A 104,724-nucleotide genomic window follows, 5' to 3' on the forward strand; every position below is an offset into this window, starting at 1 on the left:
TAATTTGCTAAAGAAACTGCTACATTAAATTCTCCACCTCCGTACGTAGCACCAAATGCTGTAGATTGCGAAAAACGTAAATGTCTTTCTGTCGATAGACGCAACATAATTTCTCCAAATGAAACTACTCTACTCATTATTTTTATTTTTTTTGCCACAGATTTCAAAGATTATAAGGATTAAACTTTTGCTCCCAATAGCTATCGGGATTGCGTAAATCTTTGCGAACCTTGCGGTTAGACTTTATTTAAAATTTAAAATATTCTTTAGCATTGTTATATGAAATATCAGAAACTAATTTTCCAATCCATTCCATATCATTTGGAAGTTCACCACGTTTGATTTCATCTCCAAGAAGATTACATAAAATACGTCTGAAATATTCGTGTCTTGGGAATGACAAGAAACTTCTTGAATCCGTCAACATCCCAACAAAACAACTGATTAATCCCATGTTTGAAAGCGCGTTCAACTGTTTAGTCATTCCGTCTTTCTGATCTAAAAACCACCATCCTGAACCAAATTGTACTTTCCCGCGAACACTTCCGTCATTGAAATTTCCAATCATAGTTGCCATTACTTCATTATCAGCCGGATTTAGATTGTAGATTATCGTTTTTGACAATTTATCTTTACTATCTAAAGCATTTAAAAAGCTTGATAATTTTTGCGCCTGCGGATAATCTCCAATAGAATCCCAACCCGTATCAGGCCCTAAAATTCTATGCATACGCGCATTGTTGTTTCTTAAAGCACCTAAGTGAAATTGCTGTACCCATCCAAATTCATGATAGGTTTCAGATAAGAATAACAAGATAGCACTTTGAAATTTCAATGCTTCTTCTGGAGACAATACTCCGTTTTCTCTTTTCTTTTTGAAAATGGCACTTACTTCATTTTCAGTGAAATTTTCAAAATAAATTTGATCCAAACCGTGGTCACTTAATTTACATCCGTTTGCATTAAAGAATTCGATTCTTTTTCTCAATGCCGATTGCAAATCTGCATACGTATTGATTGCTACACCTGCTACATCACCCAAAGTATCTAAATAAGCATTATAACCATCATTTGAAATCAAAATCGCTTTATCAGGTCTGAAAGCTGTACTCATTTTAGTTCCAATTGGATTTTGAGTCAATTTTTTATGAAATTCTAAACTGTCAATTGGATCTTCAGTTGTACAAACCAATTCAGCATTTACTTTTTTAAGAAGATTTTGCGTGCTGTATGCTTGCGAATTTATTTTTTCAGAAGTTTCGATATAAATTTTCTCAGCCGATTTTTCATTCAAAAGGTCATAAATATCAAAATAACGAGCCAATTCTAAATGCGTCCAGTGATACAAAGGATTACGCATTGTGTACGGAACCGTTTTTCCCCAATTTAAGAACTTGTCTTTATCAGATCCATTTCCGGTTACAAACTGCTCATTTATTCCTAATGTACGCATTGCGCGCCATTTGTAGTGATCGCCGTTAATCCAAACTTGAGTAATGTTGTCAAAGATTTTGTCTTCGGCAATAAACTGCGGGTTTAAGTGATTATGGTAATCAATAATTGGCTGGTTTTTAGAATAATTATGATATAATTCTTCAGCAAATTTATTTTCTAATAAAAAATTATCGTTTATGAATGTATTCGCGCTCATGTCTTCTTTTAATAAAAATTGAGAATTATTCTTCGTTTGACGGTTTTCCAATTGTTGCCAAAATACCACCATCAACGTATAAAATGTGACCGTTTACAAAATCACTGGCTTTTGAAGACAAAAATATCGCTGCTCCAGCCAAATCACTTGGATCGCCCCATTTTGCTGCCGGAGTTCTGCTAATGATAAAATCATTAAACGGATGTCCGTCAACTCTAATCGGTTTTGTTTGTTCTGTAGCAAAATATCCAGGGCCAATTCCATTGATTTGAACATTGTATTTTGCCCATTCTGTTGCCATATTTTTAGTCAACATTTTCAAACCACCTTTTGCGGCAGCGTAAGCAGAAACTGTATTTCTTCCCAATTCACTCATCATTGAGCAAATGTTGATAATTTTGCCTTGTCTTCTTTCAATCATGCCTTTTGCGACATGTTTCGAAACGATAAACGGACTTACTAAATCAATATCGATTACTTCTCTAAAATCAGCAACTTCCATTTCTAGAAGCGGAATTCTTTTAATGATTCCAGCATTATTGATTAAGATAGCGATTGGTCCAACTTCATTTTCAATTTTTTGAACTGCTTCTGCAACTTCTTTTTCTTCGGTTACATTGAATTTATATCCTACAGCATTTATTCCTTCACTTTTTAATTCATTGACAGCAGTGTCAATTTTTTCTTGAGAAGAATTTCCATTCACAACAATTGTCGCACCCGCTTGTCCTAATCCTTTTGCCATTGCCATTCCCAGTCCGTGCGTACTTCCAGTGATTAAAGCAACTTTTCCATTTATATCAAATAAATTTGTCATAATTCTTATCTTAAATCTGTGATTTTACAAACATCCATATCTCCGTAATCTAAATTCTCACCTGCCATTCCCCAGATAAAAGTATAATTACTAGTTCCTGAACCAGAGTGAATTGACCAAGGCGGAGAAATAACTGCCTGATGATTGTTCATCCAAATATGTCTTGTTTCTTGCGGCTGTCCCATAAAGTGACAAACTGCTTGACCTTCTGGAATGTCCAAATAGAAATAAACTTCCATTCTACGATCGTGTACGTGAGCCGGCATTGTATTCCAAACACTTCCTGTATTTAATTCTGTCATTCCCATCTGCAATTGGCAAGTTGTAACCACGCTTCCAATAATCATTTGGTTTACTGTACGGTGATTTGCCGTTTCTACTGCGCCTAAGTTTAATTTATTCGCTTCAGCCAAACTTACTTTTACCGTTGGATAAGTTTTATGAGCTGGCGCCGAATTAAGATAAAACTTAGCTGGATTTTTAGCATCAGCACTTTTGAAAATTACTTCTTTATTCCCACTTCCAATATATAAAGCATCTTTAAAACCTAATTCGTAAGTAGTTCCCTCAACAACAACAGAACCGCTTCCACCAACATTGATTATACCTAATTCTCTTCTTTCTAAAAAATAAAGCGCTTTCAATGGATCAATTGTTTCCAAAGCCAAATCTCCTTTTACAGGAACTGCCGATCCAGCAATATATCTATCGTAATGAGAATAAACCAACACTACTTCATCTTCCTGCATTAAGTCGTCAATCAAGAATTCTTCTCTCAATTGTTGTGTATCATATTTTTTTACTGCTTCGGGGCTTGATGCGTATCTTGAACTATATTTTGTCATAATTTCTAAATTAATGTAATCGATTGCACAAATTTAATTTTTTATATTGAAATACCATAATTGAAACCTAAAAAATATTTCACTTAGAGTTGTTTTTTCCTTATAATTCTACTTTTTTCATTTTCGGAACTAATATATGCATGATGAGCCACGCTAATAAATAAGAGAATCCGCAAATGCAGAACATAATGAAATATCCCGTTTCAATTTTACCAATTTTAGTATAATAAACGAACATGTTTTTTTGCACTAATAAAGTCAGTAATATACCGCCAAGCGCACCGAACATCCCCCCCATTCCTGTAACAGATGCTGTGGCTTTTTTTGGAAACATATCCGAAACTGTAGTAAAAATATTGGCACTCCATGCCTGGTGTGCAGAAACTGCCAAACCAATATCTAAAATTGCCCACCACATATTTATCGTTCCGAGATATTGTGAAAACAAAACCGGCAAAACCGCAAACGCATAGAGCAACATACTTGTTTTACGAGCTTTGTATGCCGGCCAATTATTATTTATTAATTTCAATGGAAGCCAGCCACCGCCAATACTTCCAACGCTTCCAATCATATATACAAGCGCACAAGGCCAAATGATTTCAGTAGCGGTAAGTTTATATTGTTTCATTAAGAAATCTGGGAGCCAGAATAAATAAAACCACCAAACAGGATCTGTCAGCAGTTTTCCAATTGCAAAAGCCCATGTCTGACGAAATGATAAGAGTTTTATCCATGAAACTTTTTCCGTCGAATCTTCTTCAACAATTTCAACTTGATCTGATGTAATATATTCTAATTCAGCTTGTGATAAACGTTTCTGTTTTTGAGGCACTTCATACAATAAAAACCATAATAAAAGCCAAATAAAACCAACAATCCCAGTTAAAATAAATGCCCATTGCCAACCGTATTTTTCAGCTATATACGGAACAGTCAACGGAACAATTATAGCTCCAATATTACTTCCTGAATTAAAAATCCCTGTCGCTAGAGCCCTTTCTTTCTGCGGAAACCATTCGGCTGTTGCTTTGATTGCCGCCGGAAAATTTCCTGCTTCAGTAACTCCTAAAAATACACGAGCAATTAAAAAACCTCCTGTCCCAGTTGCTAATGCATGACCAATTGCAGCTAAACTCCACAAACCGGTCGCAATTGCATATCCTAATTTAGTACCCAATTTATCAATGATCCCTCCAGCAACCAGCATTCCCAGAGCATATGCAATTTTAAATGCTAATTCAATATTTGAGTAATCAATAACTTCTTGTTCTGGTGTCCAATGAAAAGCTGCTGCTAAAAAAGGCCTAAGGTAACTTATTACATTTCTATCTAAATAATTGACAGTAGTTGCAAAAAAAACTAAACTACAAATAGTCCAGCGGTATTTTCCTATTGCTGCATTAGCTCGATTCATGGTTGGTTTGGTTTGAGTTGGTTAGGTCAGTATAAATCTTTTTAAAGATCTTTAATTGGGCTATATTTTGGAACCAATGATTTCATTACTAACCAGCCTGTCAAATAACAAACAGCACAGATAGAAAAAATAATCATATATCCAGTATTTATTCCATTTACAACATTTTGCCCTTCCGTTGTAAGTAACTTTAAGAACTCTTCTAAATTTCCCGCTCCTTTTTCAGCCAGAAAAGCCTTTTCTGTTACTGCATTTTGAAATTGCGGATATTTTTCCAATAATGGCTGACCATTTATAGTACTCCAATTTCTTTGTGTAAAATCAAATAATACGCCGGAGCCTTTGTTTATAATTGTCGAACCAATTCCTCCTGCTAATCCTCCGATACCGGTAATCGTTGCGATTGCTTTCTTTGGAAACATATCACCAACTGTAGTAAAAATATTTGCTGACCAAGACTGATGAGCTGCACCTGCGATTCCGATAATGATAACCGGCACCCAATAACTAATATAACCTAAAGGCTGAGCGGCTAGAGCTAATAAAGGAAAAAATGCAAAAATAAGCATCGCTCTCATCCTTCCTTCATACGGATTCATACCTTTCTTTTCCACAAAATAAGTCGGCAACCACCCTCCAATAATTGACAACAACGTAATAGCATAAAGAACAAACAGTGGCCAAGCTGCTTGAGCAGAATCCATTCCATAAACTGAACTCAAATAAGCCGGAGTCCAGAACAAAAAGAACCACCAAACACCATCGGTCATGAATTTACCAAATGCAAAAGCCCATGTTTGTTTGTATTTAAAACATTCTTTAAAAGACACTTTTGAGGAAGTTTCCGGAACAAAACCTTCCAATTTACTTTCAGCGATATCATCTTGCTGAATATAAGCCAATTCCTCAGCAGATACATTTTTATGCTTTTCTGGTTTATCATACATAAATATCCAGAATCCCATCCAAATAAATCCTAAAGCTCCAATAATAATAAAAGCCATTTCCCAGCCAAAAGCTTTAGCTATAAAAGGAATCGTAACTGGCGCCGCCAAAGCCCCAACAGTGGCACCAGCATTAAAAATACTAGTTGCAAAAGCTCTGTCCTTTTTTGGAAAATATTCTGCAGTAGTTTTAATAGCAGCTGGGAAGTTTCCTGCTTCTCCGACAGCCAGAACAAAACGCGCAAAAATAAATAAAGCAACACTTACATTGATTACCAAGGCAGTATCCTGAACGGTGCTTATTATTTCTTTTGATCCATGAAAGCCCACAAACCAATCTCCCGTAATTATTCCAGAAGTTGCAATACCACAAAAAGCATGAAGACAAGCTCCTACTGACCAAACTCCAATTGCCCACAAAAACCCTTTCTTTGTATCTAACCAATCTACAAATCGACCAGCAAACAACAATGAAACAGCGTAGAATATCGAAAACAAAGCAGTTATATCCCCGTAATCACTATTTGTCCAGTGAAATTCTGGAGCAATAGAGTCTTTCCAAGTTAAAGACAAAACCTGACGATCTAAATAATTGATTGTAGTTGCAAAAAAAAGCAACCCACAAATGCTCCATCGATATTTTCCTATTGATTTACTGCTTTGGCTGGTAGTAACTGAATCTTTTTGGGTCATGGTTAGTGTATAAATTTAGGTTTTTTAGTTAGTTAGTTTTATCTCTCAATTCGAATTTAAAAGCACTAAAAAACAAGGATTTAATACAAATAAAACAAATTAATGTAATCGATTGCACAAATATAGTTTTTAATCTTTATAATCCAAATAAATTATATAAAAAATTATTTTATTCGAATAAATAAACATATCGAATAAAAAAAATACCACAATATTACATATTAAACAATATATTTGTTAAATATCAAAGTGCTAAATTCATCCGTTTAAAGTACAAAAATTGTCCTGAAACAAAAATGAATATTTACCAGTATACTTGCCTTGTTTTTCCTTACCGTAAACTATATCAAACTATTACATTCTAAATCAAAAAAATGAAAGCCATTTTTTACCCAAAATCCTTCATCCTGCTCACTTTGTTTACATTAACTATTTGTAAGCTGCAGGCTCAAAATCAAATAATTCCTTTATGGAGTAAAATCCCAGATGAAATTATTTCTGTAGATTACCAAGAAAAACAAACTATAAAAGATGGAATCTTACAGAGCACAAGTTTTGTTACAATACCAACTCTAAGTATCTTCATTCCGAAAGATGTCAAACCAAATCAGACCGCTATAATTATTTTTCCTGGCGGAGGATATTCGCACCTTTCAATGGATAAGGAAGGAACAAAAGTCGCAAACTGGCTGAATAGTCTAGGAATTACTGCCTTTGTTTTAAAGTATCGTTTGCCAAGTGATTTAATTATGAAAAACAAAAATATTGGTCCGTTGCAAGATGCTCAGGAAGCTATTCGTTATGTACGTGAAAATGCAGCAAAATGGAATATAGACAGTAATAAAATTGGCACAATTGGGTTTTCGGCTGGCGGACATTTAGCCTCAACTTTGGCAACACATTATAATGACAAAACATATGAATCTGATTCAAAAATAAGTGCACGCCCAGATTTTTCTCTTTTAATTTATCCTGTTATTTCGATGGAAAATGGCATCACCCACAAAGGTTCGCAAACTAATTTATTAGGAAATCATCCATCGCAGGAAATAATTGATTCTTTTTCCAATGACAAAAAAGTGACACAACAAACGCCTCCGACTTTTTTAGTGCATGCTACCGATGATACAGCCGTTTTACCCGAAAACAGTATTAATTATTATCTCGCACTCAAAAAAAATAATGTTACATCAGAATTACATTTGTATGAAAATGGCGGGCACGGATTTGGTTTAGGCGTTAAAGACACGAGTAAAAACTGGACAAAAGACTGTGAAGAATGGCTTAAAAGTCATGGATATTATTAAATAAAAAAAGGGTTTTTAAATTCAGCTAACGTGTAACCAAATCTAAAAACCCGATAAAAATTTTGACTTCTTGTATTTATCTTGCAAATTTATACAAGTACCCACGATCAAATGAATGTGTCAAATTTCAAATTACTGTGTTTCTCCAAAAACTAGTAACAATCAATAGAAATCTTTAAATGGTGATTAAAAAAGGCAAAAACACCATAAATCTCTATTTCTATGCGACAAATTTACTTTCATGATTTGCTAAAACATTACGGTTTTCCTCATTCTAAAAAAATATTTTTATTTTTAACATTTGCATTTTATTTAAAACACTGAAAATAAACAACTAACGTTTTAAATTTTAACACATAAAAATTAAAAAAAAGCAAAACTTAACTTTTTCTTTACATTATTTCTTATTCTAGATTAAGTTGAAATCACGATTTAACCAATAAATTTGCTTTGAAAACTGAAATACTATGAAAACGCTTGAATTCTTATTGCTCGGAAAAAATGAAGCCATTTTAGCTATTTTGCTTCGATTAGTAAATGCAGATGAAAATTGGAATGCTGTTGCTTTTAATAATGAAAAAGAAGCGCAGGAATATTTTCAAAATCATAAAATTGATATTGTTCTTTTAAGTTCCGGAATCGAAGATCATGTCGAAAAAGAATTTACTTCATTTTGTCTGAAACAACAGCCAAATGTTGAAGTAATTGAGCATTTTGGCGGAGGAAGCGGTTTATTGAAATCTGAAATCCTACATAGATTGCATTTAAAGGGAAAACTTTAAATTTGTGCAAACCAAAGCCATTAAAAATGGAGAAAACATACTCGGTTGTATTTCATCCTTCGTCAGAAGTCGTTGATGCTATCAAGACAATGAAGGATTTTTTAAGAAGTAAAATCAATTGGTACAACAGTTGCAATTCTGTGGCACATATTACAATTTGCGAATTTACGATTGACGAATCCCAACTTGAAAACTTCAGGCAAAAACTTGCTAAAATCTGCGATACTTTTTCTTCAAGTACAGTTTACCTAAACGATTTTGGATCTTATGAAAACAGCGGTGCATTTTTTATAAATCCAAATGAAGATTCCAAAAATAATTTAAAGCCTATCATGAAAAAAATTCATGAAACATTAAAACCTTTAAAACTCAAAAAAAGCGACGATCCGCATATGTCTATTGGACGAAGATTAACTCCAGAAAATCTAAAAATCGCATCACAACTTTTTACTACTATTAATATGGATTTTTTGTGCGAAAATATTGTCTTGCGAGAATTTGATCCTGTTATAAAACAGTTTTTTGTAATTGATACAATTCCCTTTGGCAATAATCCAGAACCAGAGTTTGTTCAAGGAAGTCTTTTTTAGCCACAAAACAAGGAAACTTGAAACCTGAAACTTAAAACTAAAAAACAAACTTATAATTTTCGTATATTTGAATTTTACAATTCACAAAATATGAAATCCTTAGATTCATTTTATAAAGACATTACTGAAGGCTCATCCGTTGAACCAAACTCTTTATTACCAAATGACATTCAAAAAGAAATTGGCCATTTTAATGTTTTTGACATTAAAGAGCTTCTGGAACGTATGAAAGGAAAACCTGGAATGCCTTATGACAGAAGAGCTTATTACAAAATAAGTCTTATTAGAGGTCACAACAAAGCTGAATATGCGGATAAAGTAATCGAAATAGAAAAACAAGGATTGTTATTTGCCACTCCTAAAATTCCTTACAACTATTTACCGCAAGACACCAATCAAGGTGGGCAATTTTGTGTTTTTACCAGTGAATTTTTATCCAAAAACAAAAGCGGTATTGACTTAGATGAGCTTCCAATTTTTGCTTCTGACGGTTATCCAATTTTTCAGCTTTCGGATGAAGAAGTTTCAGAAGTGGAGTTGATTTTCAATAAAATACAAAAAGAAATCAATTCTGATTACATCTACAAATACGATTTAATCCGAAATTATGTTGCGGAGTTAATTCATTTTGGACAAAAATTACAACCTATTACAGCATTATATTCCAAACATAATTCTGCAGCACGAGTTTCCTCTTTGTTTGCTGAATTATTAGAGAGACAATTCCCAATTGAATCTCCACATCAGAAATTAGAATTACGGACTGCGAAAGATTTTGCAGCCCGATTATCCGTTCATGTTAATCATTTAAATAAGGTTTTAAAAGAAAACACAGGAAAAACCACAACCGAATTAATTAGTTCAAGATTAACCAACGAAGCCAAAATCCTTTTAAAACAAACGGATTGGAACATTTCTGAAATCGCTTATTCTCTTGGTTTTGAAGAATTGGCGCATTTTTCTAACTTTTTTAAAAAACAAACTTCTTTGACGCCTTTGGCTTTTAGGTCTTAATTGGTTTGTTTCAGGTTTCAGGTTTCAGATTTCAGGTTTGAAATCTATAAATTAAAAAATCAGTATCTGATTTGAATTTTGCAAACATCGGTTTGATATTTACAATTCCCTACATCTACTTCACCCCTACCTTTGTCTTATCAATTTAAAAGATCGAAAAGATGAATTTATCAAACAACAAAATTTTAATAACAGGCGGTGCAAGTGGTATCGGGCTTGGGCTTGCCGAACGATTTATTCAGGAAAACAATACTGTTATAATTTGCGGAAGAAGAGAATCGGCTTTAAATGAAGTGAAAGCAAAATTTCCTTCGGTTATTACAAAAGTTTGTGACTTATCTGTAGAAAAAGAACGTATTGCACTTTATGAATGGATTTCTGAAAATCATCCAGATTTAAACGTTTTAATCAATAATGCAGGAATTCAGAAATGGGTTTCAGTTACGGATGCTGAGTTCTACGAAAGTATGAAATCAGAACTTACCACTAATATTGAAGCTCCATTACATTTAACATCTTTATTTATTCAGTTAAAATCATTGACAACTGTAATGAATGTAACTTCTGGATTGGCATTTTCTCCCTTTGCGAAAGTTCCGGTTTATTCGGCTACAAAAGCTTTTTTCCGCTCGTTTACACTTTCACTTCGTCATTTGCTAAAAGCGAAAAATATCGAAGTAATTGAAATTATTCCACCAGCATTAAACACAGATTTAGGCGGAATTGGCCTGCACGACGCACACCCAAGTGTAAGCAGTTTTATTGAATCAATCTTTGAGCAGCTAAAAGGAGGAAGATCAGAACTTACTTTTGGAACCAGCGAAACAAGATTAAACGCTAGCGCAGAAGATTTGAGAAATTATTTTAATGCAATGCATAATTAATGGTAAATGATAAATGGTGAATTGTTAATTAACAAGACAAAGCATTTGACATTTCACCATTCACCATTCACCATTCACCATTCACAATTCACAATTCATAATTAACAATTAAACAACATGGCAGTAAATTCAAAAATAGCTCTGGTTACAGGAGGAAGCAGAGGTTTAGGGAAAAATATGGCAATTGCAATTGCAAAAAAAGGAATCGACGTAATCATAACTTATAACAGCAAAAAAGAAGAAGCTGATTCAGTAGTAAAAGAAATTGAAAGCTTAGGGCTAAAAGCCGCTTCGCTTCAATTGAATGTTGCTGATTCTGGGACTTTTGATTCATTTTTTGAAGAAGTAAAAACAGTCTTGAAAAATACTTTCAAAACAGACAAATTTGACTTTTTGGTTAACAATGCCGGAATCGGGATTCACAATTCATTCATTGGAACAACTGAAGCTGAGTTTGATCAGTTAACAAATATTCAATTTAAAGGTCCGTTTTTCTTAACTCAAAAAGCATTAAATGTAATGAATGACGGTGGCGGAATTGTGAACATTTCAACTGGTTTAGCACGATTCTCTTTCCCAGGTTACGCTGCTTATGCTTCTATGAAAGGCGCGATTGAAACTTTAACCAAATATCAGGCAAAAGAATTGGGAGCAAGAAAAATTAGAGCAAATGTTGTGGCTCCAGGTGCCATCGAAACTGACTTTGGTGGAGGCGTTGTGCGCGATAATGAACAGATGAATCAGCAAATCGCTTCTGTGACTGCTTTGGGAAGAGTTGGTCTTCCGGATGATATTGGCGGCGTCGTTGCATTTTTATGTACCGAAGATGCACGTTGGGTAAATGCACAGCGTATTGAAGCTTCAGGCGGAATGATGCTTTAATTAATGGTTAATGATTGATGGTTACTTATCTAACTCATAACTTTTGACACATTATAAAAAAAAAAACAAAACCCGATAATCCTAAAATTATCGGGTTTGCCTTTTTAAATATATTGAATTAGTAAGCAAGTATATTTCAATTTTTCTCGATAGAGACATTAAAGTCACCATCTTTATCAAAAACAACATCGTAAAATTTTGAGTCTTTAGTAACTCCAACTTCATACGTTGTTTCATTTTTATCGTCAACAACAACCGCAATTTCTTTAATGGCTTTTGGCGAATAATTCTTCTTTAAATAAGTCTGTGCATTAATTGGCAGTTTGCTCAAAGGAATTTGAAGTTCGAACGCTTTCAAAACTCCGGAATTATCGTAAATCGCCACTGCTTTTGTGTTTTTATCTTTGTTGAATTTCGCTTCATAACGAACTTCGTCATCATCATCGCCAACATATTCTTCAGACCAAACTACCGTCTTTCCAGGATATTCTTTCTCAAAAGCAAATCGCACCTTTTCCGGAGGCGTTATTACTTTCTTCATATTTATGCCCTCTTGCGCAAAAAGAAAACCATTGGATAAAAAAAGAACAATCAGCAAAAGATTTCTCATAATTCCTCATTTACAAATTAATAGCTTTGAAATATCGTATTAAAATTACTACTTTTAAATGAAGATTAAATGAAGACCTTTCAAAAAATTATCAACAATTTCTTATCTTTTTAACCGGTCTGATAATTCTCTTTTATATGTAATTCCAATTGGTAATTTTTCGTGTTTAATGACCACAAAATCTTTTTCCGTTTCTTCAATTTTATCAAGCGCAACGATATACGATTTATGAATTCGAATAAAGCTTTTATCTGGCAAACATTTCTCTAATTCAGTCGTAGTTATTGAAGCCAGATAGGTTCGCTTAATGGTGTGAAGTTTAACGTAATTTCCAAAACTCTGCGCATATAAAAGCTGATCTAATTCTATATCAATAAAATAGCCATCAACTTTAACGCTTATTGAATTTACGATAGTTTCTTCTTCTTTCACTTTTAAAGTTTCTGTAGAAAAAAAACGATCAACTGCTTTTAAAAATCTTGGAAAATAAATCGGTTTCAGCAAATAATCAATTACGCCGTAATCGTAACTTTCTAAAGCAAATTCAGAATAAGCTGTCGTTAAAATTGTCTTGGGATGATTCGGAATAATCTTTAATAATTCCATTCCTGAAATCTCTGGCATATTGATATCCAAAAACATTAAATCAACATGATTTTCACGCAGATAATCCATTGCTTCAATTCCGTTATATCCTTGAAAAACCAATTCTAATTGCGGATTTTGTTTGATATAATTCGCCAAAACATAATGCGCCGCCGGCTCATCATCAACAATGATACATTTTTTTGGCTCTTTCATTATAAAAACTTTTTCAACTGCAATTTCAAATCAATTATATAGGTATTTTTTTCATCCTGAATATCTAATTTATAGTCTTTTCCATAAATTAAATTCAGACGCTCAATTGTATTTTTCAAACCAATTTTAGTCGAAACTACATCTGTTTTTTTTGTCGGAATTGAATTAACAACATGCAAATGCAGATATCCGTTTTCAGCCGTAATAAAAATTCGGACAAAACATTTTTCAATCGCGCAAGTTCCGTGTTTAAACGCATTTTCAATAAAAGCAATCAACAGCATCGGCGAAATTTTATAGGCATTTTCATTATCCACTTTACTGTCAAAAGTAATATCACAACGATATCCTACACGTTCTTTTTCGAGCTGTACATAACTGTTTATAAATTCTAATTCATCTTCTAAAGATACACATTGTTTATTATTGCTTTCGAGTTGATAACGCATTAATTGCGATACTTTCATAATCAAATCTGGAGTTCGGTCGGGAAATTCCAAGCTGATTCCGTAAAGCGTATTAAAGGTATTAAATAAAAAATGCGGATTTAATTGTCCTTTTAAGGAATTCAATTGCATCTGATTGAACAGCAAAGTTTCGTCAGTTCTTCTTTTATGAATTCTGTAGAATTTAAAAACAATAATTGGGCTTAAAATACAAACCAAAGTTCCTAAAACACTCGCCAATTGGTACACATAACTTCTTTGATGCGAATTCTGGTACAAACGGCAATTACTGAACATATCCAGCATTGTGATTTCATACAAAATAACAGAGAACACAAAAACCCCGAAAAGAGTCAGGAAAATATAAGTCAACGGACGCTGAGTTTTGAATAATATAGGAAGAAGAAAAAACCGATTGAACTGCGCATGCATGTACAAAATAAAATAGAAAAAAATCCCCATTAAAATGGAAGTGACGGAGCTGAAAAGCATCCAGTCATTTTTTAATGTATAAATTGTAAATGAAAAAAGGACAACAGCAATTTCCTGCCACCACTTGTTATCCAAAATATTATCAATCTTTTTATTCATTTTTAAAACTTAAATAGTGTACAAAGTACGGACAAATATTTAATTATTTTTTCCAAAAAATGACAAATTCAATTGGTCATTTATCAGTGCAGTACATCACTTAACCTGAGCTTTATCAGCATAAGAGAAATAAATTTGCGCTTTAATTTCACACTTTGAGTTTTATGTATTTCAAAAAAATTACTTTATTATTTTTCTTGATTTTAGCCTCAAATGGTTATTCACAAACCTTGTCTTTAAAAGAAGCAATAAAAACAGGTCTCGAAAACTATGGTTCGATCAAAGCAAAAAACAATTACGCCAGTGCCTCAAAAGAGACATTAAAACAATCTCGACGTGATTATCTTCCTAATCTTAATTTATCCGCACAACAAGATTATGGAACTATTAATGGCCAAAATGGTGCGCTTTACGGATTTAATGGTTTAGGAACGGCTTCTTCCGGACCAGTCTTGCCAGAACAAAACTGGAACTCTGCTTTTGGTGCGTTATATTTAGTGAACATGAACTGGGACTTTTTCACTTTCGGAAAAACTCAGGAAAAAATCAATTTAGCAAAAGTTGATGTTCAGGCAAAAGAAAAAGATTTAGAGCAGGAGATGTTTCAGCAGAAAATTAAAATTTCGGCTGCTTATTTGAATTTATTGGCGAGCCAAAGGTTACTGATTTCGCAGCAAAAGAATTTAAGCCGTGCAGAAGTTTTCAAAAAGACAGCTGTTGCCCGAGTTAAAAACGGATTATTGGCTGGAGTTGATTCAACCTTGGCAACAGCCGAAGTTTCAAAAGCAAAAATTGCATTGAATCTTGCACGAAATTTTGTAAAAGAACAAAACAATAAATTAGTTGATTTAATGGGCGTTGCGCCTCAGGATTTTATCGCCGATACTTTATTCGTAAATCAGATTCCGAAAGAGGTTTTAAGATCAACGGCTTCAACTGACAGTTTGCATCCTTTATTGCAATTTTATAAAACAAAAATTGATTACAGCAATCAGCAAGTTAAGTTATACAAACGATTTTATTATCCAACGATGAGCGCTTTTGGAGTTTTGCAAACCAGAGCTTCGGGTTTTGAAACGGGTTATGCAGTAGATCAGTCAAATTTTAGCAGAAATTATTGGGATGGTGTAAATCCGGATCGCTCTAATTATTTGGTTGGAGTTGGAATTACCTGGAATTTGACAACGCCTTTTAGAGCAAACAAACAAGTAACGTCTCAAAAATTTGTTTCTCAGGCTTTGCATGAAGAATACAATCAGGCGAGCAGAGAATTGCAATCGCAGTTGACTTTTGCTGAAGATAAAATAAAAATCACTTTGGAAAATTATGCCGAAGCACCAATTCAGGTCAATGCTGCACAACGCGCTTATATTCAAAAATCAACTTTATACAAAAACGGCCTAACCGATTTGACCGATTTGACTCAAACCATGTTTACGTTGAACCGCGCCGAAATCGACCGTGATATTGTCAACAATAATGTATGGCAGTCGTTTTTGCTGAAAGTCGCTGCAACGGGCAATTTTGACTTATTTATAAATGAATTTTAATTAAAAGCCAAATGAATTTAATACGTTTTGCACTCCGCAAGCCCATCTCCATCTTAGTATTGGTTGCGGGTTTATTTTTCTTCGGAATTGGTGCCATCAAGGACATTAAGGTAGATATTTTGCCAAAAATGAACTTGCCGGTAATTTATATTGCGCATCCGTTTGGAGGTTATACACCTGATCAAATGGAGGCTTATTTTGCCAAAAACTACGTGAATGTTTTGCCTTTCTCGAATGGTATAAAATCGGTAGAAACCAAAAATATTCAGGGGTTAATGATTATGAAATTAACCTATTACGAAGGTACAAATATGGCTCAGGCTGCTGCCGAGTTGAGTGCGCTTTCAAACAGAATTCAGGCGGTTTTCCCTCCGGGAACACAACCTCCGTTTATCATTCGTTTTGATGCTTCTTCATTACCAATCGGACAATTGGTTTTGAGCAGTAAAATCAGATCAAATAATGAATTGCAGGATTTGGCCAACGTTTATGTTCGTGCTTCATTTACTTCAATTCCTGGTTTATTATCGCCAGCTCCGTTTGGAGGAAGTCCAAGAACTATTGAGATTAACGTAGATCCCGATTTATTGCGTTCTCACAATATGACGCCAGATCAAATCGTAGAGGCGATTCGTTTAAACAACCAGACGGCGCCATCAGGAAACGTTCGTATGGGCGACAAAAACTATATTACGCCAACAAACAATACGATTAAAGAAATTAAAGATTTTGAAAATATTCCACTATTTAAAGGAAGTGTTCAAAACCTAAAATTAGGTGATGTAGCAGTTGTAAAAGACGGTGCCGATATTACTGCGGGTTATGCTTTGGTAAACGGAAAACGTTCAGTTTACATCAGTATTGCAAAAGCCGGAGATGCTTCAACTTGGGATGTAGTTCAGAAATTAAAAGCTGAATTGCCAAAAATACAGAGCACACTTCCTGAAGACGTAAAATTATCATACGAATTTGACCAATCCGTTTATGTAATCAACTCGGTAAAAAGTTTGATTACTGAAGGAATTATTGGAGCAGTTTTAACCGGATTAATGGTTTTATTATTCCTTGGCGACCGTCGTGCGGCTTTGATTGTAATCTTGACAATTCCGATTTCGATTATTTCTGGAGTTTTATTCCTAAAATTATTCGGTCAAACGATCAACTTGATGTCATTATCAGGATTGGCTTTGGCAATTGGTATTTTGGTGGATGAAAGTACCGTAACAATTGAAAATATTCACCAGCATCTCGATATGGGAAAACCAAAAGCACTTGCCATTTGGGACGCCTGTCAGGAAATTGCGTTGCCTAAATTATTGATTTTGCTTTGTATTTTGGCCGTATTTGCTCCGGCATTTACAATGGTTGGTATTCCAGGAGCGTTGTTCTTGCCTTTGGCTTTAGCAATTGGTTTTTCAATGGTAATTTCCTTTTTACTCTCTCAGACATTTGTTCCTGTAATGGCAAACTGGTTGATGAAAGGACATGAAAAACACGAACATACGCCTGAAATCACAGATGATGAAGCAGAATTTAACGCTTGCGGACTGACGCCAGAATCTGAACAAGATTTGATTACGCAGAAAAAAGTAATGGTTGAAAGATTGGATACTGATCAAAACGGAAAAATAAGTCCGTTTGAGCGATTCAAAGTCCGTTTTATGAAATTGCTGGATCGTTTATTCATTCATAAAAAAATAACAAGTATTACGTATTTAATTTCTGCTACGGCATTAGCTATTCTATTAATTACTTTTATTGGAAAAGATGTTTTCCCAAGAACCAATTCAAGTCAGTTTCAGTTGAGAATACGCGCTGTTGACGGAACGCGTTTAGAAAGAACAGAAGAACAAGCGAGAATTGTTTTGAAAGAACTGGAAAAAATGGTTGGAAAAGAACATATCGGAATTTCCTCTGTTTATGTCGGCCAGCACCCTTCTCTATTTTCAATCAACCCAATTTATTTATTCATGGCAGGTTCTCACGAAGCGGTTTTCCAAGTGAGTTTGAAAGAATATCACGCAGACATGGATGACTTTAAAGATGAATTTAGAGCAAGACTTAAAAAAGTATTGCCTGATACTAAACTTTCTTTCGAACCAATTGAATTGACTGATAAAGTTTTAAGCCAAGGTTCTCCTACTCCAATCGAAGTTCGAATTGCTGGAAAAGACAAAAAAAGAAATGAATTATACGCCAATCAAATTGTTGAAAAACTAAAGGCAATTTCCTATTTTAGAGACGTTCAAATTGGACAACCAATTCATTATCCAGCAATGAATATCGATATTGACAGAACGCGTGCCGCCGAATTAGGCGTTGATATGAACGATATTTCGCGTTCACTTGTAGCTTCAACCTCATCATCAAGATATACCGAAAAAAATACCTGGGTCGATGAAAGAGCCGGATTATCATACAACGTTCAGGTACAAGTGCCATTGAACAAAATGAAAAGCAAAACCGATATTGGAGAAATTCCAGTATTGAAAAACTCTCTTCGTCCAGTTTTAAGTGACGTTGCTAAAATTACACCAAGCTTTGTCAGCGGTGAAAATGACAATTTAGGGGCAATGCCGTACATTACCGTTACAGCAAACATCAACCAGACCGATTTGGGGACCGCGTCAAAAGATGTTGCTGCAACTATAAATTCATTGGGAGAATTACCTAGGGGGTTATTCATTACGCCAATTGGTTTGAGTAAAGTATTGGAGGAAACATTAAGCAGTTTACAAGTAGGATTATTGGTTGCCATTTTTGTAATCTTCTTAATGTTGGCCGCTAATTTCCAGTCATTCAAAGTTTCGTTGGTTATTTTAACAACCGTTCCGGCGGTAGTTTTGGGAGCCTTAATAATGCTGACATTAACTGGTTCAACATTGAATTTACAATCGTACATGGGAATCATCATGTCGGTTGGGGTTTCGATTGCAAATGCCGTTTTATTGGTTACCAATGCCGAACAATTGCGAAAACGAAATGGAAATGCATTAGAATCGGCGCGTGAAGCAGCTGCATTGCGTCTTCGTCCGATTATCATGACATCAGTTGCGATGATTATGGGAATGTTACCAATGGCGATTGGACACGGCGAAGGAGGTGATCAGGTTTCTCCGTTAGGAAGAGCGGTTATCGGTGGATTATTATTCTCTACTTTTGCCGTACTGTTAATCCTTCCGCAGATATTTGCGTGGGCACAAGAAAAAACAACAACACAATCTGTTTCTTTAGATCCTGAAGACGAAGAAAGCATCCATTATATCTCATCTTTAAAACCAAAAAATGAACACTAAAATTATAAAATATAGCGCGCTGTTTTTTTCAGCATTATTTTTCCTGAACAGCTGTAATTCTAAAAAAGAAGAAGTTGTTACGGCAGAAATCGAACCTAAAACAGAAACTTTTCTTTTAGAAAAAGAAAAACTGACTACCGAATTGCGTTTACCAGCAGAATTGACTGGTTTTCAACAAGTAGATTTATATGCAAAAGTGAGCAGTTTCGTAAAAGATTTAAAAGTTGATATTGGTTCCAAAGTAAAAAAAGGACAACTTTTGATTGTTTTGGAAGCACCTGAAATCAGTTCGCAATTGGCTGCAGCCGAATCGAGATTAAAATCGATGGAAGCGATTTATGCAACAAGCAAAAGCACATACAACCGTTTGTATGAAACGAGCAAAGTGGAAGGAACTATTTCCAAAAATGATTTAGAAATGGCAAACGGAAAGAAAAACTCAGATTACGCACAATATCAAGCCGCAATTGCAGCGCACAAAGAAATTTCGATTATAAGAGGTTATTTAGAAATTCGTGCGCCGTTTGACGGTGTTGTAGCGGCTAGAAATGTGAATTTAGGAACATTTGTTGGTCCGTCAGGAAAAGGTTCTGATTTGCCTTTATTAACGATTCAGGAACAAAGCAAATTGCGTTTAGCGGTTTCGGTTCCGGAATTGTACACGGGATACTTGCACCAAGGCGACGAAATGAGTTTCAACGTAAAATCATTGCCAGAGACTTTTAAAGCAACAATTACCAGAATGTCTGGCGCTCTAGATTTAAAATTACGCTCAGAAAGAGTCGAAATGGACGTTCACAATACAAAAGGCGATTTGTTGCCAGGAATGGTTGCCGAAGTTTTATTACCGCTTAACGCGAAAGACAGCACATTTGTAGTGCCAAAATCAGCGGTAGTAAGTTCTGCAGAAGGAATATATGTGGTAAAAGTGGTAAACCACAAAGCCACAAGAGTTGACATTAAAAAAGGAAGAGAAATCGACGATAAAATTGAAATTTTCGGTGATTTGACTCTAAAAGATAAACTGGTAAAAATTGCCAGCGAAGAAACTAAGGAAGGCGATACAATAAACGAATAACCTGCGTTTAGTCTTCTTTTTAGTAGATTACCCAAAATTACTGTACGCATTTATTAATGCGGCATTTTAAAATTTGATTTGGTTTTAAAATGCAAAATTAAATTTATTTTGAAAAGGGAGCGGTGCTATTTTTTAGTGCCGCTCTTTTTTTTGTTTTGGTGAAGAAATAATCTCGCAAAGTCGCAGAATCGCAAAGTTTTTAGTCTCATTTTAGAGCATAAAAATTGGATTTTCATTCAATAAACAGGTAAAAACACGTACTTATTTATATGTTTAAATTGATATTTTTGAATCAATAACCTAAAAATTATTTAGTTGCCCTCCTTAGTAAACAACAAATACTGATTATGACTATTCAAGAGATAAATAAATTTTTAAAATCTGATGCTGCAATTGAAATTAAAGATTCTCAATTTACTTTAAGGTTTCCAATTTCAAATTTTGAAAACACTTACAATATATCAACATTGTATAGATATGTAAAAGATCAAATTAAAAAATGGGATCAGCATGAAGCACTACCGTCAGATTTATTAAAAAGTAAAAATTATTTTGGTACGATTCTAACAAGGATTGAACAATTAATTGAAATGATGCAAAATGGTAATCCTTCACATCAATACATTACAGAATTACAATCCTCAATTAGCACATATGATTATGAAAAAATGATGCCCGCTGACTCAAGTGAAGCTTCTTTTTTAATTTCAGCCTTTAAAGAATCCGCAAAACTTTTTGATGCTGCCTATTCTTATTTTGTTGGAAGAATTAACCATACCTCATTATCAAATAAGGAATATTTTAAAGGTATTATAATGGGGATATTATTTGAGCTTAGAGAAAGTCCATCAATTAACAGCTCATCCCATGACAGAAGTTCTTTTAATTCTTTAAAAACCAGAGTTGAAAAATATGTCTCAGATTCTGATAAAGAACTAAAAGAATTATTGGAAGATGGAGAAAGTAAAATAGATTTCTTTGTTAAAACATCTGATAAAATAAAAAAAGATGATCAAGAAAAACTAAACAAATGGTTTAGTTTAAATCAGATAACTGCCAAAGCTTTTTCTGAAGAAGTAAATGAAGAAAGAAAAAATATCGAACAAACATATAAAGAACTTTTACAACTACAAGCGCCTGCTCAACACTGGAAAGAAACTTCACAAAATTTATTGGCTGAAGGACACATGTTTATGAGAGGATTATTTGCATTAATACTATTAGGTGGCTTTTCACTATATATACTTTTATGGAAAACACCGGAGAGTATGTTAGCAAGTTTTTTTAGTGACGATAAAGCTGCAGCTATTAGGTGGTCTATCGTTTTTATTACATTTATTTCAATAATCTTTTTTGGTATTCAATCTTTACGTAAAGCAATGTTTTCAAGTTTTCACTTAGCTAGAGATGCTCAAGAAAGAGAAAAATTAACAATGTATTATTTATCTTTAATAAAAGAAGGTGCAGTTGGAGATGATGATAAAAAGCTAATTTTACAATCTCTTTTTAGTAGAGCCGATTCAGGTTTATTAAAAGAAGATAGTAGTCCAACTATGCCAGGAATAATTGAGAAATTGCGAAGCTAAAATTTGTTAAAACCTTATATTCATATCAAAATAATGGAAATATATTTAATTGGAGTTATAATTGCTATTTCAGCTTTATATATCAAAACTTATATTCAAGAGAAAGCAAAAATAGACGCTTTAAAATCAGAAAATAAAAAGTTAATTGAGCAAGCTGAAAAAATAAAATCAAAATATAGTAAAGAATTAGAAGAACTCAAAAAAGAACATCAACTGGAAATCTCTAAAAGAAGATATAAATATGAAAGCAAAAGAGATCAATACGTTTCTTTTTTCCAGTTTTTAGATCAATTCACAAAAGATAATACCACTAAATCTCAAAATAAAATGACATTAATCATAAATGATTTTATGACTGATTTTTTAAATGCTCAAGATCATGAACATCAAATGAAGGCGATAACGACTATGAGTAATGAGATGCAAAAGTTAACATTTGAAGCCAGTAAAGATTTGGTCAGGATTAAACAGGAAACTAATACTATTAGATTAATTGCTAGTGAAAAAGTAATTCAAAAACTTGATATGCTGAATTTAGCTTTTGACAAAACACTAGCAGATAGCAATAAAACTTTAAATGATTTGCCTTCACTAATAATGAATGATGATAAACACAGTATAAATGAGAATCAAAGGCAATTAGAAGAATCAGGGAAGATCGTTAAAAAATATAATGATGAATTAATTGCTTTGATGAGAGAGGAATTAGATGAAATATAAACCTTTTCTAATTTTATATAATTATTATCCTCAGCTCCGCAAAGTCTCCCGACTTTGTGTTTTTTTTATCAGTTCTTAAAAATTCAAAAACGAATTAAAAGTCCCCCTGCTGGCGCGAGCGTCTCGCTCGTGAACGCAAAGAGTGGCTACAGTCCGATAGCGCGGATTTGCAATCCGTGCCCACAAAGATTGGTTTGCTTTTTTGTATTAATGAACTATATTGTGTAAAACTGTTACGGAGACGGATAAATTATTACTAATACTTAAATCATAAATACAGCAATCGACAAAAAATATGAAAACATATATCTATTTAGCCATTTTAATCACGTTATTCTCTTGTAAAGAAAATAAAATTGAAGTTCAGGAAAGACAAAATGTAAAAAAAATAGGTCCTCCAAAAATTGATTATGAAATCCGAGAGATCGGTCAATTATATCGGCCTGAAATGATGCAACAAGAAGAAATTAAAAATAAAAATGGAAAAAACAATTATAGATATACGTTAACCAATAGTGATTTATTGGATCAAGATTTGCAAAATATTCAAATTCATTCTGGAAAAATAGCACTCAATTATTATAATTTCCTTATCAAAATAAATTCTCCTTTCAATTATGAAAAGATTATTGTGAAAATTGTTCATCGAAATGGAAAAATTGACAGTTTTGAATATTCAGAAAAGGAAATTAAAGAAATTATGCCATAAAACCCCCGCTCGTGAACGCAATGAGTCATTACGTTTAGTTTGTCATTTCGACCGAAGGGAGAAATCACACTAGAAACTCCGCAAAGTATGTCGCCAATCTTTGTCGATCAACATGTGTGATTTCTCCCTTCGGTCGAAATGACAAACTGTATGCATTAATCTATTGTGTAAAATGACAAAATCGAATACAAAAATACGTATATTCGTACAAAAATATATGTTTAATCCTCAAATTGGCATTCATAGCTATTATGTCTACATTATAACAAACGAACATCGAACATCTTTTTACATTGGTGTTACAAATAATTTAAAACAAAGACTTGCAAAGCATAAAGAAAATATAGATTTGAACTTTAATAGTTTTGCTGCAAAATATAATATTCAGTTTTTAGTTTATTACGAAAAATTCACTTGGATACAAGAAGCAATCGCAAGAGAAAAGGAATTGAAAAAATGGCGAAGAGATAAAAAAATTCAATTGATAAGGAGCTTCAATGAAACTTTTGAATTTCTTAATTTTCAGTTTCAATAAGAAATTAAATATACCTTACAATCTTTGTCGATCAACGAGTGTGATTTCTCCCTTCGGTCGAAATGACAAACTGAACTCAAAAATCTGAAAACCAAAATCTCAACAAAAATATTCCTATTTTTGAGTATAAAATTCCCAATAAATGATTGATATAAAAACATTTGATCAAGCAGAAGATTTACAAAACCCGCTACGCAAAGTCTCCCGACTTTGCGTTTTTTTTATCCGTTCTTAGAAATTCTAAACAAACTCAAAGTCTCCTGACTTCTATCTAAATCCTCTAAAGCTTTTAATTTTTCGCTGGAGTTATAATAATATTGCGATACTCCACAGGACCGTGATCTCCCTGAAGGAATATTGGTCCGGGCTCGGCCTCGTTGCTATCTATAGCGCCGCCAGTAATTCCGGGAATATTCTGATTGCTGATTACTGTTTTACCATTGGCAACAACCGTTACCATTCTACCAATCAGGGTAATATCGTACGAGTTCCATTCACCAGCTTCTTTGGCAACCATTTCATTCGGAATCAGCAGTCCATAAACCGCTCCCATTTGATCTAAAGCAGGTTCCATTCCTTTGCCATCTGTCACCTGTACTTCATAACGACCGCGAAGATACACGCCGCTATTACTGTGTTTTGGAATACGAAACTCTATATGAAGTTTAAAATCATTAAATTTTTCGTTGGTCACTAAATTAACACCCGATTTTGCACTTCGCAAAATACCATTTTCGATAGTCCATTGATTCGTTCCTTCTGTATGCCAATCCTTAATTGAATTACCATTTAGAAGATGAATCGGCTTACCCCAAACAGGTGCAGCAGTGCGACGAAGTGCAGGCGAACGAACACCAGTCCAAGTTTGGGTTTTTCCATCAACAGTTTGTAAGGTTCCGGATATTTTTTCACCTTCAATTTCGCCTTCTACACGAAGATCGTTGCTTCCTTTCTCCCATTGCGGTGGTATAGAAAAGCTAAATTTTCGATCCTGGACATGAATTTCAGATATTGGCCTGGCGCTGCCTACTACGCACATAAATTGTCCTACGAGTGTTTTTGGTCCCGATCGTCTGATTTCGAGCCAGGCCGGCGCAGGTTTTCCATCGACATCAATTGTTATGTCCCAATAGCCTTTTAAAGTATCTTTTTCAACTGCATAAAGATTGTTGCTCACTTGGCTAGCAAAAAGAGTCAATAACAAGCTAACTATCAAAATCTGGTTACGGAAATTTGGAAATGCTGTGGTTTTGGTTTTCTGGTTCATAAAGTTTTTTTGATATTAAAGATAATTAATTTTCAAAAGAAATCAATTTTGGAGTCAAATCTTTAAGACTGAAAAAAGAGCCAAAGGCTCGACCAATATTATAGAGATGGACTTTAGTCCAGCTTAAAACAAATGTATTAACGTGGAAATTTGCTTCGTAAAAATCATTATCTAAACTGGACTAAAGTCCAGCTCTACAATATGAATCATTCCTTCGGAATTTTTTTTTTATTTTATGAAAAAATGAAATTTACTTTTTTAAGCTTTTATTATATCTGCAATATATTTACTTCAAATCCTTCTTAATAACCAAGTATTTCAGATCTGTTTTTCCAACATTGCTAATTCCATGTTCTGCATTTGGCGGACAATAAAAACTAGTGTTAGGTCCAGCTGTAACGGTTTTTCCATCCAGGAAAAATTCTGCTGTTCCTTCTAAGATGTAGAAAAATTCTTCTTCGGGATGGTGATGCGGCGCGTGTGTCGATTTTCCTGGTTCTACTATACTCATTTTGAGTGTGTTTTCCTGAGTAAAGTTTTTGTTGGCAAACCAATATTGATAGCCAACTTTTGTTTTTGTGGCTTTGTTTAAATCAAAGTGATTGACACAATTTTCGATTGTGTATTTTGGTTCTGTCGAAGTTGTTTCTTTTTTTACTTCTTGAGAAAAGGCTGTTTGCTGGAAGAATAAAACAGCTAGTGTGGTTTTTATGATAGTTGTTGGTTTCATTTTTTTTTTGCTGTAATGTTACGAAAAATTTTGGGACGCAAATTTGGACCTTCGTTTTTTTACTTCTTTTCATCCTCAAACTGGACTAAAGTCCAGCTCTACGATATGGGTCATTCCTTCGGAATTTTATTTCGTCCAAAAAAAGAGCCAGTGGCTCGAACTATTTTGTAGAGCTGGACTTCAGTACAGTTTAATAATGGGATTCATTCCACCATAATTCCCTCTAAGAAGAGCTAACGTCCAGTCTTATAACAACAATAATTAATTTTTATGTCTTTAAAGCTTCTGATACAAATTCATATTGGCTCTTAAAAATCCTTCAGTAAAGGATATACTTTTTTAAACTTGTTGAACACAACTTCATATACATTTTTATTTTCAGTATTAGGGAAATAGATTTGTCCGGTTTTGTTATCATTTGTGATCTCCTCGCCGATTGATTTTAAACCTATAAGAACAGCGCCCCAAGAAGATCCTTCAATAGTTTGCGAAGTTTCAACCTGCATCTGAAAAATATCAGCAACCATTTGGAGCCAAAGTTCGCTTTTACCAAATCCGCCGCTAGCCATAACTTTTGTTTTTTTTCTATGTTCGGGATCCGGAATTAAAATTTCTGTGATTTGGAACAATCCAAATAAAATTCCTTCTAAAGTGGCTCGTACCAAGTGCGCTTGCGTGTGTGTAATCTGCATTCCTAAAAGAGTTCCTTTAGCCGAAGCATCCCAGATTGGCGCTCGTTCTCCCAATAAATAAGGTACAAAAAGCAGTCCATCAGAACCCGCCGGAATTTTTGCGGCTTCTTCAATAAGAACTTCTAAAGATTGTGCTGTTTTTAGCAAAGTTTCTTTCAGCCATTGTAAAACTATCGCACCATTATTGACAGCGCCTAAAGTAAGATATTGATTGTCCATCAAATGATAACACTGCGTACGCATTTGGTCGTCAAAATACGGTTTGTCAATGGGCAATCGAACTGCTCCGCTCGTACCAATAGTTAAAGCAATACAATTTTTGTTCATGGCGCCTGTTCCTAGATTGGCCAATGCACCGTCGCCACCGCCAATTATATAAAGAAAATCATCTGAAATTCCTTTGCATTGGTGTGTAACTTCGCAAACTTTAGATAGTTGATTTGGCTTTATGTTTAAGAAATCCAAAACTTCCTCATCCCAATCTAATGTATGAATATTTAACAATCCGGTTCCGGACGCCATTGAGGTGTCTGTATAATATTCATTGGTCAAATGATGCCAGACATATTCTTTTATACTGATGAATTTATAGGTTTTAGAAAATAGTTCAGCGTCAAATTCTTTGAACCAGGCAATTTTTGTAAGGGGAGAAAAAGTATGAATTGGTATTCCGGTTTTTTGATAAAAGTGTTTTCCCAGATCTGAATTTTTAAGTTTTCCGGCAATTCCCGCAGCTCTGTTATCTGCCCATAAAATAGCATCTGTCAGTGGTTTCCCATTTTCATCAATTGCAATGACACTTTGCATCGCCGAGCTAAAACTGATAAACTGAGGCTGAATTCCGTTTGTAATCTCGTTAATACATTTCTTTACGGTTTGCAAAATTTCGTGCGGTTTTTGAACACTCCATTCCGGCTTGGGATGATACATTTCGTAAAACTTAGCAATTTGTCGAAGCACATTTCCCTGTTTATCAAAACAAACGGCTTTTGTGGCTGTTGTTCCTATGTCAATACCAATATAAAATGCTTCCATATTATTTATTTGATCCATAAATTTAAAGTATAACAGAACCGCTTCGCTGTATAGCGCCACATACTTAAATTATTGATTAATTGTTTTTGAATTTGTCTCGTAAAATTATCACTTTCTACACGTTAAAAGTCCTCATTTCAGATTTAATATGTTAAATAAATCCGTTTAAAGTTGCTTAGGAAAATTATGAAAAAGAGATCTTCTCGCCTAGCCCTGATCGAAACGGCATCTCCCGATTTAGAAAAACAAGGCTTTTTAGCCGTAGTTTTTGTTTATCGGGAATATAGTGGAGAGCAGGACAAAACATTCTTTTGAAAACGGAATTTCTGCTCCTGAAAAGAATCTTAACCCAACTTTGCAGAATATCAGAAATAAAAACTACTTTTAAAAACGCTTCAAAAGCAATTTTTAAACCTTTTTATAATGCTCCAACTTAAAATAAAATCATACCTTATATTTGTTATTACTTTAACTTTTACAAATTTTATATACGCTCAAAAAAACCATAATTTAATTGCAAAAGGCGCAGTTCTCACAAAACTATCCGATCAATTCAGTTTTACGGAAGGCCCTGCAGCGGATAAGAAAGGAAATATTTATTTTACGGATCAGCCTAATAATAGAATCATGAAATGGTCGGTAAATGGCGAACTTTCTGTTTTTATGGAAAATGCAGGAAGGGCAAACGGTTTGTATTTTGATCATGCAGGCAACCTTTTGGCTTGCGCCGATGAAAAAAATGAACTTTGGAAAATAGACCAAAACAAAAATTATACTGTAATACTAAAAAACTTCGAAGGAAAAAGGCTGAATGGTCCCAATGATCTTTGGGTTGATCCAAAAGGTGGTATTTATTTTACAGATCCTTTTTACCAAAGAGATTATTGGAAGCACACCTCCAAAGAAATAGAGAAAGAAAGTGTTTACTATTTAGCTCCGGATAAATCCAAAATTATCAAAGTTGCCGATGATCTTGTAAAACCGAATGGTATTATTGGAACTTCAGATGGTAAAACCTTATACGTAGCAGATATAGGAGCAAATAAAACCTATTCTTATACCATCGAAAGTAATGGTTCTTTAGGCAAAAAAACGCTGTTTATCGAATCAGGTTCAGATGGAATAACAATAGACGCTTCCGGAAATATTTACTTATGCGGAAACGGAGTTACCGTATTCAATTCAAAGGGAGAAAAAATAGCCCATATTGATGTTCCTGAACCTTGGACAGCTAATGTTTGTTTTGGAGGAAAAAAATTTAAAACATTATTTATTACCGCTGGTAAAAGTGTTTATACAATAGAAATGAACATTCGGGGCATGGAATAATCGTTCCTATTTCTCTTGTTTATTTTTAGCAATAATCAGAATTTTGATTGAAATTTTATTCGTCAAAGAGAAAATCAGACTTTTTTCAGAATCAAAAAACTTCAAAATCATCTTAAATTGATTCGAATCTAGTTTGAATTTTGCTAAAAATGAAATTTTACAAAAACATAAAACCTTTCGTAATGCCTTATTTTTCTAGTATTTTAATACTCTCTATGATTCAATAAGAAAATATTATGATAAAAATATTTCATTATCAGAAAAACTGCCCTACATTTGTCTAACAGTGTTAAACAATTTAATACTAAATCAAAATGGCTAGTAAAGATCGAATTTTAAGACAAAAAGAAGAGACAAGAAGTAACATTCTTGGGGCTGCTTATGACATCGTAAAAGAAGACGGCTGGAATGGTTTGAGTATGCGCAAAATTGCTGACAGAATTGAATATACTGCCCCTATTATTTATGAATACTTTTCTAATAAAGATGCTATCTTGACTGAATTGACTGGTCAAGGGTTTATTAAACTGGCAAAAGAATTAGAAAAAGCGAAAGCAAAATTTGAAAAACCAGAAGAACAATTAGAAGCCATGTGGATGGCCTATTGGGATTTTGCCTTTACGGATACCGAAATGTACCAAGTAATGTTTGGCGTTCAGATGAATTGCTGCTCGCAAAAATGTTCGCTTTCGGATTCGCCTTATATGATGTTCACAGCAGTTATTGCTGAAGTCATGAAAAGCAGCAATCCGGATCCGGAAATTATTAAACAAAAGTATTTTACTTTCTTTTCTATTATTCATGGTTTGATTGCGATCAACATCATCAACAGAAATGGAGCTTTGGAAAGTATCAACAATCAAATTTTGAAAGACGCTATTGGCGGTATTATCAAATCAATACAATAAAAAAATTTTCAATTTCACTTAACAGTGTAAAATAATTTAAGGAAAATTTAAAATCCTTTTTTTTAGAAGTTTTACTTAACACTGTTAGAAAATTTAATTAACGTAATTAGAGCTTTTTTTTACTCTTTTACTTAACAGTGATAAATGATTTAATACCGATTCAAAACAGAATCAAAAACAGCTTAAAAAAGCAAATTTGCGCACTTAAACTTAACAACGTTAGATAATTTAATTAAATTAATTATGAATCCTGAGAATGTCAGAATGCAAAAGATTTTAAAACAAATGAATGTCCAACAAATTAAAACCAATATGAAAATGAAAAATGTAATTATAACCAGCTTTATTCTGGCTTTAGTACTAAGCAGCTGTGCTGATAAAAATCAGACGCCTGCTGCTCCACCTCCACCGGTTTTACCTGTGGCAGCAATTACAAGCGCTAACACAACTACGGATGCTGAATATCCTGCTTCTATACAAGGTACTGTTGACGTTGAAATTCGTCCGCAAGTAAGTGGAAACCTTGAAAGAGTTTATGTTGACGAAGGTGCTTATGTAACAAAAGGGCAAACTTTATTCAAAATAAACGAACGTCCTTTCCGTGAGCAATTGAACAATGCTTTAGCAAATCTTCACGCAGCCGAAGCGGCTTTAATCAACGCTAACTTAGAAGTTGATAAATTGACTCCATTAGTTCAAAATAAAGTAGTTTCAGATTATCAATTGAAAACGGCTAAAGCTTCTCAAAAAATTGCTGCTGCAAATATCGAACAAGCAAAAGCAATGGTGGGATCGGCTAGAATCAATTTAGGATATACTACAGTAACTGCTCCAGTAAGCGGCTACATTGGAAGATTACCTAAAAAACAAGGAAGTTTAGTTTCGGCTACAGATGTTGAACCTTTAACAAACCTTTCAGATGTTCATGAAGTTTTCGCTTACTTCTCTCTTGGAGAAACAGATTTTATCAACTTCAAAGCACAATATGCTGGGAATACTATTGGTGATAAAATCAGAAAATTGCCTCCTGTAACTTTAGTTTTAGCAGATAACAATGCATATCCGCAAACCGGAAAAATTGATATGGTTGACGGTCAGTTTGATAAAACTACCGGTGCTATTACTGTACGAGCAACTTTCCCAAATGCAAACGGAATTTTACGTTCTGGAAATACAGGAAGAATCCGTTTAGGCGTTCAGCACGACGATGCAATTTTAGTTCCACAATCAGCTACAATTGAAATGCAGGATAAAATATTTGTATTCACTGTAAGCAAAGACAATAAAGTAAGCAAAATGCCTATCACGATTGCTGGTAAAAGTGGTGTTAACTATCTAATCAAAGATGGTGTAAAATCGGGTGACCAAATCGTTTTGAGCGGTATTGACAAACTTCAGGAAGGACAGGTTATTCAACCTGAAAAATCAACTAAAGTTGCCCAAGTAATTAATCAAAAATAATAAAAACGACAATGTTCAAAATATTTATACAAAGGCCTGTACTAGCAACCGTTATTTCCATTTTATTGGTAATTCTGGGAGTACTTGGCTTGACTAAATTGCCTTTACAGCAATTTCCTGATATTGCGCCTCCATCGGTTTTGGTAACGGCGGTATATCCGGGAGCAAACGCAGAAACGGTTTTGCGTTCTGTTGCACCTTCTTTGGAAGAATCTATAAATGGTGTAGAAAACATGACTTACATGAGTTCTACTGCGAGTAATGACGGTAGTTTGGCTATCACTGTTTTCTTCAAATTAGGAACAGATGCCGACCAGGCTGCAGTTAACGTTCAAAACAGAGTTGCTCAAGCAACCAGCCAACTTCCTGCAGAGGTTGTACAGCAAGGTGTTATTACAGCTAAGCAACAAAACAGTTTCATCATGGCGATTGGTATGTATACCGAAGATGAATCAAAATACGATCAAACTTTTGTTGCCAATTATGCACAGATTAATATTATTCCGGAATTAAAACGTATTCCGGGTGTTGGTTCTGCCAGTATTTTCGGTGGTGTAAAAGATTATTCTATGCGTGTTTGGTTGAATCCAACGCAAATGTCAACTTACAAAGTCACGCCAAACGAAATCATGAGCGCCATTCAGGATAAAAGTTTGGAAGCTGCTCCGGGAAAATTTGGTGAACGAAGCAAAGAAGTTTTTGAATATGTAATCAAATACAAAGGAAAACTAACTAAACCAGAGGATTATGAAAATATCGCAATTCGCTCTAATCCTGACGGTTCTGTTCTTCACTTAAAAGATGTTGCAAGAGTTGAATTAGGTGCATATTCTTATAACAGTTTAACACGTTTAAATGGTAAAAAAGGAGTTGTAATTGGAGTTATTCAGTTAGCGGGTTCCAACTCAAATGACATTCAGATTGCCATCAATAAAATGATGGAAAAAGCCTCTAAAGATTTCCCAAAAGGAATAAAACATAATATTTTCTATAGTACAAAAGTATCTCTGGATCAATCAATTGAACAGGTTGAACACACTTTATTAGAAGCTTTTATACTAGTATTTATTGTGGTATTTATTTTCCTTCAGGATTTTAGATCAACATTAATCCCGGCTATTGCTGTACCTGTAGCAATTTTAGGAACGTTCTTCTTCATGCAGTTATTCGGATTCTCAATCAACCTTCTAACGCTCTTCGCATTAATTCTGGCGATTGGTATTGTGGTGGATGACGCGATTGTAGTCGTAGAAGCCGTGCATGCGAAAATGGAGCATAAGCATTTATCTCCAAAAGTAGCCACACATGAAGCAATGCACGAAATAACGGGTGCTATTATCTCGATTACGCTGGTAATGGCTGCTGTATTCCTGCCGGTTGGTTTTATGGAAGGCTCAACAGGAGTTTTCTATCGTCAGTTTGCCTTTACTATGGCGATTGCAATTGTAATTTCAGCTGTTAATGCCTTGACATTGTCTCCTGCACTTGCTGCATTATTTTTGAAAGATAATCATAGTGCTCACGACACAAATGCGCCTTACGAGAAAAAAGGATTTAAAGAAAAATTCTTTACCGCTTTCAACAGCAGTTTTGAATCGCTTACGAATCGTTATGTGGGCGGAATTAAATTCTTAATCAGAAAAAAATGGTTGAGTTTAGGCGGATTAGCTGCAATTACAATAGCAACTGTTATATTGGTAAAAACAACTCCAGCAGGATTTATTCCAACTGAAGATCAAGGATTTATTGCGATTGCAGTAAATACACCATCTGGAACATCTCTTGACGGAACTCAAAAAGTAATGACGGAAGCAGAAAATACTTTAAGAGGTTTAGATGCATCACGATTTGTAACCGCAATTTCAGGTTTCAACTTATTGACAAATTCTACAAGCCCTTCTTCAGCAGTAGTTTTCGTATTGCTTAAACCAAATGAAGACCGAGGCGAAGTGAAAAACATCGACGAAATCATGAATCAGGTTCGTGGTAAATTGGGTAGTATTTCAGGCGGAAGTTTCTTCGTTTTCAGTTTCCCGACTGTTCCCGGATTTAGTAATGTTGAAGCTTTAGATTTAGTGCTTCAGGATAAAACCGGAGGAAAACTGGATAAATTCAGCGGAATTTCTCAGAATTTCATTGGAGAATTAATGAAACGCCCAGAAATTGCTGTAGCCTTTACTAGTTTCAAAGCCGATTATCCGCAATTGCAATTGGATATCAATGATGAAAAAGCAAATCAGTTAGGTGTAAATGTAAAAGACATTTTACAAACGATGCAGACTTATTTTGGTAGTGCTCAGGCTTCCGATTTTAATAGATTCGGAAAATATTATCGAGTTGTAGTTCAGGCTGATATTGCCGACAGAGCTGATCCATCATCAATTGACCGAGTTTTTGTAAAAAACAAAACAGGCGAAATGGTTCCGATAAACACTTTAGTAAAACTGACTCGTGTTTATGGATCTGAAACCGCTTCACGTTACAACTTGTTCAACTCAATTTCGATTAATGCGATTCCGAAACCTGGATTTAGTTCTGGAGACGCCATTAAAGCGATTGAAGAAGTTGCAGCACAACAGCTTCCTGCAGGTTATGGTTATGAATTTTCAGGACAAACTCGCGAAGAGATTTCTTCTGGAGGACAGTCGGCAACAATTTTCTTACTGTGTTTGATATTCGTCTATTTCTTACTTGCCGCACAGTATGAAAGTTATATTCTGCCATTGGCTGTAATCTTATCAATCCCTGCAGGTATTTTTGGAGTATTTGTAGCTATCGGCTTGACCGGAATTGAAAACAACATTTACGTTCAGGTTGCACTTGTAATGCTTATCGGACTTCTCGCCAAAAATGCCATTTTGATTGTGGAATTTGCGGTACAGAAACGAAAATCAGGACAAGCTTTAGTACGAGCTTCAATCGACGCAGCAAAATTACGTTTGCGACCAATTATCATGACTTCCCTAGCCTTTGTGGTTGGTTTAGTGCCAATGATGAGTGCCAAAGGACCATCGGCTCAAGGAAATCATTCGATCAGTATTGGAGCAGCGGGCGGAATGCTTTCTGGAGTAATTCTCGGATTATTTATTATTCCGGTTTTATTCATCGTATTCCAACATTTACAAGAAAAAGTTACTGGAAAACCAGTAGCAGTAATTCATAACGAAGAAAAATAAATGGAAAACTATATAACGACAATCTTGGTGACCATAATAGTTGGCATCGCATATATATCGTACAGAATCTCAAAAGATCTTGAAACTAGAAAAGATACTTGTACAGAAATTTAACCTCCTTTGCGTGAAATTTAAAAATAAAATTTAACACATAGAAACATAGATTTTTGTCTATGTCCAACAAAAGAAAATAAAAGAAACAAGTTTCCACACATAGCTAAACTATGTGAATTGAAATTAGTAAAACGCCTTTTTTAAAACTTTTAATGAACTATGTTTCTATGTGTTAAAGAATTTACGCGTAACGGATAAAGAAATCTAATAAAAAGACAATGAAAAATCATATAACCAAAATCGTGGTCTTCGCCATTCTGATCACGACCTTAATATCCTGTAAGGTATCAAAGGATATTGAAACACCAAAAGATGCATTTCCTGAGAATTTCAGGAATGCAGCTGTTTCAAAAGATACAACCAGTATTGGCGATTTGGAGTGGAAAAATTTCTATACCGAAAAAGATATTGTTCAATTGATTGACAGCGCCATCGCAAGAAATAACGATTTGCAGATTGCTACTAAAAACATTGAAATTGCACAATACCGATTCACGCAGTCAAAATGGGGAAATATTCCTCAGATTAACTTAGCTGTAAATGCAAGTTCAAGCAATCCGTCAGACAATAGTTTTACAGGAATGAACTTGAATCAGGCTTTAGGTGCTAAACATATCGATGATTATTCAGCTGGAGCGACACTTTCCTGGGAAGCTGATATTTGGGGAAAAATCAAAAATCAGAAAAAAGGTGCTTTTGCAGGATATCTTCAGTCTGAAGAAGTGAAAAAAGCTTTGCAGACTAATATAGTTGCCAATGTTTCAAGAGGATATTATAATCTTTTGATGCTGGATGCACAATTGGATATTGCGAGACAAAACCTGAAATTAAATGACAGTACAACCAATATCATCAAGTTAAAATATGATGCGGGACAAATAACGTCATTAGCCATTCAGCAATCTGAAGCACAGAAATTAAACTCGGCACAATTAATTCCGTTATTGGAACAAAACATTGCGATTCAGGAAAATGCTTTGAGTGTTTTGACCGGTTCGTTTCCAACATCAAAACAAAGAACAGTTCTTTTAAGTTCAGTTCCGGTTAAAAATAACAATTCAGTGGGAATTCCATCTTCATTAGTAAGCAGAAGACCAGATGTTAAAAGTGCCGAATTGGCTTTGAAAATTGCAAATGCAAATGTTGGAATCACAAAAGCAGATTTATATCCGACGTTGAGAATTACAGCTCAAGGCGGAGTAAATTCTTTTGAAACCAGCACTTGGTTTACTATTCCAGCTTCTTTGTTTGGAACAGTTGCCGGAGGTTTGACTCAACCTTTATTAAATAATAAAAGATTAAAAACGCAATATAATATCGCTGTTGCCGAAAGAGAAAAAGCAGTTTTAAATTTCAGACAATCGGTTTTGATTGCTGTAAGCGAAGTTGCTGATGCTTTGGTGGTAAACGAAAAATTGCAACAACAGGAAACTTTTCTTCAAGAAAAAGTAAAAACACTTCAACAAGCTATTAAAAATGCTAATCTGCTTTTCAAAAACGGAATGGCAGAATATCTTGAAGTTTTAACTGCACAGGCTAATTTATTGCAAAGTGAATTAGAATTAGCAGACATAAAAAGACAACAATTAACAGCCAATACGGAACTGTATCGTGCACTCGGAGGTGGCTGGAAATAATACCCATACCCGTTAATTATTTATTTTTTGAGATGAAAACGCTGTGAGACTTTTTGGTTTCATGGCGTTTTTTTGTTTTTAACCGCAAAGGACTCAAAAAATTTTATGCTATTGAATCTCTCGCAAAGACGCGAAGTCGCAAAGCTTTGTTTTAACAAAAAACTTATCTAATTTTAGTCTTTCGCAAAAGCAAAAAAAATGACCACTGACCAACAGAATTACCTCAACAATCTAAAACTATATTTCGAAAGTTATGCTCCTATCTCTGAAAGATCATGGAAATTAATTGAGAACCTGGCACATTTCCAGACCATCAAAAAAGGAGAAATAGTATTAGAAAACGGGGAAATCTGTAAAAATCTTTATTTTATTGCAAAAGGAATTCTGCGAACTTTTATTACAGACGAACAAGGAAATTTCTATAACAAAAACCTTTTTTTCGAAAACAAACTTGCATGCTCTAAAGTTTCATCAATACTGCAAACTCCTTCCAGCTTTACGATCGAAGCTTTAGAAGATTGCATTTTAATCACTCTTAATTACAAAAAATATACCCAGTTGATTAACGAAAATGATGATCTTAAAACCTTCTATATTGCTTATTTGGAAAAAAACTGGATTATTGAAAAAGAACAAAGAGAGATTGCTCTCGTTATGCAAAATGCAACTGAAAGATATTTAAGTTTCTTAGAGAAACATCCCAATATTGCAGATCGCGTTCCGTTATTGCATGTTGCCTCGCATTTAGGCATTACACCAACACAATTAAGCCGAATTAGAAAAAATCTTGAAAAAGTTTTGTAAATCAACATATGTAAAGGCTTTCCTTACATTGCCCGTTTATCTTTGTTTTATAATTAATTTGACATTACAATGAAAAATATAAACCTCATCAAAGATAATATCGACAATCTTACAACGCTTTGGAAAACGGTTGCCACTCCGCTCCTATCTTACCATAAAAATGATCCATTTGAATTTAGTCAGATAAAAAACTCAGGCTGGCCAAACCGATTATGGTTTAGAGAAGATATTACAGAAAAAAATCTTTCGCAAATTATGGAAACAATTGAAAAAAATCCAGGTTTAGTGATTCCGTATTGGGATATTTTCGGAAGTAATTCAAATGAAATTCTTGAGAAAAACGGATTTGAGATTCGAAACCAACTTGTAGCAATGGCTTTAAAATTGGATGAAAAATTTCAACCGGAAAATAATCTTACTTTTAAAAGAGTTTTAAAGGAAGAAGATGCCAAAACATGGTCTGATATTTATCCGTTATCTTTTAATTATGTAATCAGTAAGGAAACATTGGTATCAAATTATCAAAATGCCAAATTTTATCTCGTTCATTTCGAAGAAAAACCAATTGGAACCCTTACGCTTTTTCAAACCGGAAATATCATGGGAATTCACGGAGTTGGTGTTATTCCCGAAATGCGTAAAAAAGGATTTGCCGAAGAAATCATGAAATTTGCCATCAATGAAGCTATTGATGCTGATTGCGAATATGCACAATTACAAGCATCAGCTTTAGGAAAAAACATCTATCGAAGATTAGGTTTTGAGGATTTGTTTTTCATTACGAATTACTTTTTAAGTTCCAATTTTTAGCATTTTATGTCAGGCTTAGCGAAGTCGAAGCCCCACACCCAAAATCGACAATCTTTGTGGAGTCCCTATGTGATCCTTAGACTTCGCTCAGGAAAACAAAACTAAACGTGGTAATTCCCTCACAACAATAAAAAAGCCTCTGAAGCTTTGTCACTTTTGTCACTTTGAACCTTTGAATTGTCTCAAATGCCCCTAAAATAGTCGTAAATGTGTAGTTCGGAGAAAAAATAAGTTTATTAAGTTTGTAAGACATTAACTAATAACTATTTAAAAACAAAACCACATGAAAAAAGCAAAAATTATTTTTTGGACTACGACAATTCTAATTTTCTTATTCGAAGGAGTTATGCCCGCACTTACTTCGCAAACTGAATTGGCCAAAGAAGGAATCAGACATTTAGGTTATCCGGAATATTTTGGAAATGCTTTAGTCGTTTTCAAAGTATTGGGCGTTTTAGCTTTAGTCATTCCTCAGGTTCCAAAAAATGTAAAAGAATGGGCATACGCCGGATTCGGATTCGATTTTATCTTTGCTTCAATTAGCCATTTTGCAGTTGATGGAGTTAACTTTCAAAGTTTTTTCCCATTGATCATCTTACTGATTTTAGCCATTTCATATATCTATTATCATAAGATTGAGCGTTATAAAAATATTGCCTTATAACCTTATGTTGTGATGATTGAGGTTTTCAAAACAAATGTTCAGGAAGTTGAACAATCGAATCTGATTGTCGGGAAACTTCTTGAACATTTTCCAAACAGCATTATCAATTTTGATTTAGAAGATTGCGATAAAATTCTTCGTATCCAGGCGGCATCTATTTGCAATGCTAGCGTAATTGAACTTCTAAATTCCTGTGGGTATCAGTGCGAAACACTTCTTTAGATTCATAATTTACTGAATTACAAAATATTATAAAATAAAATTGTACTTTTAATTTACTTAATTTTTTGAAAAAATGAATATTCCAGCAGAGCATCAAACGATAATGCCTTATTTGATTTTGCAAGGCGCATCTAAATTTATAGATTTCACAAAAAATGTCTTTGGAGCAGATGAAACGAGTTCCAAATCCCTTCGTGAAGACGGAACCATTATGCACGCCGAAATTACACTCAACGGAAGCACCATAATGGTTACCGATGAAATAACAGACTGGACAAAACAAAATGCAAATTTGTTTGTTTATGTTCCAAATGCGGATGAAACGTATAAAAAAGCTTTAGAAAACGGAGCCACTTCTTTAATGGAACTAAGCGATCAGGAGTATGGAAGAACCTGTGGCGTAATTGATCCTTTTGGAAATGTCTGGTGGATTACATCAGTAAATTGATCAACTTTTAAAAATCAATAATATGAAAACCGAAGTCCAAAAAAATATTGTTGAAACATTCAAAAAATTAAACGAAGTACTTTCTTCATTTTCAGAAGAAGAATTTAATACAATTCCTTATAAAGACGGCTGGACCGCAGGACAAACAACGCAACATATTATACTTGCGTGTTCTGGTTATCCAAAATTATTTGGGGGAAATAAAGAAAAAACCATTCGTAAATATGAGGAATTTGTATCGCAATTGGATTCTATTTTCCTCAATTTTAATTCCAAAATGAGCTCTCCTGAGTTTCTTGTACCGGAAAAAAAAGATTACAATAAAAATTCATTAACTTTATCCATCTTAAAAATAGAATCGGATTTGCTTGAAGAAACTGAAAAGCATGATTTAACTCAAACTTGTCTGGATTTTCATGTTCCGGGTTTTGAAAATTTCACGATTTATGAATGGATCCATTTTGCACTCGTACATACGCAAAGACATACACACCAATTAAATTCTATTTTTAAAATGCTGACCAAAATATAATTCCAAAGCTTCAAATCAATCAAAACCTATTTATATGAAATCAAAAAGCGGAGCAATTTTTATTTCCGGATTAATCGCCGGAACATTAGATATCGTTGCAGCAATTACCATTTATGCAGGGATTCTCAACAAAACAACGGCAATTAAAATTCTACAATCCATTGCGAGCGGGATCTTTAAAAAAGAGGCCTACAGTGGCGGTTCACAAATGGCGCTTTATGGTTTGTTGCTACATTATTTCATCGCTTTTACTTTTGCATGGTTTTATTATACGATTTATCCGTATTTCTCATTTTTGAAAAAGAATGCATTGCTTTCCGGAATTGTCTATGGAATATTTGTCTGGATTATAATGAATCTGGTTGTACTTCCTGTTGTATTTCCAGTTTTGCCAGAAAAACACTTAGATTTCCCACTATTCCTGTCTATTATAATTCTGATATTCTGTATTGGAATCCCGATTTCTTTTATTCATAAAAAATATCAGTCTTTACGTTAATTACTTAAAAAAACAAAATTAAAAAAAAGCGAAGCCTAAATAAGGTTTCGCTTTTTTTTGAGTCATTATTGGTTTAATGCGTCACTTTTATCTTTCCTATTATTTACGGTTATATAACATAATATCGAAAATACAATAAATAAACAACCAAGCAAAGAAAGCTCATTTTCAATTTCTCCCGACCCAACGTTCCTGCTGTAATAGCGAGCACAACGAAATTAACTGTCCAATGTGTCATACTTCATAATTTCAGTTGTCAATAAAATTTGATAGTCTTTTTATTATTTTTCTAAGGTAATTTTTGATTAGATTTTCATTTAACTCCAAAAGTTTTTCTATTGAGACATTAGGGTTTTATAACATTCATTAATAACATTTTACAATTCACAAATAGTTGTTACAAAATTCCCACATAAATGCTTTTGAGTTAATTTTTTGATCGATTGGATCAATAGTCGCTTAGTTCCTAAAGTAATTTTAGATAAAATTTTTAACACTATGGAAATAGCAACGGTTCAAAGCATAACAGCGACAAAACATGGCATCATTTTAGAAAAAACAGAACGATCTTTTGAAGAATTAGGTGTTTTAAATCCGGCTATTTATCAAGAAGGAAATAACATTCATATGTTTTACAGGGCTGCAAAAAGAGGTAACTTTTCAACAATAGGATATTGCAGATTTGAAGGGCCAAAAACCTTAGTGGAGCGCCATTCAGAACCAATTTTTGTTCCAGAATATATTTATGAAATTCATGGTGTTGAAGATCCCAGAATTACAAAAATTGATGATACGTTTTATATGATGTATGTAACATACGACGGAATAAATGCATGTGGCGCTTTGGCAACATCAAAAGATTTAATCAAGTTCAAAAAAAAAGGAATAATAACGCCTAAATTTATTTTACACGATTTTACAAATCTGATTAGAAGACACTTACAAACCCCTAGTATAGCTAGAATATTAGCTTTCAATACAGCAAGAAATTATCCGCTGACGGAAACAATGAAGGAAAATTTGTTTGTTTGGGATAAAAATGTAGTCCTTTTTCCTAAGAAAATTGGTGGAAAATTTATAGCTTTACATAGATTGTTTCCTTCCATTCAGATTGTCTCTTTTGATAAAAAAAGTGACTTAACTGTTGAATTCTGGAAAGAATACATCAAAAACTTACCAGACCATATTATTCTGGAACCAAAATTTGACCACGAAACCAGTCATATTGGTCCAGGAGCCCCACCAATTGAAACCAAAGATGGTTGGCTGCTGATTTATCATGCAGCTGAAAGACGAGAAAAAGGTTTGGTATATCATGCCTGCGCTGCTTTATTGGATCTTCATGATCCTGCAAAAGTGCTGGCAAGATTAACAAAACCTATCATTACACCGTCAGAACATTACGAAAGACATGGTTATGTAAATTATGTAGTTTTTCCAACCGGAACAGCCATTTTTGACGACCTTCTATATATTTATTATGGTGCCGCCGATGATAAAATTGCGGTGGCTTCACTGAACTTGAACGACTTATTAACCGAATTAAAACAGAATCCCCATGAAGACGATATCAAATAAATCGAAAATAGTTTTTCTTTCTACTTTTCCGCCAACTCAATGTGGAATAGCAACTTATACGCAGGATACAATTAAAGGAATCACAGATGTTTATGGTAAATCAATCAAATGCGAAATATGTGAACTTGTTGATAAACCAAAAGAAAAACCTACACAAGCGTTTACTTTAAACACAAAAAACAGAGAAGAATATGCTAAAACAGCTGAAGAAATCAATAAAGATGAAGCGGTAAAATTAGTTCATATTCAACATGAATTTGGTTTGTTTTCAGGGAATTATGGAGATTACCTTTTAGACTTTTTAAATGTGATCAAAAAACCGGTTACTTTTACTTTTCATAGTGTAATTCCAAATCCGAATAATGATTTAAAAACGTTTGTAAAACTGTTATTGAGTTACAGCAATTCGGTTTTTGTAATGACAAATAAATCAAAAGAAATTTTGATTAACGATTATGAAATCGATGAAAAAATAATCACCTACGTACCACACGGAACTCACATCGTGGTTTATGAAACTCCAGCTCAGGCAAAAGAAAAATTAAATATTCAGGATAGATTAGTACTTTCTACCTTTGGACTTTTAGGCGAAGGAAAAAATATTGAAACGGGACTGCAGGCGCTTCCAAAAATTATTGAAAAAGCACCAAATGCGCTTTATTTAATAATTGGAAAAACACACCCAAATTTAATTAAAGATGGCGTAGATACTTACAGAGATAAACTTGAAGCAATTGTTGCGGATTTAAAACTTGAAAATAACGTTCGTTTCATTAATCAATATTTAGGTACTGACGAACTTTTAGAATATCTAAAAGCAACAGATATTTATATGTTTACTTCTAAAGATCCAAATCAGGCAGTAAGTGGCACATTTGCTTACGCGATGAGCTGTGCGTGTCCGATTGTTGCTTCAAAAATTCCACATACAAGAGAAGTTTTAACGCCAGATTCAGGAATATTAGTTGATATTGGAAATGTCAATCAATTTGCAGAAGCAGCAATAAAACTGATTTCTGATGAAAATTTAAGAAACGAAATGGGAATCCAATCGTTTACCAAAATGCGCGCTTCTTCTTGGGAAAACGCAGCCATTACACACATCAATACTTATAAAAAATTAATAGAAAATCCATCGGAAATCAAATTTAGTTATCCTGAAATTCGCTTGAATCATATTAAAAAACTCACTACAGAACTTGGCATTATTCAGTTCAGCAAAATTTCTGTTCCCGATTTAGATTCAGGCTACACTCTAGATGATAATGCACGAGCATTAATTGCTTTTTGCATGCATTATAAACTGACTCAGGATAAAGATGATTTACCTTATATTTTAATCTATTTAGATTTTATTCAGCGTTGTCAAAAACCAAAAGGAGATTTTATCAACTATGTCGATAAGGAAAATCGAGAGCATATTGAACAAAATGCCGAAGTTAATTTAGAAGATTCAAATGCAAGAGCAATCTGGGCGTTAGGAACGGTAGTTTCTCTTTCAGATATTCTTCCGGAAGCTATTATTAAAAAAGCAACAAAATGTTTATTGAATTCATTAAAATGGGCTGAAACTATTCAGTCACCACGTTCTATTGGATTTGCTACCAAAGGTTTGTATTTGTATCACACCGCAGTTCCTAATTTATATGTAGCGGCCATAATCAATAAACTAAATGCGAAATTGCTGGCAAATTATGAAGACACCGCAACCGAAGAATGGCAATGGTTTGAAAATTATTTAACATACGGTAATGGAATTTTGCCAGAATCTATGCTATATGCTTATTTAATTACCAATAAACCTGCCTATAAAAAAGTAGCATTAGACTCATTAGATTTCTTGATCTCTAAAACATTTGTAAATGGCAATTTTAAAGCAATTTCAAATCAAAGCTGGCATCATAAAGGCTCTGAACCAAATGAATACGGAGAACAGCCAATTGATGTTACCTATACAATTCAAACATTAAATACTTTCTATAATGCTTTTAAAACACCGCATTATAAAAAGAAAATGAAAGCTGCCTTTAACTGGTTTTTAGGCAAAAATCATTTAAATCAAATTATGTACAATCCGGTGAGCGGCGGTGGTTATGACGGACTTGAAAAAGAAAACGTTAACTTAAATCAAGGTGCCGAATCAACTGTATGTTTTCTGACGGCAAGATTATTAATGGAGAAATTAGCTTTATCGCAGTCCCGAGTTATTCCGCTTTTGAAATCTAGAACAGGAATTGCAATCAACTCATAAATTCAAACAGCAAAGCTGACCAAAATTCTTTTAAACCCTTAAAATCCCTTTCTCAATGAAAGGGATTTTTTGTTTTGGGGACCAAAAAACGCAATTCCTGACGAATTATTGTATTCTAATGAAAATTATATAAGCTTCCAAAAAAGTTGTGTAAAAGATTTTAACAAGTATTAGGGTAACTTTCCTCTATAATTACAAAAGGCATATAAAACTGTTAAAAAACTGATTTGCAATATGTTTCAACTCTAAAACAACATTATTTTGATTCTCAGCTTAAAAAATACATTCGCACAAATTGGAAATGCAACCGTGTTTGCATCGCGTTTTTTTAAGGAGCTTCTAATTCCTCCTTATGAGGCAAAAGAGTTCTTAAAACAATGTTATGTTATTGGCTACAAATCATTGCCATTGGTTGCTATAACAGGTTTCATAATGGGGTTGGTACTCACGCTTCAGTCTCGCCCCACATTGGTAAAATTTGGCGCAGAAAGCTGGCTTCCCGGAATGGTGGCACTTTCACTGATTCGTGAAATTGCTCCCGTTATAACAGCCTTAATATGTGCAGGTAAAATTTCATCTGGAATTGGTGCCGAATTAGGTTCTATGAAAGTTACAGAACAAATTGACGCTATGGAAGTTTCAGCCATCAATCCTTACAATTATTTGGTTGTAACCAGAATTGCCGCTTGTACATTAATGGTCCCAATATTAGTGTTTTTTGCCGATGCCGTTGGAATTATTGGCGGATACGTTGGAATAAATATTCATGGAGATGTCAATTTCTATCGTTATTTAACTCAAATTATTCAGTCTTTAGAATTTTTAGATGTGATTCCGGCAACCATAAAAACATTCTTCTTTGGATTTTTTATTGGAATGATTGGATGTTATAAAGGATTTAATGCCGCAAATGGAACAGAAAGCGTAGGCCGAGCTGCAAATTCATCTGTCGTTACGGCTTCTTTAAGCATATTTATTATTGATATGGTCGCAGTACAAATAACCGATTTATTTTTTTAAGATGATTAAAGAAGAAAAAAATATCAAACAAAAATCAAAAGAAAAAAAACAGACTCCAATCATTGAGATCAAGAATCTGCGTAAAACTTTTGGCAAAGACAATGAAGTTCTGAAAGGCGTCAATCTCACCGTCAATAAAGGTGAAGATTTGGTGATTTTAGGCCGTTCAGGTTCTGGAAAATCAGTTACTATAAAATGTATTGTGGGCTTGATTGAACCTGATCAGGGCGAAATAACTGTTTTTGATGAAAATTTACTGAATCTTTCAAAAGAAGAATTAAATAAAATGCGGGTTCGAATTGGTTTTTTATTTCAAAGCGGTGCGCTTTACGATTCAATGTCGGTTAGAGAAAATCTGGCTTTTACATTACGTGCACACAGAAGAGATTTAAACGAAGAGGAAATTGAAAATGAAGTTATTGAAGCCCTTGAAAGTGTTGGTTTAGGAGATGCAATTGATAAAATGCCTGCTGAATTATCTGGCGGAATGAGAAAACGAATTGGTTTAGCAAGAACATTAATTCTAAAACCAGAAATCATTCTATACGATGAACCCACAACAGGATTAGACACAATTACGTCACGAGAAATAAGCGAACTTATTCTGGATATAAAACATAAACAAAAAACCTCATCGATAATAATTACGCACGATATGGCCTGCGCCAAAATGACTGCCGACCGCATTATGGTTCTAAAAGATGGAGTCATCCATGCCGAAGGAACCTATGAAGAACTGGAAAAAAATGAAGACGAATGGGTGCGCTCATTTTTTGAATAAAGCAAAATAAATTGTAGAAATCATGGAAAAGGAATCAGGATATAATTGGAAATTAGGAATGTTTGTATCGGTTGGGCTGCTGCTGTTTATTATGGCCATTTATTTTATTGGAAAACAAAAAAATCTGTTTGGTTCTACTTTTCACATCAGTTCAAAATTTAAAACGGTAAGCGGTTTAGAAGTCGGGAACAATGTTCGTTTTTCTGGTATTAATATTGGAACTGTAGAAGAAATCAGCATTATAAACGATTCTTCTGTAGTAGTTTCAATGGTTATTAAAGATGAAATTCGAAAATTCATAAAAACCGATGCCCGCGCGTCTATTGGTTCTGACGGATTAATGGGCGACAAAGTGCTGACCATTACTCCCGGCGTTAAATCAACAAAAATTATTGAAGACAACGGTGTGATTGCTTCTATTAACGGAATCGAAATGAATGACATCATGAAAAGCGTCAAAAAAAGTGTTGACAACGTAGGCGTAATTTCTGAAGAACTGGCCATTTTCAGCCACAGTATGAACAACGGAAACGGTGCTTTGGCAAGACTAGTGCGCGATGATAAAATGGCAAATAGTGTTACAAATACGCTTTCAAACTTAGAAAGCGGTACTAAAGGTTTCAGTGAAAATATGGAAGCAGCAAAAAGCAATTTCCTTTTTAGAGGCTACTTCAAGAAAAAAGAAAAAGAAAAAGCTAAAAAGCAAGAAGAAATTAAAGAGAAACAGGAGGAACAGCAAGAAAAAGCTGCCAAAGAAGAAAAGGAAAAACAAGAAAAAGCTAAAGAAGAAAAAGAAGAAAAAGAAAAACAGGACAAACAAAAAGCCGAGGAAGCTAAAAAAGAGCCTGAAAAAAAACAGTAAAATTTCTACGCCATGAAAACTTCGTATAAAAATATAAGCCTTAAAATTCTAAAATGGAGTGGAATAACAATCGTAGGAATATTATTATTGCTTTTTCTAATTCCGTTAATTTTTCCCGGAAAAATTGCCTCTGAAGTAAAAAAAATAGCCAATGAACGCTTAGACACCAAACTACATTTTTCGAAATCTAAGCTCTCCTTTTTTACTCATTTTCCATTACTGACCGTTTCGTTAGATGATTTGTCGATGACAGGATCTGCTCCTTTCGGTAATGATACTTTATTGAAAGCCGAACAGGTTTCATTTGGAATAAACCTGAAAAGATTGATTTTTGACAATGAAGTTAAAATCAATAAGTTGTACGTTTCTGATGCTTTGATCAATATAATGATCAACCAAAAAGGGCAAGCGAATTACAATATTTATATTGCGCCCGAGGATCGAAAAAACGATAAAAAAGATCCTAACGCGCCCGAAGAAGGAACTGCAATACGACTCGAAAGAATAGATCTTAAAAATTGCCATGTCAAATATAATGACCGTTCGGCAAAAGTTTTAATCGATGCAAAAGGTTTTAATTATGTTGGAAAAGGAAATCTGAGCGAAGATATTTTTGATTTAAATACCAATGCTGACATTGACAATCTTGATTTTTATTATGACCGCACTGGGTATTTGAGAAGAAAACATGTAAGTGCCGATTTAATAACGCGAATCAATACACATGCCCTTTCGTTTATTCTTCAAAAAAATGAACTTCAAATCAATAAACTGCCCTTAAAATTTACAGGGCTTTTGACTATTTTAAGAGACGGCTATAAAATCAATATTAAAGCTGCTTCAGAAAATACTACGGTAAAAGATTTATTATCTGTAATGCCTCCAGAATATTTAACGTGGTTGGAAAAAACAGATATTTCAGGTCGAAGTGATCTTCTTTTCACTTTTAAGGGAAATTACAATGTCGCCAAAAAACAAAAGCCAAATTTAGCTTTTAATTTAAAAATCAATAATGGCGCTGTAAATTATAAAAATGCCCCGGTTCCTTTGACTGATTTTCAAATGAATTTGAATGCGATTTTGCCTGAATTAGACAGAGAGCAATTATTAGTCAATCTTCGAACTTTTAAATTTAAAGTAGGCGAAAAAGATTATTTCAATGCTTATTTACACAGTAAAGGTTTGCACGAAATGATGATTGATGCGAGCGTAAAAGGTGCATTGGATTTGGCTGTTGTTGACGCAGCATTGGGTTTGAATACTCTTGAATTAAAAGGAATTTTAAAAACAAATATTCAGGCTAAAGGACTTTTTAGCACTTCAAAAAAATTATTTCCAAAAACAATTGGCGGTATCGCACTACATAATGGCTGGCTCAAAACGGACTCCTATCCTAACCCAATTACCGATATCACTTTTGTGGCCAATGTGCTCAATAAAGCTGGAACGTATCAGGATTTAATTGTGGCTGTAGCCCCGGCATCCTTTGTTTTTGAAGGAAATCCGATGTATATAAACGCAACACTTTCTGATTTTAGTGATTTGGCTTATAATGCAAAAATCAAAGGAGAACTGAATGTTGGCCGAATTTATCAGGTTTTCTCTCAAAAAGGAGTTGATGTAACAGGTTATGCAAAAGCTGATTTATCTTTTAAGGGTAAACAAAGTTACGCTGCTAATGGTCAATATGATAAATTGGATAATCGAGGAACTCTTTTGCTAAAAAATATTAAAGCAACATCAGAACTTTTTCCGAAGGCGTTCTATATCAAACAAGGAAATTTCCGTTTTCAAAATGAAAAAATGTGGTTTGAAAAATTCAATGCTTCGTATGGAAAATCAGATTTTGATATTAACGGATATCTTTTAAACACCATCAACTATTTCCTTGAATCACACGGCACTTTGAGCGGGAATTTCAACATGAAATCAAAACTGATTAATGTTGATGAATTTATGGCACTCAAAAAAGGTGAAAATACTGATCGGAACCTTGAAGTCGATTATGCCAAAGAAGATCATCCGAAAATGAGTGGTGTTGTGATGATTCCGAAAAACCTGAATGTGTCGCTAATTGCAAATGCTGATAAAGTAGAATACAACGGTTTGATATTAAACAAATTTTCGGGTAAAACCGGAATTGACCGAGGAAATTTTTATTTGCAAAATACCACTTTTAATATCATCGATTGTTTATTAGGAATCGATGCTTCTTATAAAGACGAATCGCCGACAACTGCCCATTTTGATTCGCATTTTACCGCTAAAGATTTTAATGTACAACGCGCCTACAAAGAAATTCCGATGTTTCATGATATGGTAACAGTTGCCGAAAAAGCGCAGGGAATTATTTCTGTCGATTATAAAGTAAAAGGTGATTTAAATGGAAATATGGGACCAATTTATGAATCACTCGAAGGTGGCGGAACCATAAACTTACGTGATGTTCAGGTTAAAGGATTGAAATTATTTGACGGAATCAGTTCAAAAACAGGACAAAAAGGTATTGATAATCCAGATTTAAAAGGAATCGAAATTAAATCGACAATTGATAATAACTTAATATTTATTGAACCCTTTACTTTTTCTGTTTCAAGTTTTAGACCCACAATTAAAGGCACAACCAGTTTTGACGGGCTATTGGATTTGAGAATGCGGTTAGGCCTTCCTCCTTTCGGAATTATTGGTTTTCCAATTGTAATAACAGGAACACACGAAAACCCAAAAATCAAAATATTCAGCAAAACAGGGCAAAAAATCATTGCCGCAGTTTATGATGAAAAACATAATAAAGTAATCAAGGAAGAAAAAGTAAGCAAAACCAAAAAATAAAATTCTAATGAAAACAAAAACTCAAAATAAAAATAGTGCGTTCGAAAAGTTCGCAAGTGCAGTTTGCAAAGCAACAGGTAGTACCCCGGCATTTATTATTGCTTTTTTAATTGTTGTTGTCTGGGCAGTTTCCGGGCCATTTTTCGATTATTCCGAAACCTGGCAATTGGTTATTAATACCGGAACAACAATTATCACTTTTTTAATGGTTTTCTTAATTCAGAAAGCACAGAATAAAGATTCACTGGCGATTCAGCTTAAACTAAATGAATTAGTTGCTTCAAACGAATATTCGAGCAATAGTCTTGTTGATATTGAAAGCATGACAGAAGAAGAAATGGAAATAGTTCAAAAATATTATCGCAGGTTAAGTGAGCTGGCCAAAAAAGACGAAACTATAAGAACATCCCATTCTATTGCAGAAGCTCATGAACAGCATGCTCGAAAAGATAAAAACAGAACTCAATATAAAACCCTTAGTAAAACAGCTAAAAAACCAAAAACTACTTCGACAACAAAAACCACCAAAAAATGAAACTACGCTCAACTGAAACTTTCTGGCCATTAAAATACAAAATGCAGTCAAGTTATCCGTCTTTAGATTCAGATCTCGAGACACCAATTTTGATCATTGGAGGCGGTATTACAGGCGCATTGATTGCTTATCAACTAATCAGCGAAGGGAAAAAAGCAGTCTTAGTTGACCGACGCGATATTTGCAACGGAAGCACCGCTGCAAGTACGGCTTTGCTTCAATACGAAATTGACGTTTCTTTGCACGAATTGATCAAATTAAGAGGAGCAGACTGTGCGATAAACAGTTACAGAAACGGAAAAAAAGCAATTTTTGATTTGCGAATCATTATTGATACTATAAAAAGCGATTGCGAATTTGAGTTTAAAAAAAGTATTTATTTCTGCAGTCTTAAAAAGGATATTCCGTTTTTAAAAAATGAATTCAAAACCAGAAAACAGCATGGTTTTGACGTTAATTGGATGAGCAAAGCAGAACTGGAAACAATGGGACTAAAGGCAATTGCAGCAATAGAATCGAAAACTGCTGCCGTTGTTGATCCTTATCATCTGGGTCAGGATTTACTTTCTTATTGCCAAAATAAAGGAATGAAAATATATGACCGTACAAACATTGAATCCATAAAAAATAAAGGTGAAAAATTTATTGTGCAGACTGAAAATGGAAATCAAATATTGACAGATCACATAATACATTGTTCCGGTTATGAAAGCACTGAAACCTTAAAAGAAAAAGTTGTCGATTTAAAAAGCACTTATGTCATTGCATCTGAAAGCTTGCCCGATTTGCCCGCGGTCTTCAAAAACTCAATTTTATGGGATACTTCAAATCCTTATTTATATTTTAGGGCTACTTCAGACAACAGATTAATTGTTGGCGGGGGCGATGAAAATTTTTTGGATGCTAAAAAACGTGATAAATTAATTCCGAAAAAAGAGCAGTTTTTGATGCGTTCCTTCAAAAGAAAATTTCCAAACATCAATTTTAAATTAGATTATTCCTGGGCAGGAACATTTGGCGAAACAAAAGATGGCCTGCCTTACTTTGGAAAACCAGATCCTAAAAAAAATGAACATTACGTTTTAGGTTTTGGCGGAAACGGAATTACATTCAGCATCATCGGAATGAATTCAATTTTGGATTCCATAAACAATAAAAGCAATATGGATTTAGAATATTACCGCTTTGGACGTTGACAAAAAAGTTGCTAAGGTTGCTAAGGTTCTAAGTTCAGCTTCTATATAGCTTAGAACCTTAGTACCTTAGCAACTTAAATTAAACTTATATTCTTTTGGACTACAATTGAATTTTTGTTTGAAAATTTTGGAGAAATAACTTCTGCTTGTAAAACCAATACAATACACGATTTCAGAAATATTTAAATCGGATGTACGCATTAAAATTTCAGCTTTCAAAACCCTCATGTGCGTGATGTAATCATTGACCGTTCTGTCGTGAATCATTTTAAATCCCTCCTGAAGTTTATTTGGCGATAAACCCGATTTTTTGCTCAGTGATTTTATAGTAAATGGCTCTTCCGGACTTGATTTTATAAATTCTGAAAGTTCTTTTATTTCTTCCATTTCTTTTAAAGTCAGACAATTTGCATCTTTCGGAAAAGCATTTAAATCGTCGCTATGCTGTTGGATTTCCATTGCCAGAATAATTTTCAGAATTCCTTCTTTAAGTAAATTTCTCACGATTCCGGTTTGTGTTACAGCATTTAGCTGTTCGATTTTTTCAGCAATTTTCAAATTGTATGAGCCCATGTAAAAAAAGTTCTGAAGTGCATTATTTTCAAAAAAAGTTTCTTTTACTTTTTGATTTAAAGAAGGTATTAAATCAGATTCTGTCTGAGTTCCCACAATAATCAAAGTCAGTTTAGTATTCACCTCTTTTTCGAAAAACAAAACATTATTCTGGTTTTGATTTGAAGCCAAAATAGCAGTCTGAAAAGTCTGAAACTTACGCTCTTCGCCATCAATTCCAAAACTGTGTGACAAACCGCCTTTTGAGCAATATGCAAAATAAACAGGTGTTGATATCACATTCAAAAAATCCATTCGAACCGCTGTCGAAAACGTCATATCAAATTGAACATACGAAATATTATCATTGAAAGAAGCTCCCGTTATTGTTCCTTTAGCAAAACTATTGTTGATTTCTAAAGCATATTCATCGAAATCAAAAGTTATTGTTCCGTCAAGATTATTATTTAATTCCTCAAATACGGTTTGGATTTGCTCTGTATGTATGGTAATTATTTTCATTTTGCTTACATTTAGATTTGGTATTTTTATTTCAGATAAAAAACAAATTCTTTTGTTATAAATCAATAATCCAAAGTTCGCTCAAGCATTGATCAAAAATGTTATATAATTTTGGCGTTTTGTTTTATAATTACTTCAGAATAAAAATTTAACTCAAACAAAAATTTTCTTAATTCAAAAAAAATGAAAAGCTACTCGTTCGCTCCAATCTCGACAAACGATTCTGAAATTTTAATTCTCGGAACGATGCCAGGTACAAAATCATTAGAACTAAATCAATATTATGGGCACAAGCAGAATAATTTTTGGAAATTCATTTTCATAATTCTAAACGAAGATTTCTCCTCTGATTATGAAGTCCGAAAAGAAATACTTAAAAAAAATAAAATCGCAGTTTGGGACGTTCTTCAATACTGCGAACGAATAGGAAGTTTGGACACTGCCATTAAAAATGAAATTGCCAATGATTTTGAAACCTTTTTAAAACAGCATCCAAATATTAAAGCCATACTTTTTAATGGTCAAAAAGCACACGCTTTTTTCAAAAAATACGTTCATCTGAAAAATACGTACCAATTTTATACACTTCCGTCGACAAGTCCGGCCAACGCAGGAAAAACGTTTGATTCAAAATTATCCGAATGGAAAATTATTGCCGATTTGCAGAACAATAGTTGAAATCATATAACAATTTGAACTTAAAGTATAACAAAAAAAAATCAACACTTATTAATTTTACTTACAAGAAATTAAAGCCACAATAACTAAGATTTAAAAGCAGAAATGAAGGCTTTTTTCAAATAAATAGAATTACAAACTGTAAAAGTTTAAAGTATAAAGAAAACATTGGTTATGTTAGTTTATTTTGAGAAAGAAAGCTATTCTAATTTTTAGGGTAGCTTTGTTTTTTTTCATTAATACCAAAAACAATAATTATGAAAGTTCAAACCTATTACAACCACATACGATTTTACACCGCACATCATTTTATATACTATCCCATTTTAATTATTTTTTTACTGTGCAGTCTCTATTTTGCCTGCAATACAAACGACACACTAATTTGGTCATTTATAAGCGTTTGCTTTGTATTTCTTTTTTGCCTGGCTTTTATGCTTCGTCAACATTATGCCTTGATTTTGCAAAACCGAATCGTACGCTTAGAACTTCGTTACCGTTACTTCACATTGACTGGAAAAAGACTTGAAGAATTCGAATACAAATTAACGGATGATCAAATTTTCGCACTTCGTTTTGCACCAGACAATGAATTTTTACCATTACTGGAAGACGCCTTAAAAAACAACCTTACCGGCGATGCCATCAAAAAAGCTATCATTCATTGGAAAGCGGATTATGATAGGGTTTAATTTTAGTTATGAGTTATGAATTCACACTATATGTCATCATTCGACATTTCATAACTCATAACTCATAACTTCAATAAGGGCGTGCCACCTTTTAAAAAAAGGCCTTAATATACTTTGTGCGTATTGAGGCCTTTTTTTAAAAGCTGCCGGGCTATCCATGCTACTTCGGTAGCTTACTCCTATCCCTCACGCGGCTCTCGTTTTCAAGAGATATTTTATGAATTTTTGAATCTAAAAACACTATCAAACTGATAATCAACGGAATTATCTAAATAATAAACGGCAAAAAATTAAATGAATGATTTTTTTTGTTAACTTTAAGTGTTAAAAATTTATCAAAAACTCTAAAATTAAATCCGATGAAAAAATTAATTTGTTTTATGATAGTTTGCTTCTCTTGTTTTTCAGCCAAAGCACAAATTACCGCTGAAATTCCATCTGATACCTTGCCCTCCGTACAAAATAATTCAGACGACGATTTTCAGAACTATGATCCTGATGATTTGCCTTGGCATGCAAGACGTTTTAAGTTCACAGCCGGTGCATTTTTTCCCATAAATAATACACAAGTGGAAGTTGGAAGCAATAACGGTGATTTTGGAAACATGATTGATTTTGAAAAAGATCTCGGTTTTAATAGAAGCAGTGAATCATTTGCTGCTGCTTTTGAATGGCGCATTTCAAGAAGATCAAGACTGGGTTCTGAGTATTTTTATTTGAACAGAAAATCAACAAAAGTCCTTCAAAAAGAAATAGAATTTGGTGATCATACTTATCCAGTAGATGCAAGGGTTTCAGCATTTCTAGACAATCAAATTATTAGAATATATTACGGTTATGCTTTTATATCCAAACCAAAATATGAAATAGGCGCCTTGATAGGTGCACACGTTATGTTAGTAGATGTAGGTTTGAGTTTAGAAGGACAAACACAGCAAGTCTCCTATAGTGATGATTTTGGCGTGACTGCGCCATTACCAGATATCGGACTTTGGGGAGAATTTGTATTAGGCAAAAAAGTCGGACTTTATGCTAACTTTAATTACTTCGCCCTAAAAATAAATGATATCGACGGACGTATCTTGAGTTATAACTTGTCTGTATTATATAACTTGTATAAAAATTTCAGTATAACAGCAGGTTATACAGGCTTAAACATCAGAGTAGATGCTCAAAAAGAAAGATTAAACGGTTTCTTCAAATGGGGTTACAATGGACCAACAATTGCTCTAACTTATTCTTTTGGAAAACATATTCAGCTGCATAAATAAGGTTCTAAGGTTCTAAGATTCTGAGGTTCTAAGTTTTTTTAACCGCAATCCGGATAGCTATCGGGATTGCGATTAAAGATCAACTTGAAACTTGAAACAAAAAATAAACAAGCCCGAAATCTTTAAAAAGAAATCGGGCTCATTTGCTCAAACTTAAACTTAACTAAAATAAAACGAAAACTAATTCAATTAATTTAATAGAGTGAATTTTATAGCTGTTCCTCCTCCAGCTGCCAATTTGATATTTATTACGCTTTTATTATTTACTTTTTGTTTTGAAATCGTAACCGGATACGGATTTGTTTTATAACTTGCTCCTGCTCCATCTGCATAAATTGTTGCTTCATATTCTTTTCCGGCATCTAAAAATGACAATTCCACTTTTAAATCTCTGGCATCTTTGTTTGTAATTGAACCTAAATACCAATTTTTTTCCTCCCAATCTTTTCGGACAATGGTGGTGTATTCTCCAATTTTAGAATCCAAGACTTTTGTGTAAGACCAAGTACATGGAACATCTTTTATGAACTGAAATTCAGGTTTTCCAACATAATTCTCAGGCAAATCAGAAGCCATTTGCAACGGACTGAAAATAATCACATACAAAGCCAATTGATTTGCTAAAGTTGTCTGTACTCTCGCTCCAGAAGGCGTTTTATAATCAAAATTGAAATTCCCCGGCGTGTAATCAAACGGCCCAGAAAGCATTCTTGTAAAAGGCAAGGTTGTTAAATGTTGAGGAGTATTTCCTCCGTCAACTGACCATGCATTGTATTCCTGCCCTCTTCCGCCTTCTTGCGACATAAAGTTTGGATAGGTACGCTGAATTCCCGTTCCTTTCATTGGCTCGTGATTATCAATCATGATATGGTATTTAGCCGCTGTTTCGATTACTTTTCTGTAATGACGAGCTCCATACTGACTGTCGTGCCATTCTTTTTTATCCAAATATTTGTTTACATAACCCGTTTTCACCGAATTAACTCCCATTTTTTGATACAATTTAAAAGCATCTTCAAGCTGGCTTTCATAATGTTTAGAAGCGCCTGCAGTTTCATGGTGACCAATTAATCGAACATTTTTTATGGCAGCATATTTTGTAATTTCTTCCAAATTAAAATCGGGATAGGCTTTTACAAAACTAAACGCAGATCCATCGGCAGTCCAGTCGCCGTCCCAACCCTCGTTCCAGCCTTCCACCAGAACGCCGTCAAAATTGTTTTTCGCTGCAAAATCAATATATTCTTTGGTATTTTTTGTTGTAGCACCGTGTTTTGGACCTTGTCCCCAAGTGAATTTTTCTAAATGCATTCCCCACCAAATTCCAATATATTTTGATGGCGTAATCCAGGAAAGATCTTCAATTTTTGAAGGTTCATTTAAATTCAGCATAATGGTTGAAGTCGCCACATCGCCAGGTGTTTTTCCTACCACAATGGTTCTCCAGGGCGTTACAAAAGGAGCTTCAGCATACACTTTTACACCATCTGCCCAAGGCACTAGATCACTTTTGTATTGTTTGTCACTTGTTTTTAAAAGTGTCATTGAAGCAAAATCAGTCAAGTTAGCTTCGTGAATCGCTACATATAATTTCTCTTTTGTTTCGAAAGTAGCCGGAGTATTAATGGTATCAGTTTTGCTAATTGGCGTTTTTCGGTATTCACTTTCGTAATAACTGTTTTCGCGGTGCACCGGAATCCACCAAACATCATTATTTGATTTAAAAGTAAACTGCGTAACTTCATTCGAAATTTTCACTTTGCCTAAATTAGGTTGTTTGGGAAAAGAATAGCGAAATCCTAAACCATCATCAAAAACTCTGAAAATAATATCAACCAACCGTTCCTCACCTTTTGCTTCTTTCAAATGAACAATCAATTCATTGTGATGATCTCGCACTTTTTTGAATTCTCCCCAAGGTTGTTCCCAAGTTTCATCAGAAGTTTTTTCTTCGGTAGAAACCACTTCAAAACCATCTGTCATTTTTTGAATTCCCTGAAACTCAAAACCCAACAATGAAGGCTCAATAACCGATTTTCTGCCAGATGTAAAACTATATTGAGGTTGTCCAGAAGGAGTCAATTCAAAAACTAATTCGGTGTTTTTTCCAGGAGAGCTGATTTTATATGTCGTTTTTTTAGTACCGCAGGCGCAAATCAGCATTGAGGCTAATGCGATCAGGCAGTATCTATATCTTATGTTTTTCATTATTTAATTGTATTAATTACAGCTCTTATTTTATTTCGCTTATTACTTGTTTTGCTTTTGCAGGTTGCATCGAAACAAAATAATTAAAAGCCTGATCTAATTTTTTCTGAGCATCAGCATTGCTTTTCTTTTCAACTCTTAGGTTATATAGTTTGCTGATATCTGCAAAATAGGATTCAGTGTTTTTTACTCCGGCAAAAGTTTTTACTTTTTCGATATAATTGTAACCAAATTCAACTGTTGGTTCGAACATTGTACCTTCGCCAAAGTCATTCCAGGTAATCAATTGCAGGTAGCTCAGGTTTGCATTTTTAGCCAAAGAAAGAGTTTCATCAAGCGTTGCTCCATTATTGTGCTCGATTGTCCAGCCAATTGCTGCTCCGCCACCGCCTTCGGCATAAAAATCCTTAAAACCAGGATAAGCACTTCCCATTGCAACTGAAAGTTTTGGTTTTGTATTAGTGTACCAATTCGTTAAATAAGTGCTGTTTTTGTAAACCCATGAATATTCTCCAGAAGCATTATCTCCGGCCTCAATAGATTGATCCCAAAGCGTAAGGAAAGTTGGTTTTGTTGTTAATGTGCTAAAAACATTTGTCCATTCGGCTGGTGTCTGCAATACAATTGGACCGAAATTCAGCAATAAAGGTTTTCCGTTTATTTTGATGTAGTTGGCGTTAGAAAAATAATTCGTCTGCATGTAAGCTAAATCGGTTTTTGCAGCACTCGTTACCGAAATTGCTTTTCCTGCATCGACAACATTTTTTGTCACTCGGTCTTCGTAAACAATTGCATATTCAAGTCCGACTTTGCTTAGCATCGCGATTAATTGCTCTGTGTTTTCTTTTACCATTCGGTAATCGTTTACGTCATAAGTGCCGTACCAATCGATCAAAACACCATCAATTCCTGAATATTTCATCAATAATAAATGATTTTCAATCACATTTTTGTCGCCCGAATGATAAGGCCCAATCAGCGGATAATAGTATGATGCAATTTCCCTGCGGTTGTTTGCTCCAATAGTATTTGGGTTTTTGTTTGCCATTGTCCAGTGATATCCCCATTTTTTATCGGCACTGCTTTCATTGGTTTCAAACCAAGGCATATAATGAACGTAAATTTTGGTACTGTTTGTTTTTTCAATCGCAACAGGAGCAAGTGTTTCCGGTTCAGTTGGTTTATCTGGACCTTTGTCATCACTGCTGCATCCGGCGGCGATTAAAATATTCACGATCCCAAAAAACAATAAGGTGATATATCTTTTCATATTGATGTAATTTGTTTTTTTATTTTTAAACACATAGAAACATAGCTTTTTGCACTCAAAAAAAGGCGTTTCACTTATTTAAAATGCACATAGTAATCTTTGTGAAAGAAATCAGTTTCTTTTTTATCTTCTCTGCCTACACATAAAATCTATTTTTCTATGTGTTTAATAATATTCCCATGATTTATACCTAAGAATAATCCAGATTTAAAAATATGTCAGCCTTCCACGACTAACCAACATGGAAGACTGACATTCAATAACCTAATACCCAGGATTCTGTTTTAGGTTTTTATTTGTTGTTAAAACGGTACTTGGAATTGGGAAAATAGCTCTGTATTTTTCAGTTGTTCCTTTTTCCCACCAAGGCAAGAAGAATGTTCCAAAACGAATGTTGTCTGTTCTTCTTCTACCTTCAAACGTAAATTCCTTAAGCAATTCCTGATCAATAAAATGAAGATCTATTGTCGCTGGCATTTCTTCACCTGCGCGCGCTGTTACTTGCTGCAAAAATGGTTTTGCCAAATCAGGAGATCCTAAACGAACATAACATTCCGCTTGCATCATTAAGATTTCAGCATAACGAATCACCACTAAATCGTGATCACGTTCCCACTGTTCACCTTCTTTCATTTCATATTTGCCTAAACGAACTCCTTGATTTTCTTTAGCATCAGCAACACTTGTAACTTCTTCAGTATAAGTCAACTTTTCACCGTTATCCATAACGATAACTTGTCCTGTCGCTTTATTGATTTGATCTCCGGCAACCATACATTTTTTTCTTTTGTCAGTATCAGCAAAAGCGGAAAATACGCCTGGCTGTGCACACATTCCATTTGCACTCCAAGGATAATCGGCAGTTGCAGAAACTGTCAATTTATGTAAGTAGTGGCAAGACATTGAATTCATGTAATTTCCAACAGTTCCCGCTTTTGAATCGTAAGGAATTGCAAAAATGATTTCAGGTGATTTTTGATTTTCTGTAGCAAAATTGGCAAAGAAATCTGGCGTTAATGAATAACCAGAAATCTTTTGACACATATTCAAACAATCCTGCCAACGCGCTGTTCCAATAAAAGCTTCAGAATTTAGATATAATCTTGCCAATAAAGAATACGCCACGTTTTTAGTCATTTTAGAATACACCACATTTGAATTTAAATGCGGAAGAGCATCTGTCAATTCTTTTTCAACAAAATCATATACTTGTTTTCTAGTAGAATTTGATGGAAGCGATGTGTCTTCAAAATTGGTTACAATTGGCACATTTCCAAATAAGTCTAAAAGATTGTAATAGTAATATGCTCTTAAAGCTTTTAATTCAGCATAAATTGGCGCTTTTGCAGTATCACTCAAAGATGATTTATCGATTTGATAAATAATTGAGTTGATCTTCGCAATTCCGGTATAATTGTAACGCCAAGCTGAAAGAATCATTCGGTTATCCGCTTTCCATGTATGCTTTTGTGCATCCTGATATTGTCCGCCATCGTACCAGTTTGTTCCTCTGGTAGGAATTGTTGCTTCATCAGAAACGGTTTCAGTTAAAAAGAATACATATTCACAAGTTGGGTAATTGTTTGATATTCCGTCAGCGAATCCTCTTAGAGAAGAATAAGCACCTCCAACTAATGCATCAACTTCTTTGGAAGTATTTCCAAAATTTCCATCCTCTACTTTATCATATAAGTCTTCACTTAAATCTGTACATGATATCGTAAAAAGCATGCTTATCAATATTGCTGCTGTTATTTTGATTTTCATTTGTTCTATTTTTGAGTTAATTCGCTTAGTTATTCAGCGAGAAATTTAATCCAACAGAAATTGTTGTTGGTCTAGGATAGTTATTATATCTGTCGATACCTGGAGCTGCTAATCCTGTCTGATCTGAACCATTTTGTGCATTTAAGCCAATTTCTGGATCAACACCTTTATAACTTGTGAAAACAGCAAGATTTTCTCCCATTAAATAAATTCTAAGTTTTGACTTTTTTTGCAAGCCAAGAGGCATCGTATAACCAAAAGAAACGGTCTGAAGTCTGAAGAAAGAAGCATCTTCGATCCAGTAATCTGAATATTTTGGAGAAGATGTTATTCCGCTTCCTAAGAAATCATCCGGAACATTATAAGCTGGCAACCTTGTTGGGTCATTAAGCATCATGTTTGTTGCGTTTAATGCTTTTTGTCCAAACATTCCGTAACCGCTGATTCCAAGATCAAAATTTCCGTATGTAAAATTCATCCCAATACCTAATGTCAAATCTGGCTGAATATTCCCTAAATCTGTTTTATCATCATCTACTAAAGCGCTTTCTGCAACAACATCTCCTGCTTTGTTATAGTACTGAATTTTTCCAGTTGAATCAAGTCCGGCATTTCTGAATCCCCAAAAAGTTCCAACAGGATAACCTTCAGCAATAATTTGAGAATATTGTCCAGACATACCTGCTAAACCATGTAAAGAACCACTATAAATAACATCTGTTTTATACGTTGGATTCGAAAGTTTTTCGATTTTTTGAACGTTGTGTCCCAATGTCAAATTAGCATTCCAATTGAATTTTGGTCCTTTGATGATATCAGCATTCAAAGTAAGCTCAACTCCTTTGTTTGACATTTCACCAACGTTTGCCAACATAGTTCCAACTAAATAAGGTGGCTGAGGCACTTCGTAAGTATATAATAAATCTTCAGTATTTTTAGAATACCATTCAAATGAACCCGAAATTCTGTTGAAAAGTGTAAAATCGAAACCAATATTTAATTGTTTAGTTGATTCCCATTTCAAATCCGGATTTGGATTTTGCTGTGGCGAATAAGCCAAACTCCAAGTTCCTGTAACAGGATCATAATAACTGTCGTTTCCAACTCCTAAAATAGAAAGCGATTTGTACTCTCCAATTCCGTCTTGATTACCCGTTACTCCATAACCAACTCTCAATTTTAAATTGTCAAGCCAACCTTTTGTACCATCCATAAATCCCTCGTTAGAAATTTTCCAAGCCACAGAAGCTGATGGAAAAGTTCCCCATTTATTGTTTTCTCCAAAACGGCTTGAACCGTCTCTTCTTACTGTTGCAGTCAGCAAATATTTTCCGTCATAAGAATAATTGGCACGAGCATAAAATGAAACCAAATTTGATTTTCCTTTATACGAATACACATCGCCTAAACGATATTTGTAACCTGCACCTAAATTATTATAGCTAAAAGCATCCGTTACAAAACCGCTTCTTTGTGCTCCAAAACCTTGGTAGATATTTTCTAAATAAGAATATCCTGCAAGTGCGCTGATAGTATGTTTGTCGATTACCTTATTATAATTTACATAAAGTTCACCTTGTGCATTTGTATATTCAGCATATGTTCTTTGAGCGTAACCGCCTTCTGTAGCTCCTTCTAAAACGGCATAACTTGGTTTATAAGTACCTCCTTTAACTGCGTTATGTTCTAAAGAAATATTAGCAACAGCCAGGAAATCATTCAAAAATTTAACTTCAGTTTTAAAATAACCTAAAAGTCTGTGTCTTTCATTATCAACTGTTCTGTTTGTCAAAAGTTCAACTGGATTGTAGTAAAGATTACCTGCTACAGATGAAAATTCTCCAGTTGGTGTATAAACCGGAATTGTTGGATTCAGGTTATAAGCATATTCAAAAATTCTGTAATCAACTGGGTGCCATTTATCGATATTAGCAAATAATCCCGTGTCAAATTTTACATCTTTGTTATCTCCAAGATATTGATACGCGCTAATATTTCCGCTAAGTCTTTCTAATCCAGAATTCTTAATAACTCCTTCATTATTTAAGTAGGAAAGCGAAGTTCTGAAACCGCTGTCAGCTTTACCCGAATTAATAGTTAAAGTATGTGATTGTGAAATAGCTGTCTGCTCGATTGCTTTTTGCCAATTTGTATTTGCACCATAATCTACAGCATCTTTATTATTAGTTTGGCGAACATAATTTCTCCATTGATTTGCTGATAATAAATCTAAATTATCCGTTACATAACCAATGCTTGATAATCCGCTATACGTAACAGAAACTCCTTTTGTTCCTGATTTTGTAGTAATAATGATAACTCCATTTGCTCCTCTTGAACCATAAATCGCAGTTGCAGAAGCATCTTTTAAAACGTCAACAGTTTTTATATCTGAAGGCTGGACAATGTTGATATCAACACCTGCAATTCCGTCCACTACAATTAATGGATTATTGCTCGCTGTCAAAGAAGTTCCTCCACGAAGACGCAAAGTTGAACCCGCCGCAGGATCACCTGAAGGACGAATAACATTTAAACCAGCTACTTTTCCTTGTAAAACTTGTTCTGTAGAAGAGATTGTTCCTTTTACTAAATCATCAGCTTTTACAGTTGAAATTGCTCCTGTCAAATCTGATTTCTTTTGCGTTCCGTAACCAACAGCTACAACTTGAACTTCGGCTAATTGATAACCGTCATTTTGTAAACGAACATCAAGATTTTTAGTTGCAGAAGTAATTTGGATTTTCTGATTTGTTGATCCAATAAATGAAATTTCAATCGAACTTCCTACGGCTACCGTCAAAGTAAATTTTCCATCAAAATCGGTCGTGGTTGCATTTTTTGTTCCCACTTCAATTACCGAAGCGCCTGGCAATACAGTTCCTGTATTGTCATACACAGTTCCTGATACCTGCTTTTTTTCCTGACCAAACATTCCTGCCGAAAGAAAAAGCATGAAAATCATGAATACTGCAGTTTTAGTAGTCCACATTTGATGCAGGACTATTTTTTTATTTTTACTATTCATATGAAGTTATTTATTGTTTTTTTATCAGCCATATGTAACTCGCATATCCATTATTGGTTCAACGACTAATTTTAGGGTTATGCTCATTTCATTAGAATTGATATTTTAATTTGATAGTGAATTATTTGTCTAAAGTTTTAAGAGGTATCGAAGTATCTGAGATTGTTTTGTCTTTATTATCTTTTACCAAAACATGAATCTCACTTAAACCCTGAACACCATTTAATTCTGAAACTAAATTGACAAATCCTTTTATTTCAGCTGTACCTCCTGTAAACTCACCAGATATTGTTTTACTTCCTGCCGTGATCGTATAAATAAGTTTGTTTACACCCACTTCATTATTTTTTCTAGACATTCCAAGAAAATCTTTTTGGCTGATAACCGATGGGAAAAAACTGAAACTTGGCGGTGGTGGCGGAATAAATTCTCCTGCATAAATGATTTGGTCACCAGAATTAGTCGTCCAATCTTTTGCTACCATTAGGAACGTAATATTTTCCATAACAAAACCTGCTGGCGGATTATAATACTGCTGTGGAATCAAATCCATTCTATAAAAACCGTTTCCAAGATCTTTCAATTTTGTTTTTTCAGATACTTCTGGAATCCACGCTTGGTATTCCTGCAAAACAGCCCAATTGTTTAATCCTGAATGAAAATGAACACTAGGAACACCTGCAAAACCATCTTTTAAATTCGAATTAAATAAAATACTTACTGGTTTATCAATCAAAGGTTTTGTTGGATAGGATCTGATCAATTCATTTGCAGTATAAAATGAAGAAAAATCAGTATACGGCATATTGGCAACGTCACTTTGTTTTGATCCATTTTTGTTTTTCAGACGAAACCAAAATCCGGCACTTGCTGCAATTTCATCAGGAGTTTTAGAGAAATAAAGCGTTGGAGTCAAAGTAAAACTCCAGATTTTATTTCCTTCATATTTAAGTTTAGCAAAATCCGAAGAGTTTTCCCAATGTCCGGCATCTGGTTCAGAAGGCGACCAAATCCACATATAAACATCCTCAGTCTCTGCAAAAGTGGTTCCTGAAAGATCAAAGTACCAAGTCACTTTTTCATCATACTTGTAAACTACAGGAAATGATGACATACTGCCTACAGCTCCAGCGGCTTCTTGTGCCTGAGTAAAATTAGGAGCCATCAAAAGGGCAAGTAAAATTGTATATATAAATTTTTTCATATTACTTTTTAATTAATAGCATTTAATTTAAACACGTAAGACACAAACGGAGAACCTCCAGAAGAATGAATTAATTGGAATTCCATTTCTTCATTGCTTCCTGGAACTGATGACAATTTAAGCTCATCAGTTTTTAGCGTTTTCTGAGCATCACTGTACAAATAGATTTTTGTTACGCCCAAATTAGTTGGCTGGAAATCTGAACTTAATGCCCAATAGCCTTTTCGAGCGAATAATGGAGGAACATTACCTGTTACTTCATAACTTGTTGGCTGGTTCTTTTCATTAACGTTGAATTTGATTTTAAAATCTTCGTAATTAAAGTACGTACTCAAGTTTTCTTCGTTTGGTTCGACTTTGTTTGCTTTCGCAACTTCATCAACCATTTTCAAATTTGTCAATCCCCAATTCCCTTGTACTTTCTCATAAAGGGTAATCGGATCAACAGAGCTTCCGTCGTCGGTGTTATCACAGCCAGTGGCCATTAAACCCATAACAATAGCTAACCAATAAATACTTTTACATCTCATAAATTTTGTGGTTTGTTTGTTAGTTTTTTTGCCTCATAAAAGACAGAACGAAACTAGATGTTAAATAAATCTAAAAAAAAATGTCTGAGAAAAATCAAGATATAATCGAAAGTTTTTTATACATAAATATCTAATAATCAATATTTTATATTATTTTTATCTTTCAAAAAATCAAGATGATGTTTAGATTAAAATAAGCTTCTTTTTAATGGTAAATATGACAATATGAAAATTAAAAGCGATATTTTTTTCACTATACATATATATAATTGGTTTTTATTGTATAATTGCAAACAATTAGACTACTTTAACAATAATGTCTTATTTTTGAATGCTTAACCACATTTTAAAGTGCTGAAACGAGGAAGTATTAAAAAAGCTGAAAGTTGTTTAATAAGCCCGCTCAAGCTTATCCCCGAATTAAAAAAAACGAATTAACTCGAACAAACCAAAAAAAGATTTTTTCCCCTAAACCAACACAAAACCATGCAGAGAATTTTCATTCTATGTTTTTTTATTGCGGGTTTTTCTCTAACTGCGAAAGAGACAAATCCTGTTCTAGAAGAATTAGATAAAGTGCTTCTTAAAAAAGATGTTTACTTAAAACAGAAATATCGAAAAATTGAAGCTTTAAAAAGAAATGTATCAAAATTTACGGTAAGTCAGAACAATGAACAGCTTTATAATACATATATGTCATTGTTTGATGAATATAAATCGTTTAAGTATGATTCGGCTTATTATTATTTAGAAGAAGCCAAAATCAAAGCGATTGTTTTAAAAGACCCTAAATTTTTGGCTAAAAGCCGAATTAAGGAAGGGTTTGTGCTTCTTTCATCAGGATTATTCAAAGAAGCAATTGACACTTTAAATGTTATTGATGACCAAAAACTGGATTTAAAAAACAAATTTGAATATTATAACATCAAAGCTCGCGCTTATTACGATTTAGCCGATTATAATAAAGATCAGCGTTTTAACATACATTATGTTCAGCAAGGAAATCATTTCCTGAAAAAAGCTTTGGAATTAATTGGCACTAATACTAATGAATATTGGGCAGCCGAAAGTTTAAAAAGACTAAAACAGCAAGATTGGCGCGGTGCCGAATTTGCCTTCAGTTATTGGATCAATAATTACAATCTTCCACCCGATTATTATGGCATTGCGACTTCAAGTCTTGGTTATATTTATTCCGAAAGAGGTTATACTAAAAAAGCAATTCAATATCTGGCGCTTGCCGCAATCGCCGATGTCAAAAATGCTACGAAAGAAACAGTTGCGCTTCGCAATCTTGCCAATGAACTTTTTAAAATGGGCTATTTGGACAAAGCCAATGAATATATCAATATTGCAATGGACGACGCAACTTTCTACAATGCCAGACATCGTAAAATTGAAATTTCATCGATTTTGCCCATTATCGAAAAAGCACAATTGAATAATGTAAAAGAGAAAAATGACAAGCTAGAGCGAATCATTATTCTGCTGACGATATTGACTTTTATTATTGTTTTGTTTTCGATTATTATCTTCAAACAATTAAAAGAAAGAAATAAAGCCCGAAAAATAATGGCTTCTTCGTATGCGCAGCTTCAGGAAATGAACATTAGTTTAAGCGAGGCAAATGCGATCAAAGAAGAATATATTACGTATTTTATTAAAGCAACTTCGGCTTTCATTAATAAGATTGATCATATTCAAAAAAGTACGCTTCATAAAATCATCACCAAAAAAACAGATGAAGTTATTGCGAGTTTAAAACGCTATAATGTCAAGGAAGAACGCGAAAATTTATTTCATCAATTTGATGAAATTTTCCTTAAACTATTTCCAACTTTTGTGACTGATTTTAATCATTTGTTTCCAAATGACCACAGATGCATTGTTAAAAAAGGCGAACTTTTAAACACCGAATTAAGGATTTTTGCTTTATACCGATTGGGAATTCAGGACAGCAATCAAATGGCAGAATTCCTGGAACTTTCCGTAGCTACCATTTATACTTACAAAACCCGAATTAAAAGCAAATCAGATTTTAAAGATACTTTTGAGGAGAAAATTATGGCGATTAAGACGATATAAATTAAGGTTCTAAGTTGCTAAGATTCTAAGTGACTAAGCTTTTTTCAAAAACAATCTTGTCATTCCGAGGAACGACGAATCTGCGCGAGAAGCTCTAGAAAGATTTGACTCTCGTTGCGGAGTTACTTGCGGAGATTCCTCGTTTCTCGGAATGACAAACTAAATCTAAATAAATAGTTTTCTATTCCACAGTTTCTAATTGCAAAATCATATTTTGATAATATTTGCTGAGCGAAAATAATTGCTCTGCAAAAATCATTACCGCAAGCGGAATAAAGAAAAATACCGTCAAATTTTCTTCATACAAAAAGAAAGTTGTGATCATAAAAATACGGGCGTATTCGAGATAATAAATCCATTTTCGCTGTTCCAACAACGCACCACAATTAATTAATGTTATAATGATTACAGACAAAACAAAAACTTTGTCGAGTGTACTTAATAAATCAAAATAATAAGTAAAAGCAGTTAAAATTAAAGTACAGATTCCGAGCTGGATATAAAGATAATTTCGGAATCGTAAACGCTGATTCGGATTGCTTTTATCCTGCAGAAAACGCTTTTCTAATATCGGACGAATGTCCTGATCCATATGCGCGGGGCTTCCAAAAATAGCTTTCCATCTTGCTTTAAATCCGCTTGAGCGTTTCCATAATTCATATATTTCAAAATAATAATGAAAATGCTGCCATAGAAAACTATAGCTTTTTAAGGGATGTGTCAAACCGTATTTTGGTTTTTCTTCTTCTTCCTGAAAAGTTCCAAAAAGACGATCCCAAAAAGTAAACATATCGCCGTAATTTTTATCCAGATATTTTTCGTCTGAAGCGTGATGCACGCCATGAACAGAAGGCGTTACAAAAACATATTCCAGCCATTTTATTCTGCCAATTACCTGCGTATGTGTAAAAAATGAATAGGCGCCATGGACAATCAGCATGGTGATAACCATTGTTGGATGAAAACCAACAAAAGGAAGTATACACCAAAAACCAGTTCTCACTATAGCTTGAAAAGTAGTGATTCTGGCTGCAGCTGTAAAATTAAATTCTTCACTGTGATGATGAACAATATGCGCGGCCCAGAAAAAATTGACTTCGTGTCCCAATCGATGGTACCAATACCAAACAAAATCGGTTGCAAGAATAAGCGCGAACCAAACAAATACATTGCTCGGAATATCAAAAAGTCTGTAATTATTATAAATAAAATAATACAGCTGATAAAAACTTGCCGCAATAAATAAATTAATTAAACGCTCTGCAATACCAATACTAATATTTGAAACCGAACTTTCATAGTTAAAAATTTCTGGTCTCTTTTTGTGTTGAGCCAACTTATATTCTAAAAACAAAAACAGAAAAAAAGCGGGCATTGCGAAAGCAAGAAAATTAATGTGTTCCATTTTTTTAATTTCTTTTTATTCTTATAAAACTAAAATACAATTCGTTATAAACTAAAGATAAAGATCTTTTTAAAAGTCATCTCATTTTTTACTTTTCAAAATGATATCAACTAGCAAAAACGATCTTTATCTTTTAAAATCAATTTCTAATTTTGTTTGAATTTTGGAGCTTCCAAAGCTACTTCTTTAACAGATTGCGTATCAGCAACTTTTTGCAGAGCAAGAATGTAAGCCGCAATTCTTGGTGTAACATTATGTTTTAATGCTGTTCTGAAAACCGTTTCAAAACCTTTTTCTAAAATATCTTCAAGGCGGGTATTGATTTGATGAATTCTCCAGGATTCTAAAAGTGAATTCTGAAGCCATTCAAAATAAGAAACTGTAACACCACCAGCATTTGCTAAAATATCGGGAACAACCAAAACATTGTTTTCATGCAAAATTTTATCAGCATCAGATGAAACTGGTCCGTTTGCGCCTTCAACAATAATTTTGGCACGAATAGCTGCCGCATTTTTCTGCGTAATTACATCTTCTTTTGCTGCCGGAATCAAAACATCAACATCTAAAAGCAATAATTCTTCGTGCTTAATGGCAACCGAATTTGGATAACCTTTTATACTTTTATTGTTCAGATTATAGTATAAAATCAATTCCGGAATATTGAGGCCTTCAGGATTATAAAACGCTTCTGAAACATCACTCACCGCAACTACTTTTAATCCTTTTTCGAATAAAAATAAAGCCGAATGCAGTCCAACATTTCCAAAACCCTGAATTGCAACCGTTGATCTTGCCGGTCTTAATTTTAATTTTTGAAGCGCCAATAAAGTTATAATGCTAACGCCTCTTCCTGTTGCTTCTACTCTTCCTAAAGAACCGCCCGAATGCAAGTGCTTTCCTGTAACCACTGCGTGAATTGTTTTTCCGTGTACTATTGAAAATTCATCCATCAGCCAGCCCATTTCGTCCGGTCCTGTTCCCATATCGGGAGCCGGAACATCTTTTTCTGGGCCAAAAATATCTGCTAATGCTTTTGTATAGGCTCTTGTAATTCTTTCTAATTCGGTTTTAGAAAGTGTTCTTGGATCACAAATAATACCGCCTTTTGCTCCTCCAAAAGGAATTCCCGTCACGGCCGATTTCCAAGTCATCCATGCCGCTAAGGCTTTCACTTCGTCAAGATTTACGGCGGTATCGTATCTAATTCCTCCTTTTGAAGGACCTAATGCCGTATTGTGAATGACGCGGTATCCTTCAAAATTTTGCTGTTTTCCATTGTCTAAAGTAATAGAAAAATTCACTACAATTTGTTTTTCAGGACGTTGCAGTTTCAGCCTTATTGATTCTTCCAGATTAAGAATGTCGGCTGCTATATTAAAACGATCAATCATCGATTGAAACGGATTCTGTTTTATAATTTCTGAACTCATCTTTTTAAGTTTTAAAATTTTAGTTATTGATTTGGGGCATCATATTGTAAACTCATGAAATAAAATCGGCAGTAACTGCAAACGCAACACGGAATTTTCATCAAGCAGCAATGCATCATACTATTTGTATTTCTATTTGATCTCATATATACGGTTATTAATAGTTCTAAAAAAAGCCTTTCATTGGTGCATGAAAGGCTAAAAAAAAAAATAACTAACAAGTACTTTCTCTATTAACGCCATTTCATCTCACGGTTTGACATGCAGCACATCGTCAAGCTGCAAATAAACGGGATGATACTTAGACTATAGTTTTTCATTGTTGAGACAAATTTATAAATATATTTTATAAATTCTATCGAATTAGTAGAGTTAATTTTAAAAACTATTAAAATAAATTTAAAATCAACTGTAAACTAAGGCTTTACAACCTTAAAAAAAATCAGCTTAATTGCGAAAAAACAATAAAAATTATAGCTATTAAGGCTAAAAAGATCCCAATAAAGTTAATTTTAGATAGTTTTTCCTTGAAAAAAAGCAGACCAACAAGACTCCCTAAAACAATAACGCCCATATTCATTCCCGCAAAAACGGTAGAAGGATTTTCAGCGAAAGCTTTATGCGCTTTTAAATAAAATAATATATTCCCGAAATTAAATATCCCGACCAAAGCGCCAAAAAGAATATTTTTTGCTTGAATCTTCTCCTTTTTCAGCACCACATCATATATCACAATCAATAGAGATACTGCCAATGCAATATCAAAAACCATAAATAATGACGTTGTATATGGCAAAGCCGTGTAAAGTGCTATTTGTTTAAAAAGGATATCGATTATCCCAAAACCCAGAAACACTGCAGCTGGATAAATCCACTTATTCTCGTTGTTTCCAGATTGCTTTTTTAAGATGAATAAAAGCGCCACAAACCCAATTATTAATCCTATGACTTTATAGGAATTGAATTCTTCTTTAAAAATTAGCCAAGCTGCAATTATTGGAATAAAAAGCGATAATCGCTGTGCAGCATCTGTTTTTACGATTCCCATATGCTTTATAGAAGAAAACAAAAACAGGAAAACAATTGGCAACAAAACACCAACTGCAACATAAATATTCCAGGGGGCATCTGTATGAACTTCAGTGATATTTGGATTAAAAGTAAAATAGCATAGTAATAATGCTGTTACATAATTGAAAGTAATGATTTGAATTGCATTTGCATTGTATTTACGGGTGATTTTGAAGATAATACCAACTGTTACACTGCATAAAATGCTTAAAATAAGAAATAACATAAAGTCGAATTTGGAATTACAAAAATAAGGTTTAAAAATGAAAACCCGACAGGTTTTAAAAACCTGTCGGGTTTAAGGATTACAATTATCAATTAATAATTTATAATTAACAATTTATAATTTACTGATATAACTTCCGTACATATCTTTAAACTGATGTCCCGTTGCAAAACGATCTTTGCTTAGTTTTTTATATTCTACCAAAGCCCATAAAACAAACTCTTTGACAAAGTATTGGTCTTTTTTGTCCAGTTCAGGCTGATATTTTTTTAATAAAACATCTAACGGACTTACTTCGTCTAAAATTGCTTTATATTCTTCATCTGAAGCATCGTCTAATAATTCGAAACCACTTTCTGCAAAAAACCATTCAATTAGATCAGAATAAGGTGTTTTTTCGCCAGGTTTTTCTAATTTTTCAATTTTAGGGAAATATTCAGGAAATAAAGTTCGGATTGCGGAACCAATTAAATACTGCGCGACAACAGCTGCTCCCTCCTGCTCTCCTTCATAAACCAATTCAACTTTTCCAGTAATGGCCGGAATGATTCCCATAAAATCAGATAAGCGTAAAACCGTTTTATCTGCTCCCAATTTCAATGCACGACGTTCTGCCGTGCTAATTAAATTTTCAAAAGCTGTAATGCTCATTCTTGCACTTACACCACTTTTGTTATCGATGTATTCGCTTTCGCGCGCTTCAAAACTAATTTGTTCTAAAATATCTTTTGCCAAACCTGGTACATAAACCACTTCACTTTGACTTTCATCCAATTTAGCTTCTTGTTCCGTAATGGTTCTGGCAATCTTGACAGTTTCTGGATAATGTGTCAAAATTTGTGAACCAATTCTATCTTTCAAAGGCGTTACAATACTTCCTCTGTTGGTATAATCTTCTGGATTTGCAGTAAATACAAACTGCATATCAAGAGGCATCCTTAATTTGAATCCGCGAATTTGAATATCACCTTCCTGAAGAATATTAAACAATGCTACTTGAATTCTAGCCTGTAAATCAGGCAATTCGTTAATAACAAAAATGCTGCGATTTGCTCTCGGAATCATTCCGAAATGAATTACGCGATCATCTGCATAAGATAATTTTAAATTCGCTGCTTTTATTGGATCAACATCACCAATTAAATCGGCTACAGTTACATCAGGAGTTGCCAGTTTTTCGAAGAAACGCTCATTTCTGTGTAACCACGAAATTGGAGTTTCATCTCCTTTTTCTTCAATTAAATCTTTTGCAAAACGCGAAATTGGATTCAACGGATCATCATTAATTTCTGAACCGGAAACATATGGAATATACTCATCCAACAATTCTACCATTTTGCGTGCCAAACGCGTTTTCGCCTGTCCACGAAGTCCTAGTAAGTTGATATTATGACGAGAAAGAATCGCACGTTCTAATTCGGGAATTACTGTGTTTTCAAAACCGTGAACGCCTTCAAAAACAGGCTTTCCTGATTTTATTTTTTCACGAAGATTATTTCGCAATTCATCCTTAATGCTTGTACTTTTATATCCAGAGGCTTTTAATTGGCCTAATGTCTTTATATTGTTTATTTCCATTTTATTGAAATGTATAATTTGAATTGTTTTTGTTTATGATTTTGATGAGCAATATGTGTCACCGTTTTACGGAGATGCACTACTATATTTGTTACGTTCCAAAGAAACCTTAGCCTCTTAGAATCTTAGCAACTTAGAACCTTTATTTAATTCTTTTCTTCCTATTCGTTTCATAATCTTCAAAAATCATTTCACCAAGACCTTTTATTCCGGTATAAAATGCTTTTCCTTGATTTGCTTCAGTAAAATGATTCACAAATCGCTGTAAATATGGATCATTTGCTATCATGAAAGTCGTAATCGGAATGTGCAATTTTCTGGCTTGTTGCGCCTGCGTGTAGCATTTATCTACAATATATTCGTCGAGACCGTTGCTATTCATATAATAAGAACCATCGCGCTCACGAACACAACTTGGCTTTCCATCTGTAATCATGAAAATCTGTTTATTGGTATTTCGTTTTCTACGTAAAATATCCATTGCTAACTGAAGTCCGGCAACTGTATTGGTATGATACGGTCCAACTTGCAAATACGGCAAATCTTTAATTGGGATTGTCCAGGCATCATTTCCGAAAACCAAAATATCAAGCGTATCTTTCGGATAACGCGTTGTGATTAATTCGGCCAAAGCCATTGCTACTTTTTTAGCTGGCGTGATTCGGTCTTCGCCATATAAAATCATGCTGTGGCTAATGTCTATCATTAAAACCGTACTCATTTGTGCTTTATACTGAGTTTCTTCAACTACCAAATCATTTTCTGTCAGCATGAAGCTTTCTACGCCGTTGTTGATTTGAGCATTTCGAAGACTTTCGGTCAATGAGATTCGCTCTAAACCATCGCCAAAATTAAATTCACGGAATTCCCCCGTATGTTCATCTCCGTTTCCGGCATGTTTCGTTTTATGATTTCCGTTTCCGGAACGTTTCAAATTCCCAAAAATCTGATCTAAAGCTTGCTGACGAATTGCTCGTTCTGTTTTGGCAGTTATTCCAAAACCATTCGAACCGTCTTGTTTGACTTCGTCTTTTATATAACCTTTCTTTTTTAAATCCTCGATAAAATCATCGATTGTGTAGTTCTCGTCGGTCAGTTTATATTCCTTGTCTAGCTCCCGAAGCCAGTTGATTGCTTCATCAAAATCTCCCGAAGTATGGGTGATCAGCTCTTTGAAAATGCCAAAAAGTTTCTCAAACGGAGACTGAAATGGGGCTTCGTACGACTTAAAATAAAAACCTTTTTTAAATTCGTTTTTCATAATTTTAAAATTACATCTTTTTAGAATTATGAAAAACGAAACGTTTATTAATTTTTAGTTAAAATATCCAACCAAAATTAAGGACTAACAGTGTTAGATATATTAATTATTCAAACTTTCCATCAACATAATACCATGCATCATTTTCGAATTTAAAAGTCGAAAATTCATAATGAACTTGTGGTTTTTGATTGGCATCTAAAAAATAAGCTTTGAATTCTACCGTGTTTTCAGTAAAACTCAGAATTTCTAGTTTTTGCCATTTGTTCGCTGTTGCCCATTTCAGAATTTCAGCTTTTGAATAATATTTTCTTTCAGAAATATAAGTGGTTTCTAAAAGATAATCGGCGTTGTGTGTTGCGTACGCAGAATATCTTGAACGCATTAACGCCAAAGCAGTTGGTGCTTTTTGATTTCGTTGAACATATAATCCACAACAATCTTCAAACAATAATCCTGTATCGCAATAACATTTATGCGTCGCCATCAACTTCTTGTTCTCCGTTAATTTTTACATGAAGCTGATTCAGCAAAACCTGGTAACGACTAATTTCTCTTACTTCCTCATCTTCTTCTGCAAAATCAATCATTTCGTCTAATGTTTCGCTTACTTCAAGCAATTTATTGTTTGCTTCTCTGTCGTTTTTTGCCGCTATCAAATCAATGATTTCCTGAACGTCTGCTTTTAATGTTTCAAATTTTGTATTCATTTTTTTTGTTTCAAGTTTTAGGTTTCAGGTTTCAGGTTTTCGTTCCAACAACTTGAAACCTGAAACTTGAAACAATATTTATTCCTCTTTATTTTCGTTGAATTTTTTCACAATTTCTTTGAGCTTTTCTTTGCGCGAAACTTCGGCTTGTTTTTTCTTAGCCTGGGCTTTGTGCAATTTGTCATTGTGTTTTTTAATATTCCTTTCGTTATTACGTCCCATTATATTTCTCTTTTAATTTCTTCTAAACTTTTTTCTGTAAAAATCAGTTCGTTGATAATTTGCTTTCTTAAATCATCAATATCGTCGTAATCAAAATATTTTGCCCAGGAAGTCAGTTGCTGCAAATTTCGGACTTGCTTTAATCTTTTTGTGGTTTCAAAACTCGTTCTCAAAATGGCTTTTCCGTCATATTCCGGATTATTTTTATGCTGATAATTGGCAAGATTTTTATCGAAATCGGCTTCTATATAATATAGTTTATCTTCAGCATTATCGGGATAAAATTCATTCCATTTTGCAAAACCTATTTTTGTTTTTGATTCGGTTTCCGGTTCACGCGCGATCAAACGCCATTTACTGTTTGCCAATCTTCCCCAATGGTTAGAAACGCGGTACATTCCTTCCTCAGTATAATAATAAGTACTTCCGGCTTTGCTTTCAAATTGTTTTTTCAAACCTTCAATTCGATCTGGAAGCACTTCATGAAAAGCACAAAAAGTATTTTTAAATGAATTTGGATGAGGCTTAAAATTTTTCTGCATATGCAAATATACTGAGATTGTCACGAACTCCCTAAAACAAACCTAAATTGATTAACTTTGCATCTTCAATTTTAAATAAAGAAAAGATGTCTAAAGATTTAGAACAAAAAATGCCGCAAAAGGGAGTTTTTACCGGTATTATCGAAAAAGATGAAAACAATAATTATTTCTGCGGCGCGTATCTTTTAGACTATAAAATGGTTCAGGCAAAATTTAATGTTGGTGATTGGATTACAATAAAGTCGGTTATTGAAAACCCAAGCGACATGAGCTACGACAAATATCCGAAGAAATCCAGAAACTTTGATAAGGCTAACCATAAGCCGGAATAAGTTTTTTTGTTTTAGGTTTCAGGTTTCAAATTGAAATGCTTTAATTAACCGCAAAGCACGATAATTTTTTTATTAAAGATTACGCTTAAAAATTCGCAAAGTTCGCAAAGCTTTATCAATACAAAGCTTTGCGAACTTTGCGCTTTATAAAAACCATTTATATAAAAATCTTGCGTTCTTTGCGGTTAAATTTTTTCAGCATTCTAGAATATTTTTTGGATGAAAACTAAAAAGTTAAAAAAAAGTGTACCTTTGCAAAAAATTTGTCGATTTGAACTAATTAATATCGATTTCAAACTAATAGACAAGTAGTTACCTTTTATTTATGAAAAAAATAGTTGAATACCGCAAGTTACTGAACGTAGAAAAAACTGCAGAGTTAAAAGATTTAAAAACAATTTATCGCAACGCGATGAAAGAATCTCATCCTGATAAATTTGTAGGAGATGAAGCTGGTTTGAAAGCTGCAGAAGAAAAAAGCAAAACGATTATTGAGGCTTACCACTTTTTAGTAAGTATTCACCCTGATACTATTAAACTTAATTTACCTGAATATACAGAAACAATTTCAACTTGCACAATCACAGATTATAAATTTGTTGAAGGTCGTTTGATTATTGATTTCTCAAACGGAAGTGTTTACGAATACATCAGTGTTCCTAAAGCAACTTACGTGAAAATGGTAAATGCTGATTCACCAGGAAGATTTGCAAAAAGACATATTTTGAATTCTTTTACTTGGAGAAAGAAAACAAATCAAGAATAGGTTTTTGTTCAAAAATATAGCTAGAAGCACTCTCATTACAGAGTGCTTTTTTTATGCCCAAAAAAAGCTAAATTGTTTATTTTCATTCAAAATAAATACACAATTAATAGTTTTAAAACACATAAAACAAGCAAATCGCTTGATTTTAGGGACTTTAGAGCATAAAAAACTATAACAAAATTTTAGGTTACAAAATTCTTGATGTTCTATATTTTTAAATACTTTTGTTGCACAAATCAATTAACTAATTAATATTTATAATGAAAAAAATATTTTTTTTACTTACAGCTTCTGTAGCAATTATTTCATGCAGCAAAGTTAAAGACGGAGAGTATCTAATTACAGGAACTGCAACAGGAATTGCAAACGGGAAAACTATCATCCTTCAAGGTCAGGATCCAGTAACAAACATGACGGTTGCCCTTGATACTGTAAAAGTTGAAAACGGAAAATTCGAAATAAAAGGAAAAGTAACTGAACCAGCTTTTCATACTTTAATTCTTCAAGATGCTAATGCACCAATTCCATTTATCTTAGAAACTGGAGAAATTGCAATTGCAATTGACAAAGACAGCATCCACAAATCTAAAATTTCTGGAACTTATAACAACGAAGAGTTTGTAAAATTCCAAGAAGAACTTAACAAAACTTCTAAGAAATTAGTAGATTTTCAAAAAAACAATACTGCTAAAATGCAACAAGCTCAACAAGCTCAAGATACAGCAACTATCAATGGCTTGATGAAACAATATATGGAAATCCAAACAGAAGTTCAGAATGATACTAAAAAGAAGTATGTTACTTATGCTGAATCTCACCCAAAATCTTTCATTTCTGCTTTAATCGTAAAAGGAATGTCTGAAGATCCAACTGCAGATGCTAAAAAAGTTGAAAGCATTTACAATTCTTTAGATGAGGAAGTTAAAAACACGACTCCTGGTAAAGCAGCTAAAACAAAAATTGGTCAAGCAAAATTGCCTGCTGTAGGTGCATCAGCTCCTCCTGTTGGCAGCGCTAAATGAAGAGCAGATTTTTCTGCACCAAATCCGGAAGGAAAAATGGTTTCGCTTAAAGAAAGTTTAGGCAAAGTAACTATTGTGGATTTTTGGGCATCATGGTGTGGTCCTTGCCGAAAAGAAAACCCAAACGTAGTTGCTATTTATAAAGAACTACATTCAAAAGGATTAAACATTATTGGTGTTTCTTTAGATAAAGAAAAAAGCAAATGGACTGAAGCTATCGCAAAAGATGGCTTAACCTGGACACATGTTTCAAACCTAAAATTTTGGGATGAACCAATTGCTGCACAATATCATGTTGAATCAATTCCAGCAACTTTTATTCTTGATGCATCAGGAAAAGTGGTAGCTCAGGATTTAAGAGGTCCAGAATTGAAAGCAAAAATTATAGAGCTTTTAGCTAAATAATATCGAATATCCAGAATAAAAAAAATCTCCCTAGCGGAGATTTTTTTTATCTAATAGTTTTTAGAAAAAAATATTCTTAAAAAATTACATTAAAAAACATGAAGCCAAGAGAATATTTTAAAGATGGCTTAAAATTTTATGATAAACCAATTTTTAAACTATCCCAAATTGAATACTATTTTCTCAATTTTTATTTAAAATTACCAATAAGAATAATAGCTGACAACTTTTACATATACTGAATCAGCTATATAAACCACAAAATAACAAAAAGAATAATCTTACTTTTTGAAATAAATAAAAAAATATTCAGAAAGATTCCTTTTTTATTTATTTCAATTCCAACGAATTAAAAAATAACTTTAAAATAACTTAAAATTAAGTCATTTTTTTGTTTGGAAATGTAGAAAGAGTTCCTATCTTTGCCACCGCTTAGAACAACAAAGCACAACAAGCTGAGATCGGGGAGATACTCAAGCGGCCAACGAGGGCAGACTGTAAATCTGCTGTGTGAACTTCGCAGGTTCGAATCCTGCTCTCCCCACAAAAGGGTAAAAGAAGTAAAAACAAAAGTTTTTGAATCTTTTCAGAACCCATAAGAAAAGTAGCTAAACCTGCGAATCCTAGGATTTGCAGGTTTTTTTTTATTTAAAGCATTTTTCAATCTTAAAAACATTCAAAGGTTTTGAGAAAAACCCAAAAAAGTAAACCTCTTGTTTTTTTACGCTATGATTCTAAAGATTAAAAGAAATAATAATGTCTAAATTTATGGTTATAAAAAACTTCAAAATAATTTGGGGCTTAAATTGCTCAAGCTGATGTGCTAAAACCGGCTATATAAACAAACCTTCGAAAAGCGTGTCACCGTTATTTTTGTAGTACACTTTTTCAATCCTGGCGCTTTTATACTATGCAAAATATAGATGAAATTTTTTTTTTCATTTCTTAAACAGTTTAACACGAAAAGCCATTCTTCTTTGAGAATTCTCTTTCTTATTTATATGAATATCTCAAGCGGCCATCTCTCCTATGTTTTTCATAGTTAAAATCACTAGGTTTGAGTTATAAATATTAAATAGCAGAGTTCAGTCTAGAGTAATCCGGTCAAGAATTTCTTTAGTAATGGGTTTAACATGAAAAGCAACCACATTCTTATCATTAAGTGATCGGGCAATATCTTCATTGTCAATTGTTGAAGATAGCACATAGGTCTTACAATAATTTTTTAAGGTGGAAGACAGTTTATCGTAAGCTTCCAGAAAATCAAATCCCGACATAACAGGCATATAAATATCGATAAATATTATCTGTGGTAAAACAGCAATATTTTCCTGATTTTCCTGCAAGTATTTAAGAGCCTTTTGTGCGTCAGAATACTCCATTACATTTTTTCCAAAATTATTTTTAATGATCATACGTGACGGGATATAAAGGTCTATAACATTGTCATCAATAATCATTACATTTTCAAATTTCGGTTGTGATCCTTTTATCATGGTTTCAAATTTTTTAGTGTGATAATAAATGTGGTCCCACACCCTTTCTCTGACTTTAATTCTATGGAACCCTGCAATATTTCTATGGTATCTTTTACGATATATAAGCCGATACCGGAGCCATCCTTACTGCCGGAAATTCTAAAAAACATGTCAAATATTTTTTTATGATATTCCGGTGCAATACCGATCCCGTTGTCAGCGATACTGATCTGAAGATTTTCTTTATCTGAAAATCCTGTTATTTTTATATATTTATCTGATCCTTCTTCTTTATGGTATTTTACAGCATTGGAAACAAGGTTTTCTAAGATAGTATTAAAGCGCAACCTGTCTGTATAAAACGGATGCAATTCCTGTATGTCAATTTCATAATTAATTCCTTTTGCTTCGCTCACACTCTGAAGTGAAGCCAGTATATTAGATAGTGTCTCCCAAATCGAAATCTTTTCAACTTCAAGTCCTGTGCGGTTATTTCGCGAGAAGTTTAAAATATTTTTAATAAACTCATCCAAACGGTTAATACTATTACGTATCATTTTAGCATGCTCAAGAGTATCTTTTTCCTCACTTTCATCTTCTATAAAAGAAAGAAGTCCGAGAATTGAGGTAAGGGGTGAACGCAAGTCGTGGGATACACTGTATACAAAACGATCCAGTTCCGAATTCGTTTTGATAAGTTCCTTATTTTGCCTTTCTAAATTTAATTCTGCTTTTTTTCTATCAGTAATGTCATTTGAAAGAATAAAACGTGCCGGAACTCCTTCATATATTATTTCATGTGCAATAATTTCCACTGGAATAATGGTGCCATCTTTCTTCTTATGGTTCCACACTCCTCTATTAAAATTTAATGCATTAATTTCTGAAGAATTAAGCGATTTTATGAAATTATCTTTATCCTCGTCCGGTCTGATATCCAGAACATTCATCGAAAGAAATTCCTCTCGTGTATATCCATATTGCAGCACTGCCATTTTATTGACATCCAAAAAATTTAAAGTAACTAAATCAATAACCCACATTGGCATTGGATTATGATCAAATAGGTAACGGTATTTTTTTTCATTTTCTTTAAGTGTATTCTGAGCTCTTTTAATTTCTGTTACATCAGTAACCATTGCCATACTTCCCTTATAGTCACCAGTTTCACTTATAATTGGATTGACAGCAACATTTGCCCAGATTTCTTTACCTGATTTTGAGATGTATTTAAGATGCCCTTGATTTGAGTGAGCTTCCTTTTTTATATTTATCAAATTAGCAAAAATCTTACATCCCTCCTCATCCATAAAAAAATCAGCCACTCTGCCTATCATTTCTTTTTGGTTATATTCTAATATCTGACACATTTTTTTGTTAACAAAAGTCGTTTTTTTATTTTCATCAATCAGCCATATACCTTCCTGGGCTGTTTCAACTATCTGCCGATATTTCTGTTCACTTTCCATCAGTGCCTTCTGTGCTTTTTTATATTCACTGATATCTCGGACAAAGAGGAGGGTGTTTCCATCTCTAAGTTTTTTTGCAGACAACTCCACATCAATTAAAGTTCCATCTTTTCTTTTAACCCTTCGTTCTTCTCTTATAGTTTTTCCTCTTTTTAACGCATCTATTTTTAAAGGACTTACCTCAAGATCTTCCTTTAAAAAGAAATCTACAATACAAAGCTGCAAAATTTCTGCTTTCGAATAACCTAATTTATCACATGCATAATGATTTGCCTCAATGATTTTCATGGACTCATCCATAAAACATATAGCATCACTTGCCTGTTCTATCAGAGAAGTATAGCGCAGTAAACTATCTTCTATTTTTTTTCGGGATAAAACTTGTTCTGTTACATCATTGGCAAAGAAAAGAATGCCGTCAATAGTACCATCTATACCTCTATGTGCCTGATAAATGAAATTCAAATAAGTATCATACAGTTTTCCATTTCCATGATAATCAAATTTAACTAGCATTTCATTGGCCGAAAAGGTTTCACCAGTTTTATAAACAGTATCTAAAAATTCAAAAATTCCTTGTGCTTCAAGTTCAGGGAGAACTTCTTTTACTGTTTTGCCAATGATATCTTTTTTATCAATTAATTTCAGGTATAAATTATTTGCCAATTCGTAAACATGATTAGGACCTTTTAATATTCCCATGCATGAAGGAGCCTGCAAAAACAAATCATGAAACCGCTGTCTTTCAATTTCAAAGGCTTTTTCTAATTTTTTTTTATCGGTGATATCTTTAGCTATACCATAGCTGATTTTATAGACATCATCCCAGGCCGCCGACCAAAGTAAGTGAATAATATTTCCGTTTTTATGGATATATCGATTTTCAAACATCGTAAGCTGTACGCCGTTTTTAACATCATTCCCCGCCTTTGCACTACTTTCTATATCATCAATAAATATGAAGTCCACATACTTTTTGCCTATCAATTCCTCAGGCTTATATCCTAAAATAATTTCTGAGGCTTTATTCACATTTACAAAGCATCCTTCTGCATCATAGGAACAAATCAAGTCTAATGAGAAATTTAAAATTTTATTATGATCATTTAAGGATTTTTGGAGTGCTTTAGTCGTTCCGGAAAGTTTTATTTCTGCTATTTTACGTTCTGATATATCATGATGTTCAATCAACGCCATAGTTTGTGAGCCTTCAAATTTACTCACTCTCATATTGAACCACTTTTCTTTTACAAGAGAATGGCAGGGGTATTCTAAATAAAATTCATTTACAATACCGTCAAGAACACTTTTAATCCCTTTCAATGCCTTAGAAGCAAAGTCTTCTATATCTTCGCTTTGAATGATGCATGCATCAAAATAGTTTGCTCCTACCCCATATTTTTCTTCAGAATAAGCACCATTATTTTGGGCAAATGTATTCCAGGATTTATTTACTTTAAGAATCGTTCCTTTTGAATTGATAACAGCAATATGAGAAGCTAATGAATCAAGTATTCCTGTACAGAAAGATTCACTTGTTTTCAAATTATCATCAGCATTTTTTTGTTCTAACATATTATGATTACTATTAAATTTCTGTTTTTCCTTACAGGATGCTGAAATTGATTTCTTGAAAAGATTGTTGTTTTAATTAAAAAAAATCTTTTTTAGTCCCTTTAATAACTCCAACTCGCTTTGAATCATCTTTATATCGAAAGAGTCTTGCTCAATTATTAATGTTTTAGTTTGCATAGACAACATTATACATTAGCTTTTTTTGATATTAATCCTTAAGTTTTATGAACTTATTAAAATCCTCCTGCCTTCTTTTTGCAACTGGCAAAATTGTTCCGTTTGAAAGTTCACAGAAATAACCATCCTTTTTTGAGATTTTAACGACATGACGAATATTGATTATATAGGAATGATGTATTCTAAAAAAATAGTTATTGTCCAAAATAGTCGTGTATTCTCCTAAATTTCTGCTCGACATTATTTTACTGCCATTTACAAGAAAAAAATTAGTGTATTTTCCGTCAGCCTGGCATAAGATAATCTCTGCCATTGGAATTAATTCTATTTTATCCAAAGAAGCAATAGCGACATATTCATTTGATTGCTTAATTGAGTTTAAAATATTAATGTTATTAATATTTTGATTTTGGTAAGAGCGCTCCATTTCAGTCCTTTTGATCACTTTATATACAGCTAAAATCATAGCGTTAAAATCAATTGGTTTTAAGATAAAATCAACTGCATTGTGCTTAAATGCTTTTACAGCAATATTTTCATTAGTAGAAATAAAAACCAATTTAGGAATACTGAATTCCAATTGTTCAAGCATTTCAAAAAATGTATTATCCTGAAGTTGGATATCTAAAAACACAACATCAGGTTTGTTGTTTTTTATCATAGATATACCTTCAATTACAGAAAAAGCTTCACCGATTATTTTTATAATCATAAAGTTCTCCTCTTCAAATTTTTTTAAAATAAGCAAAGTGTCTGTATGTTCTGTTATGATTATTGCCTTAATAGATGTCATGTATTGGGTATGTTGAATATATTTTTTCTTTATTTGTTTAATGTTCAAAATAAATTAGTATTCTGATTTTTATCGTTTTAACTTTAAAAAATAAGTAATAAGTAACGTATTTAAATTAAAACAATAATAGCGCGCAGCCTTACACATTTATATCTTTTTTGAATATAAAGTAACAGGCGATGGTATAGCGGAATAAGCGATAGGAAAGTGCTATAATGAGATTAATTCTCAGCAACAGTGTTTTTAAGTAGGGTTAGTGAGTTTTAACTGATCATTTTTCAGTTATGTGTTTTATTGATAACAAGTGCTATGCTTTTCGTTGCAAAAGTACAACTTAATTATTTGATTACCAATAAATTAATATTAACTAAAATTTATAATTACTTTTTAAGAAACAGCAGGAGCTAGCAACAAATGGCTTATTGCTGTTTTTTAAAGTTATTTAAAGAACGACTTCATTTATTGCACACATTTTGATCTACTTATGTCTATTAAATAATTTCATTTACTTGATTTTAAGCATATTAATTTCACTTAATACTCCTAAGTGCCTTTCGTAATTCCATCTACGGTAAACATTTGGATTATAGAAAAACACATTAATTATTGCCACATTGGTTTTAAGTTTAGATAACCTTTTAATTTTTAAAAACGGTTATACTACGTTGAGATCGGTTATTACTTATCCTTTTTAATTGAAAAGCCATTCGTTTTTATTTGTACACGAAATGTATTTATTATCTGAAGTATTAAAACAGTGCAGGCAGATGACAAAACATCAGCTGATAATAATGGAAAGTATTTTCTAATTTTTAAAATGTACCTCAACTAACCTTTATCTAAATCATGAAAAAGCCAGCTTTCTATCTAATTCTACTCATTCCAATAATAGCACTTTCATCTAATCCTCCTCCTCCTGGCTTACCAGATGAACCACCAGCAGTGCCAATTGATACAATGATCTTTTTATTATTCGCAGCCGCCATTCTATTTGGCTGTTATATTATTTTCAAAAAAAATAAATCGATGCTTTAAATTAAACTGGCACTATATATCCAAACTATAATAATAAAACCAGAGGATTATGAAAAAAACATTACTCTTATTATCTATCTTATTTTTTCTAAACAGCGCTGCCCAAATATCGATAGGTACCAATACGTCTGTATATGTAAAAAATCAGGTACTTTATGTAGGCCAGAATATCAATTTAAATTCAAATCTTTATCTAAGAAACAACTCTCAGTTGGTACAAGGAGCAAACGGATTTACTTCAAATACCGGAACGGGAATTGTGTCGGTTTATCAAGAAGGAACTTCAGATAATTTTGATTACAATTATTGGTGTTCGCCAGTGGGAAACAATTCGGCTTCTTCGGGTAACAATAATTTTGGAATTACACAACTATACCAGCCGACAACTTCAACAGCATCCTCTAACGCTTCAATATTGCCTATAGGAAGTTACAACGGATTAGCTAATCCTTTAACAATAGCCTCACATTGGATTTATAAATTAACAAATGCAAATAACTATTCACAGTGGATACAAGTGGGAAGTGCCACTGCAATTGCACCGGGGGAAGGATTTACAATGAAGGGAACCAGTGGCTTTGACAGCACAGATCCAGAGGGCACCGGAATTGTAAATAACCCCGGTCTGGGCGCCCAAAGATATGATTTTAGAGGAAAACCTAACGATGGAAATATTAAGGTGGCTGTTGGTTCTAATGATGCAACTACGCTTACAGGTAATCCCTACCCCTCTGCACTGGATTTAAATGCTTTTCTTTTGGATCCTGAAAATACAGCTTCAACAGGTATTGCCTATTTTTGGCAGCAGGATAAAAATGTTAACTCACATTTTCTATCCGCTTACAGAGGTGGTTATGCAGCATATGCTCCTATTGATATGGCATCCATCGGCATCTATACAGCTGCTCCATTTAGATCATACAATAGTGACGGAACTTTAAATAACAACCCTCCAACCGGAACAAGTCCGGCAATATTAAGAAAATACCTTCCTATTGGTCAGGGCTTTTTGATAAATGGCTCTTCAAATGGTTTTGTAACATTTAAAAATTCCCATCGCTTATTTTACAAAGAAGATAGCAGTTTATCCCAATTTGAAAAACCTGCAAGAAATTTAAGTGCTAAATCCGATAATACAATTGATAATGAAGATGGCCCTCCAGTACCTCCTTCTCCTGTGATTTATTTAAAATTAAACACGATCATAAACAATGAGTTTACAAGACAGCTTGTATTAACTTTTGTGCCTCAGTCTACTGATGGGATAGACAGAGGTATCGATGCCAAAAATATGGATGAGGATCTTCCTAATGATGTTTCTTTCTATATTGATAACGGGAATTATGTCATTCAAGGAGTTAATTTCGATTTATCTAAAAAAATTCCTCTTTCTGTAAAAGCAGCTCAAACTACAACCTTTAAATTTTATATAGCTGAAATTATAGATTTTGATGATACACAGCCCATTTATATCTACGATTCATTTACTATGTCATACCACGATATTAAAAATGCTACATATGAAGCAGAAGTCGCTCCCGGAACATATAATGACCGTTTTAAAATAAGCTTTACTAATCAGACCTTGGGAAAAAAGGATGAAATAAAAACTAATTTCTTTATTTATCAGGATAATAAAAATCAGCTTTTAATAGCGTTGAATCCAAACAATGAAATAATAAAATCATTTGTGCTTTACGACATTCTTGGAAGAGCGGTAATTTCTAAAGAAAATTTAGGAGCTGAGCCAAATTATAATTTTTCAACTTCGGGAATAAGCTCAGGAATTTACATCGCGACATTCCTTACAGAAGATAATGCAAAAATTAATCAAAAAATTATTATCTCCAATTCTGGAAAATAGCAACTGGTCTTTAATTATAAGCTATTAACAAGAAAAAAATTCAAAATCTTCATTAATTAACATTTAGAAAGTATGGTAACTACATCTACTCCGCAAAATAACATAACCATGCTCTTATTGGTTTTCTGTTTCATAACAACGCTGGGGAATGCACAGGTGGGTATTGGGACTGTTACGCCAAATGCAAGTTCAGTTTTAGATATTGTTTCTACTACTCAAGGTATACTCGCTCCTCGTATGAGCACTGCTCAGAGAATTGCTATACCTACACCTGCTGAAGGATTGCTTGTTTATGACACAGATTTAAAATCGTTTTATTATTACAGTGCTACGGCTTGGGTTGCCATTAATTCAGATGGAACTGGAAGATTAAACTTTAAGCGTATACGATCAACTGATAATTTAGCCGTGGTACTGGCAGCAGAGCTTGCTGCCGGTGGTGGTGCAAAATACATCCTGAATACCAATACATTATACGAAATAAATGGTACCATAATTTTCGATTTTCCGATAGACATTAATAATGCCTATATTCAGGGTTTAGATGCAAATGAAGATATTATCTATAAAACATCAGGAATTCTTTTTGACGGAACCACGGGCGGCAATATTAGGAACGTAACTATTATAGCGCCAAATGCAACAGTTTTTAATTTAAATGCTTCGTCATCGACCTCAACATTTTTGCTTAGGGATACCATAATAGCCAATGCTGCAAATATTGGAAATATAGCAGGTTATGGATTAGTTTTTATGAGTATTGTCAATTTTTCAGGAAATACAAATGGTATTACTTATAGTAATATTGGACAGTTATTATTGAGCAATCAAGCCTGGCTGGTAAATAACTCTGGTACGTATGAAAAATTTATGGGAAATTTTACTTTGATTGAAAAACAGGGAGGTTTCCTTAATGTGGGACCTGGAGCATATGGTTTGGATGTTTCTTCTGCCGGACTCTCCATTAGTGGTGATGCTGTTCTGGAGTCAGTAGTTTTTACAGGTGGGACATCTTCTAACTTTATTAAGCCATATGCGCCGGCTTTGACTTATACAGGCTACAATTTTAGTAATGCATGGACTGTGAGAGCTGCCGGAATCCCAAATGAAGCAGATACAAATGCAACTGGAGATTTTTCTATGGATGCAGAAACTGGAGGTGCTATACCATTAAACATGAGTGCTTCTACTCCTAGTACAAGTTTGCGAATATATTCAGCATCAATTCCTACAGTATCGAGCAATTTATTTCGATTTTCGACCGATGCAACTTACAATAGATTAAAATATGTCGGCAAAAAGAAAAGAATCTTTAAGGTATCCGGGGCTGTTAACTTTCAGGTTCCATCAGCAGGAACTTACATTGTTCATTTATATAAAAATGGCGTGGCGGTGCCGCAATTTAAATTTTATGGCAGGGGAACTACTACAAATGATATTGTTACACTTCCAATTACTGCTGCTATTGAATTAAATACTAATGATTACATTGATTTTTATCTGCAACGTTATAGTGGCAGCGACGGGGCAGACGTTCTTGTTTCGAATATGACAATAATTATAAAATAATTAAAAAAACTTCCATGATCATTTATTAATTTGAGTATTGAAAATTGGAAATAGTAATGTAAAAGAGGCTTTGGAAAGCCTCTTTTTTATTCAACCTAAACCTAAACTTATATTCAAGTTTTTTACTAATTATGTCCATATATTTGTGTACCACTAAATATAAACAAATTCATGAAAGTTTTTGAGAACCTGACGACATATAATAAATACCTGAATCTTTCGGAGCCTTTTCATCCGCTGATGGACAGCAGGGTATGTAAACAGGCTATCCCTAATTTTCCTCAATCCAGTAATGAAATTCAGGTAAACCTATTTAAGATTGCCCTAAAAAAGAACTTTACCGGAGATATTAAATACGGAACAAATAAATATAAAACTGATAATGGCTTAATGCTTTTCAGCAGTCCTGGACAAGTTGTATCATGGGACTCACTCACTTTCTGGGACGGATACGCCTTTGTGTTCCATCCTGACTTGCTTAAGAAACATCCCATTGCGCAGAAAATCAGCCAATATAAATATTTCAGCTACGAAATTAGTGACGCTTTATTTATGACTCCTGAAGAAGAGGAAACCATAACATGGCTGTTTACAAAAATACATTATGAGCTTTTAAACAATAAAAATGAAGCCAGTGAGGATATAATTCTCTCTTTACTGCATGTAATTCTGAATTATGCTGAACTTTATTACGAAAGGCAGTTTAAAGAAAGGGGATTAAATTCGGCTTCTGTTTCCTCAAAGGTAAAAACACTTTTACAGCAACATTACAATAATTTATCAGTACCTGTAAAACATGTCCCTACTGTATCTTCTATAGCAAATGAATTGAATTTGTCTCCCAATTATCTTACCGACTTAATACGACTGGAAACTGGCAAAACTACCATCAGCCTCATTCATGAATATGTAACGGAACAGGCAGAGATATTGTTAATACAAACTGACATGAATGTAAGTGAAATAGCCTACCAACTGGGGTTTGACAATGTATCTTATTTCTCTAGACTTTTTAAAAAAAATAAAGCTTTTACACCTGGTGAAATCAGGGAAAAGTATCGTTGATTTCCTGTTTTGTGAAATAAGAAGGTAACAGCTTTGCATACTTTTGAGTATTCAATTTTAAAGCTATTACTATGAATACTGACTTTTCTAATTCCAAAACCCAGTTCAGCACCATCAATTCCCTCAAAGTGGCATTCCGTCAATTTGGAAAGGGAGATCCTATATTATTCTATAATCGTTTCCGTGGAATACTCGACACATGGGATCCCATGTTTTTGGACACTCTTGCAGAAAAACATTCTATTATTTTATTTGACTATCCCGGTATCGGAGAATCCGAAGGAGAGCTTTCTTCTGACATTTCGGAAGTAGCAGCCGTTGGGGTGAAATTAATGGAAAGTTTGGGTATAAATAAATTTCATGTTGCCGGATGGTCCTATGGAGGGCTCGTTGCCCAGACTGCACTTTTCACGAATAAGGACAAAATTGCTAAAGCAGTGCTTATAGGGACAAATCCTCCCGGAATTAATGAAGTCCCTTTTGATAAAACTTTTTTTGAAAGAGCGTTAAAGCCTGTAAATGATCTTGAAGACGAAACTGTAGCCTTCTTTGAACCTGAATCTGAAAAAAGCAAAGCTGCTGCTAAAGCTTCGTTTGATCGAATAGCAATAAAACTGGACCGAAGTAAAATCCCCTCCACTACAGAAAAATTTCAAAAGTATTTTGAGGGTTCTGCCATGATGAAAAAAGATACCTATAATTACCGCGGTCAGTATAAAACGTTGGAAAATCCGGTTTTAGTTATATCGGCAGACCACGATATTAGTTTTGCTGTAGAAAACTGGTTTCCACTTTTAAGAAATGCCCCATCGATGCAGCATATTATCATCAATGGAGCCGGTCACGGGCTTCAGCATCAGGAACCTTTGCTCATTGCTGGTTATATCAATTTATTTCTGGGCTAAATATCTAAACATCTATTAATATAAAAATTTCTAAATCATGATTTTTACAACCAAAAAAATAAGTGAATCCTACTGGAAAGTTACTATTGAAAATCCGCCTATTAATGTTTTTGATGCTGAATTTTCAAAACAGTTAATCGTTTTAATGAATGAGATGGAAGCAGAAGAAAATCTAAAAGTGGTGGTTTTTGAAAGCGCAAATCCAGATTTTTTTGTTGCGCATGTCGAACTTCTGAATATTACTGATTTTCCAAAAGGGACAGGAAAAACGGGACTTTCCATATCATGGCCAGACATTGCAAAACGTCTTGAACAGGCAGCGTTCGTAAGCATTGCATCTATAAGAGGAAGAGCCAGAGGCCTTGGTAGTGAATTTGTACAGGCATTTGATATTCGTTTTGCAAGTAAAGAAAAAGCTTTTTTTGGCCAGCCTGAAATTGGAATAGGTTCATTTCCAGGCGGAGGCGGATTAGAACGTTTGCATCTGCTTACCGGTAAAGCAAGGGCTTTGGAAATCATTTTAAGCGGAAACGATTATGACGCTGATACTGCCGCACTATATGGATGGGTTAACCGCTCAGTGCCGGATGCTGAACTAGATAATTTTATCACAAATTTTGCTGAAAGAATCGCTTCTTTTGACAAATTTGCCATTGCTTCCATTAAATCGATAATGAATGAGAGAGCGGTCTTGCCAAAAAATGATCATATTATGGAAACACAAACCCGTTTCTTTCAATCTCTAGAATCCAAAGAAAGCAGACAGCGTATAAAAAGACTTTTGGAAAATGGTCTACAGACATACGGAGATGTTGAATTAAATCTGGGAAAACATCTTTAAAAATCTTCATTAAACTATTAAATAAAGTTGAATTACAATTTGTATAAGAACGTCATTCCTTTACACAAAATGTTTATTCATCTCTAACCATTAGAAATCAAATAAATAAACCAAATTTTATGTACAAAAATCATAAATTTAGATAACTAAAAATACACCAATCATGAAGGCATATGTATTAAATAAATACGGAAAAAATGAAAAGCTGAAACTAACTGAAGAATCTCTGCCAATTGTAAAAGAAAATGACATTTTAGTTGAAATACATGCAGCCGGACTTAATCAGCTGGATTCTAAATTAAAAAGTGGTGCTTTTAAATTAATTTTACCATATAAAACACCTCTTATTCTGGGGCATGACCTATCGGGAATCGTAATAAAAACAGGAGAAAAAGTAAAGCGATTCAAAGTTGGTGATGAAATATTTGCACGGGTTTCGGATATGAGAATTGGCACTCTTGCAGAATATATTGCAGTCAATGAAGATGATGCTGCTTTAAAACCTCATACTATTTCTATGGAAGAGGCAGCTTCTATTCCACTCGTTGCCTTAACAGCCTGGCAGGCATTTGTAGAAAGGGTAAATGTAACGAAGGGACAAAAAGTTTTCATACAGGCGGGGTCTGGCGGGGTCGGTACAATAGCCATTCAGCTTGCAAAACATTTTGGAGCATTTGTCGCTACAACGGCCAGCGAAAAAAATTTTGATATGCTGAAAAACCTTGGAGCAGATATTGTGATAGATTATAAAAAGGATAACTTTGAAACTATTCTTAAAGATTATGATGTGGTACTTAACAGCCAGGATGTAAAAACACTTGAAAAATCATTGTCAATTTTAAAGCCAGGAAGCACTGTAATTTCAATTTCCGGACCTCCAACATCAGAGTTTGCAAGGTCAATTGGGGCTCCTGCACTGGTTCGTTTTATCCTTTGGCTAACCAGCCTGAAAATCTGCAATAAAGCTGAAAGATTAAATATAAATTATTCGTTTTTATTCATGAAGGCCAGCGGGAAACAGTTGGAACAAATTGGTGATTTACTTGAATCTAAAATAATCAAACCGGTTGTAGATAAAATATTTCCTTTTGAGCAGACCAATGATGCTTTGGAATATATGGAAAGTGGACATGCAAAAGGTAAAGTAGTTATAAAAATAAAATAATTAGAAAATTCATCCAGATGAGCTCCAACATTTTTGTAAAACGATAATAAGTTTCATGATGAAATTGTGGAGTATGGTATTTGGAAGGGATACTTCAGCTATCTCCAATTTGCCATACAAAGTTAAAGTCTATATAAAAAATAATGGAGTAATCAAATGTGATTACTCCATTAAACAATACTGTTATATAATTGATTATTTCAAATATTTAATATTTACGCTATCAATAGTTCCATTAAACTTAAACGGGGCTTTATCATAATATGCTTGCGACACCGGTGACCCTAAATCGGTACCAATATCAAAACATTCATTAGCAGAAAAACCGGAATTAATAATTGTTGGCACAATTCCTTTAATTTCTTCTTTGCCGTTTACAAGAATTGTAACTTCTGCAGCACTTAATTTAACGCTGTCTTTATTTGGGATTCTTTTAAAAATTACTTCAATTGTTGATTTTCCCTTTATCAGTTTAGATTTAGCTTTTAATTTAGTTCTCTGTATTTCAAATAAATTATATTCATAATTTAAAATACCGTTCTCTGCATATAAAGTTAAACCACCAGCATAACCCGCCACTGCAAACAATACTCCATTTGCATTTTCAGGACAATCTACTTTAATTGTTGCCTGATTAGAATTATATCCTATTCTTGGAGAATCAAACTCAGGTAATCTGGTCATATTTCCTGTATAATTAAACACTGTTGCAGGATTCGATTTTATTGCTTCAGGATGCAGTAAAACATAAAGTCCGCCTCCAATTGGCATATTTTTATTAGCTACTGATTCTTCCATAAATAAGGTTTGCAGTTCTTTTAATTTTTCTGGATTTTTCTTTGCTAAATCATTAGCCTGACTAAAATCTTCATTGATATTATATAATTCCCAAATATCTTTTTCCGGTGTCCATTTATCAATACCTGGAGTTAGAGTCATCCATGGAACACGAGGGCCAAAAGTACAGGCAAACCAGCCATCATGATAAATACCCCTACTTGCCATGACATCAAAAAACTGAGTATGCTTTTGGTCTTTTGCTTTAACATCATTAAAGCTATAGACCATGCTTACGCCGTCAATTGGATCTTGATCGTAACCATTTACTTTTTTAGGCGCCTTAATATTCAGCACTTCATAAATAGTAGGTACAATATCATTTACATGATGAAATTGTGAATGGGGCGTTTTATCACTTTTAATTTTATTAGGCCAGGACACAACCATTGGCTGACGTGTACCTCCAAAATAACTTGCTAATAATTTTGTTCCCTTAAAAGGTGTTGATCCGGCCCATGCCCAACCTGCATGATACATATTATCAGTCTTTGGACTTCCCAAAGCACTCAAACCTCCAAGTTCATTATTAAGCACTCTTAAATGATCTTCAATTTTGGTTGGAATTTGATTTTGAGCCAATAACTCACTAATTGTTCCATTTTGTCCTTCTGAGCTAGAACCATTATCTCCCCAGATATAGAAAATAAGAGTATTATCAGCAATACCCATTTTTTCCAATTCATCAATTATTCTTCCTGCATTATAATCTGTATGCTCTGCAAATCCAGCGTACACTTCCATCAATCTTCTTTGAAAAGGTTTTTCATTTTCTGGAATATCAGCCCATGCGGCCAAATTAGACGGACGTTCTGTTAGCTTGGTATTTTCGGGAATCCAGCCTAGTTCTTTTTCTCTTTTAAATACACGCTTTCTATATTCATCCCATCCATCATCAAATTTGCCTTTATATTTATCTGCCCATTTACCATTCACCTGATGTGGTCCATGAACTGCTCCTGGTGCCCAGTACATAAAAAATGGTTTTTTAGGGTCAATCGCTTTTTGATCATGTATCCATTGAATGGCATTATCTGCTAAATCATCGGTAAGATGATAACCTTCCTCTGGAGTCTTTGGAGCAGCTACATAAGTTGTATTCTTAATTAATGTTGGCTCATATTGCGATGTTTCACCTGCCAAGAATCCGTAAAAATATTCAAAACCATATCCAGTGGGCCAAAAATCAAATGGTCCAACCTTCGAAGTTTCTAAAGGAGGTGAATTATGCCACTTACCAAAGGCAGATGTGCTATAACCATAATTTTTTAAAACTTCAGCAACTGTTGCAGATGTCTTAGGAATTAATCCGCTAAATCCATCCCAATCATTAGCCCATTCTGTAATCTGTCCTGACCCTACTCTAGTATGATTTCTGCCTGTAAGCAAAGATGCTCGAGTTGGCGAACACATAGCTGTAGAATGAAATCTGTTATAAACAATTCCTTGATTGGCCAATTTGGTAAGACTTGGAGTATTTATCTCTCCTCCGAAAGTGCTTGCCAAACCAGGGCCTGCATCATCAATTAAGATAATTATAATATTGGGTGCATCGGCTGGAAGGTGCGCCTTTTCAACCCTTCGTTTATGTACCGATTCTGCCATACTTGGACCAGCAATGCTAGCTGAAGGTGTTGTTGGAAATGGAAGTACTTCCTGTGCATTAGTATTATTAAAAAACATTAGAATCAACAATAATACTATACTTCTTAAATTTGCATCTTTTTTCATAGTGTAGCTCTTAATTATAATTTTACTTATTGTTTTTCTTATACTTTTATATTATTGTTTTTTGCATTAAAAGCAAAGGGTGTTTTTCAAAATAAGTTTCAGATATCGAAAACCTAAATCAATTCCAATTTCTAAACATTCCTAGTCATTAAAACTAAGATTTACATAAATAGCAACATTGCCAGTACTCTTTATTTTGCCGAATTTAAATGCCAAATTCTTCATGTTTTGTATCACTTAGATCAATTAGAATTTTATTTTTACCTTCATAACAACTTGATTTTGATCTTATTAATTTGTCTACTTAAATTTTAAAAAACAGTATAAATTTAATATTAAAATTTACTATCTAAAACATTAACATGCTGCGAGTTATAACATGAAACATTCAATTTTAATATAGTCTAAAATTTTTATAAAAGTAGAATAAACGATAAGGAGAATATATTTTTAGCTCTATATTCTTGCCAATATTTATCATTATTGGCAAATTCATATCAAAATTTCAATTAAAAAAAATTACTATATTTGAAAGGATGCTCCTCAGCAGCTTACAACATCAAAAATAATCCACAATATGATTTCGATTTTTTCAGCTTGTGTAGCGGTAGTAATTATTATCTGTGTACTAGTTTCAATTTTATTGATTGGATATTCTAAAAAAACAAAAAAATACAACATACTTCTCTCTTTATTTTTTCTTCTGTTATCTTATCCTTGTTTTATACTGTTTTTAATCAATACAGGATTTATAAAATATATGCCCCATGTATACAGGACAGGTATTATTGCACATTTATTATACATGCCAGCCTCATACCTTTATATTCGATCAGTAGTTTCAAACAAAGGATTAACTAAAATTGATTTCATACATCTTATTCCCGCCTTAATTTACATTGTTGATTATTTTCCTTTTTTTTGGTTGCCAGGATCAGAAAAAATAGCCTTTATGCAATCTAAACAATTGAGCAAAATGGTTTTGTACTTTTATGAGAGTCGATTTTTTATACCCGGCTTTTATATAGTTTTCAAGTATGTATTGGCATTTACTTATTGGATATTTCAATCCATTCTTTTAATTAGGCTTTATAAAGTCAAAAACTCTGATTTTAAAAAAGAAAATGGAGTATGGTTGAAATGGCTTACAATTTTCCTGCTTTCACAAATATTTCTCTTTCTTCCATCAATTCATATTTTAAAGCCTGGAGGGGGCGATGATGAACTAACAGTTTTTCTATTTATTGGCGGTTTTACAGGATTAACTGCTGTTTTTCTATTCTTATTTCCTCAAATATTATATGGTATAAAAGGGATGGTACTTTTAGATAAAAGTGCTTTAACTCCTGGAATATCAGATAATGTATCGTCTTTCGTAATAGAAGACGATCAGCAACGGCAGTCAAATTATCGCTATTTGTCTCAAGCCAAAATGGAAGAAATTGCAATCAAAATCCGAACACATATTATTACTCATAAATCATTTTTAAATAAGCAATACACATTACAGCAATTAGCTTTAGAACTCTCCATTCCTGCACAATACATTTCGGCTGTAATAAACAAATGCGAGAAAATCAATTTTAATGATTTTATCAATACTTACAGGGTAAAATATTGTTTGGAATTATTGAATAATAATGATCATGACAATCAAACACTCGAAGCAATTTCGGCACAAAGTGGTTTTAACAATCGAAATACATTTACGATGGCATTTAAAAAAATAGTGGGTCAAACACCTTCTGCTTACATTAAAACAATCGCTAAATTTGAATAAAATTGACTATATAATAGTGATTAACAAACTTATTTGAAGGTAAGAAATTAGTAAGTTTTATTTAATTCTTTCGGATAATTTCAGAATAAAATGTAGCTGCTTTTTTTAAATAAGGCCTGAGAGCATTTTTTTCAAATGAACAGAAACTATGCTCTTAAATTGAGACTGAATCATTCTTTTATCTCCTTCAATACTATTTCGATATCCCAAAAATGAGGGACAATTACTTTGAATGGATAATCTAATAATTCTAATTTCTAAATTTTTTGGATCTAATCTGACAGCCTCTTCAATATTTTTTTTACCCTTATTAAAAGTATTGAACTTTGAGATAGGATTGATGGTATGCTTTGCCCATATTGTTTGAAATGCGCCCAAATAAGCTAATTTGATACTATTGTCACTACTAGATTTTAAATTTTCAATCATTTTTTTGCAAAGTTTTTTATCTGAAATAGCTACCTGATAGTTAGCTCTAATAATTTCCAAATCTATACTTGGCTCATTACAAACAAAGGAAAAAGCGGTAGAAATTACTAAAAACAATTGCATAAACTTCATATTATCACCATTCTGTTTTGTACACAGTTGCTCATTACAAGAGAATTTTACGAACCTTCAGCATACAATTATTAATAAATTTAGATTGCAAAAAAATCAATATGATATATAAAGCGATTAAGAAACTAATTCTAACTTAATCGCTTTATTAAAACTTTAATTTTCAATTGCCTGCTTGAAATACTGTTTATTGCAATTAAAATTTAGGCAACAAAACTTTATCCAGCACATGAATTATTCCATTTGAACATTGCACATCTGTCGCAATTATATTGCTTATTCTACCGCTGGCATCTGTAATTTTTGGGCCTCCAGTTAATCCAATTGTAAAGTTTTGTCCTGCAAAAGTACTTACAACCTGTCCATTTGTTAGAGATGATGATTGAACATTTGCTCCAGCAACTACATGATATTTTAAAGTTGTTTCAAGAACATTAGCTGGAATAGCAGCAAGTCCTGAAAATCCAGTTTCAGTTAAAAAACTCGAAAAAGCTGCATTTGTAGGAGCAAAAACAGTAAAAGGTGAGCTGGCTGTTCCTGATAATATTCCTGCAAAACCCGATGCAGGATTGTAAGTCAACGCAGCTACCAAAGTTGTAAAATTCTTATTGGCAATAGCATGATTCACAATAGTAGGAAGCCCAATAACGCCGTCAACTACATGAATAACTCCATTCGAAGCTTCAATGTCAGCAGTTGTTACTGTACCACCTCCATTTGTTTTCCCTCCATTGATATCAACAGTTGATCCCTTTTCGATATACATGCTAATAGTGTTTGAAGTTGACGCACCTCCTTTTGCTAACGTTTTAACATAACCCGTTGCAATCTCGGTCGATTTGACTTTTACACTTAAAACATGATTAAGTAATATTTCCTTTAAAGCAGCTACAGGAACTGCATCAAGATTGGCATAACCTTTAGCAGACAAAAAAGCACTAAAAGCAGTATTAGTTGGCGCAAAAACGGTATAGGAACCGGAAGAGTTCAAGGTGGCGGTTAAACCTGCTTTTTCCAAAGCAGCAACCAACGAGCTAAGATTAGGATTTGCTTTAGCAATAGAGACGATTGTTTGAGGTTGTTGTGATGAGTCATCATCATCATTATTACATGAAATACTCACTAAAGCAATTAAGGCAAAAAAAGCAATTAATTTAAATTTGATTGTTTTCATAATATTTAGTTTTTTTTTACACCTCTAAGATAATAAATTTTGTTTAACAAAAAATTAAAAAGATTAAACAAACTAATTATTTTAACATTTCTGCAATTCCATACCTAACTAATTATCATAAACTTATAAGGAAACAGAACAAACTAATCCATTATAGCAAAGAATAAAAAATTGAATACAATCACTATATCAAAATGGACTGGATTCCAAAAAATACTGGGTTTTAATTTTTCATAGTAATCAAAATAAGGGATTTATTAATTATGAAAACACCTATAATATCCAAGTCATTAATTTATTTCAGATTTCAACCAATTCGAAACAATGGAATATCTGAATTCAAAACATATCATTAAATATATCGCATCAAAAAGTCAAAATGATAAACATAACACATACAATTAATCCAATATGCAAGGATTCGATAAAAATAACCTAGTTTCTTTTTCCGTTATTTTTTTTTATATTTTTAGTATCTACTAAACCCCATTCAAGTTTTGAAAAGAAAAAACAATTTAATAGCGACAAAATCTCTTACTTTGAGAGGTCTTCAACCAATCTTTAATTGTTGAAGATAAAACTATACCTAAAACTCATCTCTTCGAGTTTTTGACTACAGTATTCAATTCTATTATTTATTTCTCAACACAAAACCATGAACCTAAACAACTTATCATTATGTATAGTTGATTGTAAATCTTTTTATATAAAAGGCTTACAACAAATTTTCATTTGTTAAAACATCGTTTATAACTTTCTAATTTTCAAAAGTATATACTAACCTATCATGTATGGATTGGTAAAATATACTTATCACTAAAATTTTATGGAAATCTAAATCATATAAAATGAAATTCAATAGTAGTATAATATTGTTTTCAATACTCTTGTGTCATATAATAATACACGCACACAGAAACATTACGGGAATTGTTTTAGAAAAAAAATCCAATCAGCCTTGGGCAAATACATTTGTTTCCAATTCCAGTAATAGCTCCATAACTGCTCATATGCATCTCTATTTAGAGCAAAAAATAAAGTTATTTAATCAGTTCATCTCTATTAACATTTATAGAATATAGCTTGTAATATAAAATCAAACAGATATTAAAGAAAATGAAAATCGGAATTATCGGAGTTGGAAATATAAATATGGATTATGCTCATAGAGCAGCAAAATTAGGCTATGAAGTATTAATCAGCCACTCAAAGCAAATGCATAGCTTGAAAGAAATAATTCAAAACATGGGCAGTAATGTAAAATTAGTTGATATGTGCGACGCGGCGATAGCTGAAATCATTTTATTGTCTTTAGACTGGGAAGAATTAGAATCCTCAATATCCTGTTTACCTAATATGTCAGAAAAAATAATATTACATACTAACAACCCCATTTTCAATTTTGAATCTTCATTTTCGTCTTTACCTGTAATAATAAGGAGATCTCCTAGCGAAAAGATTGCCTCTCTCTTACCAGATGCACACGTGGTAAGAATCTTTAATAAATTACAACCTATAATTATAAATAAAAACGAATCTAATTACCAAACTGAAATTTTTTACATAGCGAAGAATCAAAAAGTAAAAAATAAGGTAATTTCTTTTTTAAATGCTTTAGATTTTTCGAGTACTGCGCTAACAACAGTAAACGAGATAGATTTCCCGAATTAAAATTGATATATTTGGAGTATAGACAGAAGGTTAGTGATATTAATCTCGCATTAAAAGCAAAATTCCTTACCGGCAGAATGCCTTACTATACCATAGTTGACTATCTTACCGCAATTTATTACTTGATTTAGTATTATATTCACAGAAATGTCTTGGAAACTAGCCTTACTAAAGTTATTATAAACGGCTTATTAAAAACTATAATTCGGAGTTTTCAAATCATAATCATATCAACACAAATAATCTGATTGAAGATATATTTTTTCAAGCTGGTAATGCTGTATAATATTTTTATAATTATAGACTTGATTGTATACAAACTGGTCTGCTCATTTTTTTTTAATTATTATCATTTTATTATATGACTTATATATTATAAAAATGCATATCGTTGACCTAGCGCAAAAAAAAATAATTGATAGTTAAAGAACGTGTAAATTGCTGTATTTTATATTGTAATTGTGCAACATATAATTAAATTAATATAACAGAACAAATTCTTAATAATATAGCTTCGCATAACAAAAACATAAATAAAACGCAATGTACCGAAACATGAGGCTTTTACAAGATATAGTGGACAATACGCCATTACCCATTGCAGTGTACACTGGAGATCAGCTTAAAGTAGAACTGGCCAACAGCGCAATGATCAAAACATGGGGCAAAGGAGATCAGGTGTTAGGAAAAAATTATTTAGACATACTTCCAGAGATAAAAAATGAAGCTTTTTTTGATCAGGCAATCAGCGTGCTTAAAACCGGTATTCCATTTCATGCGAAAGATAAAAAGGTAGATTTAGTAATTGACGGTGTGATGAAAACCCATTATTTCAATTATAGTTTTATTCCTCTTTTTGACAGTGATGGGAGCGTTTATGGTGTTATGAATACGGGCGCTGACGTAACGGAAATACATATTGCAAAACTACAAATACAAAGTGCTGAAGAAAGACTCAGAATAGCCATTGACTCATCAGGCATGGGAACTTACGAAATAGATCTGGCAACAAAGGCAACTAAAACCTGCGGGAATTTTAATTCTATATGGTCTATTGACTCAGATATACCAAATGACGAATTAATTGCCAAACTTCATCCTGACGATTTAGCAGTTCGTGAAAAAGCACATCTAGAAGCTGAAAAAACTGGAAAAATATGTTATGAGGCTCGAATTATAAATGCTGACCAATCTATTCGATGGATTAAAATCAACGGTAAAATCGTTAAGGATGAAACCGGCACACCGATTAGTATTATCGGAATCATTCAAGATATTAACGAACAAAGAGAATTTGAACAGGAACTCAAAAAACAAGTAGCCTTCAATACTGAGGAACTTAAGAGATCCAATGACGATTTACTGCATTTTGCCAATGTTGTCAGTCATGATTTGAGAGAACCATTAAGAAAAATCAAGATTTTCAATACGCTTCTAAAAAATGAAAAAGACACTGTTTTTAATGAGAGTTGCTTAAAATATCTCAGTAAAATAGACCAATCTGCCCTTAGGATGGACAATATCATTGAGGGCATCTTAAGCTACTCTACTATCGATAAAACCACTCAGTCTATTAAAAAAATTAATCTTAATGAGGTTATTGATAATATTAAAACTGATTTGGAACTAATAATAAAAGAAAAAGGGGCCATTTTTAATTCGTGTGATCTTCCAGAAATAGAAGGTGCACCCATTCTTATTACTCAACTTTTTTATAACCTCCTGCAAAACGCACTGAAATTCTCAAAAGCAGATCAGCCTCCAAGAGTTACTATCACATGTACTACAACTATTCTTGATGGAAAAGACGCAGTACAAATTATAATCAAAGATAATGGTATTGGGCTCGATTCTGCTTTTGCCGAAAGGATTTTTACAGCCTTTGAAAGATTAAATTCTAAAGACCAGTATGAGGGAAACGGCTTGGGGCTTGCGCTTTGCAGAAAAATAGCAAAAAGGCATCATGGCACAATCATAGCAATGGGTGAAAAAGATAATGGCGCCGAATTTACAGTAACCCTGCCCTTAAAACAGACAGAATCAACTATATGATTTATTTAAATATTATTTTTTGCAATTCATATATAAAGTGGAAACAGAACTAAAAACTTTGCTTTAGTGTTTAAAATTGGGAAATACAAAAGTAAGTCTGTTTTTTACTTAGTGTACCAACAATTGCTTTAATCACTTTAGAAATAATTGAATTTTAATAATTAGCAACAATCTTATAGAAGTGACGTAAAGTTAATTAAAACATAATTAAAAATTATTTTATGACTTTCTATTTTTTAATAGACTACATTTGACCAAATTAAATATTTAATATGCAAGAAGGTACAGTAAAATTTTTCAATGAAGAAAAAGGATTCGGATTTATAACACCTAATAATGGTGGTAACGAAGTTTTTGTTCATGTTTCAGGTCTATCAGAAAACATTCGTGAAAACGATTCAGTTCGATATGACGTAGAAGAAGGCCGTAGAGGTCCAAACGCAGTAAACGTAATCATAGCATAACATCCTATAGAACTAGTTTATAAAGCACCTGTTTAAAACAGGTGCTTTTTTTTTAAAAAACTAATTCAACAAAAGCCATTCATTTATTTACTAAATTAGTTTTTTAAGCATTCCATCAAATATAAAACCATGAAATGGCAAGACAGAATACCAGTATAGTTTGCCCATAAATCCATGTGGTTTAAAAGTAGCGGCTTGATATAAGATATTGTTGATTATTTTAAATTCCAGCCAGGCTTCACCCGGAAGTTTCATTTCTGCATATAAAATCAGCTTACCTTCCTTTTTATTGGCATATACAACCCTCCAGAAATCCAGTACATCTCCTGCATGTATTTCATTTTTATGTGTTCTCCCCCTTCTAGTTCCCACACCTCCAAAAATCTTATCGATAAATCCGCGTAATTCCCAAAGCCAATCGGCATAATACCATCCTGTTTCTCCACCTATTGACCAAATTCGTGCAATTGTATATTCTCTATTTATAATTATTCTTTTTCTTCTATCAATATAACAGCCTTTTTTTGGGACCTTGAGATATTGAGAAACATTCCCCTTGAACTGTCCGCTTACCTGAGAATCTTTCCAACTGGAAACGATATCATCTTCACTAATCTTTTTTAAAGCCCTTTCTAATGCCTGCCTGTAAGTAATAGGTGTAACTCCCAATAGATTATTAATTCTGTTATCGCTGCAAATGACTTCTACTTTCATACTGCTGACCAGTGCTGAAGCCAGTTTAAATGAAGTTGAAGTCACAAAATACAGCCAGTACGATGATAATTTTGGAGTCATCACCGGTACTGTATAAATATATCTTTTTAGCTTTTTTGCCTTTGCAAACTCCAGGAGCATTTCTCTGTAAGTCAACACATCAGGTCCTCCAATATCAAAACTTTGATTATAAGTTAAAGGATTCAGCAATGACCGAATTAAAAATTCTAAAACATCGCTAATAGCAATTGGCTGGCATTTCGTGTTCAGCCATTTTGGGGTAATCATAATTGGCAGTTTATCGACCAGATCACGTATTATTTCAAAAGAAGCACTTCCTGATCCTACTATTATTCCTGCTCTGAGTACAGTTGATGGAACTGCTGCGGTTTTTAAAATTTCTTCTACAGCCTTTCTTGATGATAAATGCTTGGATAGTGATTCGTCATTTACAATTCCGCTGAGATAAATAATTTGTTTTGCATTGGTTTCATTTATTTTTTGAATAAAATGATTTGCAGAAATACTTTCCAGTTTATCATAATTAGAAGTACCGGACATTGAATGAATCAGGTAATAAGCCGCATCTATATCATTTGGAATATTCTTGAGGCTTTCCCGATTAAGAAAATCAACTTCGATAATCTGTATTTGATTTTTAAACTTTTCAGGAAAACAAAACCTGTTTTTATCCCTGACACAGCAAATTACTTCATTTCCATGATCTAATAACAAGGGCAAAAGCCTCTTACCAATATAACCTGTAGCACCAGTTAAAAGAATTTTCATGTTTCAATTGTATTTACAATTTAAAGCTCACCAAGCCATAATCCATTGGAAAAATCTGACCCGAAATCGATGCTGCATCTTCAGAAATAAGATAACTTGCCATACGGGCAACCTCTTGGGGTTTTAGATAATTTTTCAATGGGTGTCGTTCCATCATATTTTCCTTCATACGATCGTTTCTTAAAATAGATCCAGATAAAGAAGTCTCTGTAATAGTTGGGGCAATAGCATTGATACGAATTGACGGAGCAAGTTCAGCACCGAGCGATTTAACTAATCCCTCTACTCCTGCTTTAGCTGTTGCTATACTGGCATGAAAGGGCATTCCAAGTTTTGCTGCAACGGTACTGAACAAAATGATAGAAGGATTTTTCCCCCTCTTTAATGCAGGAAGAAAATGCTGAATGACTTTCACAGCTCCTATGACATTTATTTCAAAATCGTTTCTAAAATCATCTTGAGTTAAACTCAAAATGGGCTTCAGGTTTATAGAGCCAGGACAATAAATCAAAGCATCAACACGCTCACATTCAGGCAAAGCATCCAGCAAAACATCAACTGAATAATGTTTTAAATTTGGATGAATACTATCAGGAGCGCTTCTGCTAATATTATAAATCTGGTAATTTTCCAGCTGCTGCAGTAAAATAGCATTACCAATTCCTTTACTCCCGCCAACGATTACAATAGTTTTCATTTTTTTAATATTAAATTTAAGAACTGGTATATTGTCTTTACTTCGATTTATAAGAAAATAAGATCTTATTGTAATTAATTATCAAAAAACTAAAGTGCGTTTTCGTACAAGATAATATTCCAATGTTAAAGATAATAATTGTTTAACAATTTTTAATAAATATTAAACAAAATAAAAATTATTTTATAATGCTAAATAAGCTTTCCTTAATTCTCAATTGAGCATCTTCCATGTTAAAATAAAAAACACAGAAATTAAATAGAGGTAAATTCTTTAGCGTTTATTGAAGTTAATTTTTGTCTTTTGGCGCAAAGTACGTGGGCGTTTTGACAAGAAAACTTCAGCCATCATGCAGCGTGCGCTTCCACCGCCACAAGCTTCAATTGTATCCAAGCTCGAACTTAAAA

The 104,724-nt window shown here is 33.5% G+C and carries 87 protein-coding genes, 1 tRNA gene and 2 pseudogenes; 52 read left to right on the plus strand and 38 right to left on the minus strand.

Annotated features, from left to right (window positions below):
* The 6 genes and pseudogenes from ACWA1B_RS21005 to ACWA1B_RS21030 form a co-directional block, all read right to left on the minus strand.
* Nucleotides 1–137, minus strand: a pseudogene (locus ACWA1B_RS21005) (sugar kinase); the annotation flags it as partial.
* A 110-nt stretch (nucleotides 138–247) separates the two neighbouring features.
* The gene (uxaC, locus tag ACWA1B_RS21010; RefSeq protein ID WP_456910368.1) at nucleotides 248–1,651 is read right to left on the minus strand and encodes a glucuronate isomerase; all 1,404 of its coding nucleotides are present in this window, start codon (nucleotides 1,649–1,651) and stop codon (nucleotides 248–250) included.
* Nucleotides 1,652–1,676: 25 nt separating this feature from the next.
* Nucleotides 1,677–2,468 carry a gluconate 5-dehydrogenase gene (locus ACWA1B_RS21015; RefSeq protein WP_456910370.1) on the minus strand — a complete coding sequence of 264 codons (792 nt, stop codon included), beginning with the start codon at nucleotides 2,466–2,468 and terminating at the stop codon, nucleotides 1,677–1,679.
* A gap of 5 nt (nucleotides 2,469–2,473) precedes the next feature.
* Nucleotides 2,474–3,313: a 5-dehydro-4-deoxy-D-glucuronate isomerase gene (gene kduI, locus ACWA1B_RS21020; RefSeq protein ID WP_456910372.1), complete on the minus strand. Its 840-nt coding sequence runs from the start codon at nucleotides 3,311–3,313 to the stop codon at nucleotides 2,474–2,476.
* 100 nt (nucleotides 3,314–3,413) lie between these two features.
* Nucleotides 3,414–4,730 carry an MFS transporter gene (locus ACWA1B_RS21025; protein WP_456910374.1) on the minus strand — a complete coding sequence of 439 codons (1,317 nt, stop codon included), beginning with the start codon at nucleotides 4,728–4,730 and terminating at the stop codon, nucleotides 3,414–3,416.
* Nucleotides 4,731–4,771: 41 nt separating this feature from the next.
* Nucleotides 4,772–6,367 carry an MFS transporter gene (locus ACWA1B_RS21030; RefSeq protein ID WP_456910376.1) on the minus strand — a complete coding sequence of 532 codons (1,596 nt, stop codon included), beginning with the start codon at nucleotides 6,365–6,367 and terminating at the stop codon, nucleotides 4,772–4,774.
* Nucleotides 6,368–6,741: 374 nt separating this feature from the next.
* Here ACWA1B_RS21030 and ACWA1B_RS21035 point away from each other — a divergent pair, with 374 nt between their 5' ends.
* The 6 genes from ACWA1B_RS21035 to ACWA1B_RS21060 all read left to right on the plus strand — a co-directional run bounded on the left by ACWA1B_RS21035 (nucleotide 6,742) and on the right by ACWA1B_RS21060 (nucleotide 11,826).
* Complete coding sequence (locus ACWA1B_RS21035) at nucleotides 6,742–7,674, plus strand: alpha/beta hydrolase (protein ID WP_456910378.1); 933 nt, start codon at nucleotides 6,742–6,744, stop codon at nucleotides 7,672–7,674.
* Between the two features lie 467 nt (nucleotides 7,675–8,141).
* On the plus strand, nucleotides 8,142–8,456 hold the full coding sequence (locus ACWA1B_RS21040) for a response regulator (protein ID WP_456910380.1): 315 nt from the start codon (nucleotides 8,142–8,144) through the stop codon (nucleotides 8,454–8,456).
* A 26-nt stretch (nucleotides 8,457–8,482) separates the two neighbouring features.
* Complete coding sequence (locus tag ACWA1B_RS21045; protein WP_456910382.1) at nucleotides 8,483–9,046, plus strand: 2'-5' RNA ligase family protein; 564 nt, start codon at nucleotides 8,483–8,485, stop codon at nucleotides 9,044–9,046.
* Between the two features lie 90 nt (nucleotides 9,047–9,136).
* A complete protein-coding gene (locus tag ACWA1B_RS21050; RefSeq protein WP_426484722.1) occupies nucleotides 9,137–10,060 on the plus strand; it encodes a helix-turn-helix domain-containing protein in 924 nt (307 codons plus the stop codon).
* A gap of 161 nt (nucleotides 10,061–10,221) precedes the next feature.
* Nucleotides 10,222–10,944 carry an SDR family oxidoreductase gene (locus ACWA1B_RS21055; protein WP_456910384.1) on the plus strand — a complete coding sequence of 241 codons (723 nt, stop codon included), beginning with the start codon at nucleotides 10,222–10,224 and terminating at the stop codon, nucleotides 10,942–10,944.
* 117 nt (nucleotides 10,945–11,061) lie between these two features.
* Complete coding sequence (locus ACWA1B_RS21060; protein ID WP_456910386.1) at nucleotides 11,062–11,826, plus strand: SDR family oxidoreductase; 765 nt, start codon at nucleotides 11,062–11,064, stop codon at nucleotides 11,824–11,826.
* 136 nt (nucleotides 11,827–11,962) lie between these two features.
* Here the strand turns inward: ACWA1B_RS21060 and ACWA1B_RS21065 are convergent, their stop codons facing one another.
* The 3 genes from ACWA1B_RS21065 to ACWA1B_RS21075 all read right to left on the minus strand — a co-directional run bounded on the left by ACWA1B_RS21065 (nucleotide 11,963) and on the right by ACWA1B_RS21075 (nucleotide 14,274).
* On the minus strand, nucleotides 11,963–12,367 hold the full coding sequence (locus ACWA1B_RS21065) for a hypothetical protein (protein ID WP_456910388.1): 405 nt from the start codon (nucleotides 12,365–12,367) through the stop codon (nucleotides 11,963–11,965).
* 171 nt (nucleotides 12,368–12,538) lie between these two features.
* Complete coding sequence (locus tag ACWA1B_RS21070) at nucleotides 12,539–13,237, minus strand: LytR/AlgR family response regulator transcription factor (RefSeq protein ID WP_456910390.1); 699 nt, start codon at nucleotides 13,235–13,237, stop codon at nucleotides 12,539–12,541.
* Nucleotides 13,237–14,274, minus strand: coding sequence for a sensor histidine kinase (locus tag ACWA1B_RS21075; protein WP_035651006.1), 1,038 nt, complete (start codon nucleotides 14,272–14,274; stop codon nucleotides 13,237–13,239). Before ACWA1B_RS21075 ends, ACWA1B_RS21070 begins: the two co-directional genes overlap by 1 nt.
* A gap of 164 nt (nucleotides 14,275–14,438) precedes the next feature.
* Here ACWA1B_RS21075 and ACWA1B_RS21080 point away from each other — a divergent pair, with 164 nt between their 5' ends.
* From ACWA1B_RS21080 to ACWA1B_RS21110, 7 genes are all read left to right on the plus strand, one after another.
* Complete coding sequence (locus tag ACWA1B_RS21080) at nucleotides 14,439–15,824, plus strand: TolC family protein (RefSeq protein ID WP_456910392.1); 1,386 nt, start codon at nucleotides 14,439–14,441, stop codon at nucleotides 15,822–15,824.
* Between the two features lie 11 nt (nucleotides 15,825–15,835).
* Nucleotides 15,836–19,120 carry an efflux RND transporter permease subunit gene (locus ACWA1B_RS21085; RefSeq protein WP_456910393.1) on the plus strand — a complete coding sequence of 1,095 codons (3,285 nt, stop codon included), beginning with the start codon at nucleotides 15,836–15,838 and terminating at the stop codon, nucleotides 19,118–19,120.
* Nucleotides 19,110–20,198, plus strand: coding sequence for an efflux RND transporter periplasmic adaptor subunit (locus ACWA1B_RS21090; protein ID WP_035651000.1), 1,089 nt, complete (start codon nucleotides 19,110–19,112; stop codon nucleotides 20,196–20,198). Before ACWA1B_RS21085 ends, ACWA1B_RS21090 begins: the two co-directional genes overlap by 11 nt.
* Nucleotides 20,199–20,545: 347 nt before the next feature.
* A complete protein-coding gene (locus tag ACWA1B_RS21095; RefSeq protein ID WP_456910395.1) occupies nucleotides 20,546–21,784 on the plus strand; it encodes a DUF6161 domain-containing protein in 1,239 nt (412 codons plus the stop codon).
* 33 nt (nucleotides 21,785–21,817) lie between these two features.
* Nucleotides 21,818–22,504, plus strand: coding sequence for a hypothetical protein (locus ACWA1B_RS21100; RefSeq protein WP_456910397.1), 687 nt, complete (start codon nucleotides 21,818–21,820; stop codon nucleotides 22,502–22,504).
* A 295-nt stretch (nucleotides 22,505–22,799) separates the two neighbouring features.
* Nucleotides 22,800–23,213, plus strand: coding sequence for a hypothetical protein (locus ACWA1B_RS21105; protein WP_456910399.1), 414 nt, complete (start codon nucleotides 22,800–22,802; stop codon nucleotides 23,211–23,213).
* Between the two features lie 217 nt (nucleotides 23,214–23,430).
* Nucleotides 23,431–23,748 (plus strand): GIY-YIG nuclease family protein, encoded by a 318-nt coding sequence (locus ACWA1B_RS21110; protein ID WP_456910402.1) that lies wholly within the window; start codon nucleotides 23,431–23,433, stop codon nucleotides 23,746–23,748.
* A 289-nt stretch (nucleotides 23,749–24,037) separates the two neighbouring features.
* Here ACWA1B_RS21110 and ACWA1B_RS21115 read toward each other — a convergent pair whose 3' ends face one another.
* From ACWA1B_RS21115 to ACWA1B_RS21125, 3 genes are all read right to left on the minus strand, one after another.
* Entirely contained in the window at nucleotides 24,038–25,015 is a 978-nt protein-coding gene (locus ACWA1B_RS21115; protein WP_456910404.1) for a 3-keto-disaccharide hydrolase, read from the minus strand.
* Between the two features lie 286 nt (nucleotides 25,016–25,301).
* Complete coding sequence (locus ACWA1B_RS21120) at nucleotides 25,302–25,745, minus strand: cupin domain-containing protein (RefSeq protein ID WP_456910406.1); 444 nt, start codon at nucleotides 25,743–25,745, stop codon at nucleotides 25,302–25,304.
* 308 nt (nucleotides 25,746–26,053) lie between these two features.
* Nucleotides 26,054–27,490, minus strand: a complete 1,437-nt coding sequence (locus ACWA1B_RS21125; RefSeq protein WP_456910408.1) for a gluconokinase — start codon at nucleotides 27,488–27,490, stop codon at nucleotides 26,054–26,056.
* A 405-nt stretch (nucleotides 27,491–27,895) separates the two neighbouring features.
* On the opposite strand from ACWA1B_RS21125, the gene ACWA1B_RS21130 reads away from it, so the two are divergent.
* The 20 genes from ACWA1B_RS21130 (at nucleotide 27,896) to ACWA1B_RS21225 (ending at nucleotide 51,131) form a co-directional block, all read left to right on the plus strand.
* Nucleotides 27,896–28,801, plus strand: a complete 906-nt coding sequence (locus ACWA1B_RS21130) for an SMP-30/gluconolactonase/LRE family protein (RefSeq protein ID WP_456910410.1) — start codon at nucleotides 27,896–27,898, stop codon at nucleotides 28,799–28,801.
* Nucleotides 28,802–29,115: 314 nt separating this feature from the next.
* The gene (locus ACWA1B_RS21135) at nucleotides 29,116–29,709 is read left to right on the plus strand and encodes a TetR/AcrR family transcriptional regulator (protein WP_456910412.1); all 594 of its coding nucleotides are present in this window, start codon (nucleotides 29,116–29,118) and stop codon (nucleotides 29,707–29,709) included.
* 243 nt (nucleotides 29,710–29,952) lie between these two features.
* Nucleotides 29,953–31,170 (plus strand): efflux RND transporter periplasmic adaptor subunit, encoded by a 1,218-nt coding sequence (locus ACWA1B_RS21140; protein WP_456910414.1) that lies wholly within the window; start codon nucleotides 29,953–29,955, stop codon nucleotides 31,168–31,170.
* Between the two features lie 11 nt (nucleotides 31,171–31,181).
* Nucleotides 31,182–34,346 (plus strand): efflux RND transporter permease subunit, encoded by a 3,165-nt coding sequence (locus tag ACWA1B_RS21145; protein WP_456910416.1) that lies wholly within the window; start codon nucleotides 31,182–31,184, stop codon nucleotides 34,344–34,346.
* Nucleotides 34,347–34,678: 332 nt separating this feature from the next.
* Nucleotides 34,679–36,097, plus strand: coding sequence for a TolC family protein (locus tag ACWA1B_RS21150; protein WP_456910418.1), 1,419 nt, complete (start codon nucleotides 34,679–34,681; stop codon nucleotides 36,095–36,097).
* 198 nt (nucleotides 36,098–36,295) lie between these two features.
* The gene (locus ACWA1B_RS21155; protein ID WP_456910420.1) at nucleotides 36,296–36,901 is read left to right on the plus strand and encodes a Crp/Fnr family transcriptional regulator; all 606 of its coding nucleotides are present in this window, start codon (nucleotides 36,296–36,298) and stop codon (nucleotides 36,899–36,901) included.
* Nucleotides 36,902–36,970: 69 nt separating this feature from the next.
* Entirely contained in the window at nucleotides 36,971–37,711 is a 741-nt protein-coding gene (locus ACWA1B_RS21160) for a GNAT family N-acetyltransferase (protein ID WP_456910422.1), read from the plus strand.
* A 283-nt stretch (nucleotides 37,712–37,994) separates the two neighbouring features.
* Nucleotides 37,995–38,375: a DoxX family protein gene (locus ACWA1B_RS21165; RefSeq protein WP_035650975.1), complete on the plus strand. Its 381-nt coding sequence runs from the start codon at nucleotides 37,995–37,997 to the stop codon at nucleotides 38,373–38,375.
* Nucleotides 38,376–38,387: 12 nt separating this feature from the next.
* Nucleotides 38,388–38,597, plus strand: a complete 210-nt coding sequence (locus tag ACWA1B_RS21170; protein ID WP_456910424.1) for a hypothetical protein — start codon at nucleotides 38,388–38,390, stop codon at nucleotides 38,595–38,597.
* Between the two features lie 73 nt (nucleotides 38,598–38,670).
* Complete coding sequence (locus ACWA1B_RS21175) at nucleotides 38,671–39,045, plus strand: VOC family protein (RefSeq protein WP_456910426.1); 375 nt, start codon at nucleotides 38,671–38,673, stop codon at nucleotides 39,043–39,045.
* Between the two features lie 22 nt (nucleotides 39,046–39,067).
* On the plus strand, nucleotides 39,068–39,577 hold the full coding sequence (locus ACWA1B_RS21180) for a DinB family protein (RefSeq protein WP_456910428.1): 510 nt from the start codon (nucleotides 39,068–39,070) through the stop codon (nucleotides 39,575–39,577).
* Between the two features lie 34 nt (nucleotides 39,578–39,611).
* Entirely contained in the window at nucleotides 39,612–40,076 is a 465-nt protein-coding gene (locus ACWA1B_RS21185) for a DUF1440 domain-containing protein (protein WP_456910430.1), read from the plus strand.
* A gap of 498 nt (nucleotides 40,077–40,574) precedes the next feature.
* On the plus strand, nucleotides 40,575–41,654 hold the full coding sequence (locus ACWA1B_RS21190; RefSeq protein WP_456910432.1) for a glycoside hydrolase family 130 protein: 1,080 nt from the start codon (nucleotides 40,575–40,577) through the stop codon (nucleotides 41,652–41,654).
* Nucleotides 41,635–43,905, plus strand: a complete 2,271-nt coding sequence (locus tag ACWA1B_RS21195) for a glycosyltransferase (protein WP_456910434.1) — start codon at nucleotides 41,635–41,637, stop codon at nucleotides 43,903–43,905. Before ACWA1B_RS21190 ends, ACWA1B_RS21195 begins: the two co-directional genes overlap by 20 nt.
* A gap of 261 nt (nucleotides 43,906–44,166) precedes the next feature.
* A complete protein-coding gene (locus ACWA1B_RS21200) occupies nucleotides 44,167–44,925 on the plus strand; it encodes an MlaE family ABC transporter permease (protein ID WP_035650960.1) in 759 nt (252 codons plus the stop codon).
* Between the two features lies 1 nt (nucleotide 44,926).
* Nucleotides 44,927–45,706, plus strand: coding sequence for an ABC transporter ATP-binding protein (locus ACWA1B_RS21205; protein ID WP_456910437.1), 780 nt, complete (start codon nucleotides 44,927–44,929; stop codon nucleotides 45,704–45,706).
* A gap of 22 nt (nucleotides 45,707–45,728) precedes the next feature.
* A complete protein-coding gene (locus ACWA1B_RS21210; RefSeq protein ID WP_456910439.1) occupies nucleotides 45,729–46,568 on the plus strand; it encodes an MlaD family protein in 840 nt (279 codons plus the stop codon).
* 12 nt (nucleotides 46,569–46,580) lie between these two features.
* Nucleotides 46,581–49,400 (plus strand): AsmA family protein, encoded by a 2,820-nt coding sequence (locus ACWA1B_RS21215; protein WP_456910441.1) that lies wholly within the window; start codon nucleotides 46,581–46,583, stop codon nucleotides 49,398–49,400.
* 7 nt (nucleotides 49,401–49,407) lie between these two features.
* On the plus strand, nucleotides 49,408–49,935 hold the full coding sequence (locus ACWA1B_RS21220; protein ID WP_456910443.1) for a low affinity iron permease family protein: 528 nt from the start codon (nucleotides 49,408–49,410) through the stop codon (nucleotides 49,933–49,935).
* On the plus strand, nucleotides 49,932–51,131 hold the full coding sequence (locus tag ACWA1B_RS21225) for an NAD(P)/FAD-dependent oxidoreductase (protein WP_456910445.1): 1,200 nt from the start codon (nucleotides 49,932–49,934) through the stop codon (nucleotides 51,129–51,131). Before ACWA1B_RS21220 ends, ACWA1B_RS21225 begins: the two co-directional genes overlap by 4 nt.
* Nucleotides 51,132–51,197: 66 nt before the next feature.
* Here the strand turns inward: ACWA1B_RS21225 and ACWA1B_RS21230 are convergent, their stop codons facing one another.
* Nucleotides 51,198–52,205 (minus strand): helix-turn-helix domain-containing protein, encoded by a 1,008-nt coding sequence (locus ACWA1B_RS21230; protein ID WP_456910447.1) that lies wholly within the window; start codon nucleotides 52,203–52,205, stop codon nucleotides 51,198–51,200.
* A gap of 183 nt (nucleotides 52,206–52,388) precedes the next feature.
* Here ACWA1B_RS21230 and ACWA1B_RS21235 point away from each other — a divergent pair, with 183 nt between their 5' ends.
* The 3 genes from ACWA1B_RS21235 to ACWA1B_RS21245 all read left to right on the plus strand — a co-directional run bounded on the left by ACWA1B_RS21235 (nucleotide 52,389) and on the right by ACWA1B_RS21245 (nucleotide 54,846).
* The gene (locus tag ACWA1B_RS21235) at nucleotides 52,389–52,883 is read left to right on the plus strand and encodes a DNA-deoxyinosine glycosylase (protein ID WP_456910449.1); all 495 of its coding nucleotides are present in this window, start codon (nucleotides 52,389–52,391) and stop codon (nucleotides 52,881–52,883) included.
* Nucleotides 52,884–53,140: 257 nt separating this feature from the next.
* Nucleotides 53,141–53,575, plus strand: a complete 435-nt coding sequence (locus ACWA1B_RS21240; protein WP_456910451.1) for a DUF6526 family protein — start codon at nucleotides 53,141–53,143, stop codon at nucleotides 53,573–53,575.
* 359 nt (nucleotides 53,576–53,934) lie between these two features.
* Entirely contained in the window at nucleotides 53,935–54,846 is a 912-nt protein-coding gene (locus tag ACWA1B_RS21245) for a hypothetical protein (RefSeq protein WP_456910453.1), read from the plus strand.
* Nucleotides 54,847–55,035: 189 nt separating this feature from the next.
* Here ACWA1B_RS21245 and ACWA1B_RS21250 read toward each other — a convergent pair whose 3' ends face one another.
* The 6 genes from ACWA1B_RS21250 to ACWA1B_RS21275 form a co-directional block, all read right to left on the minus strand.
* Complete coding sequence (locus ACWA1B_RS21250; RefSeq protein ID WP_456910455.1) at nucleotides 55,036–57,054, minus strand: glycoside hydrolase family 97 protein; 2,019 nt, start codon at nucleotides 57,052–57,054, stop codon at nucleotides 55,036–55,038.
* 25 nt (nucleotides 57,055–57,079) lie between these two features.
* Nucleotides 57,080–58,324 (minus strand): glycoside hydrolase family 71/99-like protein, encoded by a 1,245-nt coding sequence (locus tag ACWA1B_RS21255; protein ID WP_456910457.1) that lies wholly within the window; start codon nucleotides 58,322–58,324, stop codon nucleotides 57,080–57,082.
* Nucleotides 58,325–58,588: 264 nt separating this feature from the next.
* Nucleotides 58,589–60,091: a RagB/SusD family nutrient uptake outer membrane protein gene (locus tag ACWA1B_RS21260; RefSeq protein ID WP_456910459.1), complete on the minus strand. Its 1,503-nt coding sequence runs from the start codon at nucleotides 60,089–60,091 to the stop codon at nucleotides 58,589–58,591.
* 25 nt (nucleotides 60,092–60,116) lie between these two features.
* Entirely contained in the window at nucleotides 60,117–63,119 is a 3,003-nt protein-coding gene (locus ACWA1B_RS21265; protein ID WP_456910461.1) for a SusC/RagA family TonB-linked outer membrane protein, read from the minus strand.
* A gap of 121 nt (nucleotides 63,120–63,240) precedes the next feature.
* On the minus strand, nucleotides 63,241–64,323 hold the full coding sequence (locus ACWA1B_RS21270) for a hypothetical protein (protein WP_456910463.1): 1,083 nt from the start codon (nucleotides 64,321–64,323) through the stop codon (nucleotides 63,241–63,243).
* Between the two features lie 8 nt (nucleotides 64,324–64,331).
* The gene (locus tag ACWA1B_RS21275; RefSeq protein ID WP_456910465.1) at nucleotides 64,332–64,853 is read right to left on the minus strand and encodes a DUF5004 domain-containing protein; all 522 of its coding nucleotides are present in this window, start codon (nucleotides 64,851–64,853) and stop codon (nucleotides 64,332–64,334) included.
* Nucleotides 64,854–65,339: 486 nt separating this feature from the next.
* Here ACWA1B_RS21275 and ACWA1B_RS21280 point away from each other — a divergent pair, with 486 nt between their 5' ends.
* Nucleotides 65,340–66,938 (plus strand): DUF6377 domain-containing protein, encoded by a 1,599-nt coding sequence (locus ACWA1B_RS21280; protein WP_456910467.1) that lies wholly within the window; start codon nucleotides 65,340–65,342, stop codon nucleotides 66,936–66,938.
* 181 nt (nucleotides 66,939–67,119) lie between these two features.
* Here ACWA1B_RS21280 and ACWA1B_RS21285 read toward each other — a convergent pair whose 3' ends face one another.
* From ACWA1B_RS21285 to ACWA1B_RS21325, 9 genes are all read right to left on the minus strand, one after another.
* A complete protein-coding gene (locus ACWA1B_RS21285; protein WP_456910469.1) occupies nucleotides 67,120–68,343 on the minus strand; it encodes a sterol desaturase family protein in 1,224 nt (407 codons plus the stop codon).
* A gap of 146 nt (nucleotides 68,344–68,489) precedes the next feature.
* A complete protein-coding gene (locus ACWA1B_RS21290; RefSeq protein WP_456910471.1) occupies nucleotides 68,490–69,776 on the minus strand; it encodes a Glu/Leu/Phe/Val family dehydrogenase in 1,287 nt (428 codons plus the stop codon).
* Between the two features lie 442 nt (nucleotides 69,777–70,218).
* A complete protein-coding gene (locus ACWA1B_RS21295; protein WP_456910473.1) occupies nucleotides 70,219–71,073 on the minus strand; it encodes an EamA family transporter in 855 nt (284 codons plus the stop codon).
* A 114-nt stretch (nucleotides 71,074–71,187) separates the two neighbouring features.
* Nucleotides 71,188–72,651, minus strand: coding sequence for an AAA family ATPase (locus ACWA1B_RS21300; protein ID WP_456910475.1), 1,464 nt, complete (start codon nucleotides 72,649–72,651; stop codon nucleotides 71,188–71,190).
* A 142-nt stretch (nucleotides 72,652–72,793) separates the two neighbouring features.
* The gene (locus ACWA1B_RS21305; RefSeq protein WP_035650911.1) at nucleotides 72,794–73,912 is read right to left on the minus strand and encodes a vWA domain-containing protein; all 1,119 of its coding nucleotides are present in this window, start codon (nucleotides 73,910–73,912) and stop codon (nucleotides 72,794–72,796) included.
* A gap of 106 nt (nucleotides 73,913–74,018) precedes the next feature.
* A complete protein-coding gene (locus ACWA1B_RS21310; RefSeq protein WP_456910477.1) occupies nucleotides 74,019–74,399 on the minus strand; it encodes a YchJ family protein in 381 nt (126 codons plus the stop codon).
* A complete protein-coding gene (locus ACWA1B_RS21315; protein WP_456910479.1) occupies nucleotides 74,386–74,622 on the minus strand; it encodes a hypothetical protein in 237 nt (78 codons plus the stop codon). Before ACWA1B_RS21315 ends, ACWA1B_RS21310 begins: the two co-directional genes overlap by 14 nt.
* A gap of 78 nt (nucleotides 74,623–74,700) precedes the next feature.
* On the minus strand, nucleotides 74,701–74,844 hold the full coding sequence (locus ACWA1B_RS21320; protein WP_456910481.1) for a hypothetical protein: 144 nt from the start codon (nucleotides 74,842–74,844) through the stop codon (nucleotides 74,701–74,703).
* Entirely contained in the window at nucleotides 74,844–75,386 is a 543-nt protein-coding gene (locus ACWA1B_RS21325) for a hypothetical protein (protein WP_035650907.1), read from the minus strand. Before ACWA1B_RS21325 ends, ACWA1B_RS21320 begins: the two co-directional genes overlap by 1 nt.
* Nucleotides 75,387–75,472: 86 nt before the next feature.
* Here ACWA1B_RS21325 and ACWA1B_RS21330 point away from each other — a divergent pair, with 86 nt between their 5' ends.
* The 5 genes and pseudogenes from ACWA1B_RS21330 to ACWA1B_RS21350 all read left to right on the plus strand — a co-directional run bounded on the left by ACWA1B_RS21330 (nucleotide 75,473) and on the right by ACWA1B_RS21350 (nucleotide 78,455).
* The gene (locus ACWA1B_RS21330; RefSeq protein WP_142452122.1) at nucleotides 75,473–75,718 is read left to right on the plus strand and encodes a hypothetical protein; all 246 of its coding nucleotides are present in this window, start codon (nucleotides 75,473–75,475) and stop codon (nucleotides 75,716–75,718) included.
* Between the two features lie 325 nt (nucleotides 75,719–76,043).
* The gene (locus ACWA1B_RS21335; protein WP_132077405.1) at nucleotides 76,044–76,484 is read left to right on the plus strand and encodes a KTSC domain-containing protein; all 441 of its coding nucleotides are present in this window, start codon (nucleotides 76,044–76,046) and stop codon (nucleotides 76,482–76,484) included.
* A 260-nt stretch (nucleotides 76,485–76,744) separates the two neighbouring features.
* On the plus strand, nucleotides 76,745–77,506 hold the full coding sequence (locus ACWA1B_RS21340) for a DUF4369 domain-containing protein (RefSeq protein ID WP_456910485.1): 762 nt from the start codon (nucleotides 76,745–76,747) through the stop codon (nucleotides 77,504–77,506).
* An 18-nt stretch (nucleotides 77,507–77,524) separates the two neighbouring features.
* Nucleotides 77,525–77,911: pseudogene (locus tag ACWA1B_RS21345) on the plus strand (peroxiredoxin family protein); the annotation flags it as partial.
* 463 nt (nucleotides 77,912–78,374) lie between these two features.
* Nucleotides 78,375–78,455 (plus strand) — tRNA-Tyr (locus tag ACWA1B_RS21350).
* Nucleotides 78,456–78,996: 541 nt separating this feature from the next.
* On the opposite strand, the gene ACWA1B_RS21355 is transcribed toward ACWA1B_RS21350, so the two are convergent.
* From ACWA1B_RS21355 to ACWA1B_RS21370, 4 genes are all read right to left on the minus strand, one after another.
* Entirely contained in the window at nucleotides 78,997–79,407 is a 411-nt protein-coding gene (locus ACWA1B_RS21355; protein WP_456910487.1) for a response regulator, read from the minus strand.
* Complete coding sequence (locus ACWA1B_RS21360) at nucleotides 79,404–82,433, minus strand: PAS domain S-box protein (RefSeq protein ID WP_456910489.1); 3,030 nt, start codon at nucleotides 82,431–82,433, stop codon at nucleotides 79,404–79,406. The genes ACWA1B_RS21355 and ACWA1B_RS21360 overlap by 4 nt, the downstream gene beginning before the upstream one ends.
* 208 nt (nucleotides 82,434–82,641) lie before the next feature.
* Nucleotides 82,642–83,403: a LytR/AlgR family response regulator transcription factor gene (locus tag ACWA1B_RS21365; protein WP_456910491.1), complete on the minus strand. Its 762-nt coding sequence runs from the start codon at nucleotides 83,401–83,403 to the stop codon at nucleotides 82,642–82,644.
* Nucleotides 83,404–84,266: 863 nt separating this feature from the next.
* Nucleotides 84,267–84,389, minus strand: a complete 123-nt coding sequence (locus tag ACWA1B_RS21370) for a hypothetical protein (RefSeq protein ID WP_456910493.1) — start codon at nucleotides 84,387–84,389, stop codon at nucleotides 84,267–84,269.
* A gap of 98 nt (nucleotides 84,390–84,487) precedes the next feature.
* Between ACWA1B_RS21370 and ACWA1B_RS21375 the strand changes: the two genes are divergently transcribed.
* The 6 genes from ACWA1B_RS21375 (at nucleotide 84,488) to ACWA1B_RS21400 (ending at nucleotide 91,847) form a co-directional block, all read left to right on the plus strand.
* Nucleotides 84,488–86,302 carry a T9SS type A sorting domain-containing protein gene (locus ACWA1B_RS21375; RefSeq protein ID WP_456910495.1) on the plus strand — a complete coding sequence of 605 codons (1,815 nt, stop codon included), beginning with the start codon at nucleotides 84,488–84,490 and terminating at the stop codon, nucleotides 86,300–86,302.
* Nucleotides 86,303–86,374: 72 nt separating this feature from the next.
* Nucleotides 86,375–87,871 carry a hypothetical protein gene (locus ACWA1B_RS21380; RefSeq protein ID WP_456910497.1) on the plus strand — a complete coding sequence of 499 codons (1,497 nt, stop codon included), beginning with the start codon at nucleotides 86,375–86,377 and terminating at the stop codon, nucleotides 87,869–87,871.
* 171 nt (nucleotides 87,872–88,042) lie between these two features.
* The gene (locus ACWA1B_RS21385; protein ID WP_456910499.1) at nucleotides 88,043–88,936 is read left to right on the plus strand and encodes a helix-turn-helix domain-containing protein; all 894 of its coding nucleotides are present in this window, start codon (nucleotides 88,043–88,045) and stop codon (nucleotides 88,934–88,936) included.
* A gap of 128 nt (nucleotides 88,937–89,064) precedes the next feature.
* Nucleotides 89,065–89,841 (plus strand): alpha/beta fold hydrolase, encoded by a 777-nt coding sequence (locus ACWA1B_RS21390; RefSeq protein WP_456910501.1) that lies wholly within the window; start codon nucleotides 89,065–89,067, stop codon nucleotides 89,839–89,841.
* 37 nt (nucleotides 89,842–89,878) lie between these two features.
* Complete coding sequence (locus ACWA1B_RS21395) at nucleotides 89,879–90,682, plus strand: enoyl-CoA hydratase/isomerase family protein (protein WP_456910503.1); 804 nt, start codon at nucleotides 89,879–89,881, stop codon at nucleotides 90,680–90,682.
* Nucleotides 90,683–90,845: 163 nt separating this feature from the next.
* Entirely contained in the window at nucleotides 90,846–91,847 is a 1,002-nt protein-coding gene (locus ACWA1B_RS21400; protein WP_456910505.1) for an NADP-dependent oxidoreductase, read from the plus strand.
* 195 nt (nucleotides 91,848–92,042) lie between these two features.
* Here the strand turns inward: ACWA1B_RS21400 and ACWA1B_RS21405 are convergent, their stop codons facing one another.
* Nucleotides 92,043–94,415: an arylsulfatase gene (locus tag ACWA1B_RS21405; protein WP_456910507.1), complete on the minus strand. Its 2,373-nt coding sequence runs from the start codon at nucleotides 94,413–94,415 to the stop codon at nucleotides 92,043–92,045.
* Between the two features lie 577 nt (nucleotides 94,416–94,992).
* Between ACWA1B_RS21405 and ACWA1B_RS21410 the strand changes: the two genes are divergently transcribed.
* Nucleotides 94,993–96,195 carry a helix-turn-helix domain-containing protein gene (locus ACWA1B_RS21410; protein ID WP_456910509.1) on the plus strand — a complete coding sequence of 401 codons (1,203 nt, stop codon included), beginning with the start codon at nucleotides 94,993–94,995 and terminating at the stop codon, nucleotides 96,193–96,195.
* Nucleotides 96,196–96,300: 105 nt separating this feature from the next.
* Here the strand turns inward: ACWA1B_RS21410 and ACWA1B_RS21415 are convergent, their stop codons facing one another.
* Nucleotides 96,301–96,756 carry a hypothetical protein gene (locus ACWA1B_RS21415; RefSeq protein ID WP_456910511.1) on the minus strand — a complete coding sequence of 152 codons (456 nt, stop codon included), beginning with the start codon at nucleotides 96,754–96,756 and terminating at the stop codon, nucleotides 96,301–96,303.
* 196 nt (nucleotides 96,757–96,952) lie between these two features.
* A complete protein-coding gene (locus ACWA1B_RS21420) occupies nucleotides 96,953–97,930 on the minus strand; it encodes a fasciclin domain-containing protein (protein ID WP_456910513.1) in 978 nt (325 codons plus the stop codon).
* Between the two features lie 1,116 nt (nucleotides 97,931–99,046).
* Here ACWA1B_RS21420 and ACWA1B_RS21425 point away from each other — a divergent pair.
* The 3 genes from ACWA1B_RS21425 (at nucleotide 99,047) to ACWA1B_RS21435 (ending at nucleotide 102,117) form a co-directional block, all read left to right on the plus strand.
* Nucleotides 99,047–99,601 carry an NAD(P)-binding domain-containing protein gene (locus ACWA1B_RS21425; protein WP_456910515.1) on the plus strand — a complete coding sequence of 185 codons (555 nt, stop codon included), beginning with the start codon at nucleotides 99,047–99,049 and terminating at the stop codon, nucleotides 99,599–99,601.
* A 555-nt stretch (nucleotides 99,602–100,156) separates the two neighbouring features.
* The gene (locus ACWA1B_RS21430) at nucleotides 100,157–101,653 is read left to right on the plus strand and encodes a PAS domain-containing sensor histidine kinase (protein ID WP_456910517.1); all 1,497 of its coding nucleotides are present in this window, start codon (nucleotides 100,157–100,159) and stop codon (nucleotides 101,651–101,653) included.
* Between the two features lie 272 nt (nucleotides 101,654–101,925).
* Nucleotides 101,926–102,117: a cold-shock protein gene (locus tag ACWA1B_RS21435; protein ID WP_194614781.1), complete on the plus strand. Its 192-nt coding sequence runs from the start codon at nucleotides 101,926–101,928 to the stop codon at nucleotides 102,115–102,117.
* Between the two features lie 90 nt (nucleotides 102,118–102,207).
* On the opposite strand, the gene ACWA1B_RS21440 is transcribed toward ACWA1B_RS21435, so the two are convergent.
* The 3 genes from ACWA1B_RS21440 to ACWA1B_RS21450 all read right to left on the minus strand — a co-directional run.
* Entirely contained in the window at nucleotides 102,208–103,620 is a 1,413-nt protein-coding gene (locus tag ACWA1B_RS21440) for an SDR family oxidoreductase (protein ID WP_456910519.1), read from the minus strand.
* Between the two features lie 13 nt (nucleotides 103,621–103,633).
* Complete coding sequence (locus ACWA1B_RS21445; protein WP_456910521.1) at nucleotides 103,634–104,317, minus strand: SDR family NAD(P)-dependent oxidoreductase; 684 nt, start codon at nucleotides 104,315–104,317, stop codon at nucleotides 103,634–103,636.
* Nucleotides 104,318–104,590: 273 nt separating this feature from the next.
* Nucleotides 104,591–104,724: arginine deiminase-related protein (locus ACWA1B_RS21450; protein WP_456910523.1), on the minus strand; the 134-nt coding region annotated here is incomplete at its 5' end.

Source organism: Flavobacterium xizangense, from assembly GCF_054075145.1.

What these genes read in the sequence shown, in the direction of transcription:
- ACWA1B_RS21185 (WP_456910430.1), top strand. Translation starts at nt 39,612, where the DNA reads ATGAAATCAAAAAGCGGAGCAATTTTTATTTCCGGATTAATCGCCGGA.
- ACWA1B_RS21215 (WP_456910441.1), top strand. Translation starts at nt 46,581, where the DNA reads ATGAAAACTTCGTATAAAAATATAAGCCTTAAAATTCTAAAATGGAGT.
- ACWA1B_RS21050 (WP_426484722.1), top strand. Translation starts at nt 9,137, where the DNA reads ATGAAATCCTTAGATTCATTTTATAAAGACATTACTGAAGGCTCATCC.
- ACWA1B_RS21190 (WP_456910432.1), top strand. Translation starts at nt 40,575, where the DNA reads ATGGAAATAGCAACGGTTCAAAGCATAACAGCGACAAAACATGGCATC.
- ACWA1B_RS21220 (WP_456910443.1), top strand. Translation starts at nt 49,408, where the DNA reads ATGAAAACAAAAACTCAAAATAAAAATAGTGCGTTCGAAAAGTTCGCA.
- ACWA1B_RS21395 (WP_456910503.1), top strand. Translation starts at nt 89,879, where the DNA reads ATGATTTTTACAACCAAAAAAATAAGTGAATCCTACTGGAAAGTTACT.
- ACWA1B_RS21240 (WP_456910451.1), top strand. Translation starts at nt 53,141, where the DNA reads ATGAAAGTTCAAACCTATTACAACCACATACGATTTTACACCGCACAT.
- ACWA1B_RS21305 (WP_035650911.1), bottom strand. Translation starts at nt 73,912, where the DNA reads ATGAAAAACGAATTTAAAAAAGGTTTTTATTTTAAGTCGTACGAAGCC.
- ACWA1B_RS21205 (WP_456910437.1), top strand. Translation starts at nt 44,927, where the DNA reads ATGATTAAAGAAGAAAAAAATATCAAACAAAAATCAAAAGAAAAAAAA.
- ACWA1B_RS21420 (WP_456910513.1), bottom strand. Translation starts at nt 97,930, where the DNA reads ATGAAAACAATCAAATTTAAATTAATTGCTTTTTTTGCCTTAATTGCT.
- ACWA1B_RS21210 (WP_456910439.1), top strand. Translation starts at nt 45,729, where the DNA reads ATGGAAAAGGAATCAGGATATAATTGGAAATTAGGAATGTTTGTATCG.
- ACWA1B_RS21115 (WP_456910404.1), bottom strand. Translation starts at nt 25,015, where the DNA reads ATGAACCAGAAAACCAAAACCACAGCATTTCCAAATTTCCGTAACCAG.
- ACWA1B_RS21315 (WP_456910479.1), bottom strand. Translation starts at nt 74,622, where the DNA reads ATGAATACAAAATTTGAAACATTAAAAGCAGACGTTCAGGAAATCATT.
- ACWA1B_RS21155 (WP_456910420.1), top strand. Translation starts at nt 36,296, where the DNA reads ATGACCACTGACCAACAGAATTACCTCAACAATCTAAAACTATATTTC.
- ACWA1B_RS21355 (WP_456910487.1), bottom strand. Translation starts at nt 79,407, where the DNA reads ATGATAAAAGGATCACAACCGAAATTTGAAAATGTAATGATTATTGAT.
- ACWA1B_RS21325 (WP_035650907.1), bottom strand. Translation starts at nt 75,386, where the DNA reads ATGCAGAAAAATTTTAAGCCTCATCCAAATTCATTTAAAAATACTTTT.
- ACWA1B_RS21195 (WP_456910434.1), top strand. Translation starts at nt 41,635, where the DNA reads ATGAAGACGATATCAAATAAATCGAAAATAGTTTTTCTTTCTACTTTT.
- ACWA1B_RS21085 (WP_456910393.1), top strand. Translation starts at nt 15,836, where the DNA reads ATGAATTTAATACGTTTTGCACTCCGCAAGCCCATCTCCATCTTAGTA.
- ACWA1B_RS21060 (WP_456910386.1), top strand. Translation starts at nt 11,062, where the DNA reads ATGGCAGTAAATTCAAAAATAGCTCTGGTTACAGGAGGAAGCAGAGGT.
- ACWA1B_RS21015 (WP_456910370.1), bottom strand. Translation starts at nt 2,468, where the DNA reads ATGACAAATTTATTTGATATAAATGGAAAAGTTGCTTTAATCACTGGA.
- ACWA1B_RS21235 (WP_456910449.1), top strand. Translation starts at nt 52,389, where the DNA reads ATGAAAAGCTACTCGTTCGCTCCAATCTCGACAAACGATTCTGAAATT.
- ACWA1B_RS21270 (WP_456910463.1), bottom strand. Translation starts at nt 64,323, where the DNA reads ATGAAAAAATTTATATATACAATTTTACTTGCCCTTTTGATGGCTCCT.
- ACWA1B_RS21320 (WP_456910481.1), bottom strand. Translation starts at nt 74,844, where the DNA reads ATGGGACGTAATAACGAAAGGAATATTAAAAAACACAATGACAAATTG.
- ACWA1B_RS21100 (WP_456910397.1), top strand. Translation starts at nt 21,818, where the DNA reads ATGGAAATATATTTAATTGGAGTTATAATTGCTATTTCAGCTTTATAT.
- ACWA1B_RS21160 (WP_456910422.1), top strand. Translation starts at nt 36,971, where the DNA reads ATGAAAAATATAAACCTCATCAAAGATAATATCGACAATCTTACAACG.
- ACWA1B_RS21040 (WP_456910380.1), top strand. Translation starts at nt 8,142, where the DNA reads ATGAAAACGCTTGAATTCTTATTGCTCGGAAAAAATGAAGCCATTTTA.
- ACWA1B_RS21035 (WP_456910378.1), top strand. Translation starts at nt 6,742, where the DNA reads ATGAAAGCCATTTTTTACCCAAAATCCTTCATCCTGCTCACTTTGTTT.
- ACWA1B_RS21415 (WP_456910511.1), bottom strand. Translation starts at nt 96,756, where the DNA reads ATGAAGTTTATGCAATTGTTTTTAGTAATTTCTACCGCTTTTTCCTTT.
- ACWA1B_RS21360 (WP_456910489.1), bottom strand. Translation starts at nt 82,433, where the DNA reads ATGTTAGAACAAAAAAATGCTGATGATAATTTGAAAACAAGTGAATCT.
- ACWA1B_RS21120 (WP_456910406.1), bottom strand. Translation starts at nt 25,745, where the DNA reads ATGAAACCAACAACTATCATAAAAACCACACTAGCTGTTTTATTCTTC.
- ACWA1B_RS21385 (WP_456910499.1), top strand. Translation starts at nt 88,043, where the DNA reads ATGAAAGTTTTTGAGAACCTGACGACATATAATAAATACCTGAATCTT.
- ACWA1B_RS21030 (WP_456910376.1), bottom strand. Translation starts at nt 6,367, where the DNA reads ATGACCCAAAAAGATTCAGTTACTACCAGCCAAAGCAGTAAATCAATA.
- ACWA1B_RS21295 (WP_456910473.1), bottom strand. Translation starts at nt 71,073, where the DNA reads ATGTTATTTCTTATTTTAAGCATTTTATGCAGTGTAACAGTTGGTATT.
- ACWA1B_RS21180 (WP_456910428.1), top strand. Translation starts at nt 39,068, where the DNA reads ATGAAAACCGAAGTCCAAAAAAATATTGTTGAAACATTCAAAAAATTA.
- ACWA1B_RS21245 (WP_456910453.1), top strand. Translation starts at nt 53,935, where the DNA reads ATGAAAAAATTAATTTGTTTTATGATAGTTTGCTTCTCTTGTTTTTCA.
- ACWA1B_RS21145 (WP_456910416.1), top strand. Translation starts at nt 31,182, where the DNA reads ATGTTCAAAATATTTATACAAAGGCCTGTACTAGCAACCGTTATTTCC.
- ACWA1B_RS21105 (WP_456910399.1), top strand. Translation starts at nt 22,800, where the DNA reads ATGAAAACATATATCTATTTAGCCATTTTAATCACGTTATTCTCTTGT.
- kduI (WP_456910372.1), bottom strand. Translation starts at nt 3,313, where the DNA reads ATGACAAAATATAGTTCAAGATACGCATCAAGCCCCGAAGCAGTAAAA.
- ACWA1B_RS21230 (WP_456910447.1), bottom strand. Translation starts at nt 52,205, where the DNA reads ATGAAAATAATTACCATACATACAGAGCAAATCCAAACCGTATTTGAG.
- ACWA1B_RS21225 (WP_456910445.1), top strand. Translation starts at nt 49,932, where the DNA reads ATGAAACTACGCTCAACTGAAACTTTCTGGCCATTAAAATACAAAATG.
- ACWA1B_RS21275 (WP_456910465.1), bottom strand. Translation starts at nt 64,853, where the DNA reads ATGAGATGTAAAAGTATTTATTGGTTAGCTATTGTTATGGGTTTAATG.
- ACWA1B_RS21430 (WP_456910517.1), top strand. Translation starts at nt 100,157, where the DNA reads ATGAGGCTTTTACAAGATATAGTGGACAATACGCCATTACCCATTGCA.
- ACWA1B_RS21130 (WP_456910410.1), top strand. Translation starts at nt 27,896, where the DNA reads ATGCTCCAACTTAAAATAAAATCATACCTTATATTTGTTATTACTTTA.
- ACWA1B_RS21285 (WP_456910469.1), bottom strand. Translation starts at nt 68,343, where the DNA reads ATGGAACACATTAATTTTCTTGCTTTCGCAATGCCCGCTTTTTTTCTG.
- ACWA1B_RS21265 (WP_456910461.1), bottom strand. Translation starts at nt 63,119, where the DNA reads ATGAATAGTAAAAATAAAAAAATAGTCCTGCATCAAATGTGGACTACT.
- ACWA1B_RS21025 (WP_456910374.1), bottom strand. Translation starts at nt 4,730, where the DNA reads ATGAATCGAGCTAATGCAGCAATAGGAAAATACCGCTGGACTATTTGT.
- ACWA1B_RS21090 (WP_035651000.1), top strand. Translation starts at nt 19,110, where the DNA reads ATGAACACTAAAATTATAAAATATAGCGCGCTGTTTTTTTCAGCATTA.
- ACWA1B_RS21440 (WP_456910519.1), bottom strand. Translation starts at nt 103,620, where the DNA reads ATGAAAATTCTTTTAACTGGTGCTACAGGTTATATTGGTAAGAGGCTT.
- ACWA1B_RS21290 (WP_456910471.1), bottom strand. Translation starts at nt 69,776, where the DNA reads ATGAGTTCAGAAATTATAAAACAGAATCCGTTTCAATCGATGATTGAT.
- ACWA1B_RS21170 (WP_456910424.1), top strand. Translation starts at nt 38,388, where the DNA reads ATGATTGAGGTTTTCAAAACAAATGTTCAGGAAGTTGAACAATCGAAT.
- ACWA1B_RS21095 (WP_456910395.1), top strand. Translation starts at nt 20,546, where the DNA reads ATGACTATTCAAGAGATAAATAAATTTTTAAAATCTGATGCTGCAATT.
- ACWA1B_RS21380 (WP_456910497.1), top strand. Translation starts at nt 86,375, where the DNA reads ATGGTAACTACATCTACTCCGCAAAATAACATAACCATGCTCTTATTG.
- ACWA1B_RS21310 (WP_456910477.1), bottom strand. Translation starts at nt 74,399, where the DNA reads ATGGCGACGCATAAATGTTATTGCGATACAGGATTATTGTTTGAAGAT.
- ACWA1B_RS21065 (WP_456910388.1), bottom strand. Translation starts at nt 12,367, where the DNA reads ATGAAGAAAGTAATAACGCCTCCGGAAAAGGTGCGATTTGCTTTTGAG.
- ACWA1B_RS21165 (WP_035650975.1), top strand. Translation starts at nt 37,995, where the DNA reads ATGAAAAAAGCAAAAATTATTTTTTGGACTACGACAATTCTAATTTTC.
- ACWA1B_RS21260 (WP_456910459.1), bottom strand. Translation starts at nt 60,091, where the DNA reads ATGAAAATCAAAATAACAGCAGCAATATTGATAAGCATGCTTTTTACG.
- ACWA1B_RS21335 (WP_132077405.1), top strand. Translation starts at nt 76,044, where the DNA reads ATGAAAAAAATAGTTGAATACCGCAAGTTACTGAACGTAGAAAAAACT.
- ACWA1B_RS21135 (WP_456910412.1), top strand. Translation starts at nt 29,116, where the DNA reads ATGGCTAGTAAAGATCGAATTTTAAGACAAAAAGAAGAGACAAGAAGT.
- uxaC (WP_456910368.1), bottom strand. Translation starts at nt 1,651, where the DNA reads ATGAGCGCGAATACATTCATAAACGATAATTTTTTATTAGAAAATAAA.
- ACWA1B_RS21370 (WP_456910493.1), bottom strand. Translation starts at nt 84,389, where the DNA reads ATGGCGGCTGCGAATAATAAAAAGATCATTGTATCAATTGGCACTGCT.
- ACWA1B_RS21125 (WP_456910408.1), bottom strand. Translation starts at nt 27,490, where the DNA reads ATGGATCAAATAAATAATATGGAAGCATTTTATATTGGTATTGACATA.
- ACWA1B_RS21400 (WP_456910505.1), top strand. Translation starts at nt 90,846, where the DNA reads ATGAAGGCATATGTATTAAATAAATACGGAAAAAATGAAAAGCTGAAA.
- ACWA1B_RS21365 (WP_456910491.1), bottom strand. Translation starts at nt 83,403, where the DNA reads ATGACATCTATTAAGGCAATAATCATAACAGAACATACAGACACTTTG.
- ACWA1B_RS21330 (WP_142452122.1), top strand. Translation starts at nt 75,473, where the DNA reads ATGTCTAAAGATTTAGAACAAAAAATGCCGCAAAAGGGAGTTTTTACC.
- ACWA1B_RS21150 (WP_456910418.1), top strand. Translation starts at nt 34,679, where the DNA reads ATGAAAAATCATATAACCAAAATCGTGGTCTTCGCCATTCTGATCACG.
- ACWA1B_RS21080 (WP_456910392.1), top strand. Translation starts at nt 14,439, where the DNA reads ATGTATTTCAAAAAAATTACTTTATTATTTTTCTTGATTTTAGCCTCA.
- ACWA1B_RS21340 (WP_456910485.1), top strand. Translation starts at nt 76,745, where the DNA reads ATGAAAAAAATATTTTTTTTACTTACAGCTTCTGTAGCAATTATTTCA.
- ACWA1B_RS21110 (WP_456910402.1), top strand. Translation starts at nt 23,431, where the DNA reads ATGTTTAATCCTCAAATTGGCATTCATAGCTATTATGTCTACATTATA.
- ACWA1B_RS21375 (WP_456910495.1), top strand. Translation starts at nt 84,488, where the DNA reads ATGAAAAAAACATTACTCTTATTATCTATCTTATTTTTTCTAAACAGC.
- ACWA1B_RS21300 (WP_456910475.1), bottom strand. Translation starts at nt 72,651, where the DNA reads ATGGAAATAAACAATATAAAGACATTAGGCCAATTAAAAGCCTCTGGA.
- ACWA1B_RS21140 (WP_456910414.1), top strand. Translation starts at nt 29,953, where the DNA reads ATGAATCCTGAGAATGTCAGAATGCAAAAGATTTTAAAACAAATGAAT.
- ACWA1B_RS21175 (WP_456910426.1), top strand. Translation starts at nt 38,671, where the DNA reads ATGAATATTCCAGCAGAGCATCAAACGATAATGCCTTATTTGATTTTG.
- ACWA1B_RS21055 (WP_456910384.1), top strand. Translation starts at nt 10,222, where the DNA reads ATGAATTTATCAAACAACAAAATTTTAATAACAGGCGGTGCAAGTGGT.
- ACWA1B_RS21445 (WP_456910521.1), bottom strand. Translation starts at nt 104,317, where the DNA reads ATGAAAACTATTGTAATCGTTGGCGGGAGTAAAGGAATTGGTAATGCT.
- ACWA1B_RS21075 (WP_035651006.1), bottom strand. Translation starts at nt 14,274, where the DNA reads ATGAATAAAAAGATTGATAATATTTTGGATAACAAGTGGTGGCAGGAA.
- ACWA1B_RS21070 (WP_456910390.1), bottom strand. Translation starts at nt 13,237, where the DNA reads ATGAAAGAGCCAAAAAAATGTATCATTGTTGATGATGAGCCGGCGGCG.
- ACWA1B_RS21410 (WP_456910509.1), top strand. Translation starts at nt 94,993, where the DNA reads ATGATTTCGATTTTTTCAGCTTGTGTAGCGGTAGTAATTATTATCTGT.
- ACWA1B_RS21250 (WP_456910455.1), bottom strand. Translation starts at nt 57,054, where the DNA reads ATGAAAAACATAAGATATAGATACTGCCTGATCGCATTAGCCTCAATG.
- ACWA1B_RS21405 (WP_456910507.1), bottom strand. Translation starts at nt 94,415, where the DNA reads ATGAAAAAAGATGCAAATTTAAGAAGTATAGTATTATTGTTGATTCTA.
- ACWA1B_RS21255 (WP_456910457.1), bottom strand. Translation starts at nt 58,324, where the DNA reads ATGAAAAGATATATCACCTTATTGTTTTTTGGGATCGTGAATATTTTA.
- ACWA1B_RS21280 (WP_456910467.1), top strand. Translation starts at nt 65,340, where the DNA reads ATGCAGAGAATTTTCATTCTATGTTTTTTTATTGCGGGTTTTTCTCTA.
- ACWA1B_RS21435 (WP_194614781.1), top strand. Translation starts at nt 101,926, where the DNA reads ATGCAAGAAGGTACAGTAAAATTTTTCAATGAAGAAAAAGGATTCGGA.
- ACWA1B_RS21425 (WP_456910515.1), top strand. Translation starts at nt 99,047, where the DNA reads ATGAAAATCGGAATTATCGGAGTTGGAAATATAAATATGGATTATGCT.
- ACWA1B_RS21045 (WP_456910382.1), top strand. Translation starts at nt 8,483, where the DNA reads ATGGAGAAAACATACTCGGTTGTATTTCATCCTTCGTCAGAAGTCGTT.